This window comes from Halomonas rhizosphaerae (assembly GCF_030010555.1).
Lineage (GTDB): Bacteria > Pseudomonadota > Gammaproteobacteria > Pseudomonadales > Halomonadaceae > Halomonas > Halomonas rhizosphaerae.
In genome coordinates this window covers 115,344-224,734 of the sequence record NZ_JASCQP010000028.1, presented here as the reverse complement: position 1 = coordinate 224,734, position 109,391 = coordinate 115,344, and the positions used below count along the sequence as shown (strand labels likewise).

At 67.8% G+C, this 109,391-nt stretch carries 110 protein-coding genes and 1 tRNA gene (2 of these 111 cut by a window edge); 69 read left to right on the top strand and 42 right to left on the bottom strand.

Features of this window, described 5'->3' with window-relative positions; genetic code table 11:
* The 5 genes from uvrB to QLQ83_RS13235 all read left to right on the top strand — a co-directional run.
* Positions 1-1,891, top strand: partial view of an excinuclease ABC subunit UvrB gene (gene uvrB / locus QLQ83_RS13255; protein WP_282735990.1) — the 3' portion only. 134 nt of this gene lie to the left of the window's left edge; 1,891 of the gene's 2,025 nt are visible here — the last part of the coding sequence; its start codon lies off the left edge, out of view; it ends in the stop codon at positions 1,889-1,891.
* 12 nt (positions 1,892-1,903) lie between these two features.
* A complete protein-coding gene (nei, locus tag QLQ83_RS13250; RefSeq protein ID WP_282735989.1) occupies positions 1,904-2,728 on the top strand; it encodes an endonuclease VIII in 825 nt (274 codons plus the stop codon).
* A gap of 184 nt (positions 2,729-2,912) precedes the next feature.
* The gene (locus QLQ83_RS13245; RefSeq protein WP_282735988.1) at positions 2,913-4,418 is read left to right on the top strand and encodes a fumarate hydratase; all 1,506 of its coding nucleotides are present in this window, start codon (positions 2,913-2,915) and stop codon (positions 4,416-4,418) included.
* 117 nt (positions 4,419-4,535) lie between these two features.
* Positions 4,536-5,954 (top strand): cardiolipin synthase, encoded by a 1,419-nt coding sequence (gene cls / locus QLQ83_RS13240; protein WP_282735987.1) that lies wholly within the window; start codon positions 4,536-4,538, stop codon positions 5,952-5,954.
* 93 nt (positions 5,955-6,047) lie between these two features.
* The gene (locus QLQ83_RS13235) at positions 6,048-6,965 is read left to right on the top strand and encodes a LysR substrate-binding domain-containing protein (RefSeq protein ID WP_282735986.1); all 918 of its coding nucleotides are present in this window, start codon (positions 6,048-6,050) and stop codon (positions 6,963-6,965) included.
* A gap of 33 nt (positions 6,966-6,998) precedes the next feature.
* On the opposite strand, the gene QLQ83_RS13230 is transcribed toward QLQ83_RS13235, so the two are convergent.
* The gene (locus QLQ83_RS13230) at positions 6,999-8,090 is read right to left on the bottom strand and encodes a bifunctional nicotinamide-nucleotide adenylyltransferase/Nudix hydroxylase (protein ID WP_282735985.1); all 1,092 of its coding nucleotides are present in this window, start codon (positions 8,088-8,090) and stop codon (positions 6,999-7,001) included.
* 139 nt (positions 8,091-8,229) lie between these two features.
* Between QLQ83_RS13230 and QLQ83_RS13225 the strand changes: the two genes are divergently transcribed.
* Positions 8,230-9,156 (top strand): YihY/virulence factor BrkB family protein, encoded by a 927-nt coding sequence (locus QLQ83_RS13225; protein WP_282735984.1) that lies wholly within the window; start codon positions 8,230-8,232, stop codon positions 9,154-9,156.
* An 83-nt stretch (positions 9,157-9,239) separates the two neighbouring features.
* Here QLQ83_RS13225 and QLQ83_RS13220 read toward each other — a convergent pair whose 3' ends face one another.
* Complete coding sequence (locus tag QLQ83_RS13220) at positions 9,240-10,286, bottom strand: Glu/Leu/Phe/Val family dehydrogenase (protein ID WP_282735983.1); 1,047 nt, start codon at positions 10,284-10,286, stop codon at positions 9,240-9,242.
* 213 nt (positions 10,287-10,499) lie between these two features.
* On the opposite strand from QLQ83_RS13220, the gene QLQ83_RS13215 reads away from it, so the two are divergent.
* Positions 10,500-10,772 carry an acylphosphatase gene (locus QLQ83_RS13215; RefSeq protein WP_282735982.1) on the top strand — a complete coding sequence of 91 codons (273 nt, stop codon included), beginning with the start codon at positions 10,500-10,502 and terminating at the stop codon, positions 10,770-10,772.
* Between the two features lie 56 nt (positions 10,773-10,828).
* On the opposite strand, the gene QLQ83_RS13210 is transcribed toward QLQ83_RS13215, so the two are convergent.
* From QLQ83_RS13210 to QLQ83_RS13200, 3 genes are read right to left on the bottom strand one after another with little or no spacing between them, the layout of a single operon-like run.
* A complete protein-coding gene (locus QLQ83_RS13210) occupies positions 10,829-11,770 on the bottom strand; it encodes a nucleoside hydrolase (RefSeq protein ID WP_282735981.1) in 942 nt (313 codons plus the stop codon).
* A complete protein-coding gene (locus QLQ83_RS13205) occupies positions 11,767-12,711 on the bottom strand; it encodes a ribokinase (protein WP_326521411.1) in 945 nt (314 codons plus the stop codon). Before QLQ83_RS13205 ends, QLQ83_RS13210 begins: the two co-directional genes overlap by 4 nt.
* 2 nt (positions 12,712-12,713) lie before the next feature.
* Positions 12,714-13,649: a D-2-hydroxyacid dehydrogenase gene (locus tag QLQ83_RS13200; protein WP_282735980.1), complete on the bottom strand. Its 936-nt coding sequence runs from the start codon at positions 13,647-13,649 to the stop codon at positions 12,714-12,716.
* A gap of 212 nt (positions 13,650-13,861) precedes the next feature.
* Between QLQ83_RS13200 and QLQ83_RS13195 the strand changes: the two genes are divergently transcribed.
* The 13 genes from QLQ83_RS13195 to QLQ83_RS13135 all read left to right on the top strand — a co-directional run bounded on the left by QLQ83_RS13195 (position 13,862) and on the right by QLQ83_RS13135 (position 24,985).
* On the top strand, positions 13,862-14,119 hold the full coding sequence (locus QLQ83_RS13195; RefSeq protein WP_133634210.1) for an FmdB family zinc ribbon protein: 258 nt from the start codon (positions 13,862-13,864) through the stop codon (positions 14,117-14,119).
* 50 nt (positions 14,120-14,169) lie between these two features.
* Positions 14,170-15,951, top strand: coding sequence for an aspartate--tRNA ligase (gene aspS, locus QLQ83_RS13190; RefSeq protein ID WP_282735979.1), 1,782 nt, complete (start codon positions 14,170-14,172; stop codon positions 15,949-15,951).
* A 130-nt stretch (positions 15,952-16,081) separates the two neighbouring features.
* Positions 16,082-16,831 carry a YebC/PmpR family DNA-binding transcriptional regulator gene (locus QLQ83_RS13185; RefSeq protein WP_282735978.1) on the top strand — a complete coding sequence of 250 codons (750 nt, stop codon included), beginning with the start codon at positions 16,082-16,084 and terminating at the stop codon, positions 16,829-16,831.
* 9 nt (positions 16,832-16,840) lie between these two features.
* Positions 16,841-17,380, top strand: a complete 540-nt coding sequence (ruvC, locus tag QLQ83_RS13180; protein WP_282736160.1) for a crossover junction endodeoxyribonuclease RuvC — start codon at positions 16,841-16,843, stop codon at positions 17,378-17,380.
* Between the two features lie 140 nt (positions 17,381-17,520).
* Entirely contained in the window at positions 17,521-18,135 is a 615-nt protein-coding gene (gene ruvA / locus QLQ83_RS13175; RefSeq protein ID WP_282735977.1) for a Holliday junction branch migration protein RuvA, read from the top strand.
* A 44-nt stretch (positions 18,136-18,179) separates the two neighbouring features.
* Positions 18,180-19,196, top strand: coding sequence for a Holliday junction branch migration DNA helicase RuvB (ruvB, locus tag QLQ83_RS13170; RefSeq protein ID WP_282735976.1), 1,017 nt, complete (start codon positions 18,180-18,182; stop codon positions 19,194-19,196).
* 59 nt (positions 19,197-19,255) lie between these two features.
* The gene (gene tolQ, locus QLQ83_RS13165; protein ID WP_284047698.1) at positions 19,256-19,933 is read left to right on the top strand and encodes a protein TolQ; all 678 of its coding nucleotides are present in this window, start codon (positions 19,256-19,258) and stop codon (positions 19,931-19,933) included.
* A 13-nt stretch (positions 19,934-19,946) separates the two neighbouring features.
* On the top strand, positions 19,947-20,387 hold the full coding sequence (gene tolR / locus QLQ83_RS13160; RefSeq protein ID WP_282735975.1) for a protein TolR: 441 nt from the start codon (positions 19,947-19,949) through the stop codon (positions 20,385-20,387).
* Between the two features lie 9 nt (positions 20,388-20,396).
* Positions 20,397-21,545: a cell envelope integrity protein TolA gene (tolA, locus tag QLQ83_RS13155; protein ID WP_282735974.1), complete on the top strand. Its 1,149-nt coding sequence runs from the start codon at positions 20,397-20,399 to the stop codon at positions 21,543-21,545.
* Complete coding sequence (tolB, locus tag QLQ83_RS13150) at positions 21,545-22,834, top strand: Tol-Pal system beta propeller repeat protein TolB (protein WP_282735973.1); 1,290 nt, start codon at positions 21,545-21,547, stop codon at positions 22,832-22,834. Before tolA ends, tolB begins: the two co-directional genes overlap by 1 nt.
* Positions 22,835-22,857: 23 nt before the next feature.
* Positions 22,858-23,394, top strand: a complete 537-nt coding sequence (pal, locus tag QLQ83_RS13145; RefSeq protein WP_282735972.1) for a peptidoglycan-associated lipoprotein Pal — start codon at positions 22,858-22,860, stop codon at positions 23,392-23,394.
* Positions 23,395-23,423: 29 nt separating this feature from the next.
* Positions 23,424-24,203 carry a tol-pal system protein YbgF gene (gene ybgF, locus QLQ83_RS13140; RefSeq protein WP_282735971.1) on the top strand — a complete coding sequence of 260 codons (780 nt, stop codon included), beginning with the start codon at positions 23,424-23,426 and terminating at the stop codon, positions 24,201-24,203.
* 17 nt (positions 24,204-24,220) lie between these two features.
* A complete protein-coding gene (locus QLQ83_RS13135; protein WP_282735970.1) occupies positions 24,221-24,985 on the top strand; it encodes a YciK family oxidoreductase in 765 nt (254 codons plus the stop codon).
* Between the two features lie 30 nt (positions 24,986-25,015).
* Here QLQ83_RS13135 and QLQ83_RS13130 read toward each other — a convergent pair whose 3' ends face one another.
* Together QLQ83_RS13130 and ubiG are read right to left on the bottom strand one after the other, a co-directional pair.
* Positions 25,016-25,690 carry an HAD-IA family hydrolase gene (locus QLQ83_RS13130; RefSeq protein ID WP_282735969.1) on the bottom strand — a complete coding sequence of 225 codons (675 nt, stop codon included), beginning with the start codon at positions 25,688-25,690 and terminating at the stop codon, positions 25,016-25,018.
* Complete coding sequence (ubiG, locus tag QLQ83_RS13125; RefSeq protein WP_282735968.1) at positions 25,690-26,415, bottom strand: bifunctional 2-polyprenyl-6-hydroxyphenol methylase/3-demethylubiquinol 3-O-methyltransferase UbiG; 726 nt, start codon at positions 26,413-26,415, stop codon at positions 25,690-25,692. Before ubiG ends, QLQ83_RS13130 begins: the two co-directional genes overlap by 1 nt.
* A 142-nt stretch (positions 26,416-26,557) precedes the next feature.
* Here ubiG and galU point away from each other — a divergent pair, with 142 nt between their 5' ends.
* Together galU and QLQ83_RS13115 are read left to right on the top strand one after the other, a co-directional pair.
* Positions 26,558-27,448 carry a UTP--glucose-1-phosphate uridylyltransferase GalU gene (galU, locus tag QLQ83_RS13120; protein ID WP_282735967.1) on the top strand — a complete coding sequence of 297 codons (891 nt, stop codon included), beginning with the start codon at positions 26,558-26,560 and terminating at the stop codon, positions 27,446-27,448.
* Between the two features lie 5 nt (positions 27,449-27,453).
* Positions 27,454-28,743: a nucleotide sugar dehydrogenase gene (locus QLQ83_RS13115; protein WP_282735966.1), complete on the top strand. Its 1,290-nt coding sequence runs from the start codon at positions 27,454-27,456 to the stop codon at positions 28,741-28,743.
* Between the two features lie 115 nt (positions 28,744-28,858).
* Here the strand turns inward: QLQ83_RS13115 and QLQ83_RS13110 are convergent, their stop codons facing one another.
* Positions 28,859-29,437 (bottom strand): superoxide dismutase, encoded by a 579-nt coding sequence (locus QLQ83_RS13110; protein WP_133634177.1) that lies wholly within the window; start codon positions 29,435-29,437, stop codon positions 28,859-28,861.
* A 233-nt stretch (positions 29,438-29,670) separates the two neighbouring features.
* Here QLQ83_RS13110 and QLQ83_RS13105 point away from each other — a divergent pair, with 233 nt between their 5' ends.
* From QLQ83_RS13105 to msrA, 4 genes are read left to right on the top strand one after another with little or no spacing between them, the layout of a single operon-like run.
* Complete coding sequence (locus QLQ83_RS13105) at positions 29,671-30,513, top strand: coiled-coil domain-containing protein (protein WP_282735965.1); 843 nt, start codon at positions 29,671-29,673, stop codon at positions 30,511-30,513.
* 27 nt (positions 30,514-30,540) lie between these two features.
* Positions 30,541-32,394 (top strand): autotransporter assembly complex protein TamA, encoded by a 1,854-nt coding sequence (tamA, locus tag QLQ83_RS13100; protein WP_282735963.1) that lies wholly within the window; start codon positions 30,541-30,543, stop codon positions 32,392-32,394.
* Positions 32,395-32,405: 11 nt separating this feature from the next.
* Positions 32,406-36,470 (top strand): autotransporter assembly complex protein TamB, encoded by a 4,065-nt coding sequence (gene tamB / locus QLQ83_RS13095; RefSeq protein ID WP_282735962.1) that lies wholly within the window; start codon positions 32,406-32,408, stop codon positions 36,468-36,470.
* Positions 36,471-36,522: 52 nt separating this feature from the next.
* Positions 36,523-37,137, top strand: coding sequence for a peptide-methionine (S)-S-oxide reductase MsrA (gene msrA, locus QLQ83_RS13090; RefSeq protein WP_282735961.1), 615 nt, complete (start codon positions 36,523-36,525; stop codon positions 37,135-37,137).
* On the opposite strand, the gene QLQ83_RS13085 is transcribed toward msrA, so the two are convergent.
* The 9 genes from QLQ83_RS13085 to can all read right to left on the bottom strand — a co-directional run bounded on the left by QLQ83_RS13085 (position 37,118) and on the right by can (position 47,035).
* On the bottom strand, positions 37,118-38,158 hold the full coding sequence (locus QLQ83_RS13085) for a hydrolase (protein WP_282735960.1): 1,041 nt from the start codon (positions 38,156-38,158) through the stop codon (positions 37,118-37,120). The genes msrA and QLQ83_RS13085 overlap by 20 nt on opposite strands.
* A gap of 7 nt (positions 38,159-38,165) precedes the next feature.
* Positions 38,166-39,485: a Xaa-Pro dipeptidase gene (gene pepQ, locus QLQ83_RS13080; RefSeq protein ID WP_282735959.1), complete on the bottom strand. Its 1,320-nt coding sequence runs from the start codon at positions 39,483-39,485 to the stop codon at positions 38,166-38,168.
* Positions 39,482-40,432 carry a LysR family transcriptional regulator gene (locus QLQ83_RS13075; protein ID WP_282735958.1) on the bottom strand — a complete coding sequence of 317 codons (951 nt, stop codon included), beginning with the start codon at positions 40,430-40,432 and terminating at the stop codon, positions 39,482-39,484. The genes pepQ and QLQ83_RS13075 overlap by 4 nt, the downstream gene beginning before the upstream one ends.
* A gap of 64 nt (positions 40,433-40,496) precedes the next feature.
* A complete protein-coding gene (locus QLQ83_RS13070; RefSeq protein ID WP_282735957.1) occupies positions 40,497-41,549 on the bottom strand; it encodes an ABC transporter ATP-binding protein in 1,053 nt (350 codons plus the stop codon).
* On the bottom strand, positions 41,549-42,568 hold the full coding sequence (locus QLQ83_RS13065) for an ABC transporter ATP-binding protein (protein WP_282735956.1): 1,020 nt from the start codon (positions 42,566-42,568) through the stop codon (positions 41,549-41,551). The genes QLQ83_RS13070 and QLQ83_RS13065 overlap by 1 nt, the downstream gene beginning before the upstream one ends.
* A 3-nt stretch (positions 42,569-42,571) precedes the next feature.
* Entirely contained in the window at positions 42,572-43,513 is a 942-nt protein-coding gene (locus QLQ83_RS13060) for an ABC transporter permease (RefSeq protein ID WP_133634157.1), read from the bottom strand.
* A complete protein-coding gene (locus QLQ83_RS13055; protein ID WP_282735955.1) occupies positions 43,510-44,556 on the bottom strand; it encodes an ABC transporter permease in 1,047 nt (348 codons plus the stop codon). The genes QLQ83_RS13060 and QLQ83_RS13055 overlap by 4 nt, the downstream gene beginning before the upstream one ends.
* Positions 44,557-44,661: 105 nt before the next feature.
* Positions 44,662-46,236: an ABC transporter substrate-binding protein gene (locus QLQ83_RS13050; protein ID WP_282735954.1), complete on the bottom strand. Its 1,575-nt coding sequence runs from the start codon at positions 46,234-46,236 to the stop codon at positions 44,662-44,664.
* Positions 46,237-46,384: 148 nt separating this feature from the next.
* The gene (can, locus tag QLQ83_RS13045; protein ID WP_282735953.1) at positions 46,385-47,035 is read right to left on the bottom strand and encodes a carbonate dehydratase; all 651 of its coding nucleotides are present in this window, start codon (positions 47,033-47,035) and stop codon (positions 46,385-46,387) included.
* Between the two features lie 163 nt (positions 47,036-47,198).
* On the opposite strand from can, the gene gorA reads away from it, so the two are divergent.
* The 4 genes from gorA to QLQ83_RS13025 all read left to right on the top strand — a co-directional run bounded on the left by gorA (position 47,199) and on the right by QLQ83_RS13025 (position 51,253).
* Complete coding sequence (gene gorA, locus QLQ83_RS13040; RefSeq protein WP_282735952.1) at positions 47,199-48,560, top strand: glutathione-disulfide reductase; 1,362 nt, start codon at positions 47,199-47,201, stop codon at positions 48,558-48,560.
* Positions 48,561-48,801: 241 nt separating this feature from the next.
* Positions 48,802-49,380, top strand: coding sequence for a diaminobutyrate acetyltransferase (gene ectA / locus QLQ83_RS13035; protein WP_282735951.1), 579 nt, complete (start codon positions 48,802-48,804; stop codon positions 49,378-49,380).
* Between the two features lie 105 nt (positions 49,381-49,485).
* Complete coding sequence (gene ectB, locus QLQ83_RS13030) at positions 49,486-50,751, top strand: diaminobutyrate--2-oxoglutarate transaminase (RefSeq protein WP_282735950.1); 1,266 nt, start codon at positions 49,486-49,488, stop codon at positions 50,749-50,751.
* Positions 50,752-50,842: 91 nt separating this feature from the next.
* Positions 50,843-51,253 (top strand): ectoine synthase, encoded by a 411-nt coding sequence (locus QLQ83_RS13025; protein ID WP_282735949.1) that lies wholly within the window; start codon positions 50,843-50,845, stop codon positions 51,251-51,253.
* 65 nt (positions 51,254-51,318) lie between these two features.
* On the opposite strand, the gene QLQ83_RS13020 is transcribed toward QLQ83_RS13025, so the two are convergent.
* Both QLQ83_RS13020 and QLQ83_RS13015 read right to left on the bottom strand, forming a co-directional pair.
* Complete coding sequence (locus QLQ83_RS13020; protein ID WP_282735948.1) at positions 51,319-51,861, bottom strand: DUF3833 domain-containing protein; 543 nt, start codon at positions 51,859-51,861, stop codon at positions 51,319-51,321.
* A 76-nt stretch (positions 51,862-51,937) separates the two neighbouring features.
* On the bottom strand, positions 51,938-52,255 hold the full coding sequence (locus tag QLQ83_RS13015) for a hypothetical protein (protein ID WP_282735947.1): 318 nt from the start codon (positions 52,253-52,255) through the stop codon (positions 51,938-51,940).
* A 259-nt stretch (positions 52,256-52,514) separates the two neighbouring features.
* On the opposite strand from QLQ83_RS13015, the gene QLQ83_RS13010 reads away from it, so the two are divergent.
* From QLQ83_RS13010 to yidD, 6 genes are all read left to right on the top strand, one after another.
* Entirely contained in the window at positions 52,515-53,372 is an 858-nt protein-coding gene (locus QLQ83_RS13010) for an ATP-dependent zinc protease family protein (protein WP_282735946.1), read from the top strand.
* Between the two features lie 202 nt (positions 53,373-53,574).
* Positions 53,575-55,080 (top strand): UUP1 family membrane protein, encoded by a 1,506-nt coding sequence (locus tag QLQ83_RS13005; RefSeq protein ID WP_282735945.1) that lies wholly within the window; start codon positions 53,575-53,577, stop codon positions 55,078-55,080.
* A gap of 4 nt (positions 55,081-55,084) precedes the next feature.
* Positions 55,085-56,047, top strand: coding sequence for an alpha-L-glutamate ligase-like protein (locus tag QLQ83_RS13000; RefSeq protein ID WP_282735944.1), 963 nt, complete (start codon positions 55,085-55,087; stop codon positions 56,045-56,047).
* Between the two features lie 74 nt (positions 56,048-56,121).
* The gene (locus tag QLQ83_RS12995) at positions 56,122-56,595 is read left to right on the top strand and encodes a transcriptional repressor (RefSeq protein ID WP_282735943.1); all 474 of its coding nucleotides are present in this window, start codon (positions 56,122-56,124) and stop codon (positions 56,593-56,595) included.
* Entirely contained in the window at positions 56,592-57,032 is a 441-nt protein-coding gene (hisI, locus tag QLQ83_RS12990; protein ID WP_282735942.1) for a phosphoribosyl-AMP cyclohydrolase, read from the top strand. The genes QLQ83_RS12995 and hisI overlap by 4 nt, the downstream gene beginning before the upstream one ends.
* Before the next feature lie 69 nt (positions 57,033-57,101).
* Positions 57,102-57,389 carry a membrane protein insertion efficiency factor YidD gene (yidD, locus tag QLQ83_RS12985; RefSeq protein ID WP_282736159.1) on the top strand — a complete coding sequence of 96 codons (288 nt, stop codon included), beginning with the start codon at positions 57,102-57,104 and terminating at the stop codon, positions 57,387-57,389.
* On the opposite strand, the gene QLQ83_RS12980 is transcribed toward yidD, so the two are convergent.
* Positions 57,390-57,818 carry a SufE family protein gene (locus tag QLQ83_RS12980; protein ID WP_282735941.1) on the bottom strand — a complete coding sequence of 143 codons (429 nt, stop codon included), beginning with the start codon at positions 57,816-57,818 and terminating at the stop codon, positions 57,390-57,392.
* Positions 57,819-57,845: 27 nt separating this feature from the next.
* Entirely contained in the window at positions 57,846-59,018 is a 1,173-nt protein-coding gene (locus QLQ83_RS12975) for a tyrosine-type recombinase/integrase (protein WP_282735940.1), read from the bottom strand.
* A gap of 346 nt (positions 59,019-59,364) precedes the next feature.
* Here QLQ83_RS12975 and QLQ83_RS12970 point away from each other — a divergent pair, with 346 nt between their 5' ends.
* The gene (locus QLQ83_RS12970; RefSeq protein WP_282735939.1) at positions 59,365-60,405 is read left to right on the top strand and encodes a DNA-binding protein; all 1,041 of its coding nucleotides are present in this window, start codon (positions 59,365-59,367) and stop codon (positions 60,403-60,405) included.
* Positions 60,406-60,455: 50 nt separating this feature from the next.
* Here the strand turns inward: QLQ83_RS12970 and nfuA are convergent, their stop codons facing one another.
* The gene (gene nfuA / locus QLQ83_RS12965; RefSeq protein ID WP_282735938.1) at positions 60,456-61,046 is read right to left on the bottom strand and encodes a Fe-S biogenesis protein NfuA; all 591 of its coding nucleotides are present in this window, start codon (positions 61,044-61,046) and stop codon (positions 60,456-60,458) included.
* A 307-nt stretch (positions 61,047-61,353) separates the two neighbouring features.
* Between nfuA and metH the strand changes: the two genes are divergently transcribed.
* From metH to QLQ83_RS12945, 4 genes are all read left to right on the top strand, one after another.
* Positions 61,354-65,055, top strand: coding sequence for a methionine synthase (gene metH, locus QLQ83_RS12960; RefSeq protein WP_282735937.1), 3,702 nt, complete (start codon positions 61,354-61,356; stop codon positions 65,053-65,055).
* A 52-nt stretch (positions 65,056-65,107) separates the two neighbouring features.
* Positions 65,108-66,436, top strand: a complete 1,329-nt coding sequence (locus tag QLQ83_RS12955; protein WP_282735936.1) for an MATE family efflux transporter — start codon at positions 65,108-65,110, stop codon at positions 66,434-66,436.
* A 117-nt stretch (positions 66,437-66,553) separates the two neighbouring features.
* Entirely contained in the window at positions 66,554-68,206 is a 1,653-nt protein-coding gene (locus tag QLQ83_RS12950) for a nitrite/sulfite reductase (protein ID WP_282735935.1), read from the top strand.
* Complete coding sequence (locus tag QLQ83_RS12945) at positions 68,199-68,729, top strand: DUF934 domain-containing protein (protein WP_282735934.1); 531 nt, start codon at positions 68,199-68,201, stop codon at positions 68,727-68,729. Before QLQ83_RS12950 ends, QLQ83_RS12945 begins: the two co-directional genes overlap by 8 nt.
* Positions 68,730-68,794: 65 nt before the next feature.
* On the opposite strand, the gene smrA is transcribed toward QLQ83_RS12945, so the two are convergent.
* Complete coding sequence (gene smrA / locus QLQ83_RS12940) at positions 68,795-69,388, bottom strand: DNA endonuclease SmrA (protein WP_282735933.1); 594 nt, start codon at positions 69,386-69,388, stop codon at positions 68,795-68,797.
* A gap of 115 nt (positions 69,389-69,503) precedes the next feature.
* Here smrA and QLQ83_RS12935 point away from each other — a divergent pair, with 115 nt between their 5' ends.
* The 7 genes from QLQ83_RS12935 to pdxH all read left to right on the top strand — a co-directional run bounded on the left by QLQ83_RS12935 (position 69,504) and on the right by pdxH (position 73,247).
* Entirely contained in the window at positions 69,504-69,947 is a 444-nt protein-coding gene (locus tag QLQ83_RS12935; RefSeq protein WP_282735932.1) for a gamma-glutamylcyclotransferase family protein, read from the top strand.
* 69 nt (positions 69,948-70,016) lie between these two features.
* Positions 70,017-70,364 (top strand): arsenate reductase family protein, encoded by a 348-nt coding sequence (locus QLQ83_RS12930; protein WP_282735931.1) that lies wholly within the window; start codon positions 70,017-70,019, stop codon positions 70,362-70,364.
* A gap of 46 nt (positions 70,365-70,410) precedes the next feature.
* Positions 70,411-71,034 carry an NAD(P)H:quinone oxidoreductase gene (gene wrbA / locus QLQ83_RS12925; RefSeq protein ID WP_282735930.1) on the top strand — a complete coding sequence of 208 codons (624 nt, stop codon included), beginning with the start codon at positions 70,411-70,413 and terminating at the stop codon, positions 71,032-71,034.
* Complete coding sequence (locus tag QLQ83_RS12920) at positions 71,031-71,423, top strand: DUF2069 domain-containing protein (protein ID WP_282735929.1); 393 nt, start codon at positions 71,031-71,033, stop codon at positions 71,421-71,423. The genes wrbA and QLQ83_RS12920 overlap by 4 nt, the downstream gene beginning before the upstream one ends.
* Before the next feature lie 43 nt (positions 71,424-71,466).
* On the top strand, positions 71,467-72,168 hold the full coding sequence (locus tag QLQ83_RS12915) for an AzlC family ABC transporter permease (RefSeq protein ID WP_282735928.1): 702 nt from the start codon (positions 71,467-71,469) through the stop codon (positions 72,166-72,168).
* The gene (locus QLQ83_RS12910; RefSeq protein ID WP_282735927.1) at positions 72,165-72,512 is read left to right on the top strand and encodes a branched-chain amino acid transporter permease; all 348 of its coding nucleotides are present in this window, start codon (positions 72,165-72,167) and stop codon (positions 72,510-72,512) included. The genes QLQ83_RS12915 and QLQ83_RS12910 overlap by 4 nt, the downstream gene beginning before the upstream one ends.
* A 93-nt stretch (positions 72,513-72,605) precedes the next feature.
* A complete protein-coding gene (gene pdxH / locus QLQ83_RS12905) occupies positions 72,606-73,247 on the top strand; it encodes a pyridoxamine 5'-phosphate oxidase (RefSeq protein WP_282735926.1) in 642 nt (213 codons plus the stop codon).
* A 71-nt stretch (positions 73,248-73,318) separates the two neighbouring features.
* Here the strand turns inward: pdxH and QLQ83_RS12900 are convergent, their stop codons facing one another.
* A complete protein-coding gene (locus QLQ83_RS12900) occupies positions 73,319-76,066 on the bottom strand; it encodes a bifunctional acetate--CoA ligase family protein/GNAT family N-acetyltransferase (protein WP_282735925.1) in 2,748 nt (915 codons plus the stop codon).
* A 110-nt stretch (positions 76,067-76,176) separates the two neighbouring features.
* Here QLQ83_RS12900 and QLQ83_RS12895 point away from each other — a divergent pair, with 110 nt between their 5' ends.
* A complete protein-coding gene (locus tag QLQ83_RS12895) occupies positions 76,177-77,112 on the top strand; it encodes a histone deacetylase family protein (protein ID WP_282735924.1) in 936 nt (311 codons plus the stop codon).
* Positions 77,113-77,276: 164 nt separating this feature from the next.
* Positions 77,277-77,912 carry a helix-turn-helix domain-containing protein gene (locus QLQ83_RS12890; protein WP_282735923.1) on the top strand — a complete coding sequence of 212 codons (636 nt, stop codon included), beginning with the start codon at positions 77,277-77,279 and terminating at the stop codon, positions 77,910-77,912.
* Between the two features lie 3 nt (positions 77,913-77,915).
* On the opposite strand, the gene QLQ83_RS12885 is transcribed toward QLQ83_RS12890, so the two are convergent.
* Positions 77,916-78,761, bottom strand: a complete 846-nt coding sequence (locus tag QLQ83_RS12885) for a formate dehydrogenase accessory sulfurtransferase FdhD (RefSeq protein ID WP_282735922.1) — start codon at positions 78,759-78,761, stop codon at positions 77,916-77,918.
* 95 nt (positions 78,762-78,856) lie between these two features.
* On the opposite strand from QLQ83_RS12885, the gene QLQ83_RS12880 reads away from it, so the two are divergent.
* The 11 genes from QLQ83_RS12880 (at position 78,857) to QLQ83_RS12830 (ending at position 89,489) form a co-directional block, all read left to right on the top strand.
* On the top strand, positions 78,857-79,288 hold the full coding sequence (locus QLQ83_RS12880) for a DUF3305 domain-containing protein (RefSeq protein WP_282735921.1): 432 nt from the start codon (positions 78,857-78,859) through the stop codon (positions 79,286-79,288).
* Complete coding sequence (locus QLQ83_RS12875; RefSeq protein ID WP_282735920.1) at positions 79,285-79,887, top strand: DUF3306 domain-containing protein; 603 nt, start codon at positions 79,285-79,287, stop codon at positions 79,885-79,887. Before QLQ83_RS12880 ends, QLQ83_RS12875 begins: the two co-directional genes overlap by 4 nt.
* A gap of 103 nt (positions 79,888-79,990) precedes the next feature.
* Complete coding sequence (locus QLQ83_RS12870; protein WP_282735919.1) at positions 79,991-81,712, top strand: 4Fe-4S binding protein; 1,722 nt, start codon at positions 79,991-79,993, stop codon at positions 81,710-81,712.
* 4 nt (positions 81,713-81,716) lie between these two features.
* The gene (locus QLQ83_RS12865; protein WP_282735918.1) at positions 81,717-82,319 is read left to right on the top strand and encodes a TorD/DmsD family molecular chaperone; all 603 of its coding nucleotides are present in this window, start codon (positions 81,717-81,719) and stop codon (positions 82,317-82,319) included.
* Positions 82,320-82,401: 82 nt separating this feature from the next.
* Positions 82,402-82,605: a twin-arginine translocation signal domain-containing protein gene (locus tag QLQ83_RS12860; protein ID WP_282735917.1), complete on the top strand. Its 204-nt coding sequence runs from the start codon at positions 82,402-82,404 to the stop codon at positions 82,603-82,605.
* 26 nt (positions 82,606-82,631) lie between these two features.
* Positions 82,632-85,487 (top strand): molybdopterin-dependent oxidoreductase, encoded by a 2,856-nt coding sequence (locus QLQ83_RS12855; protein ID WP_282735916.1) that lies wholly within the window; start codon positions 82,632-82,634, stop codon positions 85,485-85,487.
* A gap of 10 nt (positions 85,488-85,497) precedes the next feature.
* Complete coding sequence (fdh3B, locus tag QLQ83_RS12850) at positions 85,498-86,112, top strand: formate dehydrogenase FDH3 subunit beta (RefSeq protein ID WP_106231288.1); 615 nt, start codon at positions 85,498-85,500, stop codon at positions 86,110-86,112.
* Positions 86,113-86,124: 12 nt separating this feature from the next.
* A complete protein-coding gene (locus QLQ83_RS12845) occupies positions 86,125-87,183 on the top strand; it encodes a formate dehydrogenase subunit gamma (RefSeq protein ID WP_282735915.1) in 1,059 nt (352 codons plus the stop codon).
* A gap of 93 nt (positions 87,184-87,276) precedes the next feature.
* Entirely contained in the window at positions 87,277-87,600 is a 324-nt protein-coding gene (locus tag QLQ83_RS12840; RefSeq protein WP_282735914.1) for a DUF1244 domain-containing protein, read from the top strand.
* Complete coding sequence (gene moaB, locus QLQ83_RS12835; RefSeq protein ID WP_282735913.1) at positions 87,597-88,118, top strand: molybdenum cofactor biosynthesis protein B; 522 nt, start codon at positions 87,597-87,599, stop codon at positions 88,116-88,118. The genes QLQ83_RS12840 and moaB overlap by 4 nt, the downstream gene beginning before the upstream one ends.
* 162 nt (positions 88,119-88,280) lie before the next feature.
* The gene (locus QLQ83_RS12830; RefSeq protein WP_282735912.1) at positions 88,281-89,489 is read left to right on the top strand and encodes a molybdopterin molybdotransferase MoeA; all 1,209 of its coding nucleotides are present in this window, start codon (positions 88,281-88,283) and stop codon (positions 89,487-89,489) included.
* Here the strand turns inward: QLQ83_RS12830 and QLQ83_RS12825 are convergent.
* The 7 genes from QLQ83_RS12825 to QLQ83_RS12795 all read right to left on the bottom strand — a co-directional run bounded on the left by QLQ83_RS12825 (position 89,476) and on the right by QLQ83_RS12795 (position 92,814).
* Positions 89,476-90,063 carry an acyl carrier protein phosphodiesterase gene (locus QLQ83_RS12825; RefSeq protein WP_282735911.1) on the bottom strand — a complete coding sequence of 196 codons (588 nt, stop codon included), beginning with the start codon at positions 90,061-90,063 and terminating at the stop codon, positions 89,476-89,478. The genes QLQ83_RS12830 and QLQ83_RS12825 overlap by 14 nt on opposite strands.
* A gap of 10 nt (positions 90,064-90,073) precedes the next feature.
* The gene (locus tag QLQ83_RS12820) at positions 90,074-90,427 is read right to left on the bottom strand and encodes a TusE/DsrC/DsvC family sulfur relay protein (RefSeq protein ID WP_282735910.1); all 354 of its coding nucleotides are present in this window, start codon (positions 90,425-90,427) and stop codon (positions 90,074-90,076) included.
* Positions 90,427-90,717, bottom strand: a complete 291-nt coding sequence (gene tusB, locus QLQ83_RS12815) for a sulfurtransferase complex subunit TusB (protein WP_282735909.1) — start codon at positions 90,715-90,717, stop codon at positions 90,427-90,429. The genes QLQ83_RS12820 and tusB overlap by 1 nt, the downstream gene beginning before the upstream one ends.
* A 21-nt stretch (positions 90,718-90,738) precedes the next feature.
* Positions 90,739-91,113 (bottom strand): sulfurtransferase complex subunit TusC, encoded by a 375-nt coding sequence (gene tusC / locus QLQ83_RS12810; protein WP_282735908.1) that lies wholly within the window; start codon positions 91,111-91,113, stop codon positions 90,739-90,741.
* A 20-nt stretch (positions 91,114-91,133) separates the two neighbouring features.
* Positions 91,134-91,526 (bottom strand): sulfurtransferase complex subunit TusD, encoded by a 393-nt coding sequence (gene tusD, locus QLQ83_RS12805; RefSeq protein WP_282735907.1) that lies wholly within the window; start codon positions 91,524-91,526, stop codon positions 91,134-91,136.
* A gap of 69 nt (positions 91,527-91,595) precedes the next feature.
* Complete coding sequence (locus tag QLQ83_RS12800; RefSeq protein WP_133634050.1) at positions 91,596-92,264, bottom strand: Bax inhibitor-1/YccA family protein; 669 nt, start codon at positions 92,262-92,264, stop codon at positions 91,596-91,598.
* A gap of 79 nt (positions 92,265-92,343) precedes the next feature.
* On the bottom strand, positions 92,344-92,814 hold the full coding sequence (locus QLQ83_RS12795) for an NUDIX hydrolase (protein WP_282735906.1): 471 nt from the start codon (positions 92,812-92,814) through the stop codon (positions 92,344-92,346).
* A 124-nt stretch (positions 92,815-92,938) separates the two neighbouring features.
* Between QLQ83_RS12795 and QLQ83_RS12790 the strand changes: the two genes are divergently transcribed.
* A tRNA-Ser gene (locus tag QLQ83_RS12790) sits at positions 92,939-93,028 on the top strand.
* A 96-nt stretch (positions 93,029-93,124) separates the two neighbouring features.
* Here QLQ83_RS12790 and QLQ83_RS12785 read toward each other — a convergent pair.
* Entirely contained in the window at positions 93,125-93,775 is a 651-nt protein-coding gene (locus QLQ83_RS12785) for a metallophosphoesterase (protein WP_282735905.1), read from the bottom strand.
* A gap of 89 nt (positions 93,776-93,864) precedes the next feature.
* Between QLQ83_RS12785 and QLQ83_RS12780 the strand changes: the two genes are divergently transcribed.
* Positions 93,865-94,419 carry a YaeQ family protein gene (locus tag QLQ83_RS12780; protein ID WP_282735904.1) on the top strand — a complete coding sequence of 185 codons (555 nt, stop codon included), beginning with the start codon at positions 93,865-93,867 and terminating at the stop codon, positions 94,417-94,419.
* A 28-nt stretch (positions 94,420-94,447) separates the two neighbouring features.
* Here the strand turns inward: QLQ83_RS12780 and QLQ83_RS12775 are convergent, their stop codons facing one another.
* Positions 94,448-96,154, bottom strand: a complete 1,707-nt coding sequence (locus tag QLQ83_RS12775) for a potassium/proton antiporter (protein WP_282735903.1) — start codon at positions 96,152-96,154, stop codon at positions 94,448-94,450.
* 161 nt (positions 96,155-96,315) lie between these two features.
* On the opposite strand from QLQ83_RS12775, the gene QLQ83_RS12770 reads away from it, so the two are divergent.
* Positions 96,316-97,539 (top strand): ABC transporter substrate-binding protein, encoded by a 1,224-nt coding sequence (locus QLQ83_RS12770; RefSeq protein WP_282735902.1) that lies wholly within the window; start codon positions 96,316-96,318, stop codon positions 97,537-97,539.
* Here QLQ83_RS12770 and QLQ83_RS12765 read toward each other — a convergent pair.
* The 3 genes from QLQ83_RS12765 to QLQ83_RS12755 all read right to left on the bottom strand — a co-directional run bounded on the left by QLQ83_RS12765 (position 97,536) and on the right by QLQ83_RS12755 (position 101,122).
* Positions 97,536-98,315 carry an alpha/beta fold hydrolase gene (locus tag QLQ83_RS12765; RefSeq protein ID WP_282735901.1) on the bottom strand — a complete coding sequence of 260 codons (780 nt, stop codon included), beginning with the start codon at positions 98,313-98,315 and terminating at the stop codon, positions 97,536-97,538. The two genes, QLQ83_RS12770 and QLQ83_RS12765, sit on opposite strands and share 4 nt — an antisense overlap.
* 22 nt (positions 98,316-98,337) lie before the next feature.
* Positions 98,338-99,021 (bottom strand): 7-cyano-7-deazaguanine/7-aminomethyl-7-deazaguanine transporter, encoded by a 684-nt coding sequence (locus tag QLQ83_RS12760; RefSeq protein WP_282735900.1) that lies wholly within the window; start codon positions 99,019-99,021, stop codon positions 98,338-98,340.
* A gap of 190 nt (positions 99,022-99,211) precedes the next feature.
* A complete protein-coding gene (locus QLQ83_RS12755; protein WP_282735899.1) occupies positions 99,212-101,122 on the bottom strand; it encodes a propionyl-CoA synthetase in 1,911 nt (636 codons plus the stop codon).
* A gap of 334 nt (positions 101,123-101,456) precedes the next feature.
* On the opposite strand from QLQ83_RS12755, the gene QLQ83_RS12750 reads away from it, so the two are divergent.
* Entirely contained in the window at positions 101,457-101,786 is a 330-nt protein-coding gene (locus QLQ83_RS12750; RefSeq protein ID WP_282735898.1) for an ArsR/SmtB family transcription factor, read from the top strand.
* Between the two features lie 9 nt (positions 101,787-101,795).
* On the opposite strand, the gene sohB is transcribed toward QLQ83_RS12750, so the two are convergent.
* Positions 101,796-102,836, bottom strand: coding sequence for a protease SohB (sohB, locus tag QLQ83_RS12745; protein WP_282735897.1), 1,041 nt, complete (start codon positions 102,834-102,836; stop codon positions 101,796-101,798).
* A 130-nt stretch (positions 102,837-102,966) separates the two neighbouring features.
* On the opposite strand from sohB, the gene QLQ83_RS12740 reads away from it, so the two are divergent.
* Positions 102,967-103,278, top strand: a complete 312-nt coding sequence (locus QLQ83_RS12740; protein ID WP_282735896.1) for an SCP2 sterol-binding domain-containing protein — start codon at positions 102,967-102,969, stop codon at positions 103,276-103,278.
* Between the two features lie 39 nt (positions 103,279-103,317).
* Here the strand turns inward: QLQ83_RS12740 and nudC are convergent, their stop codons facing one another.
* From nudC to QLQ83_RS12720, 4 genes are read right to left on the bottom strand one after another with little or no spacing between them, the layout of a single operon-like run.
* Positions 103,318-104,091 (bottom strand): NAD(+) diphosphatase, encoded by a 774-nt coding sequence (nudC, locus tag QLQ83_RS12735; RefSeq protein ID WP_282735895.1) that lies wholly within the window; start codon positions 104,089-104,091, stop codon positions 103,318-103,320.
* Positions 104,091-104,852 carry a DNA polymerase III subunit epsilon gene (gene dnaQ / locus QLQ83_RS12730; RefSeq protein ID WP_282735894.1) on the bottom strand — a complete coding sequence of 254 codons (762 nt, stop codon included), beginning with the start codon at positions 104,850-104,852 and terminating at the stop codon, positions 104,091-104,093. Before dnaQ ends, nudC begins: the two co-directional genes overlap by 1 nt.
* 37 nt (positions 104,853-104,889) lie before the next feature.
* The gene (gene rnhA, locus QLQ83_RS12725; RefSeq protein WP_282735893.1) at positions 104,890-105,360 is read right to left on the bottom strand and encodes a ribonuclease HI; all 471 of its coding nucleotides are present in this window, start codon (positions 105,358-105,360) and stop codon (positions 104,890-104,892) included.
* The gene (locus tag QLQ83_RS12720) at positions 105,353-106,126 is read right to left on the bottom strand and encodes a methyltransferase domain-containing protein (RefSeq protein WP_282735892.1); all 774 of its coding nucleotides are present in this window, start codon (positions 106,124-106,126) and stop codon (positions 105,353-105,355) included. Before QLQ83_RS12720 ends, rnhA begins: the two co-directional genes overlap by 8 nt.
* Before the next feature lie 96 nt (positions 106,127-106,222).
* Here QLQ83_RS12720 and gloB point away from each other — a divergent pair, with 96 nt between their 5' ends.
* From gloB to QLQ83_RS12705, 3 genes are all read left to right on the top strand, one after another.
* Positions 106,223-106,990 (top strand): hydroxyacylglutathione hydrolase, encoded by a 768-nt coding sequence (gene gloB, locus QLQ83_RS12715; protein WP_282735891.1) that lies wholly within the window; start codon positions 106,223-106,225, stop codon positions 106,988-106,990.
* Positions 106,991-107,063: 73 nt separating this feature from the next.
* Positions 107,064-108,251, top strand: coding sequence for a transglycosylase SLT domain-containing protein (locus tag QLQ83_RS12710; RefSeq protein ID WP_282735890.1), 1,188 nt, complete (start codon positions 107,064-107,066; stop codon positions 108,249-108,251).
* Positions 108,252-108,293: 42 nt separating this feature from the next.
* Positions 108,294-109,391, top strand: partial view of an extracellular solute-binding protein gene (locus QLQ83_RS12705; RefSeq protein ID WP_282735889.1) — the 5' portion only. It continues 732 nt past the right edge of the window; only the first 1,098 of its 1,830 coding nucleotides appear in the window; it begins with the start codon at positions 108,294-108,296; its stop codon lies beyond the right edge, outside the window.

Below are 109,391 nucleotides of genomic sequence, written 5' to 3'. Positions count from 1 at the left end.
GACCTTCACCATGGCCAACGTGGTCGAGCACCTGCAGCGGCCGACCATCGTCATGGCGCCCAACAAGACCCTGGCGGCACAGCTCTACGGCGAGTTCAAGGCGTTCTTTCCCGACAACGCGGTGGAGTACTTCGTCTCCTACTACGACTACTACCAGCCCGAGGCGTACGTGCCCTCGTCGGACACCTTCATCGAGAAGGATGCCTCGATCAACGACCATATCGAGCAGATGCGCCTCTCGGCGACCAAGGCGCTGCTGGAGCGCCGCGACGCCATCATCGTGGTCTCGGTGTCGGCGATCTATGGCCTGGGGGATCCCGACCAGTACCTGAAGATGCGCCTGCATTTCACCCGCGGCGAGCTGATCGACCAGCGCAAGTTCCTGCGCCGCCTGGCGGAGCTGCAGTACACGCGCAACGACATGGACTTCAAGCGTGGCACCTACCGGGTGCGCGGCGATGTCATCGACATCTTCCCGGCCGACGCCGAGGACGAGGCGGTGCGCGTCGAGCTCTTCGATGACGAGATCGACACCATCAGCCTCTTCGACCCGCTCACCGGCGAGGTGCGGGGCCGGGTGCCGCGCATGACCATCTACCCCAAGTCGCACTACGTCACGCCCCGGGAGACCATCCTCGGCGCCATCGATGCGATCAAGGCGGAACTGGTGGAGCGGCTGGACTGGCTGCGCAAGCACGACAGGCTGGTCGAGGCCCAGCGCCTGGAGCAGCGCACCCTCTACGACATCGAGATGATGCTCGAGCTCGGCTACTGCAACGGCATCGAGAACTACTCGCGCTACCTCTCCGGGCGCAACCCGGGCGAGCCGCCGCCGACCTTCTTCGACTACCTGCCCAGTGACGCCCTGCTGTTCATCGACGAGAGCCACGTCAGCGTTCCCCAGGTGGGCGGCATGTACAAGGGCGACCGCTCGCGCAAGGAAACGCTGGTGGAGTACGGCTTCCGGCTGCCCTCGGCGCTGGACAACCGCCCGATGACCTTCCAGGAGTGGGAGCGCATCTGCCCGCAGACCATCTTCGTTTCGGCCACGCCCGGGCCCTACGAGGCCGAGCATGCCGGCCAGGTGGTCGAGCAGGTGGTGCGCCCCACCGGCCTGCTCGACCCCGAGATCGAGGTGCGCCCGGCCTCCACCCAGGTGGACGATCTGCTCTCGGAGATCCGTCTGCGCAGCGAGGTGGGCGAGCGGGTGTTGGTGACCACCCTGACCAAGCGCATGGCCGAGGACCTCACCGAGTACCTGGATGAGCACGATGTGCGGGTACGCTACCTCCACTCCGATATCGACACCGTGGAGCGGGTAGAGATCATCCGTGACCTGCGCCTGGGCAAGTTCGACGTCCTGGTGGGGATCAACCTGCTGCGCGAGGGACTCGACATCCCCGAGGTGTCGCTGGTGGCGATCCTCGATGCAGACAAGGAGGGCTTCCTGCGCAACGAGCGCTCGCTGATCCAGACCATGGGCCGGGCGGCACGCAACGCCCACGGCAAGGCGATCCTCTACGGCGACCGGATCACCGACTCCATGCGCCGCGCCATGGACGAGACCCAGCGCCGCCGCGACAAGCAGGTCACCCACAACGAGGCCCACGGCATCACGCCGACCACGGTGACGCGCTCGGTGGCCGACATCATGGAGGCCGCCCAGGCCCCGGGGAAGAAGAAGGGACGCAAGGGCGAGCGCAAGGTGGCCGAGCGCGAGGCCCTCTACGACCCTGCGGAGCTGTCACCGAGTGAACTGCTCAAGGAGATCTCGCGAACCGAGGACGGGATGCACGAGGCGGCGCAGAACCTGGCGTTCGAGGAAGCCGCCCGGCTGCGCGACCGCCTGCACGAGCTCAAGGAGCGCCAGCTGCTCCTGGGTTCCGCCTGACGGGCGCCCGCCATGCCCGAAGGCCCCGAGATCCGTCGTGCCGCGGACCGCGTGCATCGCCAGATTGCCGGCCGGCGGCTCGACGATGCCTGGTTCGCCTTTCCCGACCTGGCCGAGCAGGCCGCCTCGCTGATCGGGCGCGAGGTCATCGCCGTGGACAGCTGGGGCAAGGCGCTGCTGACGCGCTTCGATGACGACCGCGTGCTCTACTCCCACAACCAGCTCTACGGGGTCTGGAAGTTGCACGCGGCCGACCGCGAGCCGGACACCAACCGTTCGCTGCGTGTCCGCCTGGTGGCGCAGGGCAGGGCGGCGAGCCTCTTCAGCGCCTCGGACGTCTCCCTATGGGACGGGGAGAGGCTTGGCGACCACCCCTTCCTGTCGCGACTCGGCCCCGACCTGCTGACCCACGGCGTGACGATGGAGCAGGCCAGGGCGAGGCTTCTCGAGGCGCGCTTCCGGCGGCGCGGACTGGGCGGGCTGCTCCTCGACCAGTCGCTATTCGCCGGCATTGGCAACTACCTGCGCTCGGAGATCCTGTTCTTCGCCGGCCTCCACTATAAGGTGAGGCCCATGGATCTGGACGAGGCGGCCCTCGAGCGGCTGGTTCGCCGTATCCTCGAGCTGACCCGCCAGGCCTACGACCAGGCCGGGGTGACCAACCGCCCCGAGTGGGCGGCGGCCGAGCGGCGGAGTGGTGCCTCCCGCCGCCGCTGGCGCTTTGCCGTGTTCGAGCGCGAGGGCCTGCCGTGCCACGCCTGCGGCACGGCCATCAAGCGGGTGATGGTGGCCTCCCGGCGGTTCTACCTTTGTCCATTCTGCCAGCCAGCGGGTTGATCCACCGGATAGTTTTATACCGTTATCTTCCTCTGTAACTCACTTCCATCGACTCAGACCTTTGGCCATACCAATGTCGACAGCCGAGGGGCTAGGGTATAATGCCCGCCGTTCAAGCCCCGCCGCTGCGCCCTTCGAGCGCCCCGGCGCAGGCATGCCGACAACGCCAAGGAGCTCCTTGCCCATGACCGTGATTCGCCAGGACGACCTGATCCAGAGCGTCGCCGATGCCCTGCAGTACATTTCGTATTACCACCCGAAGGACTTCATCGACGCCATGGCGGCCGCCTACGAGCGCGAGGAGAACCCGGCGGCCAAGGACGCCATCGCCCAGATCCTGATCAACTCGCGGATGTGTGCCTTCGGCAAGCGGCCGATCTGCCAGGATACCGGCATCGTCACCGTCTTCGTGCACGTGGGGATGAACGTGCGTTTCGAGGCCGACATGAGCCTCGACGACATGATCAACGAGGGCGTACGGCGCGCCTACCAGTTGCCCGACAACGTGCTGCGCGCCTCGGTGCTGGCCGACCCGGACGGCGCCCGCAAGAACACCGGCGACAACACCCCGGCCGTCGTCCACCACAAGCTGGTGCCCGGCGACACCGTCGAGGTGCATGTGGCGGCCAAGGGGGGCGGCAGCGAGGCGAAGTCGAAGTTCGCCATGCTCAATCCCTCCGATAGCGTGGTCGACTGGGTGATGGAGCAGCTGCCCAAGATGGGCGCCGGCTGGTGCCCGCCGGGCATGCTCGGCATCGGCATCGGCGGCACAGCCGAGAAGGCCATGGAGATCGCCAAGGAGGCGCTGCTCGACCCCATCGACATCCAGGAGCTCCAGGCTCGCGGTCCCGCCAATCGTGCCGAGGAGCTTCGCCTGGAACTGTTCGACAGGGTCAACCGGAGCGGCATCGGCGCCCAGGGCCTCGGCGGCCTGACCACGGTGCTCGACATCAAGGTCAAGGAGTTCCCGACCCACGCCGCCAACAAGCCGGTGGCGATCATTCCCAACTGTGCCGCCACGCGCCACGCCCACTTCACCCTCTACGGCTCCGGTCCCGCGGCACTGCCGGCGCCGAAGCTCGAGGACTGGCCGGAGATCACCCGCGAGGCCGGTGACAACGTCAAGCGCGTCGACCTCGACAGCGTGACCCCGGAAGAGGTGCGGACCTGGCAGCCCGGCGATACCCTGTTGCTCAACGGCAAGCTGCTCACCGGTCGCGATGCCGCGCACAAGCGCATGGTCGACATGATCGCCAAGGGCGAGCCGCTGCCCGTGGACATGAAGGGACGTTTCATCTATTACGTGGGCCCGGTGGATCCGGTGCGTGACGAGGTCGTCGGTCCGGCTGGCCCGACCACGGCGACCCGCATGGACAAGTTCACCCGCACCATGCTCGAGGAGACCGGCCTGCTGGGCATGGTCGGCAAGGCCGAGCGGGGCGAGGCGGCCATCGAGGCGATCCGCGACAATCAGGCGGTCTACCTGATGGCCGTGGGCGGCTCCGCCTACCTGGTCGCCCAGGCGATCAAGAAGGCCCGCGTGGTCGGCTTCGAGGATCTGGGCATGGAAGCCATCTACGAGTTCGAGGTGGAGGACATGCCGGTGACCGTGGCCGTGGACAGCCAGGGCACCTCGGTGCACCAGACCGGCCCCGCCAAGTGGAAGGAGATCATCGCCGAGCGCGCCTGATCGTCCCGTGCTGACGACGGCCCCGCCATCTGGTGGGGCCGTCGTCGTTGGGGGTATGCTGCAAGTCACTGCTTTCCGGACGGCGCTGCCGTCCTCCCACGGAACGGGGATTCGACCATGACTTCCTGGCTGATCGGCCTGGCGATCTTCCTGACCTACCTGCTGGGCTTCGTCTCGGCGGTGCTGGCCCTGATGTCCAGCCGTACCTCCCAGGGCGCCATCGCCTGGATCATCTCGCTGATCACCATGCCCTACGTGGCGGTGCCAGCCTACTGGATCTTCGGCCGGCCGCGCTTCTATGGCTATGTCTCGGCCCGGGGCGAGCGCGACACCGTGCTGCGCCGCCTGCTGGAACGCTACCGCGACCGCTTCGATCCCTACCTGCCCGAGCCCGGCGATGCGGATATCCGCGCCGTGGAACAGCTGGCGATGATGCCGCTGACCCGGGGCAATCGGGCGGAGCTGCTGATCGACGGCGAGGCCACCTTCGACAGCCTTTTCGCCGGGATCGAGGCGGCCGAGGAGTACGTCCTCATCCAGTTCTTCATCGTCCGCGACGATGCCCTGGGCATCGAACTCAAGCATCGGCTTCAGCGGGCCGCCGAGCGCGACGTGCGCATCTACTTCCTGTATGACGAGATCGGCAGTCGCGGGCTCGGTGATCGCTTCCTCCGCGATCTCGCCGAGGCCGGCGTGGAGGTCAGCGCCTTCCGTTCCTCCCGAGGATTCAAGCATCGCTTCCAGCTCAACTTCCGCAACCACCGCAAGGTGCTGGTGGTCGATGGCCGGGAAGGGTGGCTGGGGGGCTTCAACGTCGGCACCGAGTACCTCGGACAGCACCCCCGCCACGGCCACTGGCGCGATACGCATCTCAAGCTCACCGGCCCCAGCGTGCTGGGGCTGCAGGAGGCCTTCTGGGAGGACTGGCACTGGGCCACCGGCGAGATGATCACCCTGACCTGGACGCCCCGGCCGAGCGGAGACGCCGACCAGAATGTGGTGATCGTGCCCTCCGGGCCGGCGGACTATCAGGAGACGGCGAGCCTGCTGGTGCAGCATGCGATTCACAGCGCCCACGAACGCTTCTGGGTCACCAGCCCGTATTTCGTGCCCGACCAGGGGGTGCAGGATGCCCTGCGCCTGGCGGCGATGCGCGGGGTGGACGTACGCATCATGATGCCCGAACGCCCCGACCATCTGCTGGTCTTCCTCTCGGCCTTCTCCTTCCTGCCCGACATGCTGCGTGCCGGGGTCAGGGTCTACCGCTACCAGCCGGGGTTCCTGCACCAGAAGGTGATGCTGATCGACGATGCCGCCGCCAGTGTCGGCACGGTCAACCTGGACAACCGCTCCTTTCGTCTCAACTTCGAGATCACCGCCGTCGTGCCCGACCGGCAGTTCGCCGCCGAGGTGCGTCTGATGCTCGAGCATGACTTCACCAACTGCCGTCGCGTGGCCCTCGAGGAGCTGACCCGCCGTCCCCTGTGGCGCAAGCTGCTGTCCCGGGCGGCCTACCTGCTCTCGCCGATCCAGTAAGGCAGCTTGGGTCCCGGCCGCCGCTGGGGTACATTAGCGGGCTTCGAAGGCTCCCGGGGGGAGTCGTGCACGCAGACATCCTGGGGAGTCCTGGTGAACCTCGAGACCAAGTGGCTGGAAGACTTCGTCGCCCTGGCCAGTACGCGCAGCTTTTCCGCCTCGGCCCGTCAGCGGCATGTCACCCAGCCGGCCTTCAGCCGGCGCATCCGCTCCCTGGAGCAGGCGGTCGGCGTGACCCTGGTCGACCGCTCGACCACCCCGGTGGACCTGACCCCCGAGGGGCAGCTGTTCCTGGTCACCGCCCGCAACATCGTCGAGCAGCTCAACGAGAGCCTCGGCCACCTGCGTGGCCTGGCCATGGCCAACGAGGCGCTGGATATCGTCGCCGCCCATTCCCTGGCGCTGAGCTTCTACCCCCAGTGGATCTCCCGCCTGCAGCAGGGCCTCGGCGAGCTGCCGACGCGGCTGGTGGCCATGAACGTGGGCGACGCGATCCATGTGCTGCGCGAGGGCAACTGCGACCTGATGCTCGCCTATTACGACCCCTACGCCAGCATGCAACTCGATGCCGAGGTCTTTCCCTCCTTCTCCATCGGCCAGGTCAAGATGCTGCCGGTCTGCCTGCCCGACGCGCAGGGCAGACCACGCTTCCCGCTGGAGGGGCAGGAGTCGATTCCCTATCTGGCCTACACCCAGGGCGCCTTCCTGGGGCGCAGCGTGCGCATGCTGCTCAAGAACGACCCCTTGCGCATGCGCCTGAGAACCGTCTACGAGACGGCCATGGCCGAAGGGCTCAAGGGCATGGTGATGCAGGGCATGGGCATGGCCTGGATACCCGACTTCTGCATCCGCCAGGAGCTCAAGGATGGGCGCCTGGTGCGGGCCGGTGGCGAGCAGTGGGACGTGCCACTGGAGATCCGCCTCTATCGTTGCTCGCTGGTGCACAAGCCGGGGGTCGAGAAGCTGTGGCGGCAGATGATGAAGTTGCCCCGCGATTTCCTCCAGGCCTGATGGCGCCGGCTGCCGGCGCGTTGCCATGGCGCATCAGGGACGGTCGAAATCCGCCGGCAGTCCCAGGAAGTCCTGGATGATGAAGAAGTGGTCCTCGAACAGGCCCTCGGGGTCGAGGTCGGCCAGGGGGACCCAGCGCGCATGGTCACCACCCCGGACCGGCTTGAGCTGGGGCAACTGCTGTTCGGGACGCAGGGCGAAGTAGAAGGCCTCGGCCAGGGTGCGCCCCCGCCAGCTGCGGTGGGGTTCGTCGAACAGCCGCTGGCCGCGCAGCGAGCCCTTGAGCACGGCCTCGGGCACCTTGAGGCGCACCCGCTCGCGCAGCTCCCTCAGGCAGGCATCCATCAGGCGTTCATGGGGACTGATGAAGCCGCCGGGCAGGGCATAGAGCCCCTTGCCGGGCGCGGCCGTACGCCTGACCAGCAGCACATGCCCGGACTGCACCACCACGGCATTCACGGTAACGAAGATCGGCGGGTAGGGGGCCTGGGACCAGGCCTGGCGGTACTGGTCCAGCAGGTGCTGCTCCTCGACCAGCTGCCCGTAGGGCGCTTCCTCCAGGAAGTCGCGTATCCGTGCCACCACCCCGGGGGGCAGGTCGTGGGCGGCGTGCGTGCTCAGGTAATCCTCCGCCGATGAGACGGAGCGGAACAGTCGATCGCGGATGCGGCTGGCCGAGATGCCTTCCACCAGGGGCACGCTGACCGATTCCCATTGCGGGAACAGCGCAAGGTAGTAGCTGGACTGGCCCCGACTGGCGCCGATCAGGCCGATACGCGGCAGACGGGCGTGCTCGGGGCTGGCGATGTCGCGTACCTTGCGCTGGACGTCGCGCACCCAGACATCGTTGTTGTAAAGGGCGTCGAGCAGCGGCACGACCTCGAGCCGGGCATTCTCCTCCTCTTCGAAGGCGCTGCGCAGCATGCGCAGGCGCTCCTCGTAGCGCCAGGGGTTGCGCAGCGAGCGTGCCTGCCAGGCGGAGCCTACCAGCACGATGACCTGGCGCGCGTGGCGCAGGGCCTCGCGGATCACCGCCAGGTGCCCCAGGTGCGGAGGCTGGAAACGGCCGATGAACACCAGACAATCGAAGTCGGGCGGGCTGTCGGCGTCCGGTCGTGCGGTCATGGGCGCTCCTGGGAAGAGGGGGCGGGATGGGCGGAGCCCATTATGGTCAGGCCCGCCGGCTGCTGCAATTGGGGCCGGTCTCGGCGGGCTGGCTACATTCGGGTATGCTGAAGGAAACGACGGGGACGCGGGGAACGGCATGATCAAGGCGAGCATAACGACCATCAGGCAAGCGGGGCTGTTCTGGTGGCGGGTGGTGCGGGGGGCGGGCAAGCTCTGGCTGGAGCGCAACGCCTTCAGCTATGCCGGCTCGCTGGCCTTCTATACGCTCTTTTCCCTGGCCCCCACGATGATCATCGCCGTCACGGTGATCGGCGTGGTGCTCGGCGAGGAGGCCGCCCATGGACAGATCGTCGCCCAGCTGCAGGGCACCATGGGCCATGACGCCGCCGCCGCCATCGAGCAGGCGGTCGCCCAGTCGCGCATCGAGGAGTCCGGCCTGCTGCCGACGCTGCTCGGGGTGGGGGCCCTGCTGGTCGGTGCCACCACCGTCTTCGCCCAGATGCAGTTCTCGCTGAATACCCTCTGGGGCGTGACGGCTAGGCCCAGCAGCAACAGCGCCCTCAAGTTCCTCAAGAACCGCCTGCTGTCGCTGACCGTGGTGCTCTCCATCGGCTTCATTCTGCTGGTGTCGCTGGTACTCGGGGTGGTGATACGGGCCATGCTGAAGGCGGCCGATGACCTGCTGCCCTTCGTCGGGCTGCTGACCACCGGCGCCGAGTTCCTGGTCTCGCTGGCGGTGATCGCCGCGCTCTTCGCCACCATCTTCAAGGTATTGCCGGACGTGGTGCTGCGCTGGCAGGACGTGCTGGTCGGCGCCGTGGTCACCGCCGTGCTGTTCGCGATCGGCCGTTGGGGCATCGCCATCTACCTGGCCTACACGGCCACGGCCTCCACCTACGGCGCCGCCGGGTCGGTGGTAATGATCCTGCTGTGGGTCTACTACAGCTCGCTGATCCTGCTGTTCGGCGCCGCCTTCACCAAGTGCCACCTGCTGGCTCTGGGCAAGGCGGTGGTGCCGCGCAATTCCGCGGTACTGGTCCGCCACGAGCTGCTGGAGGAGTGAGCGCGGCCCCCCGAGCGCCCCACGCAACGAAGGCCGGCGATGGCCGGCCTTCGGGGTCATAACACCAAGCAGGCGAGTCCGCCTCAGCCGGCCGGACGGAAACGCTCCCGGGCCAGATCGTCGGCCACGGTGGCGGGACTCAGACCCTCGCGGTCGGCGCGGGCGAAGATCTCGTTCAGGGTGGCCCCGATGCCCTCGATATGCGCCATGACGGCATCGCGGCGGTAGTCATCGCGACGCTGCCAGGCGATCTCGATCACACCGCCGGCGTTGGCCACGTAGTCCGGGGTATAGAGGATGCCGCGGGCCATCAGCCGCTCGGCGATCGACGGGGAGGCCAGCTGGTTGTTGGCGGCCCCGCACACTACCCTGGCCTTCAGGCGGTCGACCACCGCCTCCGAGAGGGCGGCCCCCAGGGCGCAGGGAGCGAACACGTCGACCTCGGCATCGGCGATCGCCGCCGGTGCCACGGCCTCGGCACCGAGCTCCTCGGCGAGCTTGGCCAGGGCGGCGGCATCGACATCGGTCAACACCAGCCGGGCGCCGGCGGCATGGAGGTGGCGTGCCAGGTGGGCGCCGACATTGCCGACCCCCTGCACCGCCACCCGCACCCCCGTCAGGTCATCGCGCCCCAGGCCATGGCGTACGGCGCTCTTGAGGGCGCAGAACACCCCCCAGGCCGTGAACGGCGAGGGGTCGCCCGAGGCGGCGCCGTGGCGTGGCAGGCCGCCGACGTGTTCGGTGGCCTCGGCGATGAGCCGCATGTCGGCCTCGCCGGTGCCCGAGTCCTCGGCGGTGATGTAGGCGCCGCCCAGGCCATCGACCAGCCGGCCCATGGCACGCAGCAGTTCGGGCGTCTTGTCACGGCGCGGGTCGGCGATGATCACCGCCTTGCCGCCGCCCAGCGGCAGGTCGGCGAGGGCCGACTTGTAGGTCATGCCGCGGGAGAGGCGCAGGACGTCGGTCAGTGCCTCGGCATCACTGGCATAGGGAAAGATGCGCAGGCCGCCCAGGGCGGGGCCGCGAGCGGTATCGTGGATGGCGATGATGGCGCGCAGGCCGCTCGCCTCGTCGCTGCCGAAGACGATCTGCTGGTGGTGGTCGAACTCGGGGTGGTCGAAGACCGGCATGGCGGAACTCCCTCGTGAGGATGATCATTGTGGTTGTCTTAGCCCGGGTAGGGCGATCCTCGGCCGCGGAGGGCTTGTGGCCGTGTGGCGTCCGGGGATAGTGACAAGACTAGGGCATCGCTCCCCGGACGGGAAGCCCGGGGGCTGGCCCCGCACGTGGCCCGACTGGTAGAAAGGATCGCACCACCGATCGCGACGACAGAGGAGATGGCCATGGACAAGTGCTGCGCGAGAGCGCTGGTGACGGGCAAGGTGCAGGGGGTCTGGTACCGCCGGGCGACCCAGGAGCAGGCCCTCAGGGCCGGCATCACCGGCCATGCGATCAACCTGCCGGACGGGCGGGTCGAGGTGCTGATGTGCGGCAAGCGCGAGGCGGTCAAGCGACTCGCCGAGTGGCTATGGAAGGGGCCGGACGGGGCCCGGGTCACCCATGTGGAGTTCGAGGTGATCGAGACCCACGAGCCGGACGAGTTCCACGTCGGCTAGCGTCATCCCGAACCGGCATGGCCTGTGGCGCGCCGCACCGGTTCGGGCCTCGGACGTCAGGCCAGGGTGTCGGCGATCCAGTCGCTGACGGCTTCGCCGTCGACACCCAGGCACACCTCCACCAGCGGGGTGCGGGACCAGCGCGTCTCGATGAAGCCGCGCCCCTCGGGGGCGAAGATCGTCTGGCCCTCGGCATCACCGGCGGTCGCCACGGTCAGGTGGCCGCGGCTGGTGGTGAAGAGCTCCGGGCGCAGCAGCCAGGCCAGGGCACAGCTGTCGTGGGGACAGCAGCCATCGATGCCCAGGAACTCCCGGTAGAAGTCCCGGTAGAAGCCGTAGCTGCCCGCCAGCACCTTGCCGAGGGCGCCCTGGCCGGCCTCGATGCGCGCCATGTGCTCGCCGGTGAGCACGCAGCGATGGGTGACGTCCAGTCCCACCAGGGTCAGCGGCCAGCCGGCGGTGAGCACCCGGGCGGCGGCGTCCGGGTCATTGAACATGTTGGCCTCGGCCACCGGGGTGACGTTGCCGCCCTCGCGGATCGAGCCGCCCATGATCACCACCCGCTTGACCTTGCCGATGATCGTCGGGTCGAGCTGCAGGGCCGCGGCCAGGTTGCCCACCGGGCCCACTGCCACCAGGGTGACCTCGCCGGGCCGGGCATTCAGGGTGTCGACGATGAACTGCGCTGCGCTGCGGGGATCGGCCTTGCCCTGGACCGGCGGCAGTTCGATATCGCCCAGTCCGTTGGTGCCATGGATATGGGCGGGCGGGGGGTGGCGCGCCTTGACCAGCGGTGCCGCGGCGCCCTGGGCGACGGGGATCTCGCGCCCGGCGAGTTCGGAGAGCAGCAGGGCATTGTGGGTGGCGGTCTCCACGTCGACGTTGCCGTAGGTGGTGGTCAGCCCCAGCAGGTCGATCTCGGGATGGCGCAGCGCGATGGCGATGGCCTGGGCGTCGTCGACCCCCGGGTCGGTGTCGAAGATGATCGGATGGCTCACGGTGCCTCCTCGTCGTGGCGGTGGGGCGCGGGAAGGCCGTCGCGCAGGGCGCGCTCGACCGCCGTCGCCTCGGGAATGCTCTCGGCGGCGCCGGCGACCTGGACGCCCAGGGCGGCGGCGGTGGCGGCGCGCGTCAGGCAGTCGGTCACCGGCCGTCCCTGCTGCAGGGCGGCCAGGTAGTAGCCGATGAAGGTGTCGCCGGCCGCCGTGGTGTCCCGCGGAGGGACCGGCAGGGCCGGCTGGAAGTGGCGTTCGTCGCCGGACTGGTACCAGGCGCCGTCGCCGCCCAGGGTCAGCACCGTCTCGCCGTCGGGCAGGCGGCGAGCAAGGCCGTCCAGCAGGACCTCGGGCGGGGAGGCCTCGTCCAGGCCGGCCAGCCACGCGGCCTCGCCGCGATTGACGAACAGCAGCCGACAGTGGGCCAGGGGCAACTCGAGCACCGCATCGCTCATCGGGGCCGGGTTGAAGGCGACGTTCAGGCCCGCCTCGGCGGCGCGTTCCAGCACCCGGGGCAGGGCATTGCACTCGTTCTGGGCCAGCAGCCAGTCCCCGGGCGAGGCCGCGGCGAAGTGCGCGTCGAGGTCCTGCTCGGTGGTGCCGTGGTTGGCGCCCGGGAAGAGGATGATGGCGTTCTCGCCGCGGTCGTCCACCTGGATGATGGCGTGGCCGCTGGGCTCGTCGACCAGGGCGATCGCCTCTACCTCCACCCCGGCACGGCCCAGCAGGTCACGGGCCCAGGCGTCCTGGCGACCCAGCCGCCCCCAGTGGCGGACCCGCCCGCCGGCGCGTGCCATGGCCAGTGACTGGTTGGCCCCCTTGCCACCCAGGCCGACCCGGTAGTCGCGGCTGGCCAGGGTCTCGCCGGGACGCACCAGATGGGGAACGCGATAGAAGTGGTCGAGATTGATGGAGCCGAAGTTGTGCAGCATGCGGGTCTCCATGCTCAGCCTTCCTGCCAGCCGCGCAGGTTGTCGGCGGTGAGGGCCACGATGCGCTGGCGGGCCTCGGGGGTGATCCAGGCGTTGTGGGGCGTGACGATCAGGTTGAGCGGCTCGCCCAGCGCGTCGAGCAGCGGGTGCCCCTCGCGCGGTGGCTCCACGGGCAGCACGTCGACGCCGAGCCCGCCCAGGCGGCCCCGCCGCAGGGCCTCGAGCGCCGCTTCCTCGTCGATGATCCCGCCCCGGGCGCAGTTGACGAGCAGCACACCGGGCTTGAGGGTGGCCAGCAGGGCGGTATCGACCAGGTGGCGGGTGGCCTCGGTAAGCGGGCAGTGCAGGCTGATCACGTCCGCCTCGGGCGCCAGGTCGTGCAGGCCGGGGCGGCTGTCATGTGCCTCGTTGCCGGGGCGGGCGGCGAAGTCGACGTGCATGCCGAAGGCCTGGGCCAGGCGGGCCACCTTCGAGCCCAGCTCGCCCTGGCCGACGATCACCAGCCGCTTGCCTTCCAACTGCAGGGTCGTGTGATCCATCAGGCAGAAGAAGGGGCTTTCGTTCCAGCGCCCCTCGGCCACGTCGCGCTGGTAGAGGGGCAGTCGGGTGGCCAGGGCCAGCATCAGCATCAGGGTGTGCTGGGCCACACTGGCCGTGCCATAGGCCGTGACGTTCTTCACGCTGATGCCCAGGCGTTCGGCCGCAGCCATGTCGATGTTGTTGGTGCCGGTGGCCAGCACGCAGATCAGCTTGAGCGCGGGCAGGGCATCGAGGGTCTGGGCGTCGAGCACCACCTTGTTGACGATGGCCACCTCGGCGCCGGCGAGCCGGTCGGCGGCCTGGTCGCGCGTGCTCTGATCATGCACGTCCAGGGTGTCGAGGTGCTGGCGGATCGGTTCCAGGTCGATGTCGGGCCCCAGGCTGGCGGCGTCGAGAATGACGGCTTTCATGAGATGTTCCTTGTCGATGCAGGCGAGTCGGGCAACAGGCCCTGGCAGGGCTGGGCCTTGCCCGGCGCGACAGGCTATAATATCCGGCTTTCGAGGCAGGCTTGGATTATCCGCGGGCCGGCCCTATATCGCACCACGGTAGCGCGAGGCGGTGGTCCCCCTGCCCGTGCTTGACCCATGGGACATGTCATTACATCGGGAGTGATCAAACCATGCCCATCTACGAATACGAGTGCAAGGCCTGCGGCCACCGCCTGGAGAAGCTTCAGAAGATCAGCGCCGAGCCGCTGAGGGACTGTCCCGCCTGCGAGGCGGCAGAGCTCAATCGCCTGGTTTCCGCGGCCGGGTTCCGGCTGGCCGGCGGCGGCTGGTACGAGACCGACTTTAAGACCGGCAGCAAGAAGAACCTGGCCGGCGGCGAGGGCGGCAAGGCCGACAAGACGCCGAGCAAGGACGGGGCGGCGGCCTGAGTCGCCCGGCCTTGCCTTTCACCATTTCATGCAACAGAACAGGATTTGACATGCGCAGCCATTATTGCGGCCAGCTGAACGAGACCCTGGTGGATCAGACGGTCACCCTGTGCGGCTGGGTCCATCGCCGCCGTGACCATGGGGGCGTGATCTTCCTCGACATGCGCGATCGCGACGGCATCGCCCAGGTCGTGGTCGACCCCGATACCGCCGAGGCCTTCGCCAATGCCGACCGCGCCCGCAGCGAGTATGTGCTGCGCATCGTCGGTCGCGTCAGGCTGCGCCCCGAGGGCACCCAGAACCCCAACATGCCCACCGGCATGATCGAGGTGCTGGCCAAGCAGGTGGAGGTGCTCAACACCGCCGCCACGCCCCCCTTTCAGCTCGACGAGCATGGCAAGGTGGGCGAGGAGGTACGACTCAAGCATCGCTACATCGACCTGCGTCGCCCGGAGATGATCGAGAAGCTGCGCCTGCGCTCGCGCATCTCCCACAGCGTACGCGCCTTCCTCGAGGGCCAGGGCTTCCTGGACATCGAGACCCCGATCCTGACCCGCGCCACCCCCGAGGGGGCCCGCGACTACCTGGTGCCGAGCCGCACCCATCCGGGCAGCTTCTTCGCGCTGCCCCAGTCGCCGCAGCTGTTCAAGCAGTTGTTGATGGTGTCGGGCTTCGACCGCTACTACCAGATCGCCAAGTGCTTCCGCGACGAGGACCTGCGCGCCGACCGCCAGCCCGAGTTCACCCAGATCGACCTCGAGGCCTCCTTCGTCGAGGAGGAGGACATCATGGCGATCACCGAGGCGATGGTCCGCCAGCTGTTCCAGGAGGTGCTCGAGGTCGAGCTGCCCGCCTTCCCGCGCATGCCCTATGCCGAGGCCATGAGCCGCTTCGGCTCCGACAAGCCGGACCTGCGCATCCCGCTCGAGCTCACCGACGTCGATGACCTAATGCAGGACGTCGACTTCAAGGTCTTCTCCGGCCCGGCCAACGCCGATGACGGTCGCGTCGCCGCCCTGAAGGTGACGGGCGGGGCCAGCCTGTCCCGCAAGGAGATCGACGACTACACCCGGTTCGTCGGCATCTACGGTGCTCGCGGGCTGGCCTGGATCAAGGTCAACGAGCGGGCCAAGGGCCTCGAGGGCCTGCAGTCGCCCATCGTCAAGTTCATGGAGGGCGTGGTCGAGCAGCTGCTGGACCGGGTGGGCGCCGAGGACGGCGACATCATCTTCTTCGGTGCCGACAAGGCACGCATCGTCAACGAGGCCCTCGGGGCGCTGCGCGTGCGCCTCGGCGAGGACCTCGACCTCTATACCGCCGACTGGGCCCCGCTGTGGGTGGTCGACTTCCCGATGTTCGAGGAGGACGGCAGCGCCCGCCTGCAGGCCCTGCACCATCCGTTCACCGCTCCCTCCTGCGACGCCGAGACCCTCAAGGCCCACCCGGCCTCCGCGCTCTCGCGGGCCTATGACATGGTGCTCAACGGCACCGAACTTGGCGGCGGCTCGATCCGTATTCACGACCAGGCGATGCAGCAGACCGTCCTCGAGGTGCTGGGCATCGGCGAGGAGGAGGCCCGCGAGAAGTTCGGCTTCCTGCTCGACGCCCTGCAGTACGGCGCGCCGCCCCACGGCGGCCTGGCCTTCGGCCTCGACCGCCTGGTGATGCTGATGAGCGGGGCGAAGACCATCCGCGAGGTGATCGCCTTCCCGAAGACCCAGAGCGCGGCCTGCCTGCTGACCGAGGCGCCGGGCGAGGTCAGCGCCGAGCAGCTCAAGGAGCTCAACATCCGCCTGCGCCAGAAGGCCAAGGCGGAGACCGCCGGCGAGTGACGGCGATTCCGACCCGATGACATCCACCGGCGCCCCAGGGCGCCGGTGGCGTCTGGAAACCTTGAGGAAGGAGGCGCTGTCGCCGAAATGGCCTCGAGCAGAGATAGCGCTACCACAGGAGGTTGTTGCAATGGCAGGCCATAGCAAGTGGGCCAATATCAAACATCGCAAGGCGGCCCAGGACGCCAGGCGCGGCAAGATCTTCAACAAGCTGATCCGTGAGCTGAGCGTGGCGGCACGCCAGGGCGGCGGTGAGCCGGCCGACAACCCGCGACTGCGCGCCGCCATCGACAAGGCGCTGGCCAACAACATGACCAAGGAGACCATCCAGCGTGCGGTGGACCGGGGCGCCGGCAACGCCGACGGCGACGCCATGGAGGAGTGCGTCTACGAGGGCTATGGGCCCGAGGGGGTCGCGGTGATGGTCGAGTGCATGACCGATAACCGCAATCGAACTGTCTCCGAGGTGCGACATGCCTTCGGCAAGCAGGGCGGCAACCTGGGTACCACCGGGTCGGTGGCCTTCATGTTCCACCGTCAGGGGCGCCTGCTGCTGCCCGAGGGGGTCACCGAGGAGGCCGCGATCGAGGCCACCCTGGACGCGGAGCCCGAGGAGATCGAGGTCCGTGACGATGGCCGCCTCGAGGTGGTCACCACGCCCGACTCCTTCGGCCGGGTGAAGGATGCCCTGGTCGCGGCGGGGATCGAGCCCGCGTACAGCGATGTGGGGCTCTATCCGGAAACCACCACGCCCATCGCCGAGGCGGAGCTCGCCAGCAAGGTCCTCAAGCTGCTCGACATGCTCGAGGACCTGGACGATGTCCAGAACGTCACCACCAACGCGGAGTTTGCCGATGATGTCCTCGACCTGCTCGACTGAACCTTGCCGATGCTGATCCTCGGCATCGACCCCGGCTCGCGGATCACCGGCTACGGGGTGCTGGACGTCACCACGCCCACGCCGCGCTACGTGGCCAGCGGCTGCATCCGCATCCAGGCCGACGACCTGGCCCAGCGCCTGGCCCAGGTCTACGCCGGGGTCAGCGAGCTGATCTCGGTGCATGGCCCCGGGGAGTTCGCCATCGAGCAGGTGTTCATGTCGAAGAATGCCGACTCCGCCCTCAAGCTCGGCCAGGCCCGCGGCACGGCCATCGTCTGTGCCGCCAACCATGGCTTGCCGGTCAGCGAGTACGGCCCTCGCCAGATCAAGCAGGCGGTGGCCGGCAGTGGCAGCGCCGACAAGGCCCAGGTGCAGCACATGGTGACGGCGATCCTCGGCCTCTCGGCCACGCCTCAGGCGGATGCCGCCGACGCCCTGGCCATTGCGCTCACCCATGCCCATGCCCGCATGGGGCTGATGCGTGAGGGGAGCTATGGCGGGCATCGCAGCCGTCGCAAGGGAGGCTCCTGGCGTGACTTTCGTCCGTGAGCTGTCGCCGTGAGGCGACGGTGCCAGATTGTCGAACGCTGTTCCCGCGGGCTGGCATGCGGCACGGGCGAACAGTATAGTGGCCCGATGACGGCCCCGCGGGCCGCGATGGACTCCAACCCAAGGGACAGCGAACTTCCATGATAGGACGCCTGCGAGGCACCCTGCTCGAGAAACAGCCCCCCTGGATGGTGGTGGAGGTGGCCGGTGTCGGCTACGAGCTGGAAGCCTCCATGACCACCCTGGTGGCCATGCCCGGCACCGGGGAGCCGGTATCGCTCTATACCCACCTGGTCATCCGGGAGGATGCCCACCTGCTCTACGGCTTCGCCCGGGAGCAGGAGCGTTCCCTCTTCCGTGCCCTGATCAAGGTCAATGGTATCGGCCCCAAGCTGGCACTGGGCATCCTCTCCGGCATGGACGAGGAGGCCTTCGTGCGCTGCGTGATGGACGATGACGTCAAGGCGCTGACCCGGCTGCCCGGGGTGGGCAAGAAGACCGCCGAGCGGTTGATCATCGAGATGCGCGACCGCTTCCCTCACTGGGAGCAGCCGGGCGAGCTGGCCATCGGCACCAGGGATCCGACGGGCAGCGTCTCCTCCGGCGCCGCGGACCCCGTCGCCGATGCCGAGGCGGCCCTGGTCAGCCTCGGCTACAAGCCCACCGAGGCGGCCCGCATGCTGCTCGGCCTAGAGACGTCCGGCTCCACCGAGGCCATGATCAAGGCGGCGCTGACCCGCCGCCTGGCGGGGTGATTCGATGCCGTATCCACGTTTTCACCTGATGCCGGATGGCCGCCATGCTCGAGACTGATCGCCTGATCGCCGCCGACCCCCGCGAGGGGGAGGGCAGCGTCGACCATGCCATCCGTCCCAAGCGGCTCGCCGACTATATCGGCCAGCCGCGGGTGCGCGAGCAGCTCGACATCTTCATCAGCGCCGCCCGCGGACGAGAGGAGAGCCTCGACCACACCCTGGTGTTCGGTCCGCCGGGGCTCGGCAAGACGACGCTCGCCAACATCGTCGCCGCCGAGATGGGGGTGGGGCTCAAGTCCACCTCGGGGCCGGTGCTGGAGCGGGCCGGCGACCTCGCCGCCATGCTCACCAACCTGCAGCCCGGCGATGTGCTGTTCATCGACGAGATCCACCGCCTGTCGCCGGTGGTGGAGGAGATCCTCTACCCCGCCATGGAGGACTTTCAGCTCGACATCGTCATCGGCGAGGGGCCGGCGGCGCGTTCGATCAAGCTCGACCTTCCCCCCTTCACCCTGGTCGGTGCCACCACCCGGGCGGGCCTTCTGACCTCGCCGCTGCGCGACCGCTTCGGCATCGTCCAGCGCCTGGAGTTCTACAGCATCGACGAGCTTACCGAGATCGTCGTGCGCTCTGCCCGGCTGCTGGGGGTCGAGAGCGACCGGGAAGGCGCCCGAGAGGTCGCACGCCGTTCCCGGGGCACCCCGCGCATCGCCAACCGGCTGCTGCGCCGGGTGCGGGACTTCGCCGAGGTGCGCGCCCAGGGGCGCGTGGATGCCGAGATAGCCGACTTGGCCCTGAACATGCTCCACGTCGACCACCACGGTCTCGATCATATGGACCGGCGCCTGCTGCTGGCGATGATCGAGAAGTTCGACGGGGGCCCGGTGGGCATCGACTCCCTGGCCGCGGCGATCGGCGAGGAGCGCGACACCATCGAGGACGTCATCGAACCCTACCTGATCCAGCAGGGCCTGATGATGCGCACCGCGCGTGGTCGGGTGGTGACCCGTCAGGCCTGGGATCACTTCGACATGGCGCCCCACGAGCGGGCGCCCCAATAGCGGACCCCCACTCCCGTGACGACTGACCAAGACCGACGAGGATCCCCGTGAACGACTCCATGTCCATACCCCACCTGATCATGAACGCCAGCGGCGTAGTGCAGATGGTGATGCTGATCCTGGTGATCGGCTCCATCCTCTCCTGGGTGGTGATCTTCCAGCGTACCTTCGTGATGCGCCGGGCGCGCAAGGCACACCGTGCCTTCGAGGACCGCTTCTGGTCCGGTGTCGATCTCAACGAGCTCTATCGCGAGACGCCCGCCGAGCAGGAAACCCAGGGGGCCGAGCACGTCTTCCGTGCCGGCTTCCGCGAGTTCAACCGCCTGCTGGCCAAGACCCGCAGCCCCCAGGCGATACTCGAGGGCGTCCAGCGCAGCATGCGTGTGGCGTGGTCCCGCGAGGAGGACCGCCTCAACCTGCACCTGGTGTTCCTGGCCACGGTCGCCTCGGCCAGTCCCTATATCGGGCTGTTCGGCACCGTCTGGGGCATCATGGGCTCCTTCCAGTCCCTCTCCATGGCCCAGCAGGCGACCCTGGCCACGGTGGCCCCCTGGATCGCCGAGGCCCTGATCGCCACCGCCATGGGGCTGTTCGCGGCGATTCCGGCGGTGATCTTCTACAACCGGCTTTCCGCCGAGTCTGGGCGCCTGCTGGGCAAGTACGAGGACTTCGCCGAGGAGTTCCATTCCATCCTGCACCGCAACCTGCAGGGCCGGACCGACCCCGGCGCCGACTGAGGGAGAGGCCGTCATGCTAGGACCCTTCAATCGTGGCGGGCGCAGCAAGCCCATGGGCGAGATCAACGTCGTGCCCTTCATCGACGTCATGCTGGTGCTGCTGGTGATCTTCATGATCACCGCGCCCATGCTCACCCAGGGCGTGCAGGTCGACCTGCCCCAGGTCAGTTCCGAACCCATCGAGGAGACCGAGGATCGCGAGCCGATCATCGTCTCGGTGGACCGTGACGGCCAGTACTTCATTTCCCTGGGCGAGGACGAGACACCGGTCAGCCTCGACGAGGTGAGCGAACGGGTGATCATCCTGCTGGAACGTCAGCCGGGCACCCCGGTGATGGTGCGCGGCGACCGCAATGTCCCCTACGGCCAGGTGGTGACGCTGATGAGCACCCTGCAGACCGCGGGGGTGACCAATGTCGGGCTGATCTCGGAACCGCCCCCCGGGGACAGTTGAGGAGCCCACATGGCCAGACATGACCGACGCGTGGGCTATGGCCTGCCGCTGGTGCTCGCCATCGCCCTGCACCTGGCGATCCTGGTGGCCAGCGTGATCCGCTTTCCCGAGCGGGAGACCGAGCCACCGAGCACCAATATCGTCCAGGCGACCCTCGTCAGTACCGAGACCACCACCGACCAGGCCCAGCGTGCCGAGGAGGCCCGGGCCCGGGCGGCGGCCCGACAGGCCGAGGAGGAGGCCGCGGCGGCTGCCGAGCAAGAAGAAGCTCGCGAGGCAGAGGCCGAGGCGGTCGAGGCCGCCGAGGAAGCTGCCCGTCAGGCCGAGGAGGCCGAACGTCAGCGTCAGGCGGAAAACGAGGCCCGCGAGGAGGCTCGTCGGGCTGCCGAGGAGGAGGCCGCCCGCCGCACCGAGCAGGCCGAACGGCAAGCCCGCGAACGCGAGCAGCAGGCCGAGCGTCGCCGTCAGGAGGAAGCCGAACGCCAGCGCCAGGCCGAAGAGGAAGCCGAACGCCAGCGCCAGGCCGAGGCGGAAGCCGAACGCCAGCGTCAGGCCGAGGCGGAAGCCGAACGCCAGCGTCAGGCCGAAGAGGAAGCCGAACGCCAGCGCCAGGCCGAGGCAGAAGCCGAGCGTCAGCGCCAGGCCGAGGCGGAAGCCGAACGCCAGCGCCAGGCCGAGGCGGAAGCCGAACGCCAGCGCCAGGCCGAGGCAGAAGCCGAACGCCAGCGCCAGGCCGAAGCGGAAGCCGAACGCCAGCGCCAGGCCGAGGAGCAGGCCCGCCGCGCTGCCGAGGCCGCCAACCAGGGCCTGGATCGTGCCATCGAGGGCGAAGCCGACAACGTGGCCAATGCCCGTCAGGCCACCGAAGCGGCCAACAGCTTCATCAACCTCGTGCGCCGGGCGGTGGAGCAGGCCTGGGTGATTCCGCCCAACGTGCCTGACGGGGCCAGCGCCGAGGTCTCGGTGCGACTGGGCCCCTCAGGTGAGCTGTTCGCGGCTACCATTGGTCAGAGCAGTGGCAACAGTGCCTTCGACCGTTCTGCGGTCCAGGCCGTGGAGGCCGCCGCGCCCTTCGCCGAGCTGCGCCAGTTGCCGGCGTCGGCCCAGCGCGACTACCGTCAATTCAACCTGCGATTCCGACCGGGGGATATCCGCTGATGAACATCCTGAAGACCACCTGGCTGGCCGCCATGCTGATGCTGTTCACCAGCCTGGCGCAGGCCGCCGACCTGACCATCGAGATCACCCGTGGCAGCGACCGCGCCACGCCCATCGCGATCGTGCCCTTCGCCGACGGCGACGACATGCCCCAGGACATTGCGCAGATCGTCTCCGATGACCTGGAGCGAAGCGGCTACTTCGAACCGCTGGAGCGTCGTGCCATGTTCGAGCGCCCCGCCTCGAGCGACGAGGTCCGCTACGGCGACTGGCGCGCCCTGGACGTTCGCTACCTGGTGGCGGGGCGAATCAGTCGCGAGGGGGATGAGTATCGCATCCAGTACGAGCTGATGGACGTCAGTGGCGAGAGCCGCATGATCGCCGAGAGCGTGACGGCCGGTCGCCAGGGACTGCGCGATGCCGCGCACTACATCAGCGACCAGATCTTCGAGGAGATCACCGATATCCGGGGGGCCTTCTCGACCCGTATCGCCTACGTGACCTCCAGCGGCGTGGGGGACGAAACCCAGTATGCCCTCCACGTGGCCGATGCCGACGGGCGTAACAGCCAGCAGATCCTCTCGTCCGACGAGCCGATCATGTCGCCGGCCTGGTCGCCGGATGGCGGCAAGCTGGCTTACGTCTCCTTCGAGACCGAGCGCCCGGCGATCTACATCCAGGATCTCGCGTCCGGCCGGCGCGTGCGTGCCACCTCCTTCGAGGGGCTGAACAGTGCTCCGACCTGGTCACCGGATGGTCGCCGACTGGCGATGGCGCTCTCCAAGGATGGCCAGCCCGAGATCTACGTGATGGACATCGGCTCGCGGGACGTGCAGCGCGTCACCAACAACTCCAGCATCGACACCGAGCCCGCCTGGTCGCCGGATGGTCGCAGCCTGCTGTTCACCTCCGACCGCAGCGGGGGCCCGCAGATCTATCGCCTCGACCTGGGCAGCGGCGAGGAGGAGCGCCTCACCTTCACCGGCAACTACAATGCCCGGGCGCGCTTCGCGCCGGACGGCGAGGCGATCTTCCTGATCCACCGGGGCAACAATGGCTACCAGGTGGCGCGTCAGGACCTGGAAAGCGGGCGCCTGGTGGCCCTGAGCGACGCGGGGCAGGCCGAATCCCCCAGTGTCGCGCCCAATGGCACCATGGTAATCTTCGCCACCCAGCAGGGCGGCAACGGGGTGCTGGGCGGGGTCTCCGCCGATGGGCGCGCCTCTTTCCGTCTGCCGGCGGCACAGGGTGATGTCCGCGAACCCGCGTGGTCACCGTTTCTGAACTGATGTATCCAACAAGGAGTTTCACGATGCAGCTCAAGCCCCATGCCAGAATCCTGGCCATCGCCCTGTCCCTGGCCTTCGTGGCCGGCTGTTCCAGCACGGGGGGGGGCCAGGACGGCGACCTGACGGGAAGCGCCGGCGGCGCCGATCGCGACGGCGTGACCACGGACAGCGCCGATGGACGCGGCGTCAGCGGCGAGCGTGCCGGCCAGAGAGCCGATGCCGACGGTCGAATCCCCGAGACCCGCACCATCTACTTCGAGTACGACAGCGATGCCATTCGCAGCGAATTCGAGTCGGTGCTGACCGCCCATGCCCGCTTCCTGCAGAACAACCCCAATGCGAGCGTCGTCCTGCAGGGGCATACCGACGAGCGCGGTACCCGCGAATACAACCTGGCACTGGGTGAGCGTCGCGCCGGCGCCGTCGAGCGCTACCTCAACGTCCAGGGGGTGTCGCCCTCCCAGGTCGAGGTGGTCAGCTATGGCGAGGAGCGACCTGCGGCCCGTGGCCAGAACGAGGATGCCTACGCCCAGAACCGTCGGGTGGTCTTCGCCTACTGAGCGGGACTGACACGACGAGGGAGAGAACGATGAGACACGGTCTGAAGAGACTGTGCGGTGCGGGAGCCTTGCTGCTCCCGCTGACCGTAGCGGCACCGGCCCTGGCCCAGCAGCCGGTCATCGAGGACCTCACCGGGCAATCGGGTTCCGGTGGCTTCTATGACCAGGCGGCCACCCGCGAGGAATCCGGCGGCAGCCTGGTGATCTTCAATCAAGTCCAGCAGCATCAGGAGGAGATCCGCCAGCTGCGTGGGCAGGTGGAGGAGTTGCGTCACCAGCTGGAGCAGTTGCGCCGCCAGACTCGCCAGCAATATCTGGACATCGAGGATCGCCTGATGGCGGCGGGCAGCGGCGTCGACCAGGCCGCCCCCCCGGTGGACGAGGAGAGCGCTCGCCAGGTCGCCGAGACCCCCCCGCCGAGCGGTGACGATCCCGGCGCCCAGTCGGCCTACCAGGCGGCCTTCTCGCACGTTCAGGCCCGCGAGTTCGGCCAGGCCATCGGCGCCTTCGAGTCCTTCGTTGCCGATCATCCCGACAGCCGCCTGACCGCCAACGCCCACTACTGGCTCGGCGAGCTCTACTCGGCCGAGGGGGATCTGGATGCCGCCGATGCCGCCTTCCGGCGCGTCCTGCAGGACTTCCCGGAGAGCAGCAAGGTGCCTGATACCCTCTATAAGCTGGGGCTGCTGGAGGCGCGCCGTGGGCGCCCGGAAGAGAGCCGGGCGCTGCTCGACCGCGTGCGCGAGGAGCATCCCGACAGCAGCGCCGCCGGGCTGGCCGACGACTTCCTGCGTCAGGCAGGCAACTGAGGGACAGAGGAGACGTGATGACCTGCAAGATCGACTACCAGCCAGCGGCCGACCTGCTCGACGGTCGCATCATCCTGGTGACCGGTGCCGGTGACGGCATCGGTCGGGCCGCGGCCCTGGCCTTCGCCGGCCACGGGGCCACCGTGATCCTGCTGGGACGCACCATTGCCAAGCTGGAGAAGGTCTACGACGAGATCGAGGCCGCCGGGGGGCCCCAGCCGGCCATCTTCCCGCTCAACTTCGAGGGGGCCACGCTCAAGGACTACCATGACATGGCCGAGACTCTCGACAAGGAGTTCGGCCGCCTCGACGGCATCCTGCACAACGCCGGGATCCTCGGGCGCATCACCCCCTTCGAGCAGTACAATCCCGAGCTCTGGGAGCAGGTGATGCAGGTCAACATCAACGGGCCGATCTGGATGACCCAGGCCCTGCTGCCGTTGCTGAAGAGTTCGCCGGACGCCTCGGTGGTGTTCACCTCCTCGAGCGTGGGACGACGTGGCCGGGCCTACTGGGGGGCCTACGCGGTGTCCAAGTTCGCCACCGAAGGCTTCGTCGAGGTGCTGGCCGACGAGGTCGAGCACCTGGGCACCCTGCGCGTCAACAGCCTGAACCCCGGGGCGACGCGAACCGCCATGCGCAAGACCGCCTATCCCGGGGAAGACGAGAGGACGCTGCGCGGCCCCGAGGAGATCATGCCCACCTACCTGTGGCTGATGGGGCCGGAGAGCCGCGGCCACAACGGCGAGAAGTTCGACGCCCAGCCGCCGAAACGCGGGTGACGGCGGTGCCCCGGGTCGCCCGGGGCACGGTTAATCCCCCCGCCCGGCGCCTCGCAGTGCCGCCACCAGCGCCTCGGCGGTATCAAACCACAGGTCGGCCGGCCATCCGCGGTAGTCGTCTCCCTCCTCGATATAGCCATAGCCCACCGCCACCGCGGCCATGCCGGCGGCGCGTGCCGCCTGCATGTCGCGCCGGTGATCGCCGATATACCAGCAGTCTGACGCTGTCGTCTGCAGGCGACGGGCGGCTTCTCTCAGGGGCTCGGGGTCCGGCTTCTTGACCGGCAGATCGTCGGCGCAGAGCAGGGCGCCGGGGACCAGCCCCAGCGCCTCGACCAGCGGCACGGCATAGGCCCGGGGCTTGTTGGTTACGATTCCCCAGGGGCGCTCGTTTCCCTCCCATTCGGCCAGCAGGTGCTCCAACGGGGCAAAGACCCGGCTCTCCTCGGCCACCGCCCGTCCATAGGCTTCGAGCAGGAAGGTGCGCGCCTCGCCATGGCCTTCCGCCTCCTTGGCGAGACCCAGAGCAAGGGTCACCAGGGCACTGCCGCCGTTGGAGACCTGGGCGCGGATCACCGGATAGGGCAGGGCGGGTAGGCCGTGGTGGCGCCTCAGGGCATTGGTGGCCCGCGCCAGGTCCGGCGCGGTGTCCACCAGGGTGCCGTCAAGGTCGAAGAGCAGGGCCCGAGGAGACCGTCCAGCCATCACGTCGCCTCCCGGCGACAGTGCATCAGGTAGTTGACCGAGACATCGCTCGTCGACAGGGCGTAGCGACGGGTCAGCGGATGGAAGACCAGGCCGTTCTGCTCACGCACGTCCAGGCCTGCCTCGCGGCACCAGGCGGCCAGTTCCGAGGGGCGGATGAAGCGGCGGTAGTCGTGGGTGCCGCGCGGCAGCATACGCAGCAGGTACTCGGCGCCGAGCACGGCCAGCGCATAGGCCTTGGGGTTGCGGTTCAGGGTCGAGAAGAACACCTGGCCACCGGGCTTGACCAGGGTGGCGCAGGCGCGCACGACCGAGCCGGGATCCGGCACGTGCTCGAGCATCTCCAGGCAGGTCACCACGTCGAACTCGCCGGGGTGGGCCGCGGCCATCTCCTCGACGCTGACGTGGCGGTAGCCGATGGCCACGCCGCTCTCCTTGGCGTGCTGCCGGGCCACGGCCAGTGGCGCCTCTCCCAGGTCGATGGCGGTGACGTCGGCGCCGCGGTGCGCCATGGCCTCGGCAAGGATGCCGCCGCCGCAGCCCACGTCGAGTACCCGTCGCCCGGCCAGTCCCGCCCGGGCATCGATGAAGTCCAGGCGCAGCGGGTTGATGTCGTGGAGCGGCTTGAACTCGCCCTGCGGATCCCACCAGCGGTCGGCCAGGGCCTCGAACTTGGCGATCTCTGCCTGGTCGACGTTGTCCGCTTCCGGGTGGCTTGCACTCATCTGCTCTCTCCATGGTGTCGCCGACCTGATACTCTGGCAGGCCAGGCTCGGTCCGGTATCATGAAGTATTGTACCCGCTCCCCGGAGGGCATTCCCACGCTTTCCTGGGGGCCACATCCTCAACAGTGACAGGGACCGCACCATGATCAACAAGGCTGTTCTTCCCGTTGCCGGGTTCGGCACGCGCTGTCTCCCGGCCTCCAAGGCCATTCCCAAGGAGATGATCACCATCGTCGACCGGCCGGTGATCCAGTATGTGGTCCAGGAGGCCGTCGCCGCCGGCATTCGCGACATCGTGCTGGTGACCCATGGCACCAAGAGCGCCATCGAGAACCATTTCGACAAGCACTTCGAGCTCGAGGCGAGCCTCGAGGCCAAGGGCAAGATCGAACTGCTGGAGGAACTGCGCTCCATCGTGCCCTCCGACGTCCATATCATCAGCGTGCGCCAGCCCGAGCCGCTGGGCCTGGGACACGCCGTGCTCTGCGCGCGCCCGGTAGTGGGCGACGACGAGCCCTTCGCGGTGCTGCTGCCCGACGTGCTGGTCGACAACGAAGGCCTCGAGCCCAACGACCTGGCCGGCATGATCGCCTCCTTCGAGGCCAGCCATCACAGCCAGCTGATGGTCGAGGAAGTGCCCCACGACATGGTCCACAAATACGGCATTGTCGATACCGACGGCGAACTCCCCGGCCCCGGCGAGTCAAGACCCATCGCCGGGGTGGTGGAGAAGCCGCCCGTCGACGAGGCGCCCTCGAACCTGGCGGTGATCGGCCGCTATGTGCTGCCGGGTCGTATCTTCTCGCTGCTCGCCGATACGCCGCCGGGTGCCGGCAACGAGATCCAGCTCACCGATGCCATCGAGACGCTGCGTCGCGAGGAGGGGGTGGACGCCTGGCGAATGCGCGGCAAAACCTACGACTGCGGCCACCAGCTGGGTTACCTGGAGGCAATCCTCGCCTATGGTCGCCGCCATGCGCGCTACGGCCAAGGGTTCCGTGAACTGCTGACGCGCTACGCCGGAGAGGAGTGACGCTCATGCGGGTACTGATCCACGGCAGCGAACTGGCCGCCGCCACCGCCGCCGCGGCGCTCTCCTGGGTCGGCCACCGGGTCACCTGGCTGCCTCACGCCTCGGCCGACTGGCCGGCGCTCTCCACCAGCGGCTGGTTGACCAGCGAACCGGAGCTGATGCGACGGCTCAAGGAGGGGCTGAGCCAGGGCAGCCTGCGCCTGGTCGCCGACGAGCAGGATGCCGTCGGTGGCGAGCCCTTCGACGTGTTCTGGCTGGCTGTATCCCCGGACCAGCGCCTGGACGCGACCGACAGTGTCGAGCGACTGATGACCGGCCTCTGCCCCGGGGCGGTGCTGGTCAACAATTCCACCTTCCCGGTGGGGGAGACCGAGCAGCTGGAATCGCGCATCGACGGCTGTCGGGCGGTGGCCCTGGCCGACCTGCTCGAGGAGGGGCGTGCCTGGGAGGCTTTCACCCGGCCCTCCCGCTGGTTGCTGGGCTGTGACGATGACGGAGCGGAGCGTCAGGTGCGCGAGCTGTTGCGCGCCTTCAACCGCCGCCGCGAGGTGGTCCAGCGCATGCCGCGGCGCGCCGCGGAGCTCACCAAGCTGGCCATCAACGGCATGCTCGCCACGCGCATCAGCTACATGAACGATATCGCCGGGCTGGCCGACAGCCTGGGAGTGGACGTGGAGCATGTCCGACAGGGCATGGGTGCCGACTCGCGCATTGGCTACGAGTACCTTTATCCCGGTTGCGGCTTCGGCGGCCCCAACTTCTCCCGCGACCTGATGCGCCTGGCTGACGTCCAGTCGGCGAGCGGGCGCCACTCGGCGCTGCTCGACCAGGTGCTCGACATCAATGAGCACAAGAAGGAGACGCTGTTCCGCAAACTCTGGGCGCACTTCCATGGCCGCCTGGAGGGTCGCCGGGTGGCGATCTGGGGAGCGGCCTTCAAGCCCGGCACCGCCCGCATCGACCAGGCGCCGGTGCTCACGCTGCTGCGCGCGCTGTGGGCCCAGGGCGTGCGGGTTCGCCTGCATGACCCGGCGGCGATCCCGGCCGTGCTGGCCGAGGTCGGCGAGCACCCGCTGCTCGAGGTGTTCCGGGGGGATCCCCTGGAGGCCTGCGAGGGGGCCGATGCGCTGATGCTCGTCACCGAGTGGAAGGCCTACTGGAACCCCGACTGGCCGCGGCTGGCCGAGCGGCTCGGCGAGAAGTTGCTGCTCGACGGGCGCAACATCTATGACCCTGCCCATGTCGCCGCCTGTGGGATGCACTATCGGGGAATCGGACGACGCGCCGACCCCTGAGCCAGCCCTCGCGATCCCGGCCGCGCCCGAGAGGGACCGACCAACGCAATCGGCCCCGCCAACTGGCGGGGCCGATTGCGTTGCGTCAGCCGGTCGGCGCAGAGGCGCCGGGCGATCAGCTGAAGTTCTGGGCGACGAAGTCCCAGTTGAGGACGCTCCAGACGTTCTCGAGGTACTTCGGACGTGCGTTGCGGTAATCGATGTAGTAGGCGTGTTCCCACACATCGATGGTCAGCAGCGGGGTCTGGCCATGGGCGATGGGGGTGTCGGCGTTGCTGGTGTTGACGATGTCGACGCCGCCGTCGTCGGTCTTGATCAGCCAGGTCCAGCCGGAACCGAAGTTGCCCGCGGCCTGGGCGTTGAAGGTTTCCTTGAACTTGTCGAAGGATCCGAACTTGGCATTGATGGCCTCGGCCAGCGCGCCGCTCGGCTCACCGCCACCGTTGGGCGACAGGCAGTGCCAGTAGAAGGTGTGGTTCCAGACCTGGGCCGCCTGGTTGAACAGGCCGCCGGAAGAGGACTTGATGATCTCCTCGAGGGACTTGTTGGCATCGTCGGTGCCGTCGGTCAGCTCGTTGAGCTTGTTCACGTAGGTCTGGTGGTGCTTGCCGTAGTGATACTCGAGGGTCTCGGCGGAGATGTGCGGTTCCAGCGCGTTCTTCTCGTAAGGCAGTGCGGGCAGTTCGAATGCCATCGAATCTCTCCTTGTCGTCAGCGGTGTCGGTACAGCACCCCATGGTGCGGCATCGGAACGTCGGGGTTCAAGGCCCGTCGGCTGGCGTTGACGGGCCCCGTGCGTTCCGATGACAAAAAACCTTACACTATCAGGATGATGTGTCGGTGCTGTCGCGGCATCATAGCACCCGGCCCCGGGGGCGCCAATCGACCGGGCCCCGGCCACCCCGTTCCCCAAAGAAGGAGTTCGCCATGGCAGAGCGCCCGGATGCCCCCCGGTACAGCCGGCCGATCGTACCGGACCCGGATGCCAGCCTGTCGGCGCCACGCAGGCATCAGCCCCCGCCCCCGCGGGTATGGCCGCTGTGGCTGCTGGTGCTGCTGCTCATCGCCGCTTGTGCCGCCCTCGCCTGGGCCGGCTGGCAGGAGCGCACTCGGCTGCAGGCCGAGATCGCCCGGGTCAGCGGCGAGCTCTCCAACGTGCATGCCCGCTTCGACGCGGAAGAGGGGCGGGGGGAGGCCCTCACCATGCTGCAGGACCGTCTGGACGAGCTGGCCAACCTGGAGGCCGAGCTCGACGCGGTCATCGACGAGCGCCTGGCCACGCTCGAGACGCGTCAGGAAGAGCGCCTGGCGCCCCTCGAGGAGGCGATCGATGCCCTCGAGGAACGGCTCGCCCGCCAGGACGACGAGGACGACACCCTGGCCGCGACCCTGGCCGCGACTCGCAGCTCCCTGGATGCCCTGGAGCGCGCGGGCGAGGAGGGGCGCGGCGCGCTGCGCGAGCAACTGGCCGGCCTGGACGCTGACCGCGAGACAGAGATCGAACGACGCGAGACCCTGGCCACGGCCCTGGAGGAGCTGGAGGGGCGTCTCGCCGACCATCGTGATGCCCAGCAGTCGCGCCTTGCGGACCTGGACGAGGCGCTGACGGACCTGGAGGCCGACGTTGAAGCCCTGGCGGGATCACGCGATGATGCGCAGGAACGGATTGAGACGCTGGGCAACCGGCTTCGGGACATCGAGTCCGGGCTGCGCGAGCTGCGCCAGGCGCAGCTCGCCACGAGCGCCCAGCTCGAGGCCCTGCGCCAGTGACATGTCGCCAGTCAGGAAGCGCTACCAATGGATAATCGCGTGTTCACACGCCTGGGGACGGCGGCATTCTGCCTGGGCCTGGCGCCCGGCGCCCTGGCCCTCGAGGCGACCATCGAGGGCATCGAGGACCCGCTGGCGGAGAACGTCCGCCTCTACCTCGACGGGCTTGAGGCCGAGCAGTACAGCCCCGAGCGCCTGGAGAGCGAGGTGCTGCGGCGCAGCAGCGAGGCGCTGCGGGTCTACGGCTACTACTCGCCCCGGATCGAGCCGCGTTTCGACGATCCCGAGGACCCGACTCGGGTGACCCTGGCCATCAGCCCGGGGGAGCCGGTGCGGATCGAGGTCCTGGCACTCTCCGTGACCGGCGATGCTGCCGAGGATGCCCCCTTCACCGAGGCCATCGAGGCCTTCCCCCTGTCGGAAGGCGACCGCCTGCGCCATGCCCCCTTCGACAGCCTGCGCAGCCGGCTGGCAAATCTCGCCCTCGAACGCGGCTACTTCGACTGGCGCTTCGCCGACCGCCGGATGGAGGTCAGGCCCCATGCCAACAGCGCCCGGCTCTACCTGGCACTGGACAGCGGCCGGCGCCATCGCTTCGGCGACGTGACCTTCCAGGGCCATCATATCGAGACCTCGCGGCTGGAAGCCCTGGCTCCCTTCGCCAGCGGGGAGCCCTACCTGGCGAGCGAGGTGGCCAGGTTCAACCAGCGCCTGGGCCAGACCGAGTGGTTCGCCTCGGTGAACGTGCGGCCGCGCCTGGACCGGGAGCTGGCCCGACTGGCGCTGCCGGACGTCGAACCGGGCTGGTGGCAGTCCCTCGAGGTCGAGGGCGTGGAGTCCGTCGACCGTGGGCCGCGCATCGCTTCCGGGGCGCTGGTGGCGGCCGCCGGCCTGCAGCGTCCCGACGCTCCCGAGGTGCCCATCGACGTGGTGGTGACCCCCGCCGACCGCCACCAGTTCGAGGTGGGGGTCGGCTATGCCACCGACGTGGGCCCCCGGTTGCGCTTCTCGTGGGACCAGCCCTGGATCAACCGCTATGGCCACGGCCTGGATCACGACCTCTACATCTCGGGGCCCGAGCAGCAGTTCACCGGGGTCTACACCATGCCGCTGGAGGACCCGCTGCGTGACAGCTATCGCTTCCAGTATGGCCTTCGCAACAAGGACAACGAGGACACCCGGACCCTGGAGAGCACGGTGGAGGCGGCCCGTCGCTGGACGTTCGACAACGACTGGGAGCAGACCCTCTACGTGCGCGGCACCTACGAGGACTTCACCCAGGCCGGTGTCTCCAACCAAGTGCTGCTGCTCTATCCCGGCATCAGCTGGTCGCGCACCCGTACCCGCAATCCCACCTTTCCCACCTGGGGCGATCGCCAGCGCCTGGCCGTGGAGTATTCCAGTGACTGGTGGGGCTCGTCCGCCGAGTTCCTGCGTCTCACCGGCGACAGCGAATGGATCCGTATGCTCGGCGACGACAACCGCTTCGTGGGCCGGGTCGGCGTCGGCAGCATCACCACCGACGACTTCGAGGATATCCCCCCCTCGCTGCGCTTCTTCACCGGTGGCGATCGCAGCGTGCGCGGCTACGGCTACGAGAGCCTCGCCCCCGAGGACGACGAGGGCCGGCTGGTCGGCGGCGAGCAGCTACTCACCGCCAGCCTCGAGGCCCAGCGTCGCATCACCGGCAAGTGGTGGGCGGCGAGCTTCATCGACACCGGCGATGCCTTCAGCGACTGGGGCCCGAGCGACCTGAAGACCGGTGCCGGCCTGGGGGTGCGCTGGATCTCGCCGGTCGGCCCGATTCGCCTCGATGTCGCCCATCCCTTCGACGACGATGATGCCTTCCGCATCCACTTCGCCATCGGTCCGGAATTCTGAGAGTCCACATTTTGAGAACCCGTGCATTGACCTGGGCCCTGGCCCGACTGCTGATCGTCCTGCCCCTCTGGCTGCTGGGTCTGGTGCTGCTGCTGCTGGGCCTGGCGCTCTCGCCCTGGGGGACCGGCGTGCTGCTCGAGCAGGGTGCCAAGCGCGGCTTCTACGAACTGGGCGCCGTGGAGGGCGCCCCGCTGGATCGCCTGGTGCTGCATGACCTTCGCCTGGAGGTCGGCGCGGCCCGCATTGCCCTGACGCGGTTCGAACTGGCCTGGTCCGAGGAGTGCGTCCTGCAGGGCCGGCTGTGTCTCGACCGGCTGGCCGTGGAAGGTGCCGATATCCGCCTGGCAGAAGCCGACGCCGGGCCGGAGGCCGAGTCGGAGGAGGGGGCCGGCGCGTCCCTCGAGGAGATCCGCCTGCCGTTCCCGGTGGAGCTGCGTGAGCTATCGCTGAGTGATGTGACCCTGCAACTCGCCGACGGGACCCGGCTGACCTGGGCTTCCTTCACCACCGGTGTCCAGGCCGAGGAGAGCACCTTGACCCTGCTGCCCACCCGGTTGGCCGGCACGCGGCTGACCCTGCCGCTCTCGGCGGGCACCCGCCTGGCCCTGAGCGAGGCCGAGCAGGACGGCCCCCGGCTCTCCGCGGCCGCCATCGACGCGGCCATCGCCGTGCGCTCGCCGCTGCCGGCCGGAGCCGCCGCTGAACTGGAAGGACTCGCCGACCTGCCCCTCGACGAGCGGCCGCGCCGCGTGCTCCCCGAGGTGACCCTGCCCATGGCGGTGGAGGTCCCGGAGCTCGCCATCGAGGATGTCGCGATCGACGGTTCGGTCGAGTATGGCGTGGAGCAGCTGCTGCTGCGCCTCAGCGCCCGCGGGCAGGAGGTCGAGATCGACACCTTGGCGGTCGCCACCGCCGATGCGGATGCCGAACTGATGGCTCGCGTGGCGCTTCGCGACGACTATCCCCTGGAGGCCCGGCTGGCCGCCGACCTCTACCTGCCGGAGCGGATGCCGGCGCTGGAGGGGGAGCGCGTCGAGCTCGCCTTGGCCGGCAGCCTGGCCGACCTCGAGGTCGACCTGGTCACCCGGGGGCCGGTCGAGGCCCACCTGGTGGCCCGACTCGACGCCCTCGACCCGACCCTGCCGTTCACTGCCTCGCTTCAGAGCGATGCCCTCCAGTGGCCGCTGCCCGGGGCAGAGGAGCCGCCGGTCGGCGAGGGGAAAGAAGCGCCGGCCGAGGCAGGAGATGAGGCGGACGAGGCGGGAGAAGACACGAGCGAAGCGCCCGCCGAGCCCTGGCAGGTCGAGGCGCTCGCGGTGCACCTGGAGGGTAGCCTGGTCGACTATCGCAGCCGAGTGTCGCTCAATGTCCAGGGCCCGTCGCTGCCGCCCACCGACCTGCTGGTCAGTGGCAGCGGTGACCTCGAGCACTTCCGCTGGTCACCACTGACGGTCAACCAGCAGGGCGCCGTGCTCCTCAGCCGAGGGCAGGCCGCCTGGCGCGACGGCCTCGACGTCGCGGCCACGCTCACGCTTGACAACCTGGACCCCGGCCGCTTCGTCGAGGGCCTCGACGGTCGCCTGGGCGGCGGCGCCGAGCTGGCCTTCGTCCAGGGCGACGCGGGCTGGCGACTCGAGGTGCCGGGCCTGGATATCCAGGGCGTGCTGGACGACCGGCCGCTGAGTCTCGAGGCCGTCCTCGCCGGGGACAGCGAGATGCGCTGGGACATCGAGACCCTCGACTTTCGCCAGGGCGCCAACCGGGTCAGCCTGGCCGGGCGTGTGACCCGCGAGGCCCTGGACCTGGCCGGCGACCTGGACATGCCCACCCTGGACACCCTCTATCCCGATCTCGGCGGCACCCTGGCCGGACGATTCACCACGGCCGGCAGCCTCGAGGCACCGGAGCTCGATCTCGCGCTGACCGGCCGCTCACTGGCCTTCGCCGGCAACGCCGTGGAGGCGCTCGACCTGACGGCCCGCGTCGCCGGCCTGGAGGACCCCGACCTGGCACTGGCCCTCGAGGTCAGCCGCCTCGAGGCCGGCGGACAGCGTCTCGATGCCCTCACCCTGGACCTCGACGGCCGCCTCTCGGAGCACCGCCTGCGTCTGGCCGCCGAGGGCGGCGACGAGATGCCGCTGTCGCGGCTGGTCCTGGCCCTGGAGGGCGGGCTCGACGGTGCCCGGGAGCGCTATCGCGGGGTCCTCTCACCGCTCGAGATCGACAGCGAGTTCGGTGATATCCGCCTCGCCGAGGCGCTGACCTTCGACGCCGACCTTCCCGCGGGGTCGGCCCGGGTGGCGCCCTTCTGCCTGACCCGCCGCCAGGGGGGCGAGGTGTGCCTGACCGATCCGTTGGAGGCCTCGGCAGAGGCCGGTCGGGCGGCGCTCGCGATCCGCGACCTGCCCATGGACCTGGCCGACGCCGCCATGCCGCCGGGGTGGCGTATCAGCGGCGAGAGCGGCGGCAACCTCGAGGCCGGCTGGTCCGCCGGCGGGACGCGCTGGCAGCTGGCCGCCGACCTCGACAGCCGCGCCGAGGTCACCGGCGAGGACGCCTATGGCCGGCCCTGGTCGGTCCCCGGCACCAGCCTGGGCCTGCAGGTCGATGCCAGCGAGACGCGAGCGGATCTCGACCTGCTGCTGGGGCTGGCGGACAGCGGTGAGCTACGCCTGGCCCTGGGCATCGACGAGCCGCTGGGAGAGGGGGGGCTCGACGGCCGGTTGCGCATCGAGGACCTGCGCCTGGCCCCCTATCGCCCCCTGGCCGCCGGTCTGGAGACGCTGGAAGGGGGGCTCGACGGCGATATCCGCATCGGCGGCACCCGCGAGACGCCCCGGCTCGACGGCCGGCTCGCCCTGTCGGGGCTGAGGGCCGGCGGCCTGGATCTGCCGCTGGACGTTCGCGACGGGGAACTGGTCGTGGAACTGGCCGGCGACCGGGCCGACATCGACGGTTTCCTGGCCGCCGACGAGGGGCGCCTGGAGATCGGGGGCAATGCCCGCTGGCCGGCATCGGGCAGCTGGCAGGCCGCCGTCGACCTGCAGGCCGTCGATGATCCCCTGCTGGCAGTACTGCCAGAGTTCGGGCGTCTGCGCCTGGCCCCCGACCTGAGAATCCGTGCCACCCCCGAGCGGCTGCAGGTACGCGGCACGGTCGACATCCCCTGGGCGAGGCTCGAGGCCGGGGAGGTGCCGGACTCGGCCATGGCGCCGAGCCCGGACGAGGTGATCATCACCGAGGAGCAGGACCGTCGCGCCGAAGAGGCCGCGGCCGAGCAGCGCGACGCCACGCAGGACGGGGAGACCGGCGAGTCCACCGCCGAGGCCATGGCCCGGGCCGGGATGGCCACCGATGTCCTGATTACCCTCTCCCTGGGGCCGGACATGCAGCTCGAAGCCTATGGCCTGGAGTCCGGACTCTCGGGCAACCTCGAGGTCCGACAGCAGAACGGGCCGGTCCAGCTGTTCGGCGACGTCAGCCTGGTCGATGGCCGCTTCCGGGCCTTCGGCCAGGACCTGCTGATCCGTGAGGGGATCATCTTCTTCAGCGGTCCCCCCGGGCAGCCGCTGCTCGACTTCGAGGCGATCCGCAACCCCGCGACCACCCAGGACGGGGTGATCGCCGGCATGCGCGTCACTGGCTCGGCGGATTCGCCGAGCCTGGAGATCTTCTCGGAGCCGGCCATGGACGAGGCCAGTGCGCTCTCCTACCTGCTGCGCGGGCGCGCTCCGGGCGGCAGCGGTGGCGCCGACGGCGCCCTGACTTCCGCGCTGATCGGCATTACCCTGGGACAGACCGGCGGCGCCGTGGGCGCCATCGGCGAGGCCTTCGGCATCGACGACCTGAGCCTCGACACCGCCGGGGCCGGGGAGGAGAGCCAGGTGGTGGTCACCGGCAACCTCACCGAGCGCCTGAGCATCGGCTACGGGGTGGGCGTCTTCTCGCCCATCGCCGAGCTCACCCTGCGCTACCAGCTGTGGCGCAGCCTCTATCTCGAGGCGGTCTCGGGGGCGGCCCAGGCGGTCGACCTGGTCTACAGTTTCAGCCTGCCGGGCGATCCCCCGAGCCCATGAGGCGACCCTGCCATGCCAGGCGAACATTCCACCGGACAATGGAGCCCATGCCATGCCACTGCATCCCGACCATGCGCCCGAGGGGCGCGACACGCCGCTGCCGATCAGCGGGACCCACCTGGTCAACGGCCACGCCATGCAGCCCCCCTGGCCCGAGGGCATGGAAGAGATCGTGCTCGGGCTTGGCTGCTTCTGGGGGGCCGAGCGGCTCTTCTGGCAACTGCCCGGCGTGCACGTCACCGCGGTGGGCTATGCCGGCGGCGTGACCCCGAACCCCACCTATGAGCAGACCTGCAGCGGCCGGACCGGCCATGCCGAGGTGGTGCGGGTGGTCTTCGACCCCCGCCGGGTCGACCTGGAGTCCCTGCTGCGGGTGTTCTGGGAGGCCCATGACCCGACCCAGGGACACCGCCAGGGCAATGACGTCGGCAGCCAGTACCGCTCGATCATCCTCACCACCACCCCTGGCCAGCGTGAGCTGGCCGAGCGCAGCCGCGAGGCCTATGCCGCGGCGCTGGCGCGCAGCGGCAGGGGCCCCGTGACCACCGAGGTCGAGCCCCTCGAGGCCTTCTACTACGCCGAGGAGTACCACCAGCAGTACCTGGCGAAGAACCCCGGGGGCTACTGTGGCCTCAAGGGGACCGGCGTCAGCTGCCCGATCGGCTGATCACCCGCCCGGGAGACCAGCCCGTCAGCCCGCCGGGGCGCCCCCAGGCGTCGAGCTGATGGGCGACTCGGCGGGCCAGCCAGGACTGCAGACGCCCCTCGCGCCACTCCACGAAGCCCACGTGGCCCCCCTGGCGGGCGAGTTCCACCCGCACCGACGGGGAGGGCGCCGGCAGCCTCGCGAACAGCGCCGGCGGCATGAAGGGGTCGTCGTCGGCATGCAGGATGAGCATCGGCAGCTCGACCTCGCCCAGCAGGGGGCCGGCGGAGGCACGGCGGTAGTAGTCCTCCGCGCCGACGAAGCCGTGCAGGGGGGCCGTCACGGCCTCGTCGTAGTCACGCAGGCTCTCCAGCGCGTGGAGATCTCGCGTCGTGAGCGTCAGTGGCAGCTCGCCGCGCGCGAGACGCGCGGTCATCTTGCGCTTGAGCGAGCCGAGCAGGTGGCGTTCATAGACCCGGGCAAAGCCGTGGCGCAGGGTATCGGCACAGGCCGAGAGCTCCAGCGGTGCGCTGATGACGATGGCGCCGGCCAGGTCGAGCCCGTCGCCACCCTGTTCCGCGACCAGCTTGACCAGCATGTTGCCCCCCAGGGAGACCCCGGCGGCGACCTTGAGGGCGCGGGGATAGCGATGGGCCAGCTGGCCGATCAGCCAGTAGGCATCCGCGGTGTCGCCGCTGTGGTAGGCCCGGGGTAGGCGATTGGGCATGACCCCGCAGCCGCGGAAGTGCATGAGCAGGGCGCGCCAGCCAAGGCGGGCGGCGGCGTGCAGCAGGTGGCGGGCATAGGGCGATGCCAGCGAGCCCTCGAGCCCGTGGAAGAGCAGCAGGATGGGCGCGTCGGCCCGGTCGGGCAGCGGGTGCGCCCAGGCCAGTTCGACGAAGTCCCCGTCCGGCAGCTCGAGGATCTCGGTCTCGGCGTCGACCGCCGGCCGAGGCAGGCAGCGGGGCAGCAGGGTCTGGACGTGCCGGTTGCCAAGCCCGGGCGGCGGGCGGAAGTCGGCAGCGTGCCAGGTCGCGTCCATCGGGGTGTCACTCCGCGGGGGTGAGGTTGCCGTGGCCGCTGGGCGTGATCACCAGGTTGTCCTCGATGCGGATGCCGCCGTGGTCGGCCAGGCGCTCGACGAGCGGCCAGTCGATGTCGCGGCCCGCCACGCGCTCCTTCAGCGGTGCCAGCAGCATGGGGATCACGTAGAGCCCGGGTTCCATGGTGACCACCATGCCGGTCTCCAGTTCCCGGGTCAGGCGCAGCGCGGGGTCGCTCTCGGGGGGCGGCAGGGGCCGGCCCGCCCCGTCCACCCGACCGGCCACGTCGTGGACCTGCAGGCCCAGCGAATGGCCCAGGCCATGGGGGCAGAAGGCCCGGGTGATGCCCTGATTGACCGCGGCCTCTGGCGTGCAGTGGACCAGCCCCTGCTCGGCCAGCAGCTGCCCCAGGGCCCGGTGCATGCGCTGGTGCAGTTCGACATAGTCGACCCCCGGCGCCAGCGCGTCGATGAGACGGCGCTGCAGCGCCGTGATGCCCTCGATCAGCGCCGCGAAGGCGGGATCGGCATCGGGCCCGGCCCAGGTACGGGTGATGTCGGCGCAATAGCCCCGGTGGCGATGGCCGGCGTCGAGCAGCAGGCTGCGCCGCCTGGCGGGCGCGACGCTGTCGTAGTGTTGGTAGTGCAGCACGCCGCCGTGGGCATTGAGCCCCACGATGCTGGCGTAGGGCAGGGCCGTCTCGCGCTGGCGGGAGGCGCTCAGGTAGGCGAGCTGGATATCGAGCTCGGCGCCACCCGCCAGGAACGCCTCCCGGGCGGCGCGATGGCCGGCCATGGCCTGCCGGTTGGCATCGCGCAGGCAGGCGATCTCGTAGTCGCTCTTGCGGACCCGGCACTCGTCCAGGGCCCCCACCAGGGCCGCCGGGTTGCCGTCGGCACCAAGCGACTCGGCGAGCGCCGCCGACACGTCGCCGAGCACGGCGAAGCGACCGGCCGGCAGGAGGGGCGGGGCGTCGTCGCGGGCCATCTCGATGTCGAAGGCTTCCCCCCAGGGCTCGTCGGGCAGGTAGGCCGGCAGGTGCCAGAAGTCATCCGGGGCATGGATCTTGAGTCTGGGTCGCTGGCCCGGGCGGATCAGCAGCCAGCTGCGCGCGAGGTCGGCCTGGCCGGTCCAGTGCATGAAGTGGCCATAGGCGGCGAAGCTCGCTTCCTGGTCATCGGCGAAGTGGCGGCGTGGCTGGCCGCTGTAGAGCAGCACCCCATCTAGACCCAGGCGTGTCAGCACCTCGCCGTAGGCCTGTTGCAGCGTCTCCAGATGGCGCAATTGCAGGGGGGCGAGCGGCGAGGGTATGGCAGGGACGGTCATGGGGACTCCGGTGAAGGGATCGGTGTGGGGCGACGGGGCGCAGCGGGGTCGGGCAGGGCCTCCCAGAGGGCCTCGAGGGCGGGCTGGCCGCGATCGCGACGGCGATAGAGACGGATTTCCAGGGGGACCTCCCAGCGCGCATCGCCGGCCCGCACCAGCCGGCCGGTGGCCAGGTCGCCGCGCACGGTGCGTTCGGGCAGCCAGCCGAGGCCATAGCCCAGGCCGACCAGCTCGCGGATGTTGCCGCTCTGGATGCTCTCGTGGAGCACCCGGAAGCGCGGTGCCCCGGGCAACGCATCCAGGTGGCTGCGCAGGGCCAGGTCGATCAGCCCGCGGGGGTGGTAGGCGATCAGGGGCAGGGTGAAGCGGGCCCCGGCCTCAAGCGAGAAGCGGGGGCGGCCGTCGGCCTCGGGCAGCGAGGTCGGGATCATCCGCTCGCTGCCCAGGCAGCGATGCACCAGTCCTTCGGTCTCCGGCATCTGGGGGCAGGCGCCGGGCGGCCAGTAGCAGAGCACCAGGTCGCACTCGTCGCGGGCCAGGGCCTCGAAGAAATCACCGGCGAGCCAGCCGGTGGCGCGCAGGTAGGGCGTCAGCGGCGGGGGCGAGGCCCAGTTGGCCAGCCACTCGGGGAGGAAGTGCGCCAGCAGGCTCTGCGGTGCCGCCAGCCGCAGCTGCCCGGCCTGCTCCTCGGCCAGGTGGGCCAATCGCTGCCGGGTCGCCGCCACCCGGCGGGTGACTTCCTGGCAGAGGCCAAGGAACTCCTCCCCGGCCGGGGTCAGCGACAGCGGCAGGGTCTGGCGGTTGATCAGGGTCGCGCCCATCTCCTCCTCGAGCAGCTTGATGCGTCGCGAGAAGGTCGGCTGGGTGACGTTCTGCTCCTCCGCCGCCCGGGAAAAGTGCTGGGTCCGGGCCAGGGCGATGAAGTCTTCCAGCCAGCGCAGTTCCATGTCGATCCTCGTGCGTGCCGCGGCCGTGTCTTGCCCCCGGCATTGTGCCATAGCGTGACGGGCCTCAGGCGATGCGCCCTTCCTCCACGGCGTGACAGGCCACCTGGCCGCCGTCGGCGGTGGCGATCAGGCCCGGGATCTCGCGCCGGCAGCGATCATTGGCATGGGGGCAGCGGCCGTGGAAGACGCACCCCGAGGGCAGGTTCACCGGCGTGGGCACCTCGCCCTCCAGGCGGATGTGCTGTGGCCGGTCGTCCTCGAGGCGCGGGATCGCCGACATCAGGGCCTGGGTGTAGGGGTGTCGCGGCCGGGCGAAGAGCGTCGCCGTCGGTGCCACCTCGCAGACCCGGCCCAGGTACATCACCGCCACCCGGGTACCGAAGTGCTCGACCACGGCGAGGTCATGGGTGATGAAGAGGTAGGTCAGGTTGCGCTGCTGCTGTGCCTCCATCAGCAGGTTCAGCACCTGGGCCTGGATCGACACGTCCAGCGCCGAGATCGGCTCGTCGGCGACGATGAACTCGGGGTCCACCGCCAGGGCGCGGGCGATGGCGATGCGCTGACGCTGACCGCCGGAGAACTCGTGGCCATAGCGGCCGCCCCAGTCGGCCGCGATGCCCACCGAGGTCATCACCTCGGCGACCTGCTCCTTGATGCGCTGCACCGACCACTCCGGGTGGTGCAGGCGGATCGGCTCCTCCAGGGTCTGCTGGATGGTCATCCGCGGATTGAGCGAGGCATAGGGGTTCTGGAAGATCATCTGCATGCGACGACGATAGGGCATCAGCGCCTTGTGGGAGAGGTCGTCGATGCGCTGGCCGTCATAGTGGATCTCGCCGGCACTGGGATGGAGCAGGCCCATCACGGTGCGGGCCACCGTGGACTTGCCGCAGCCGGACTCGCCGACCACGCAGAGCGCCTCGCCACGCCGGATATCCAGGTCGACGCCATTGATGGCATGCACGTGCTTCTGCTCGCGGACGATCCTGCCCTTCTTGAACTTCAGCTGCTCGAGGAAATCCCCGGAGAGCGAGAAGTGCTTCTCCAGTCCACGGATCTCCAGCAGGGGGTGGGCCGCCTCTGGCGAAAGGGCCTGGGCGTGGGCGGTGGCACTCATCAGCGAATCTCCTCGGCCGGGATGCGTTCGCGCTCGAGCATCTCGGCGACCATGTGGCAGGCAACCCGGCAGTTGCCGGAGGTCACGAAGCCGGGGACCTCGTCGATGCAGGCGCGTCGGGTCGTGCCGTCGGCGCGCTCGACGAAGCCGCAGCGCGGGTGGAAGGCGCAGCCGCTCGGCAGGTTGTCCAGCGATGGCATGCTGCCGGGGATCTGGTTCAGCCGGCTGCCGGGCGTGGCCATCTGGGGCAGGGCGTTGATCAGGCCCTGGGTGTAGGGATGCTGAGGATCGTTGATGATCTCCCGGGTCGGGCCCTGCTCGATCACCCGTCCGGCATACATCACCAGCATGCGCTGGGTGACCTGGCTGACCACGCCCAGGTCGTGGGTGATTAGGATCAGGCCGACGTTGTGCTTCTCGCAGAGCTCGAGCAGCAGCGCCATGATCTCGGCCTGGATGGTCACGTCCAGCGCGGTGGTGGGCTCGTCGGCGATGATGATGTCGGGGTCGAGCAGCAGCGCGATGGCGATGATCACCCGTTGGCGCATGCCGCCGGAGAGCTCGTGGGGATACTGGTCCAGGCGCGCGGTGGGCGAGGGGATCTGCACCTGCTCGAGCTTGCGCAGGGCGATCGCCCGGGCCTCGCGGGTCGAGATGCGCCGGTGGGCCTTGAGGCATTCGACCATCTGTTCGCCGATGGAGAGCACCGGGTTCAGGGTCATCATCGGATCCTGGAAGATCATCGACATGCGGTGGCCGCGGACATGGCGCAGCGCCCGGTCGCTCATCCGGGTCAGGTCGCGACCGTCGAAGTGGATGCTGCCGCCGGCGATATAGCCCGGCTTGGCGATCAAGTTGAGCAGGCTGAAGGCCGCCACCGACTTGCCGGCGCCGGACTCGCCCACGATCCCCAGGCGCTCGCCGCGCTCGAGGCTGAAGCTGACATCGCGCAGCGCCTGGACATCGCCACGGCGAAGGGCGAAGCGCACGTCGAGATGGTTTACGTCGAGAAGTGCCATGGTTCAGCCCTTGTAGAGTCGCGGGTTGAGGACGTCACGCAGCCAGTCGCCGAGCAGGTTGATCACCAGCACCAGCACCACCAGTACCAGGCCGGGGATCAGGGTGATCCACCAGGAGCCCGATTGCAGGTAGTCGAAGCCGGACTTGATCAGCGAGCCCAGCGACGGCTGGGTCTCGGGCATGCCCAGGCCGAGGAAGGAGAGCGCCGCCTCGGAGATGATGGCGTTGGCCACCTGGACCGTGGAGATGACGAAGATCGGCGACAGGGTATTGGGCAGGATATGGCGGAACATGATGCGTCGGCTGGTAAAGCCCATCACCCGGGCAGCATCGACATATTCCTTGTGGCGCTCGGCCAGCACCGAGGCGCGCACCGTGCGCGCATACTGGGGCCATTCGGCCAGGCCGATGATCAGCACGAGCAGCGGCACCGCATAGGCGCTGAAGGTGGCGCCACCGAAGATCGCCTTGACCAGGGCGCCCACCACGATGGCCACCATGAGGGTGGAGAACGACAGCTGGATGTCGGCCAGGCGCATCAGGAAGGCATCCACGCGCCCGCCCAGGTAGCCGGCGAGCAGCCCGAAGCTGACGCCCAGCAGCGCCTGGAGGGCCACCGCGCCGAAGCCGATGATCAGCGACACCCGGGCGCCATAGAGGATGGTGGAGAGCAGGTCGCGGCCCTGGGCGTCGGTGCCCATCAGGTAGGTCGGGTCGCTGCCCTCGACCCAGAAGGGCGGCAGCTCCGAGGCCATGATGTCGATCTGCGCCAGATCATAGGGGTTCATGGGCGCCAGCCACGGGGCCAGCACCGCCACGGCGACCAGGGCGATGAAGACCACCAGGCTCAGCTGGGCGATCAGGTCACGCTTGAAGCTGTAGAGCAGGTAGGAGCCGCGAAAGCGTGACCAGCGGCTCGCCACCCGGGGTGTCGTGGTTGTCATGCGGGTTTCCCTGTCAGCTTGACGGTGGGGTTGACCAGGCCATAGATCAGGTCGACCAGGGTGTTGGTGATCACGAAGATCAGCCCCACGATCATCAGGTAGGTGATGATCAGCGGCACGTCGGAGCGCTGGATGGCGTTGAGGAACATCAGTCCCATGCCCGGCCACTGGAAGACCGTCTCGGTGAGGATGGTATAGGCCACCAGGGTGCCGATCTGCACCCCGCCCATGGTGATCACCGGCAGCATGGTGTTCTTCAGGGCGTGCACGAAGTAGATGCGGCGCAGCGAGATGCCCTTGGCGCGGGCGAACTTCACGTACTCGGACTGCAGCACCTCGAGCATCTCGGCGCGGATCAGGCGGATGAACAGCGGCAGCATGATCGAGGCCAGCGAGATGGCCGGCAGCACCAGGTAGGTGAGGCCCTCCAGGGAGGCGAAGTTGGTGGCCCAGGTACCGAACACGGGCACCGGGTTGCCGCGTCCGTAGGCCGGCATGCCCCCCTCGGTGGTGATCAGGTCGTTGAGCCAGGCGCCCCAGCCGGTATCGGCGGGGAAGGGCGACCAGGAGACGCCGATGGCGAACAGCTGGATCAGCATGATGGCGGTGAGGAAGACCGGGATGGAGATGCCGATGATCGACACCCCCATGAAGAAGCGCGACAGCCACGCCCGTGGCCGGATCGCGCTATACACGCCGATCGGCACCGAGAACAGCACGATCAGCAGGGTCGTGGCGAAGACCAGCTCGAGGGTCGCCGGCAGGTGGCGCAGGATCACCTCGGTGGTGGGCTGGTTGAAGATGTAGGAGTAGCCGAAGTCCAGCTGCAGGGCATTGCCCGCGAAGCGCAGGTACTGGACCAGGAAGGGGTCGTTGAGGCCCAGCTGCTCGCGCAGGGCCTCGCGCTCGCTCTCCGGGACCGACTGGCCGACCATCTGCTGGATGGGGTCGCCCAGGTTGTCCTGGATCGCGAAGGCGATGATGCTGATGACGAACATCACCAGCAGGGCATGGAAGAGGCGCTTGATCAGGAAGGCGATCATGGCTGGCGTCCCGTGTGCAACACGCGGCGACGCACTCGGCTGGCGAGCGCGTCACAGGGGTCAGGTTTCGGATGGCCGGCCCGCGAGGGCCGGCGCGAGGGAGGCTTACTCGTCCTCGATGACCAGATCCCCGAGGTAGGGGAAGTTCATCACGTTAAGGATCGGCTCGATATCGACGTTGGCCGCCGAGGCCCAGGCCAGGTCCTGCCAGTGCAGGGGCACGACGGCCGCCTCGTCATGCAGGGTCTGCTCGACCTGCTGCAGCATCTCGGCCCGTTTCTCGAGGTCGACCTCCAGGTTGGCCTCGGCCACCAGCTTGTCGAGCTCCGGGTTGCAGTAGTTGCCGGCGTTGTACTGGCCGGCACCGCTGTCGGCATCCGGGCAGGCCGTTAGGTACTCGTGGAAGTTGGCGCTGTCCTCGGTGTCGGCGTGCCAGCCGATCAGCATCATGTCGGCGGCGCGGTCGTCGTACTCGCCCCAGTACTGGGCCTTGGGCAGCGTCTTGAGGTCCACCGTGACGTTGATGCGCGCCAGCATGGCGGCCACCGCCTGGGCGATCTTGGCATCGTTCACGTAGCGGTTGTTGGGCGCCATCATGGAGATCTCGAAGCCGTCGGCGTAGCCGGCCTCTTCCATCAGCTGCTTGGCCTTCTCCAGGTCGTAGCGCGGCTCGAGGTCTGCCACGTGGCCGGCATAGCCTTCCGGCGAGAATTGCGCCGCCGGGGTGGCGAAGCCCTTCATCAGGCGGTCGGCGATGCCCTCCTGGTTGACGGCATAGGCGAAGGCCTGGCGGACCCGTGGGTCCTGGAAGGCCTCGACGCGCTCCTGGTTCATGTGGAAGAAGATGATACGGGTGCCGGACATGGTGACCAGCTGGACATCCTCGTCCTCGCGCACGCGGTCCAGGTCGTTGGGCGGCACCGGCGCGATGAAGTCCACGTCCCCGGAGAGCAGGGCGGCCACACGGGTGGCGTTCTCGCTGATCGGGGTGAGCACGATGCGGTCCACGTTGCCCGGAGAGTCTTCATCCCAGTAGTCGTCGAAGCGGTCGAACTCCATGCGGTTGCCCTTCTGGTGTTCGACCACGGTGAAGGGACCGGTGCCGGAGAGGTTGGCCGAGGCGAAGGAGTTGCCGTTCTTGACGATCTCGTCCTTGGGGTCGCCGTCCTCGTCGGTGCCGCTGTAGAACGCGCTGTCCAGCGGGAAGATGTAGGTGGCGAGGTTCAGCAACAGCGGGTAGGGGTCCCGAGTGGTGAACTCGACGGTGGTATCGTCGATGGCCGTGACGCTCTCGATCGGTTCGAAGATCGCCTTGAAGTCCGGGCTGCGCTTGAGGCGCTCGACGGTCCAGGCCACGTCCTCGGCGGTGAGGGCGTTGCCGCTGTGGAATTCGACGCCCTCGCGCAGGGTCATGCGCATGGTGGTGTCGTCGACCTGCTCCCAGTCGGTGGCCAGTCGCGGCTCGAACTCCAGGTCGCTGGTCCAGCGCACCAACGGGTCGAAGGTCATGTGGGAGAGCTGGAGGATCCCTCCGGAGAGCTGCTCGTGGATGTCCAGCGAGACCGGGTCGGCATCGTAGGCCATGCGCAGGGTGGTCTCGGCGCTGGCCATGGAGGGCAGCACGGTGGTGGTCATGGCGGCGCCGATCACGCTCGCCAGCAGGGTCTTCTTGAGAGTCATGTGTCGTTCCATGCCGGTAGACTTGTTGTTGATGTGATGACCACGAAGGTCCAGCCAACAACATAGTGAGCCTGGCCATGGAGGCACAATCGAAATTGTGAGAGGGCTCATGCGCCCGGCGAATGAGCCCCGCCGGCTGGGGCCTGGCTCAGTCCCCGGCGGGGGTGATGCGGTCGATGCGATACAGGGTGGCGACCTGGTCGAGGCCGTGGACACTGCAATCGAGGTCGGAGACCCGGCCGTCGCTCAGCCCGTAGACCCAGCCGTGCACCGAGAGCGCCTGGCCGCGCTGCCAGGCGCGCTGGACGATCTTGGTCCGACACAGGTTGTTGACCTGGGCCTCGACGTTGAGTTCGCACATGCGGTCGACCTGCTCCTCAAGGGACAGTGCTTCCAGGGCCCCCCGATGGCGGCTGTAGAGCTCGCGGACCGAATGCAGCCAGTAGTCGACCATGCCACACTCGCCGCCGGCGACGGCTGCCCGCACGCCACCGCAGCCGTAGTGGCCGACCACCATGATGTGGCGCACCTTGAGCACGTCCACGGCGAACTGCACCACCGAGAGGGCGTTCATGTCGTTGTGGTGGAGCAGGTTGGCGACATTGCGGTGGACGAAGACCTCGCCCGGCGGCAGGTCGATGATCTGGTTGGCCGGCACACGGGAGTCGGAGCAGCCGATCCACAGGTAGTCGGGAGTCTGCTGGCGGGCCAGGCGGGCGAAGTAGTCCGGGTCGTCCCGGCACATCTTCTCCGCCCAACTGCGGTTGTTGGCCAGCAGTCTCTCGATCTCTTGTTTCATGGCAGGCTCCGGAAGGGTTGGCGGGCAGGTTTGGTGCCCCCTTTTAACCTCGCCTGCCGGGGGGGTCAACCGCTCTCCCTGGGCGTAGCCTCGGCTGGTATGATCTCGCCTCGAGATACACCGGCGAGCCGAATGCGGCTCGACCCTTCGACAGGAGACTTGCGTGTCAGACTTCGACTATGACCTGTTCGTGATCGGGGCGGGCTCCGGCGGCGTTCGCGCCGCCCGCACCGCCGCCGCCACCGGCGCGCGGGTCGCCGTGGCGGAGGATCGCTACCTGGGCGGCACCTGTGTCAATGTGGGCTGCGTGCCCAAGAAGCTCTACTCCTATGCGGCGCACTTCCACGAGGCCTTCGAGGATGCCGGCGGCTTCGGCTGGGACCTGCCCGAGGCCCCGCGTTTCGAGTGGGCCACGCTGCGCGACAACAAGATCGGTGAGATCAAGCGGCTCAACGACATCTACGGGCGCCTGCTCGACACGGCCGGGGTGCGCCTGATCAACGGCCGCGCCAAGGTGCTGGACGAACACCATGTCAGCGTGAACGACGAGACCCTCAGCGCGGAGAAGATCCTGGTCGCCGTGGGGGGCTGGCCCTGGGTGCCGGACTTCCCGGGCAACGAGCACGTGGTCGATTCCAACCGGGTCTTTGACCTCGAGCGCTTTCCCGAGCGCTTCCTGGTCCTGGGCGGCGGCTATATCGCCGTGGAGTTCGCCAGTATCTTCAATGGACTGGGCAGTGATGCCCACCTGGTCTATCGCGGTGAGCTGTTCCTGCGCGGCTTCGATCAGCAGGTGCGCGAATGCTCCCGCGACGAGATGGCCAAGAAGGGCGTCCAGCTGCACTTCGAGGCCAATATCGCCTCGATCGAGAAGGTCGAGCAAGGCCTGCTGGTGAGCCTCACCAATGGCGAGCAGCTGGAGGTGGATGCGGTCCTGGCCGCCACCGGCCGCCGCCCCCACCTCGAGGGCCTGGAGCTTGATCGTCTCGGCATCGCGCTGACGGACAGCGGTCACCTGCGCGTCAACGAGCGCTTCGAGACCTCCGTGCCCTCCATCCTGGCCCTGGGTGACGTGTCCGGCGGCCCCGAGCTGACCCCGGTGGCCCTCGCCGAGGCCATGCAGATGGTCAGGCACCACTTCGACGAGGCCGAGCCGGCCCCCCTGGACTACCGCAACATCCCCACCGCGGTGTTCTGTCACCCCAACATCGGTACCGTGGGACTCTCCGAAGAGCAGGCCCGTGAGACGTGTGGCGAGATCCGCGTCTACGTCGCCGACTTCCGCCCCCTGAAGCACACCCTGTCCGGCAGCAGCGAGCGCTGCCTGATGAAGCTGATCGTTGACGATGCGAGCGACGTGGTGGTGGGAGCCCACATGGTGGGCGAGGAGGCCGGTGAGGTGATTCAGGGCATCGCCGTGGCGGTGCGCGCGGGCCTCACCAAGGCAGACTTCGACGCCACCGTGGGCATCCATCCCACCGGCGCCGAGGAGTTCGTCACCATGCGCGCGCCGACACGGCGCTGAGCCCTTGCCCGCCTCGGGCATCGCAGCGGGCCATCCTCCGGGGTGGCCCGCTGCATTCTGGTCAGACGTCCCGACGTCCCGGAGTGGTCTATTATCCAAGACAAGCGGCGCGACAGGCGGGAGCGGGTCACGGAGTATAATTTTCCGTTATGGATCCGAGTCGACAGGATAAACATCCTTTTGAATTGCCGATAAGCCGCTGTTATACTCCTTCCCAAATTCGCTACAGCGAACCACGACAATGAACGCAACCACCGAGCCCTTCACGCCTTCCGCCGACCTGGCCCGCCCCACCGTGGCGGATGCCGTCGTCGGTCACGAGACGTATCCGCTGTTCATCCGCAAGCCCAATCCCGATGACGGCTGGGGAATCTACGAGCTGGTCAAGTCCTGCCCCCCGCTGGATGTCAATTCCGCCTATGCCTATCTGCTGCTGGCGACCCAGTTCCGCGACAGCTGTGCCGTGGCCACCAACGAGGAGGGCGAGATCGTCGGTTTCGTCTCCGGCTACGTGAAGAGCAATGCCCCGGACACCTACTTCCTGTGGCAGGTGGCGGTCGGCGAGAAGGCGCGCGGCACGGGCCTCGCCCGTCGCCTGGTGGAAGCCGTGATGACCCGACCGGAGTTGGCCGAGGTGCACCACCTCGAGACCACCATCACGCCCGACAACCAGGCCTCCTGGGGTCTGTTCCGTCGGCTTGCCGACCGCTGGCAGGCGCCGCTCAACAGCCGCGAATACTTCTCCACCGACCAGCTCGGTGGCGAGCACGACCCGGAAAACCTCGTGCGCATCGGTCCTTTCCAGACCGATCGCATCTGAGCGCCCCGCTTCACTGCCTGCCGCTTCCGAGCGGCAGGCGACCCCACACCCTTCAGCCGCGCTCACGCGTCTGATCCCTTTCTATTTGCCAACAGGAGGTCGCACATGCAGACCCAGATCCTCGAACGCATGGAGTCCGAAGTCCGGACCTATTCCCGCTCCTTTCCGGTGGTCTTCACCAAGGCCCGGAATGCCCGTCTGACCGACGAGGACGGCCGCGAGTACATCGACTTCCTGGCCGGTGCCGGCACCCTGAACTACGGCCACAACAACCCGCACATCAAGCAGGCACTGCTCGACTACCTGGCCGACGACAACATCATCCACGGTCTGGACTTCTGGACCGCCGCCAAGCGTGACTACCTCGAGGCCCTCGACGAGGTGATCCTCAAGCCGCGCGGCCTGGACTACAAGGTCCAGTTCCCCGGGCCGACGGGTACCAATGCCGTCGAGGCGGCCATCCGCCTGGCCCGCAACGCCAAGGGTCGCCACAACATCGTCACCTTCACCAATGGCTTTCACGGCGTGACCATGGGGGCGCTGGCCACCACCGGTAACCGCAAGTTCCGCGAGGCCACCGGCGGGGTGCCGACGGTCGGCGGCAGCTTCATGCCCTTTGACGGCTACCTGGGCGACAGCGCCGACACTCTGGACTACTTCGAGAAGCTGCTCGGCGACAAGTCCGGCGGCCTGGACATCCCGGCCGGTGTCATCGTCGAGACCGTGCAGGGCGAGGGCGGCATCAACGTCGCCAGCCTCGACTGGCTCAAGCGCCTCGAGGGCATCTGCCGCGCCCATGACATCCTGCTGATCGTCGACGACATCCAGGCCGGCTGCGGCCGCACCGGCAAGTTCTTCAGCTTCGAGCATGCCGATGTCGTCCCCGACATCGTCACCAACTCCAAGTCGCTCTCCGGCCTTGGCCTGCCGTTCTCCCAGGTGCTGATGCGTCCTGAACTCGATGTCTGGAAGCCGGGCCAGTACAACGGCACCTTCCGCGGCTTCGCGCTGGCCTTCACCACCGCGGCCGCCGCCCTGCGCCACTATTGGAGCGACGACGCCCTGGCACAGGACGTGGCGCGCAAGGGCGAGGTGGTCGCCAAGCGTTTCCAGAAGATCGCCGGCATGCTCGGCGAACTGGGCATCGAGGCCTCCGAGCGTGGCCGCGGCCTGATGCGCGGGATCGACGTGGGTAGCGGTGACATCGCCGACAAGATCACCCACAAGGCCTTCGAGAACGGTCTGGTCATCGAGACCAGCGGCCAGGACGGCGAGGTCGTCAAGTGCCTCTGCCCGCTGACCATCACCGATGAGGAGCTGGACAAGGGCCTCGATATTCTCGAGACCAGCACCAAACAGGCGCTTAGCTGATAGTCTGAGGGTGTCGCCCCATGGGCGGCCCAGTCATCGACCGGTCGGCAGGGGCCGACCGGTCCGTCACTGATACCATTGGAGAGCATTCATGATCGTTCGCAATCTCGATGACGCCCGCAAGACCGACCGCCTGGTCAAGGCCGAGAACGGCAACTGGGACAGCACCCGCCTGAGTCTGGCCGATGATGGTGGCAACTGCTCCTTCCATATTACCCGCATCTACGAAGGCACCGAGACCCACATCCATTACAAGCATCACTTCGAGGCCGTTTTCTGCATCGAAGGCGAGGGCGAGGTGGAAACCCTGGCCGACGGCAAGATCTGGCCGATCAAGCCGGGTGACATCTACATCCTCGACCAGCACGACGAGCACCTGCTGCGCGCCAGCAAGACCATGCACCTGGCCTGCGTGTTCACGCCGGGCCTGACCGGCAACGAGGTGCACCGCGAAGATGGCTCCTACGCGCCGGCCGAGGCCGACGACAAGAAGCCGATCTGATCGACCACCGCCGGTCGAGAGGATCCTCCGACGCCCCCGGCTCCTGTGAGTCGGGGGCGTTGTCGTCAGGGCGACTGGTCGAAGACGATGGTGATTTCGGCGAGAGTGACCCCGAACTTGCGCATGGCGGTGCGGTTGATCAGCCGCCCGTCGGGCTGCAGGTACATCCAGTCGTCCAGGGTGAAGGTTATCTCGCGTCCCGAGACCTCGACGGGCAGGCGGTAGCGCATGGTGAAGGCGTGGCCGGCCTGGCGCGCCTCCACCGTGCCCTCGACGTCATTGGCTCGGCCGATCCAGCGATCCTCGCCCTGACGCTCGAAGGTCCAGACGCGCCGGTCGGTCTCGCCGTCGTCATAGGTGAAGCGTTCGTCCAGGGTTAGGGTATCGCCCTCGAGCCGACCGTCGATCTCCACGGTGAAGCGGCGCTGCACCTCCCCACTGTAGTCCTGCACCATGCCCCAGGCGCGAGTCTTGCCGTCGAAGTATTCTCCGATGTCGAGGCGCGGCGTGGTGCCTGCATAGCGCGCGATATCGACGCTGCTGCAGCCGGCCAGCAGCCCCAGGGAGAGCAGCAGCACGACCAGGCGAAAAAGCCATCTCCTGTACATTCTCAGTTCCAGTGATAGGGTTTTGTACAGGAAGGCTAGCGGATTTGCGATGCCGGCGCCATATCGCCCGAACGCGTCACCGGAAAGGGCGTCTTGACACGGTACCGCCCGGAGGACTGAGGCCTATGGCGTTGCACATCGCCGACAACGTGGCAAGGCGTGAGACGGTGGTGATGGTGTCGGAGACGCAGTTCTCGTGCTCGTGCAAGATGTTGTCGTGGTACTCGTTGCCCACCGTGACGCCGATATCATGGGTCCAGTCGGTCCTTCCGGCGTCTTCCTGGGCCTGGGTGTGGCTGGCAGCCGACACCGCCAGCACCAGCGGCAGCGGGACGAACGCGGGTTGCCGGTTCCTTGTCTGTATCTCGAAGCCCTGACGACGATCGTCAGGCAAACTTCCCAGGCGAAGGGTAGTCCAGTCATTACCTTATGAACGAGTAGTTTCACACGATACGGCAAGCGTCTTGACCGGCATCAAAGGGCCCAGGTAAGTGTGCTTCCAATAGTTCGTATAATGTATATTATGTTAAATGAAGACCATGGGTAATGCGCTCTGGTCGACTATAATCATGCTGTCGCGTCCCGTCGACGTTGGACAAGGCTGGAGGCGACTCCTTATCATCACGCATCACCCTGCTGCTCGAGCCCTGTACATGCGCCATTGCCTGCCGTTTGCCAGCACCCTGATCGTTGCCACCCTGCTGCTGAGCGGCTGCACCCTGCTGCCCGACCGTGAGCCTCCGCCGCCGCTCGTCACCAGCGGAGAATTCCAGGCGCGACTCGATCAGCTGGAAGGCGCCGTCACCTCCAGCTGCGTGACCGCTCAGCAGGGCCGGCTCGATCAGCAGCTGCAACAGCAGCAGGCGCTGTCGGCGGACGTTCGTGAGGTCGGCAGCTTGCTGCGGCAACTACGTGGCGAGGTGGCACGTCTCGACCGCGATGACGACGTGCCCCAGGTGGCCAGTCAGTGCAGCGACAGCCCGACGCGCCTGGACAACAAGGAGATCCTGGGTCGCACCGAGTGGATCGGTTTGCCCGGTGTCGGCACCTACCTGAAGGCCCGTATCGACTCTGGGGCCACCACCTCGTCGCTGTCGGCTACCGAGATTACCCGCTTCGAGCGCGACGGCGAGAACTGGGTCCGCTTCAAGCTTGGGCTCAACGAAGCCGATAGCGTGGTCGACAGCGTGCGTGACGAATGGATCGAGGCCCCGGTGGAACGCCGGGTGCGCATCATCCAGGCCTCCGGGGAGGATTCGCGTCCAGTGATCAGCCTGCTGATGACCCTGGGGCCGCTGCGCGAGACGGTGCAGTTCACCCTCAACGACCGCACCCACCTGGACCATCCGGTACTGCTGGGTCGTCGTTTCCTGATGGACATCGCCATCATCGACGTGGCCGAGCAGTACCTTCATGATCGCCCAGAGTTCCCGGGCGGGCGTCCGGCAGAGGAAGCCGGCACCGACGAGGCCGCTGATCGCGATGAAGACGAAGCCGAAACCGAAGAGTGACGTCGGGCTTGTCTGAAATGTCGGCGAGCGACGGCAAGACAAGACAATCATCGGCGATGATACGGACTGGGCTCGCACGCGAGTTTGCAGGGTGTAAATGAGTACTTCGAGCCGATTTTGTAACGCCGTATGGCCGAGTGCAGCCAGTTTTGGGACAAAGCCAAGTTCCTTCGCCTGACTCAAGCCCCATCAAGGAAGACCCATGTCACGACTGCCCTTCTACCTGATCGTCGCCTTCCTGCTGGTGGCCGGTGTCGCTCTGAGCATTCACCGCCATGTGCAGTTCGAGGTGCCCTGGACACCGGGCGAGCAGCGCCAGGTCTGGGAGATCGAGGCCCAGGTCAACTTTACCGCCGATGGCGGCTCGGCCAAGGTCAACATGGCGCTGCCCTCGAGCCAGCAGGGGTATCGCATCCTGACCGAACACACTGCCTCGCCCGGCTACGGGCTGGCCTTTCTCGAGGAGAACGGCGGCCGCCGCGCAGAATGGTCCACGCGCGAGGCGACGGGAGACCAGCAGCTCTATTACAGCGTCCAGGCACTGGTCGCCCCGGAGTCGAAGAGCCCGGAGATCGAACCCCCTCCCCTGCGGCGTGACATCGTCTGGGAAACGCCCTACGACACCGCGGCCAGCCAGGTGATCGAGCGGGCCTGGTCACGCAGCTCCGACCCCTACACCTTCGCACGCGAGCTGATCACTGACTTCACCGAGGAGCGTCAGGGGGAAAATGCGCGCCTCCTGCTGACCCAGTTCGACCGCACACCGCTGCTGGTACGCCTGCTCAACCAGGCCGGCGTACCGGCCCGCGAGGTCAGCGGCTTGCTGCTCGACCATGGCCGCCGGCGGCAGAGCCTGACGCCCTGGATCCAGGTCTTCGATGAACAGGAGTGGGCGCTGTTTGATCCGCGTACCGGCACCCGAGGCCGCCCGGATAACCTGCTCCTCTGGGAGTCCGCCGGACAGGCGGTGCTCGAGGTCCAGGGCGGCAGCGACTCGCGGGTCGGTTTCTCGATGCTCTCCCGCAACCAGCCGGCGGCGGCGGCGGTGCGCAGCCAGCTAGCCGATGACACCCTGCTCAACTTCTCGATTCACAGCCTGCCGCTCGAGGATCAGGCGTTGTTCCAGACCATCCTGCTGATCCCCATCGGCGCACTGATGGTCGTGATCCTCCGGGTGCTGGTCGGCATCAAGACCTCGGGCACCTTCATGCCCGTGCTTATCGCGCTGGCCTTCATCCAGACCACCCTGGTTACCGGGCTGGTCGGGTTCCTGCTCGTGGTGGCCGTGGGACTGGTCATCCGTAATTATCTCTCCTACCTGAACCTGCTGCTGGTGGCGCGAGTGACGGCGGTGATCATCACGGTCATCGCCATCATCTCGGTGTTCTCGGTGCTCTCCTACCGCTTCGGCCTCAATGCCGGCCTGACCATCACCTTCTTCCCGATGATCATCCTCTCCTGGACCATCGAGCGGATGTCGATCCTCTGGGAGGAGGAAGGCCCCAAGCAGGTACTGATCCAGGGCGGCGGCAGTCTCATCACCGCGGTACTGGCCTATCTGGCGATGAACAACCCCTGGGTCCGCCACATCACCTTCAACTTCCTCGGCGTCCAGCTGATCCTGATGGCGCTGATCCTGCTGCTCGGCAACTACACCGGCTATCGCCTGCTCGAGCTGCGCCGCTTCAAGCCGGTCACGGAGGACTGACACCATGTGGACGACCCCTGCCCGCCTGCATGCCAAGGGAATCATCGGCATGAACCGGCGCAACATCCGCTACATCGGCCGCTACAACAATCGCCGGCTCTACCCGCTGGTGGACGACAAGCTCAAGACCAAGCTGCTGGCCCAGGAATACGGTATCACCACGCCGGCGCTGATCGGCACCGTGACCACCCAGTTCGGCGTCAAGCATATCCTTGCCATGCTCGTGGGCCATCAAGGGTTCGTGATCAAGCCGGCCAAGGGCAGCGGCGGCAAGGGCATCCTCGTCATCGAGCGGATCGATGGCGACCGCTACGTCAAGCCCAGCGGCGCCCAGCTGACCCTTGGCGACGTGGAGCGCCATGTCTCCAACATCCTCTCCGGGCTCTACTCGCTGGGGGGCTCCCCGGATGTGGCGCTGATCGAGGCGCTGATCAACTTCGACGAATCCTTCTCCGAGTACACCTATGAGGGGGTGCCGGATATCCGGGTCATCGTCTTCAAGGGCTATCCGGTGATGGCAATGATGCGCCTCTCCACCGCCGCCTCGGATGGCAAGGCCAACCTGCACCAGGGAGCCGTGGGCGTGGGCATCGATATCGCCAGCGGCACCGCGATCCGGGGGGTACAGTTCGACCGCAGGCGTCACGACCATCCCGATACCGGCCACGAGCTCGCCAGCCTGCGTATCAGCGACTGGGCCACGTTGCTGCGCCTGGCCGCCGGCTGCTTCGAGATGACAGGGCTCGGGTATCTCGGCACCGACATGGTGCTCGACCGAGACCATGGCCCCATGCTGCTGGAGCTCAACGCCCGCCCGGGGCTGGCGATCCAGATGGCCAATGGCGAGGGGCTGCGCTCCCGGCTGGACCTGATCGAACGCCAGCCCGAGGGTGTCGCTCCCGAGGAAAGGGTCGTCTTCTCGCAGCATCATTTTGCCCGCTCCAGCGAGCTGCTCGAGACGGCCTGATAGCGACCGCAGCTGGTCCCTCGCCGGCCCGGCGCGTAGAATATCGCTTCCTCCCAGCCATCGCCCCGGGTGCCATGACCGATCCCCGCGACATGATCCGACAGGCCGAACGGCAGTGCCAGCAGCGCGGCGCTCGCTTCACGCCGATCCGTCGGCGGGTGCTGGAGATGATCGCCGATGCCCCCGGCAGCCTGAAGGCCTATGACCTGCTCGACCGCCTGGCGGCGGAACACGCCGCGGCACGGCCCCCTACCGTCTATCGCGCCCTGGAGTTTCTCATCGACCAGGGGCTGGTGCATCGCATCGAGTCACTCAATGCCTACGTGGCCTGCCCCTGCCCCGAGCACGCCCACGGCTTCCAGCTGCTGATCTGTCGCCTCTGTGGTCGTGTCGAGGAGCTGCACCTGGACGAGATCAACGACCACCTCGCGCGTCGCGCCAGGGAGCTGGGCTTCGAGGTCCAGCGCCAGACCATCGAGCTGCTGGGCCAGTGTGACGCCTGCCGACAGGCGTCCGAGCGCCCTGTCGCCCCTGCGGAGTTTCCATGAGCGACACCTTCAAGACCCTCGAGCGGGCCGCCGGCGACAGCCGCTTCCCGCTGGCCGGAATCCTCGACGCCATCCGCTTCAATGTCGACGGCCTGATCCCGGCCATCGCCCAGCAGCACGACAGCGGCGAGGTGCTGATGATGGCCTGGATGAACCGCGAGGCCCTGGAAGAGACCCTGCGGACCGGCCGCGTCTGCTACTGGTCGCGCTCGCGGGGCAAGCTCTGGCGCAAGGGCGAGAGCTCCGGCCAGCAGCAGCACCTGCAGAGCGCAGCGCTGGACTGCGACGGTGACACCCTGCTGCTGCAGGTGGCGCAGACGGGGCCCGCCTGCCACAGCGGCAGGCGCAGCTGCTTCTACGTGGCGCTGGAGGGCGACGAGGCACGCATCGCCAGTGACCCCCTGATCGACCCCGACACCCTCTACGGCAAGGGTTGAGACGTGTCCTGCCTGGCCGCCGGGGTCCATCGCCTGCTGCGCCTACTGGGGCAGGCACTCGGCTGGCTGATGATCGCTGCGGTGAGGCTCTACCAGCTCACGCTGAGCCCGCTGCTGGGGCCGCGCTGCCGCTACTGGCCAAGCTGCTCGATCTATACGGTGGAGGCGCTGCAGGTGCATGGCCCGCTCAGGGGCGGGATCATGGCGGTGAGGCGGGTCGTTCGCTGCCACCCGGGCTGTGAGGGCGGCATCGACCCGGTCCCGGGCGGACCCAGCGAGCGGCTCTGTCGGGAAGACCCGGAGTTGGACGAGCAGTTCCGCTGCCGGACGGATGACCGGCAGCCAGGCAACCGCTGATCAGGCGGCGGCTTCCGCCTCGGCCACTCGGTAGATCCGCTCCAGCATGGCGTTCAGGCCGTTGCTGCGGGTCGGCGAGAGGTGCTTGTCGAGCCCCAGGTCCCGCATGAAATGGGGGCTGGTAGCGCGGATGTCCGCCGGACGACGGTCGTTGTAGATGCGCATCAGTACGGCGATCAGCCCGGAGACGATGGCCGCATCTGAGACCGCATCGAAGTGCAGGGTCTCGCCCTCGAGACGGTGGTGCATCCAGACATTGGACTGGCAGCCCTGGATCTTCAGCTCATCGACCTTCCACTCATCGGGAAAGGCCGGCAACTGCTTGCCCATGTCGATGATGTACTGGTAACGATCCATCCAGTTGTCGAACATCTCGAACTCGTCGAGAAGCTCCTGCTGGGCCTGTTCGGCGGTGGTCTCGGTAGTCATGGTCTCTCCTGGAAGTGGCTTCCGCCATTATAACGGCTCATGCCCGCCATCTCGATCATCGGCAAGCACTGCCCTCGCCCCTTCGCCCCACAGGCCATGACACGCCTGCTGGCGATGCCACTCCTCATCCTCGGCGTGCAGGTAGCGCGCCGTGGTGTCGAGACGCGAGTGGCGTGCCGTCGCGGCCAGATAGCGTAGCTCCACCCCGGCCTGCGCCTGGTGGGTCAGGGCCGTGTGGCGAAGCCAGTGCGGTGACGCCCGACGCAGCCGCCCCACCTCGGCCTGCGCCGTGTCGCCCGCCTCCCGTTCGAGCGCCTCCGCCGACTCCCGGAAGCCATCACGGACCAGCCGATAGAGACGGTTGTCGCCCAGTCCCCGGGAGCCATCCAGTGTTCGCAGCAGGGATGAGGCGTCATCCGGCGGCGGTTCTGCCGACAGGCCCAGTGTCCTGCGCCACTCGGCCAGCAGCGCCATCATGTCCGGCGGCACCGGGATGCGCGCCACCTTGCCGCCCTTCCCCACCACGCTCCACCACCATCGCCCCTCGCGGCGCTGGAAGTCGTTCATGCGCGCCGCACTCATCTCGCTGATCCGCGGGGCCAGCAGGTAGGCAAAGCCGAAGACCAGACGGCGCCGGGTCAGCTCGTAACGCCGGCGGGGCGAGGCGTCCTCCTCCCCCGGCCGGTTCAGCCAGTCCCATAGCCAGTCCCACAGGGGGCGCTCCAGGTAGCGCTCGATGCCGCCCTGGCGGTTGTCCAGGCGGCGGCGCTTGTCGCGCATCAGGCGGAAGGGATTGTGGCGGACCCAGCCTGCCTCCACCAGCCAGGCGAACATGCCCTGCAGGATCACCAGGCTCTGACGGCGGCTGGCGGGCGACAGCGGCCCGCGGAAGGGACGCCAGCGCGGGTCCTGACGCGGGCGCACCGGCCCGATCCAGCGCTCGACGGGTCGCGGATCGGCCAGGAAGGCCTCGAAGCGGTCCAGATCTTCCCGGCGCAGCGCATCGAGCCCCCTGCCCTGCTCCGCCAGCCACAACAGCAGGCGCTGCGCCTCGCGGCGATAGGCACGCCGGGTCCGGGGGCTGGCCCGATATTCGTCGAGCCACTGCGCCACGGCCTCGGCATCGCTGCCGGCGGTGATGTGCAGGCCTTGCCGCTGTCCCGCCGCTTCGCGCAGTTGCTCGCGTGCCGTCGATGTCACGCTGAGCACCTTACCGGGCGCTGCCTGCCTGGTTTCCCTATCCATATCCGCTTCTTGCGCCCCCACCGTCATGGCCCTTGCTCCTTGCTCCTTGCTCCTTGCTCCTTGCTCCTTGCTCCTTGCTCCTTGCTCCTTGCTCCTTGCTCCTTGCTCCTTGCTGGTCAGTATCCGGGTTATCTGGCGATAAAATCAAGATAAGCCGCGTAATCTTGATTTTATCTGTCATTTCGTAAATATAATTACGTAGTACGTAATATGTAATTATCTTCAATATCGCACCGCCAACGGGTACACTGCCTTCGATAGCCAAGGGGCGGACCCGGCAGACAACCACGAGGAGATGGCCATGGCGCGCAGCGGCGTGCGTTACGAGGATGTCCAGCGGGCCATCGATGCCCTGCTGGAGAAGGGAGAGGCGCCCAGCGTGCACAAGGTGCGTGAGGTGCTGGGGACCGGCAGCTTCACGACCATCAGCGAGCACCTGAGGGAGTGGCGGACGCGGCGAGAGGAGAACCGCGACCTGCCGCCACCGCGTGGCATGCCCGAGGCCCTCCAGGAACTCGCCGAGGCGCTCTGGGAGAAGGCCCAGGCATCCGCCAATGAGGCCCTCGCCCACTACCGGCAGGAGGCAGAGGGCCGCGTGGAGACAGCGCGGGAGGAAGCCGGCGAGGCCGCGCGCCGAGCCGAGGACGCCGAGCAACGCGAGTCGGCGCTGGCCGCCCACCTGGCGCGCACCGAGCAGCGCCTCGAGGAGCAGAGCGGCGAGCTGGCGCGCCGCGAGTCCGAGCGCGATGTCCTGGCGGAGCGCGAGGCGAAGCTCGCCAACCGGCAGGCGCGTCTCGAGTCGCAGCTGGCGAGCCTGCAGCAGGAAAACGAGCGGCAGGCTCGCGAACAGCAGCAGGCCCTGACCGAGCAGGCTGCGCGTCACCAGGAGCGCCTGGCGCGGGAGGAAAAGCGTCACGAGAGTAGCGAGGCGCGCCTGATGGGGCTGCTCGACGAGGCGCGCCAGGAGCGACAGGCCGCCGACAAGGGGCATGCCCAGCGGCTGCAGCAGCTCGAGGCGAGGCTGGAGCGGGCACAGCAGCTGGTGCAGGAGGCGCGCGCTGCCCTGGCCGAGGAGGAGAAGCGCCACCGCGAGACCGAGTGGTCACGCCACCAGGCCGAGGAGCGAACCCGGACGCTGCAGCACGAGCAGGCCCTGATGCAGGCGCGCATCGACGAACAGAAGCAGCTGCTGGAGGAGCAGGTGCGCCGCCTGCGCGACCTGGAGACCCAGCTCCATCGCTGCCTCTGGCAGGCACCGCTGCCTGACCGGCCCCGCGAGGAGGTGTGGCAGAACGACGAAGGCCCCGCGGGTGCGGGGCCTTCGAAAGCGGAGTCAGAGTGAGGCGCGGGAAGCCTGGCGGCTTCCCCGGGGCATCGCCCGTCGTCGCTTGCCTAGCGGTAGTAGGCGTTGGTGGTATCCGTGTGGTCGGTCACGTCGCGGATGCCGGCGAGCTCCGGGATGCGCTCCAGCAGGGTCTTCTCCACGCCGTCCTTGAGGGTGAGGTCCACCGCGGCGCAGCCCTGGCAGCCGCCACCGAAGGCCAGTACGGCCACCTGGTCCTCGGTCAGCTCGACCAGCTTGATCTCGCCACCGTGGGAAGCCAGTCCCGGGTTGATCTCGCTGTAGAGGATATAGTTGACGCGATCCTCGAGCGGGCTGTCGGCATTGACCTTGGGCATCTTGGCGTTGGGCGCCTTGATGGTCAGCTGCCCGCCCATGCGGTCGGCGTTGAAGTCGACCACGGCCTCCTCGAGGAAGGGCAGGCTGTTCTTGTCCAGGTAGACACGGAGCTTCTCGAGTTCCAGCAGCTCGTCGCTGAGCTCTTCCTCGCCTGGTCGGCAGTAGGCCAGGCAGGTCTCGGCGTAGGGGGTTCCCGGCTGGGTGATGAAGATGCGGACCGCGATGCCCTCGACGTTCTGCTTCTCGAGCAGTTCGGCAAGGTAGTCCTGGGCGCTGTCGGTAATCTGGATGCTGTCGCTCATGGTGCTCTCGCTATCGCGTCATGCCGCGCCGAGGTGGCGTCGCGACATGTACTGAAAGTGTGTTGCCCTCAATGGTAAGCGACCCGCGCGGCCGACACAATCCCGACTGAATTGCTGGGTTTTTGCCTGCCCCCTGCCGCGGCGCCGAGGCTTTTGCTAAGATGAGCGCCTTTCCCGGCGGTCTGCCGATGTCCCGCAGTCCGGCAGGTCTGCCCCTTGCCGCAGCGTAACCCCTCGACGAGACGCCCCAGGCGCCCCGCTGCCGGCTCGCCCCCTGATGTCCCTTCGCTGGAGATTGATTCGACCCATGGCCGCCGTTCCCACAGCCCTGACCGCCACCCTCCATGATAGCCTTTCGCGACGCATCCTGATGCTCGATGGGGGCATGGGGACCATGCTGCAGAATGCCGGGCTTTCCGAGCAGGAGTTTCGTGGCGAGCGTTTCACCGACTGGCCGAGCGACCTCAAGGGCAACAATGACCTGCTGGCCCTGACCTGCCCCGACCTGGTGACGCGGATCCACCGCCAGTATCTGGAAGCCGGCGCCGACATCGTCGAGACCAACACCTTCAACAGCACGCGTCTCTCCCAGTCCGACTACGGCATGGAAGCGCTGGTGCCCGAGCTCAACCGGGAGTCGGCGCGCCTGGCCCGTGCGGTCTGTGATGCCGTGGCCGAGGAAACCGGCGTGCCGCGCTACGTGGCCGGCGTGCTGGGCCCCACCTCGCGCACGGCCTCCCTGTCGCCGGACGTGAATGATCCGTCCAAGCGCAATGTCACCTTCGACGCCCTGCGCGAGAACTACTACGAGGCTGCCGAGGCGCTAATCGAGGGCGGCTCCGACCTCATCCTGATCGAGACCATCTTCGACACCCTCAATGCCAAGGCGGCGATCTACGCCCTGGAGGAGCTGTTCGAGGCGCTCGGCGAACGGCTGCCGGTGATGATCTCCGGGACCATCACCGACGCCTCGGGACGCACCCTTTCAGGCCAGACCACCGAGGCGTTCTGGAACTCGGTACGCCATGCCCGCCCGCTCTCCATCGGGCTCAACTGCGCCCTGGGGGCAGCGGAGCTGCGGCCCTATGTCGAGGAGCTCGCCACCAAGGCGGATACCTTCGTCTCGGCCCACCCCAACGCTGGCCTGCCCAACGAGTTCGGCGAGTACGACCAGACCCCGGAGGAGATGGCAGCGATCGTCGCCGAGTTCGCCGAGAGCGGCCTGGTCAACATCATCGGCGGCTGCTGCGGTTCCACCCCCGAGCACATCGCGGCGATCCACGACGCCATCCAGGGGATGGCGCCGCGTCGGGTGCCCGAGCGGGCGCGCGCCTGCCGGCTCTCCGGGCTCGAGCCCTTCAACATCGAGGCCGACTCGCTGTTCGTCAACGTCGGCGAGCGCACCAATGTCACCGGCTCGGCGCGCTTCAAGCGGCTGATCGTCGAGGAGGACTACACCACCGCGCTGGAAGTGGCCCTGGAGCAGGTAGAGAACGGCGCCCAGGTCATCGACATCAACATGGACGAGGGGATGCTCGAGTCCGAGGAGGCCATGGTGCGCTTCCTCAACCTGATCGCCGGCGAGCCGGACATCGCCCGGGTGCCGATCATGATCGACTCCTCGAAGTGGGCGATCATCGAGGCGGGACTCAAGTGCGTGCAGGGCAAGGCGGTGGTCAACTCCATCTCGATGAAGGAGGGCGAGGACGCCTTCCGCGAGCAGGCCACGGCCTGTCGTCGCTTCGGGGCCGCCGTCGTGGTGATGGCCTTCGACGAGGCCGGCCAGGCCGACACCTTCGCCCGCAAGACCGAGATCTGCCAGCGCGCCTACCGGATCCTGGTCGACGAGCTCGACTTCCCGCCGGAAGACATCATCTTCGACCCCAACATCTTCGCCATCGCCACCGGCATCGAGGAACACGACAACTATGCCGTGGACTTCATCGAGGCCACCCGCTGGATCCGCGAGCACCTGCCCCACGCCCTGGTGTCCGGCGGGGTCTCAAACGTGTCGTTCTCCTTCCGCGGCAACAACCCGGTGCGCGAGGCGATCCACTCGGTGTTCCTCTACCATGCGATCCGCGCGGGCCTGACCATGGGCATCGTCAACGCCGGCCAGCTCGCCGTCTACGACGACCTGCCGGCGGAGCTGCGCGAGGCCGTGGAGGACGTGGTACTCAATCGCCGCAGCGACAGCACCGAACGGCTGCTGGACCTGGCCGACAAGTACAAGGGCGATGGCAGCGGCCCGGCCAAGAAGGAGGACCTGGAGTGGCGCTCCTGGGAGGTCGAGAAGCGCATCGCCCACTCCCTGGTCAAGGGGATCACCGCCTACATCGAGGAAGACACCGAGCTCGCCCGGCAGCGGGCCGACCGGCCCATCGAGGTGATCGAGGGGCCGCTGATGGACGGCATGAACGTGGTCGGCGACCTGTTCGGCGCCGGCAAGATGTTCCTGCCCCAGGTGGTCAAGTCGGCCCGTGTCATGAAGCAGGCGGTGGCCTACCTGATCCCCTACATCGAGGCCGAGAAGAGTGCCGACACCCAGGCCAAGGGCAAGATCGTCATGGCCACGGTCAAGGGCGACGTCCACGACATCGGCAAGAACATTGTCGGCGTGGTCCTCCAGTGCAACAACTACGAGGTCATCGACCTCGGCGTGATGGTGCCCGCCGAGAAGATCCTGCAGACGGCCCGTGACGAGAACGCCGACATCATTGGCCTCTCCGGACTGATCACTCCGTCGCTGGACGAGATGGTCCACGTGGCCAGGGAGATGCAGCGCCAGGGCTTCGATCTGCCGCTGCTGATCGGTGGCGCCACCACCTCCAAGGCCCACACCGCGGTGAAGATCGAGCCAGGCTATGAGCATCCGGTGATCTACGTCACCGATGCCTCGCGCGCCGTCGGCGTGGCCGGCAAGTTGCTCTCCCCCGCCCTGAAGCCAGCCTACATCGACGAGATCCGTGCCGAGTACGAGACGGTGCGCGAACGCAATGCCAAGCGTCGCCCCAAGGCCGCCGACCTCTCCTACGCCGAGGCCCGCCAGCGCAAGCCGGCCATGGACTGGGACGGCTACACGCCGCCGCGGCCGGCGATCACCGGCCTCAAGGTATTCGACGACTATGACATCGAGGAGCTGGTCGAGCGCATCGACTGGACACCCTTCTTCATGAGCTGGCAGCTGGCCGGCAAGTACCCGAAGATCCTCGACGATGCGAAGGTCGGCGAGGCCGCTCGCAGCCTGTTCGCCGATGCCCAGGCGATGCTGCGCAAGCTGATCGACGAGAAACGCATCCAGGCCCGCGGCGTGATCGGCCTGTGGCCGGCCAACAGCGTCGATGACGACGTCATCGAGGTCTATGCCGACGAGTCGCGCCACGCGGTGATCGAGCGGCTGCATCACATCCGCCAGCAGACCACCAAGAACCGCGACGGTGTCTGCCACAGCCTGGCCGACTTCATCGCGCCCAGGGAGAGCGGCAAGCCCGACTGGATCGGCGGCTTCGCCGTCACCACCGGGCATGGCGTGGAGGCCCTCGCCGAGCAGTACAAGGCCGCCGGCGACGACTACAACGCCATCCTGGTCCAGTCACTCACCGACCGGCTGGCCGAGGCCTTCGCCGAGCGCCTCCACGAACGGGTCCGCAAGGAGTTCTGGGGCTATGTGCCGAACGAGACGCTGGACAACGATGCCCTGATCGCCGAGAAGTATCAGGGCATCCGCCCGGCACCGGGCTACCCGGCCTGCCCCGACCACACCGAGAAGGCGACCCTGTTCCGCCTGCTCCAGGCTACCGACAACGCCGGGCTCGATCTCACCGAGAACTTCGCCATGTGGCCCGCCGCCGCGGTGGCCGGCTGGTACTTCTCTCACCCGCGCTCGAAGTACTTCTCCACCGGCAAGATCACTCGGGACCAGGTCGAGGCGCTGGCCGAGCGCAAGGGCATGGCCATCGAGGAACTCGAGCGCTGGCTCGCGCCGGTGCTCTCCTACGACCCGGCCTGACCCTTCGGGCCCGCCGCGGCGGGCCGCCTGCCCTCACCTGCCCGGAAGACGGATGCTGCCCGAGCCCACCCGCCGCCAGACGATCCTGCGCCTCGCCCTGCCGATCATCGCCGGCATGCTCACCCAGAGCCTGCTCAACCTGATCGACGCGGCCCTGGTGGGATCGCTCGGCGAGGTGCCGCTGGCCGGCGTGGGCATCGGCGGCTATGCCATGTTCCTGATCACCGCCGTGGTCTTCGGGCTCTCCTCCGGCGTCCAGGCCCAGACGGCGCGTCGCCACGGCGAGCAGGAGTGGGAGCGGCGCGCGATGGCGCTCAACGCCGGCCTGGTGATCGCGCTGGCGGCAGCCTTGCCCCTGACCCTGCTCTGCCTGTGGCAGGCGCCGCGCCTGCTGGGGCTGATCAACCAGGACCCGGCGGTCACTGCCGAGGCGGTGGGTTACTTCCGCTGGCGTGTCGTCTCGCTGATCCCGGTGGCAATGATCTTCTGCTTCCGAGGCTACTGGAACGGCATCCAGCAGACCGGCATCTATCTGCGCATCATCCTGGTGATGCATGCCATCAACGTGGTGGCGAGCGTCGGGCTGATCTTCGGACATCTCGGTCTGCCGGCCATGGGCGCGGCCGGGGCCGGGGCCGGCACGACACTATCGCTCTTTGCCGGGCTCGCCGTCTGGGCCGGGCTGAGCCTTCGCCACGCCACCGCCAGCGGCTTCCTCGCCGGCCTGCCCCGGCGCCCTACCCTGGTCACCACCCTGCGCCTGGCCACGCCCCACTCCTTCCAGCAGCTGTGGTTCGCCGCCGGCTATGCCGTGCTGTTCTGGATCCTGGGCCAGATCGGCACCGCCAGCGTTGCGGTGGGCCATGTGCTGGTCAACCTCTCGCTGTTGCTGATCCTGCCCGGCGTCGGGCTGGGGATGGCGGCGATGAGCCTGGTCGGCCAGGCCCTGGGCCGCCAGGCCCATGGCGAGGCCCACCGCTGGGGCTGGGACGTGGTGCGGCTGGCCTGGCTCTGCCTGGCGGTGCTGGCCGTGCCGATGGTGCTGTTCCCCGAGGCAGTGCTCGCGCTCTTTCTCCGCGACCCGGACCTTATCGCCATGGGCCGGGTGCCGCTGCAGCTCACCGCGCTGATGATCGTGCTGGATGCCGCGGCGCTGGTGTTCGCCCAGGCCCTGCTCGGTGCCGGCGCCCACCGCACCGTGATGGCGACCACCCTAACCCTGCAGTGGCTGGTCTTCCTGCCGCTGGCCTGGTGGGTAGGGGTCGTGCTCGACCAGGGGCTGGTCGGCATCTGGTGGGTGCAACTGGGCTACCGCTGCCTGAACTCGGCCGGGTTCGTGCTGATCTGGCAGCGGCGGCGCTGGCAGGCGCTGGTCATCTGAGACCGTCGTCATTCCATTTTGCATATAAACTATAAACATTTATTCTTTTCTAGAATAAAACTCAGGCGGTAAGGTAGCGTCATTGTCCGCCACTTCCCAGCATCAGGAATGCGCTGAATGTATCGTTACGACACCCACGATCAGACGCTGGTCGATGAACGCGTCGCCCAGTTCCGCGACCAGATGCGCCGCTATCTCGCGGGGCGGATCAGCGAGGAGGAGTTCCTGCCGCTGCGCGTGCAGAATGGCCTCTATATCCAGCGCTATGCCCCCATGCTGCGCATCGCCATTCCCTACGGCATGCTGGCGTCCTATCAGCTGCGCAAGCTGGGCGAGATCGCCGCCCGCTATGACCGCGGCTATGGCCACTTCACCACCCGCACCAACCTGCAGCTGAACTGGCCGAAGCTCGAGGATGTGCCGGATATCCTCGCCGAGCTCGCCAGCGTGCAGATGCACGCCATCCAGACCAGCGGCAACGATATCCGCAATACCACCACCGACCAGTTCTCCGGCGTGGCCGCCGACGAGGAGGTCGATCCACGCCCCTGGTGCGAGCTGATTCGCCAGTGGTCGACCTTCCACCCCGAGTTCGCCTACCTGCCGCGCAAGTTCAAGATCGCCGTGACCGGCGCCGTCGAGGATCGCGCCGCCATCCAGGTCCACGACGTGGGCTTGCGCCTGTGGCGTGATCGCGACGGCGAGGTGCGCGTCAGGGTGCTGGCCGGCGGGGGCCTGGGCCGTACGCCGATGATCGGCGAGGTGGTCCGCGAGGACTTGCCCTGGCAGCACCTGCTGACCTACCTGGAAGCCCTGGTCCGGGTCTACAACCAGTTCGGCCGGCGTGACAACAAGTTCAAGGCGCGCATCAAGATCCTGGTCAAGGCGCTGGGGGTCGACGAGTTCCGTCGCCGCGTGGAGGAGGAGTGGGCCCACCTCAAGGATGGTCCCCAGACCCTGACCACCGGCGCCGTCGAGGCCGTGGCGGCGCACTTCGTCGAGCCGCCGCGCCGTGAGGTGCCGGCCGAGGCCATCGCGGCCTTCGAGCGGCTGCGCGGCGAGAACCGTGCCTTCGCGCGGTTCGTCACCAACAACGTCACCGACCACAAGGTGGCCGGCTACAAGGCCGTGACCCTGTCACTCAAGCGTCGCGAGCACTCCCCCGGGGACGTCACCTCGGAGCAGATGGCGGCCATCGCCGACCTGGCCGACGAGTTCGGCCACGGCGAGCTCCGGGTCACCCACGAGCAGAACCTGGTGCTTACCGACGTGCCGGTGGATCGCCTCGAGGCGCTCTGGCAGCGGCTGGAGGCCCTGGGCATGGCCAACCCCACCGTGGGCACCCTGGCCGACCTGATCTGCTGCCCCGGTGGCGACTACTGCGGCCTGGCCAATGCCAAGTCGATCCCGGTCGCCCACGCCATCCAGGAACGCTTCGAGGACCTAGACTTCCTCTACGACCTGGGGCCGCTGGAACTCAATATCTCCGGCTGCATGAATGCCTGCGGCCATCACCATGTCGGCCATATCGGCATCCTCGGCGTCGACAAGAAGGGCGAGGAGTATTACCAGATCTCGCTGGGCGGCAGCCAGGGCAATGGCACCTCCCTGGGCAAGATACTGGGGCCCTCGTTCTTCCGCGAGGACGTGCCGGAGGTGATCGACAAGCTGCTGCAGGTCTATGTCGGCAGCCGCCAGCCCGACGAGACCTTCCTCGATACCTATCGCCGCATCGGCCTCAAACCCTTCAAGGAGCGTGTCTATGCCTGAGCAGACCGTCACCCGCCCGCTGATCGTCAATCGCCGCCTTGTCGAGGATAACTGGGCTCGCCACGACGAGGAGACTGCCCCGGCGCAGGGTCGCGCCCTGGTTCACCTGGAGGTATGGCAGGCCGCAGGCCGTCGCGACGACCTGGCCCCCTTGCTGCCCAGCGACACCGAGCTCACGCCGGCGCTCGCCGAAGAGCTGATGGCGGCCCCGCTGATCGGCATCGACTTCCCGAAGTTCACCGATGGCCGGGGCTACAGCCTCGCCCGGCTGCTGCGCGAGCGGCACGGCTATCGGGGCCAGATCCGCGCCCTGGGTGATGTGCTGATCGACCAGCTGTTCTACATGTCCCGCTGCGGCTTCGATGCCTTCTCGCTGCGCGAGGACCAGGTCGTCGAGGATGCCCTCCGCGCCCTGGATACCTTCAGTCGCGGCTACCAGCCGGGCACCGACAACCCCGAACCACTGTTCCGTCGTCGCCTGCGCGAACTCGCGCAGCGGCGCGCGCAACCCGCCCTGGCCTGACGCCCCTTGCCTATGCAGGGCACGCTGCCGGCCCTCGGGTCGGCAGCGTCGTTTTCCCGCGCGCCTCAGCCGCGTCGCTTCTGCTGTCGCTCCCGGTTCGCCGATCTTGCCCGCTCGCTCTTGCGCAGCATCACCCAGGTCGCGCCCAGGCCGCCGTCTGCCTGGCCCGCCGAGACATAGGCCTGCACCTCGTCGAAGGCGCCGAGCCACTTCGCCAGGTAGGAACGCAGCACATTGGGCGGGCTGTCGATCTCGCGCCCCCTGCCGTGGACGATCAATACCGAGCGCAGGTCGTGGGCGTAGGCCTCGCGGATGAAGGGCGGCAGCAGGCGCCGGCACTCCTCCAGGGGCCGACGCAGCAGGTTCAGGCTGGCCTGCACCGGGTAGCCGCCGTGGCGCAGGCGGTCGACCACCGCCTGCTGGATGCCGTCCCGCTGGAAGGACAAGGGGTCGAAGGGCGGCACCAGGTCGACGAAGTCGTCGGAGAGAAAGTCGCGGCCCGCCGTCTCGGCCGCGGCACTCTCGCGCCTGGCCAGCTGGGCCTCGCTGGGCGCGCGGCGTGCTCGCCCGGGATCGGCGCGGTTGGTGGCGCTGCGCAGGGGACGCACATCCTCCATCAGTGCCCGGAAGTCCACGTCGTCGCGATTCGCTTGGCTCATTGGGCACCTCCTGGACGTCATGGGGAAATGCCATCCTAGCAGAGCCGCTCCGGCGGCTTAAGTCGCCGGCCCGATCATGGCAGGATGACTCTCTGCCCCATGACAAGGATGCCCCATGCGATCCCTCAAGTGGCTGGGGGCCCTGGCCCTCGTCGGGCCGTTGGCCCTGGCCGGCTGGCTGTGGCTGTCCCTGCTCAGTCCCTGGACCTACGACCGCCCCGACCACCTGCCCCCCGTCCAGGAGGGGGCCCATCGGGTCTTCGTCTATGGCACCCTCACTCACGCGCCGGTCCGCTGGCTGGTCTACGGGCGTGTCGGCGACCCCGAGCCCGCCGTGCTGACGGGCTTCGAGCGCACGGGGCTCGACCTGTCGCCGTCCCCCGGCGCACGGGTCGAGGGGCTGCTGCTGCGCGTCGAGGCCGAGGAACTCGCGCGGCTCGATCGCTACGAGCGCCTCGGCATCCGCTACGAACGGGTGCGCCAGACGCTTGTCGATGGGCGGAAGGCCTGGGTCTACCGGCGGCTGCCGACCGAGGGCGACGAGGGAACGGCGGAGTGACGCCGGGGTGGTCCTGCCGTACCCCGCTGATACAATGACCGCCACCTATCTCGGGTCCGAGGAGCTTCCATGGCCAGCATCACTCTCTACCACAACCCGCGCTGTTCCAAGTCACGCCAGGCCCTGGCCCTGCTCGAGGAGGCCGGTGCCGAGGTGACTATCCGCCGCTACCTTGACGAACCACTGGATGGCGATGAGCTCCAGGCCCTGATCCGACGCCTGGAAGGGCATCTCTCGGCGCTGGTGCGGTGTAACGAGACCGAGTGGAAGCAACTGGGGGCCGATGCCGACGATTCCCGCCAGGTGATCGATGCCATCGTCACCTACCCGCGCATCCTGCAGCGGCCCATCGCCGACGATGGGCGACGGGCGATCATCGGCCGTCCACCCGAGGCGGTCTGCACCCTTCTCGACTGATCCCGTCCTCGTGCGACCCTGTCTCTTCCGTCCCCCAGGAACCCCCATGACCGAACACCGCCCCTATGTGCTGATCCTGTTCTACTCTCGCCACGGCGCCACCCGCGCCATGGCCGAGCGCCTCGCCGCTGGCGTCGAGTCCTGCCCGGGCATCGAGGCCCGCCTGCGGACCGTGCCACCGGTCTCGGCCACCTGCGAGGCCGTCGACCCCGAGATTCCCGACGCAGGCGCCGTCTATGCCAGCCTCGATGACCTGCGCCACTGCGCCGGCCTGGCCATCGGCAGCCCGACCCGCTTCGGCAACATGGCCGCCCCCCTCAAGTACTTCATCGACGGCACCAGCGAGCTATGGCTCGGCGGTGCCCTGGTCGACAAGCCGGCCACCGCCTTCACCTCGACCTCGAGCCTCCATGGTGGCCAGGAGACCACCCTGGTCTCGATGCTGCTGCCGCTGCTGCACCACGGCATGGTCTATGCCGGCCTGCCCTACAGCGAGATCGAGCTGATGGAGACCACCGCCGGCGGCACGCCTTACGGGGCGAGTCACCTCGCCGGCAAGCGCAGCGACCGCCCACTGGACGAACATGAGCGCCACCTGGCCTTCGCCCAGGGCAAGCGGGTGGCCCGGCTGGCCCTGGCCCTCGCGGCCTCGCGCCGGGAGGCCTCATGAGACAGTGGCTGGAAGGACTGGAAACCCGCAAGGGACTCGATCGACTGACTGATGGGTCGCGCCGGCTGGTGCTGGGCAGCTACGGCCTACTGCTGGTGCTGATGGTCTATCGTGGCGTGATCGTCACCACCGACGGCAATCCCCTGGTGCCCCTGCTGGCCTTCGTGCTGCCGCTCGCACTGTTCCTGCCCTCGATCCTCACGCGTCGTCCTCGCGGCCACGCCTGGCTGGCCTTCGTCAGCCTGCTCTACTTCACCCAGGGAGTGATGGTGGCCACGCTTCCCGGCCAGGGGCTCCGCGGCAGTGCCGAGGCCCTGGTCGCCCTGGCCCTGTTTGTCGGCTGCACGGCCTACGCCCGTTTCCGCAGCCGGCAGCAGCGGGCCGGCTAGCGGAGTGTCACCGTTATCGCCCAGGGGGACAGGGAGGTCCACGGTGCTCAAGCGTCACGCCTGGCAGGAAGCCGGTGTCACCACCCTGCCGGTCATGTTCGGCTACCTGCCGCTGGGGGCGGCCTTTGGCATCCTCGCCATCGAGGTGGGCGTCCCGGCCTGGGGGGCGATGCTGATGTCGCTGCTCATCTATGCCGGGGCCGGGCAGTTCCTGGCCGTCGCGCTGCTCGCCGCCGGGGCGGGCCTGGTGGAGGTGGCGGTGGCCACCCTGATGCTGAACTCCCGCCATCTCTTCTATGGCCTGTCCCTGCTGCGCCGCTTCCAGGATGCCGGCTGGCGCAAGCCGTACCTGGTCTTCGCGCTTACCGACGAGACCTATTCGCTGCTGACCACTCACGCCGGTGATGCCGGCCTGGACCATGCCCAGGCCTTTCGCGTCAGCCTGCTCAATCAGCTCTGGTGGGTGCTGGGCTCGATGGCGGGGGTGCTGATCGGCACGACCCTGACATTCGACAGCCGCGGCATCGAGTTCGCCCTGACGGCGTTGTTCATCGTCCTGACCCTGGAGCAGGCCCGGCGACTGCGCCAGTGGCTGCCCTTCACCATCGCCCTGGCCACCGGTCTCGGGGCCATGCTGCTGCTACCGGAGCGCCATCTGCTGCTGGGGGCCATCGGGACGGCGAGCCTGGTGCTGCTGGCCGACTACCGCCGTCGGCAGGACCGACAGCCTGGAGGCTCAGCATGAACAACCTTGACCTGCTGGGTTTCATCATGGTCTGTGCCGTGGCGACCTTCGCCACTCGGGTGCTGCCCTTCGTGGCGCTGGCGCGCCAGGCGGAGCACCCGCTGATCCTGCACCTGGGGCGTTATCTGCCACCGGCGGTGATGATGATCCTGGTGCTCTACGCCCTGCGTGACTTCCGTCCGTTGGTCGACGGCCACCTCAATGCCGCGGCCGATGGCTGGCCGATGATCCTCGCCTCGCTGGCGGTGGTCGGCCTGCACCTGTGGCAGCGCAACGCTCTGCTGTCGATCATCGGTGGCACCGGCGCCTACATGGCGATGGTGCAGCTGGGGTGGGCACCATAAGCTTAGCCGAAAATATCTACCGCCCGGCTCGCACGGGGTATTGAGCTCGACCCGGCGAGCGGCGACCATGGCACAAAATCCGAGGAGAAGGTCATGACACGCAAGATTGCCGATATACGGCGCGACTATGAAGGCGGCCAGCTCGACGAGTCCGCTACCCCCGATGAGCCCATGGTGCTGTTCGACGAGTGGCTGACTCTGGCGCTGGAGGCCGAGGGGGACGACGGCAATGCCATGACCCTGGCCACCGCCGACAGCCAGGGCCGCCCCCATGCCCGCATCGTGCTGCTCAAGGGCATCGACGACCAGGGGCTGGTCTTCTACACCAACTACCACAGCCACAAGGGCAGTGAACTGACCAACGTGCCCCACGCGGCCCTGGTCTTCTGGTGGCCCGCGCTCTCCCGCCAGGTACGGGTCGAGGGGCGTGTGGAGCAGGTCGCCCCAGAGGAGTCGGATGCCTACTTCGCCTCGCGCCCTCGTGGCAGCCAGCTGGGCGCCTGGGTGGCCACCCAGAGCGTGGTGATCCCGGATCGCACCTGGCTCGCGGAGCGCGAACTCCGCTTCGAGCGCGCCTACGAGGGGCAGGAGATTCCCCGTCCCATCCACTGGGGTGGCTACCGGGTGATCCCCGACATGCTCGAGTTCTGGCAGGGCCAGCCGAGCCGACTCCACGACCGCATCCGCTACGAGCGGCGAGACGGCAGCTGGCACCGCTTCCGCCTGGCGCCCTGAGCCGCCGCCCATTATCCCGATTGCACGGTCCCCCCACTCGGCGGGGACCGTCGTCCTTCCCGGCGCCCGGCTCAGTCCGGCAGGCTCTCGAGGCGGTGCCTCTGCCAGTCGCTTTCCGGCTCGTTGAGCCGCAGTACTGCATCCACCACCTGCTCCTCCATGTTGTAGCGCTGCTTGAAACCCAGGTGCTTCATCAGCGCCCGCATCGGGTGGTTGTCGACCATGATCTTGCCGATCATCTCCAGGGTGCCCACGCTCCTGCAATAGCTGATCATCTTCTTCATCAGCAGGCTACCGATGCCCAGCCCTTGAAGGTCGTCACGGATGATGACAGAGAACTCGGTGCGGATATTGTCCGGGTCGTTCCAGACGCGGACCACCCCGAGCATCTCCTTGCTGCCGTCATCGCGAAGGTGCTCGGCGATGAAGGCCATCTGCCGGTCGTAATTGATGTGCGAGAGATTCGACAGGTCGCGCTGGGTCAGGTCGGCCTTGTTGTGGAAATAGCGAAAGCGAATGCTCTCCTCGGAGAGCTGCTCGTGGAAACGGGTGATCAGCGGCGCATCCTCGGCCCGGATCGGGCGAACCTCGACCTGCCAGCCGTTCTTGAGCGTCACCCACTCCCGCAGCTCCTCGGGATAGGGCATGATCGCGAAGCGCGCGGGGGGGCCGAGGTCCATGGCGAAGTCCACCGCCACCACGCCATCGCGGTTGAGCAGCAGCGGGTTGAGCTCCAGGCCGCGCAGCTGAGGCAGGTCGCTGGCCATCTGTGACAGCTTGACCAGCAGCTCGCAGAGCCGCTCCAGGTCACGCTCGGGATGGCTGGAGTGTTCGCGGATCAGTCGGGCCGCATGGGTGCGCCCCACCACGTCCGCGGCCAGGCTCATGTTGAGCGGGGGCAGCGCCACCTGGCGGTCAGCCAGGATATTGACCTTGTAGCCGCCGATGCCGAACACGATCACTGGGCCGAAGATCGGATCCCGGGTGATGCCGGCGCACAGCTGCATCGAGTGCTTGCCGCGCTGCATGGCCTGCAGGCAGTACTCGCGGATCGCGAAGTCCGGAAACTTCTCCTTCACCTTGTCGTGCAGGCGACCCACGGCCTCGGCGACCTGCTCAGGACTCGCCAGGTCCTGGACCAGGCCGGCGGAGATCTTGTGCGGGTGCTGGCGATAGCGGAAGGGGCGGCAGTTGCCCTCGTGGACCACCTTGAGGGCCATGGGGCCCTCGAAGGCGGTGGCTGCCTCGGCGGCCTCATCGGGAGTCTGCGGATAGCGGCTCGTCGCCACCGGGAGCCCGTAGGCTTCCAGCACCCGGGAGGTCTCGGAGTGCGACAGGCACTCGCGTCCCGCCTCGCGGGCCTCCTCGATCAGCGACCGGCAGCGCCGCCGGATCTCCGGGGTGGTGGCGAAGGGCAGGCTCGGGGGAATCTCCTGGAGCAGCGCCTGCACCCGCTGATAGTCGACCATGTGCATGAAGGCCTTCACCGCCTTCTCCGGGGAGATGTAGGTGGGAATGCCGGCCAGATTGCACTCGTGGCGCGCCGACAGTGCCTCCTCCAGCCCCATCCAGCTGGTCAGCAGGTTGCGACGGAAGCGCTTGCGTGCGGCGATGATTGCCTGGGCGGTGGCCTTCGAGGGGGCCTGGCGGGTCGGGGCATGGACGACCAGCACGGCATCCGCCCCGGGATCGGCCGCCACGATCTCCAGGGCCTCGACGAGTCGCTCCGGGGTGGCATTGCCGCCCAGATCCACCGGGTTCTCGCCGGGCTTGCTCATGTCGAAGGAGCCGCGGCGCAGGGCCTCTCGGGTCTCCTCGCTGAAGCGTGCCAGCTTGCCCCCGGCGTTGATCAGCTTGTCGATGGCCAGCATCGCCGGCCCCAGGCCATTGGACACGATGGCCAGGCGATCCCCTTTGAGGGGTTTCATGCGCGAGAGCGTCTCCAGGGCATCGAACAGTTCGTCGGAATCATCGACTCTCACGACCCCCGCCCGCGCGAAGGCCGCATCGAAGATCTGGTCACGATTCGCGACACCTGGCGTCGGTGGCAGGCCGGAAATGTCGGACTCCGCGGTACGGCCGCTCTTGATGGCCAGCACCAGGCGATTGCGCGAGGCATCGCGCAGCGCGGTCATGAAGTGCTGAGAATCCATGATGCGCTCGAGGTGGAGCAGGATCGCCTGGGCAGGCGAGAACTGGTTGATGTAGTCCATCAGATCGGGCAGCAGGACGTCGACGCTATCCCCCACCGTGAGCAGGTGTGAGAAGCCGATGCCGCGGCCGGCGGCCCAGTCGATCATGGCATTACCGAGCATGCCCGACTGGCCGAGATAGGCCACGCGACCGGCCTTCACCGGCTGGCTGGCATAGGAGGCGTTGAGCTTGCGTCCCGGGACGATCAGCCCCATGCATTCGGGCCCGAGAACGCGGATGCCCGATTTCCTGGCGGCGCCGAGCATGCGACTGCGAATCGAGCCCTTGTCGCCATGCTCATCGTCGAGATGGGCACCGCCCGACAGCACCAGCGCCGCCTTGACGCCGAAGCGCCCGAGCCTTTCGATCAGGCCCGGTACCGTCTCCACCGGTGAACAGATCACCGCCAGGTCCGGCACCTCGGGCAGCTGCGATACCCGACTGACACAGGGCATCGAGAAGACCGCGTCGTAGCCCTTGGGATTGACTGCCCAGATGCTGCCGGCAAAGCCGCCTTCCCGGAGGTTTCGAATCACCAGCCCGCCCATGGAGTGGGGCTTCTCGGATGCCCCGATCACCGCGATGGACGCGGGCTCGAAGAAGTGTCGCAGGAAGCGGGTACTCAAGCGGAATCCTCCCTGAAGGTAGGTGGCCCTTCATTGTGTAAGACTTATTGACACTGTCCTGCAAGCGGGCGTCACGATTAAGGTGACCTCAGTCACTTCGGAGCCAGTGCATGATTACCGCCTACATTACTCACCCCGACTGCCACTTGCACCATATGGGCCCCGAACATCCCGAGAGCCCGCTGCGGCTCGATGCCATTCGGGCGAGGCTGATGCTGTCTGGCGTGCTGCAGCAGACCATGCAGTCCGAAGCCCGGGAAGCGACCGAGGAACAGCTCGCCCGGGTACACCCCCTTCGCCACCTGCGGGCCCTGGACAAGTGTGTGCCGGAACATGGCATCGTCACGCTCGACAGTGACACCATGATGAACCCGGACAGCCTCAAGGCGGCAAGGGTGGCCGCAGGGGCGGTGGTGCGAGGCGTCGACCAGGTGTTTCGCCACCAGGCCGACAATGTCTTCTGCGCGGTGCGCCCCCCGGGACACCATGCCGAGGCCACCGATGCCATGGGCTTCTGCTTCTATAACAACGTGGCGGTGGGTGCGGCCCATGCCAGGGCCAAGTACGGGGCTCGCAGGATCGCCATCCTCGATTTCGACGTGCACCAGTGCAACGGCACCATCGACATCTTCAAGGGTGACCCCGAGGTGCTGGTCTGCACCAGCTTCCAGTTCCCCTTCTACCCCTGGCGCTACCTGCGCAGCGAGTGGCAGAACGTGGTCAACACGCCGTTGCCCGCCGGGACCGACAGCGCCGCCTTCCGCCAGGCGATCGAGGACGACTGGCTCCCTGCCCTGCATGCCTTCAAGCCGGAGATCGTGCTGCTCTCGACGGGGTTCGACGCTCACCGTGAGGACCCCATGGCGGAGCTCTGCCTGGAGGACGAGGACTATCACTGGATCACCCACATGGCGCTGGAGATCGCTGCACTCTACTCGGATGGCCGGCTGGTATCGGTACTGGAAGGCGGCTATGACCTGGACTCCCTGGGCCGTTGTGCGGAGGCGCACCTCAAGGCCCTGCTCGGGCTGCCTTTCGGCGATTGACCCGGCTGTTTCCCTGTCCCGGGAAACAGCCGGGAAACTCACCTTCGTCCTTGCTTTCCCGTCGATCGCCGTCGCCCTCTGGCATGACGGGGTCGCGGGCGTGGGGCCGCAAGCAGCGACTGTGGTAGGCTTGGGGAAACCTCGTTTCCGATAGTGAACAGCGCATGACCGCCACCACCGATCAGGACGCCGCCCTGCGCATCGCCGCCGGCCGCAAGCCCTTCGTCGAACCGCTGCGCCTCGGCGAGCGCCTCAAGGAGATCCGCCTGGCGCACCACTGGACCCTGGAGGACGTCAGCCAGCGTACCGGCCTGGCTCGCTCCACCCTCTCCAAGATCGAGAACGATCAGATTTCTCCCACTTTCACGGCGGTGCAGAAGCTGATCAATGGCCTGGGCATCGACTTGCCCCAGTTGCTCTCGCCACCCAGGGTCCAGCCCCGCACCATGGGACGACGCGACCTTACTCGCCGGGGCGAGGGTCAGCGCCACCCCACCCCGACCTACGAGCACGAGCTGCTCAGCTGCGAGCTCGCGCAGAAGCGCATGATTCCCTTCAAGACCATCGTTCGGGCTCGCGCATTCGACGAGTTCAGTGAATGGGTGCGCCACGACGGCGAGGAGTTCCTGATGGTGCTCGACGGCGAGATCCTGCTCTACACCGAGTACTACGAGCCGCTGGCGCTGGTCAGCGGCGACAGCATCTACTTCGACAGCGCCATGGGCCATGCCCTGGTCTCCGTGAGCGACGCCGATGCCGTGGTGCTGTCGGTCTGCACGCGGGGCGAGGGCAGCGCCTGAGGCTCAGGCCCGTACCCGATCCCCGGGGCGCCGGGCGGGGACGGCATCGAGCTCGAGCCGGCCCATGCCATGGATCGCCTGGAAGTGGCGCCCCTTGGCGCGGGCGATCAGCAGCACGCCGAAGCGCTCGGCCAGCTCCACCCCCTTCTGGGTCACGCCCGACCGCGACACCAGCACCCCGATTCCCATCTGCGCCACCTTGAGCACCATCTCCGAGGTCAGCCGGCCGGTGGTGTAGAAGATGTCGGCATCGGCACTCTCCGATGCCAGCAGCCACTGGCGGCCGGCCAGGGTGTCCACGGCATTGTGCCGCCCCACGTCCTCGACGAAGTCCAGCACCGCCTCCTGCCGGCACAGCGCGCAGCCGTGCACGGCACCGGCACTGCGGTAGGTCTCGTTGTAGGCGCCGAGGTTGTCGAGCAGCTGGTAGAGCACCGACTGGCGCAGCACGGTGGCTGGCAACGGGCGCAGCGAGGTCGCCTCGAGCAGCCGGCCGAAGACCGTCCCCTGGCCGCAGCCGGTGGTCACGGTGCGCTGGCCCAGCCGCTCCTCAAGGTCCTCCGGCAGGTGGCGGGTGACCACCGCGGCCGCCTCCACCTCCCAGTCCACGTGCACCACCTGGAGGTCCCGCCGGTCGGCCAGCAGCCCCTGGTTGCGCAGGTAGCCGACCACCAGGGCCTCGGGGTCGGCGCCCAGGGTCATCAGGGTAACGATCTCCCGCTTGTTCAGGTAGATGGTCAGGGCCCGTTCCGCGGCGATGGCCTGCTGCTTGGCCTCGCCGAACTCGTCGAGCACCTCGATCTCCAGGGTGGCAGGCAGGCGTGCCCGGCTCAGGCTGATGTCGTGCATCCACGGCTCCTCGACAGAACGTTGATTGACGATGATGGCATTGTCTCTGCCTACTGTCTTTACTACCTAGAGACAAGGCTGGAGCAATACATCCCATGTCCTCAATCAGCAGCTCTCGCTCCCTCAGTTTCGATGTCGCCGGCGAGTCGCTCGCCATCAAGGGCTTCACCACGACCCGCTGGGGGATCATCGACCTCTCGCCCGGACACGCCGGGCCTCTTACCCTGAACCTGCAACTCTACATGACAGAGCGGGCCGCCTACCGTTTCAACTTGACCAGCGCCACCCCTCGCCTGTTCGTGCAGGCCGGTGAGGCCGGTGCCAGACCCACCCCCACGGCCATTTCCGCCAGCCAGGATGTGGCCGCCGGCTGGCTCGATGGCGAGCATCGGGTGCTGGAAGCCGACATGCCGCTGGCGATACAGGCCTGGATCGAGGCCTACCTCGCCCATCATGGCGAGGCCCCTGCGGAGGGGCGCAAGAAGAAGCGCAAGGGGGCCGGGCGTGCCCGGGAGATCGAGGCATGAGCCGGTTCGAGAGATGGTCCCGCCTGAAGCGAGGCGAGCTAGCGTCATCGGAGACTCCACTGCCACCGAGGGGGGCCGAGGCACGGGAGGACGATGCGCCAGACCGCGAGCCGCTGGAATCCGATCATACCGAACGAGATACCGCTCCGTCCGGTTCGCCTGCCCCCGGCAGCCTTGATCACACCCTGCCCGACCCGGAGGCCCTCCCCCCCGGCAGCGACATCAAGGCCTATCTCGCCTCCGGGGTCAGTAGCGGCCTGCGCAAGCGCGCCCTGCGGCGCCTCTTTGCCGCGGACCATTACGGCATCCGTGACGGCCTCGATGACTACGACCATGACTACCGGGAGAAGCTCCAGCCCCTGGCCGGCGAGGTGGCCGAGCGGTTGCGCAACTGGACCCGGCGGCAGCTGGACGAGGACGAGGCCCCGCAAGAGCATGCCTCGGAAGTCAGCGAAGCGTCACCCCCCGACACCGAGTCGGCAGCCACCGGACAGGTGAATGCCGATGACGATACGGCCATGGCCTCACGAGAGCAGGACGAGGACGAGGTTCGCGAGAATCTGACGAAAGAGGCCGGTCGCCCGAGCGGCGCACCTTAGACCAAGGGAGCGTATGCAAGCGGCACCGATTCGACCAACACTGATAAATTAGCACTTAACAACAAAAACAAGTTCAACCTACGCAACCCGACCGTGAGACTGCATGAACCAGCGAATCGATATCATGCCGGTGGATGACGACCGCAACCGGCAGGCGCGGGAGGCGGCACGCCAGCGTGTCTCCTGGCCGGTCAATCTCACCCCGGCCAGCGTCGGCTACCACAGCGAGGGGCATGCCCTGGTGCTCGGCAACGAGCGCGACGTCCGGCGAGCCGCCCGTGCCCTGCACGACCGGGGCCTTCCTCTTCCGACCCTGCTCTTCACCGAGCCGATGGCCGACGGCGAGATAGACGAGGAAGACGAGGAAGACGAGTCGCTGCTGGCCGACACCGCCGGCATGACCAGCCAGCGGCTATCCCGGGCCCAGTCCCGTACGCTCGGCATCGATGGCTACCTGGGGCACTTCTCGGTCCACCTGGCCGACGAGGACGGTACGCTCGACCTGGCTTGGGCACTGGTCGACCGCGAGCATTTCGATCTCGTCCTCGACCTGGGCGAGACCCCGGTGCTCGCCCTCGAACTGCCTCCGCCCGGTTATGTCGCCCTCTCCTGGCATGCCCCGCAGCGCGACGACCAACTGGAGGCGCTTGCCGGTCTGGTCGGCGAGTTCGACAAGCCGCGCTACTTCCAGATCGACAATGCCCTCTGCGCCCATTCCGCCAGCGGTAACACGGGCTGCACCCGCTGCCTGGAGGTCTGCCCGGCCGATGCCGTCCACAGTCACCAGGGCCGTATCGATGCCTGGATCGAGATCGACCCCTTCCGCTGTCATGGCGTCGGCAGTTGCAGCAGCGCCTGCCCTACCGGGGCGATCCAGTTCCGTCTCCCGGAGACCGCCCGCCAGCAGGAGACGCTGCTGGCCTGGCTCGCTGCCTACCGCGAAGCCGGCGGCGCGGCACCGGTGGTGCGCTTCGCCGAGGCCGGCGACCTGGCAGGGGAAGACGCCGCCGCGGGCCATGTCCTCGATATTCCCCTCGAGGAGCTGGGGGCCGCCGGTCACGACCAGTGGCTGACCGCTCTGGCCGGCGGTGCCGCCGAGGTGCGCATCCAGTGCCGAGCTGGAATGCCCGAGCGCCTCACGGCCTTCATCGACGACCAGCTCGCCCAGACACATGCCCTGCTCCACGCCCTCGGCCACTCGCCGTCACGGGTGGTCCGCCTGATGGCCGGTGACGAGGCCGCCCGAGACGCCCTGCCGGGCGAGGCGCCGCTGGAAGGCGAACCCCTCGTGTTTACCGAGCACAACAAGCGCGATCGCCTCGATAGCGTGCTGGCCCACCTGGAGCGTCTCGGCCATCCCGATGGCCATCGCCACGCGATGCCGGCCGGCGCCGCCTATGGCGGCCTGGCGGTCAACGGCGAGGCCTGCACCCTGTGCCTCTCCTGCGTGTCCAACTGCCCCACTCCGGCACTGGCCGCCGGCGACGACCGCCCCCTGCTTAGCTTCCGCGAGGCGGACTGCATCCAGTGCGGGCTCTGCGCCGAAGCCTGTCCGGAGGATGCCATCACCCTGGTGCCCGGCTTCCTGGCCGACGCCGGGCGACGCGAACGCCGGGTCCAGCACGAGGAGGCCGCCTTCCCGTGCATTCGCTGCGGCAAGCCCTTCGCCACCGCGAGCACCGTCGCGACCCTCAAGGCCAAGCTCGCCGACCACCCCTACTTCGCCGGCGATGCCCTGTCGCGCCTGGAGATGTGCGAGGACTGCCGGGTCAAGGATGTCTGGCAGGCCATGGCCCGCGACCCCGAATCGCAGCTGAAGGTATGACGCCATGAACGAGTTGAACGAGCGCGACGCCCTGCGGGCCGATGTCTACCGGCTGCTGGCCCGGCTGCTGCGCGAGGCGCCCGATGCCTCGCTGCTCGAATGGCTGGCCGGGCTGGAGGTCGAGCAGGACGGCACCCTGCTCGCCGAGCGCTGGGCATCGCTGGTCGCCGCCGCGGGCGAGGCCACGGCCGATGACCTCGCGCGGGCCCACTTCCGCCACCTGATCGGGGTGGTGCAGGGCGACATCACGCCCTACGCCTCCTGGTACCGCAACGGCGAGCTGATGGACGCGGCGCTCGTCGCCCTGCGCCGCGATCTCAAGGCACTGGGCTTCCAGCGTGCCGAGCACAGTCGTGACCCGGAGGACCACCTGGCCGCCCTGTGCGAGGTGATGGCCATGCTGATCGAGGCCCGATCCGTGGCCGAGGCGCGCTTCTTCATGACGCACCTCGCCCCCTGGGCGTCGCACTGCCTGGCGGATCTCGGCCGGGTCGACACCCCCTTCCATGCGCACCTGGGCCAGCTCGGCCAGGCCTTCATCGAAGAGGAGTCCCGGCGACTCGAGGCCGAGTCGCTAGAGGATCCCGTCAGGATCGTCGAACCCTGACGCCTCACACCGGACCGTGATGCCACAACCATAACAGGGCCCGGCAAGGGCCGCAGACAGCATGAGTAGAGGAGACATCCCCATGCCCACCACACGCAACCCGCAGCGCCGGCGCTTCCTCAAGACGCTAGGCATCGGCACCGCCGCCGCCGGAGCCGCAGCAGCGGTCGGCCACGTCACCCTGGCCCAGGCCGACGCCAAGCCGGCGGCGAAGGAGGCCGAGCCCTCCCGCGAGTACCGGGAAACCCCTCACATCCGTGCCTTCTACGCCACCCTGCGTGACTGACGGCCCCGAGCCAGGAGAGCGATGCCATGCGTCTGACACCTAGATCCGATACCCCGAGGGCCGGCGGGCTGGGCATTTCCCGCCGCCAGTTCCTCAAGCGCAGCGGGGCCACCACCGGCGGGCTGGCCGCCGCGGGCTTCATGGGGGCCCCCATGATGCAGCGCACCGAGGCGGACGAGAAGACCGCCTGGTCCGATGCCCCGGTGGAGACCAGGCGGACCGTCTGCTCCCATTGCTCGGTGGGCTGCGGCGTCTACGCCGAGGTCCAGGAGGGCGTCTGGACCAGGCAGGAACCCGCCTTCGACCATCCGATCAACCGCGGCGCCCACTGTGCCAAGGGCGCCTCGCTGCGTCAGCACGGGCACTCGAGCCGGCGCCTCAAGTACCCGATGAAGCTGGTGGGCGGCGAGTGGCAGCGGCTGAGCTGGGAAGATGCCATCGAGGAGATCGGCAGCAAGGTGCTGGAGCTGACCGAGGCGAATGGCCCGGACAGCATCTACTGGCTGGGCTCGGCCAAGTTCAGCAATGAACAGGCCTACCTGATGCGCAAGTTCGCGGCCCTGGCCGGGACCAACAACACCGACCACCAGGCACGCATCTGCCACTCCACCACCGTGGCCGGGGTGGCCAACACCTGGGGCTACGGGGCGATGACCAACTCGCTCAACGACATCCAGAACAGCAAGTCGATCATGTTCATCGGCTCGAACCCCACCGAGGCGCACCCGGTGGCCATGCAGCACATCCTGCTGGCCAAGGAGCGCAGCCAGGCGCACATCATCGTCGTCGATCCACGCTTCACTCGCACCGCGGCCAAGGCCGACAGCTACGTGCGGATTCGCCCCGGGTCCGACGTGGCCTTCATCTGGGGCCTGCTGTGGCACATCTTCGAGAACGGCTGGGAGGACCAGGAGTACATCGACCAGCGCGTCTACGCCATGGACGAGGTGCGCGACGAGGTGGCCCAGTTCCCGCCCGATGTGGTCGAGAACATCACCGGCGTCTCCGAGGAGGCGATGCTTGACACCGCCCGGCGCCTGGCCGAGAACCGTCCGGGTTGCGTGGTGTGGTGCATGGGCGGCACCCAGCACACCACCGGCAATAACAATACCCGGGCCTACTGCATCCTCGAGCTGGCACTGGGCAATATCGGCAAGTCAGGCGGCGGGGCGAACATCTTCCGTGGCCATGACAACGTCCAGGGCGCCACCGACCTGGGCCTGATGTCTCACTCCCTGCCCGGCTACTACGGCCTGGCCGAGGGCGCCTGGAAGCACTGGGCCCGCGTCTGGGACCTGGACTACGAATGGCTGAAGGGACGCTTCGACCAGGCCGAGTACGCCGACGGCCAGCCGATGAATTCCAGCGGCATCACCGTCTCGCGCTGGATCGACGGCGTGCTCGAGCAGGAAGAGGACATCTCCCAGCGGACCCGGCTCAAGGCGATGTTCTACTGGGGGCACGCGGTCAACTCCCAGACCCGCGGTCCCGAGATGCAGAAGGCCATGCAGCAGCTCGAGATGATGGTCATCGTCGACCCCTACCCCACCGTGGCGGGGGTCATGCATGACCGCCAGGACGGCGTCTACCTGCTGCCGGCGGCTACCCAGTTCGAGACCTACGGCAGCGTCACCGCCACCAACCGCTCCATCCAGTGGCGTGACAAGGTGATCGAGCCGCTGTTCGAATCCAAGCCCGACCACGAGATCATGTATCTGCTGGCCAGGAAGCTGGGCTTCGGTGACGAGCTGGTCAAGAACTTCGAGATGAATGGCGACGAGCCGCTCGTCGAGGACATCACCCGGGAGTTCAACGCCGGCATGTGGACCGTGGGCTATACCGGCCAGAGCCCGGAGCGACTCAAGGCCCACCAGCAGAACTGGCACACCTTCAGCTTCCGCGATTTGCGCGCCGAGGGCGGCCCCGCCGACGGCGACTACTACGGCCTGCCCTGGCCCTGCTGGGGCACCGCCGAGATGGGCCACCCCGGCACGCCGATCCTCTACGACACCAGCAAGAAGGTGTCCGAAGGCGGGCTGACCTTCCGTGCCCGTTTCGGCATCGAACGTGACGGCGAGAACATCCTCGCCGACGGTTCATTCAGCGAAGGCTCCGAGCTCGAGGATGGCTACCCCGAGTTCACCGATGCCATGCTCAAGGACCTCGGCTGGTGGGATGACCTGACCGAGGAGGAGAAGGCCGAGGCGGAGGGCAAGAACTGGAAGACCGACCTCTCCGGCGGCATCCAGCGCGTGGCGATCGCCCACGAGTGCGCCCCCTTCGGCAACGCCAAGGCGCGCTGCAACGTCTGGACCTTCCCCGACCCCATCCCCAAGCACCGCGAGCCGCTCTATACCAGTCGCCGCGACCTGGTGGCCGACTACCCGACCTGGGACGACGTGGCCTCCCACTACCGCCTGCCCACCCTCTACAAGACCATCCAGGAGAAGGACGTCACCGGGGACTACCCGATCATCCTCACCTCCGGACGCCTGGTGGAGTACGAGGGCGGCGGCGAAGAGACCCGCTCCATGTCCTGGCTCGCCGAGCTGCAGCAGGAGATGTTCGTCGAGATCAACCCGGCACTTGCCAACGACCTCGCCATCGCCGAGGGCGACATGGTGTGGGTCGAGGGTGCCGAGGGCGGCCGTGTCAGGGTCAAGGCGCTGGTCACCCCGCGGGTCGCGCGAGAGGTGGTGTTCATGCCCTTCCACTTTGGCGGCATGTTCCAGGGCGAGAGCCTGCACGACCGCTATCCGGAAGGCTCGGCACCCTATGTGCTCGGCGAGGCGGCCAACACCGCCACCACCTACGGCTATGACTCGGTGACCCAGATGCAGGAAACCAAGTGCACCCTGTGTCGCATCGAGAAGGCAAGCTGAGGAGAACACCATGGCCACTATGAAGTTCATGTGCGACGCGGAGCGCTGCATCGAGTGCAACGGCTGCGTCACCGCCTGCAAGAACGCCAACGAGGTGGAATGGGGAGTCCAGCGCCGTCGCGTGGTCACCCTCAACGATGGCGAGCCCAGCGAGGTCTCCATCTCGGTCGCCTGCATGCACTGCGACGATGCGCCCTGCATCGCCGTCTGCCCCACCGAGACCCTGTTTCAGCGCGATGACGGCATCGTGCTGCACGACAAGGACCTGTGCATCGGCTGCGGCTACTGCCTCTACGCCTGTCCCTTCGGCGCCCCGCAGTTCCCGAAGCAGAATGCCTTCGGCGAACGGGGCAAGATGGACAAGTGCACCTTCTGCGCCGGCGGGCCGGCGGAGACCAAGGAGGAGGAATACCAGAAGTACGGGGCCAACCGGATCGCCGAGGGCAAGCTCCCACTGTGTGCCGAGATGTGCTCGACCAAGGCACTGCTGGCCGGCGATGCCCAGGAGGTCGCCGATATCTTCCGCCAGCGGGTCGTCCAGCGGGGACACAAGGATGGCGGCTGGTCGGGCAACCCCAGGGCCGACGCCGATTCCCTGGCCTACGATGCCACCCAGCAGGGGTAAGGAGGTCATGTCATGAGTAAATCCACTCCCTGGCAGGCGCTGTGGCGACTGCCCCTGCTGGTGCTGGCCCTCGTGGCCAGCCTGGGGCTTGCGCAGGTCGCCCTGGCCCAGGCCGACCCCGATCGGGAGGCAGCCACGGCGGTCCCGGCCCTGGACGCCGATGCCTGGCGGCAGATCAAGAGCGGCGAGACCGGACCCAACTATCGGGACAGTCGCTTCGATTCCGACTACAACCTGATCAACGCCAGCGGCGAGACCTGGCGTCAGCTCCGTGAGCGCTGGGTCTCTCCCTTCGGAGTGATCGCGGTGGTGGGCATGATCGTGGTGATCGCCCTCTTCTACCTGGTGGTCGGCCGCAAGAAGCTCGACGAGCCGCGAACGGGGCGCAAGCTCTTGCGCTGGTCGCTGGTGGTCAGGTCCCTGCACTGGACGGTGGCGAGCCTGTTCATCCTGCTCGCCCTCACCGGGCTCAACCTGGCCTATGGCAAGGCCGTCTTCCGACCGATCTTCGGCGATGGCTTCTGGGCGGCGATGATGTCCGGGACCAAGCTGATCCACAACTACCTGGGCCCCCTGTTCGGCATCCTGCTGGTGATCCTGCTGCTGCGCCTGCTGGCCCACAACATTCCCCGCAAGCATGACCTGGACTGGTTCGCCAAAGGAGGCGGCCTGGTCGGCAAGGAGCATCCTGATGCGGGCTTCGCCAACGCCGGCGAGAAGGTGTGGTATTGGCTGCTCGCCACCGCCGGCATCGCGGTCATCGTCAGCGGCCTCGTGCTGGACTTTCCCAACTACGGGCAGGCCCGCGACACCATGCAGTGGGCCAACATCATCCATGCCGTGGGCGCCTTCGGCCTGACGGCGGTAGCCTTGGGCCACATCTACATCGGCACGCTCGGCACCGAGGGCTCCTTCGAGGGCATGGCCACCGGCTACGTGGACGAGACCTGGGCCAAGGAGCATCACAACCTCTGGTACGAGGAGGTCAAGGACCAGGCCATTCCCGAGGAGCAGCTGACGGCCGGCCGGGCACACCCGCAGGGCGACGAGCCGGCACCTCGCTCCGGCTGAGCGTTGGCAGGGACCCGTCCATTGACACCGCCTACGGGCGGTGTCTTTTGTTAAGCTGGTGCGACAGACGACACGCCCCCGGAGGAGCCCGCCATGCAGCATCTCGACGACGCCACCCGCACCGAACTCGAGGCGGCCGCCTTTCGCCGCCTGCTCCGCCACCTGGACGAGCACAAGGAGGTGCAGAACATCGACCTCATGATCCTTGCCGACTTCTGCCGCAACTGTCTCTCCAAGTGGCTGGTGGCCGCCGCCGACGAGCGCGGCACCGAGCTCGACTACGACAGCGCCCGGGACTACGTCTACGGCATGCCCTATGCGGAGTGGAAGGCCAGGTACCAGCAGGACGCCACCCCCGAGCAGATGGCCGCCTTCGAGGCGCGCCAGGCCGCCAAGCAAGAGCAGCAGCAAGGATGAGCGAGCCGATGATTCCCCTCTCCATCGCGGTACTGACCATCTCCGATACCCGCAACGAGGAGACCGACCGCAGTGGCCAGGCCCTGGTCGAGCGCCTCACCGCTGCCGGCCACGTCCTGCACGAGAAACGCATCGTGCCCGACGATGTCTACCGCATCCGTGCCGTGGTGGCCGGCTGGATCGCCGATCCTGAGACTCAGGTGATCCTGACCACCGGCGGCACCGGCTTCACGGGCCGGGACTCCACGCCCGAGGCGGTCTCGGTACTGCTCGACAAGCAGATCGAAGGATTCGGGGAGCTGTTCCGACACCTTTCCTGGCAGGAGATCGGCAGTTCCACCGTACAGAGCCGCTGTCTCGGCGGACTGGCCAACGCCACCGTGGTGTTCTGCCTGCCGGGTTCCACCGGTGCATGCCGCACCGCCTGGGACGGCATCCTGGCCGAGCAGCTCGACAGCCGACACAAGCCGTGTAACTTCGCGAATCTCGTCATCCCCGAACGAGGCCAGCATGTCTGAAAGGATCACCAAACGTCACAAGCCATGTCACTCTCTACACGTTCAGGCGAATCTCGTCATCCCCGAGCGAGGCCAACATGTTTGAGACCATTCGCAGCCGACACACGCCATGCCACTCCCTACACGTTCAGGCCAATCCCGAGATCCCCGAGCGAGGTCAGCATGGCTGAGCTGCAATCGGTCGAGGCGGCACTGGCGGCACTGCTTCGTGACGTGGCCACGACACCGCCGGAACCCCTTCCCTGTGACGAGGCGGCGGGCCGCGTTCTTGCCGAGGCCATCGAGGCCCGGCTGGACGTGCCGGCCTTCGACAACAGCGCGATGGACGGCTATGCCCTCCACCACCGGGATGCCGGCAAGCGACTGGCCGTCTCCCAGCGTATCGCGGCGGGCTCGCCGGCCACGCCCCTGGCGCCCGGCACCTGCGCACGCATCTTCACCGGGGGCGAGATCCCTCCGGGAGCCGACTGCGTGGTGATGCAGGAACGCGTCGAGGTGGAGGCCGATCTGGCCGCGATACCCCCCGATATCCCGGCCGGCGACAATGTTCGCCGCCGCGGGCGTGATGTCGCGTCAGGCGATCTCCTGCTGCCTGCCGGCGAGCGGCTGGAGGCCGCGGCGCTGGGCCACCTGGCCGGCCAGGGCATCACCGAGGTGGTGGTGCGCCGCCGACCCAGGGTGGCCCTGCTCTCCACCGGCGACGAGATCGTCGACCCGGGACAACCCCTTGCCGCGGGACAGATCTACAACTCCAACCGGGCGATGCTCAGGCGGCTTCTCGAACGCTTCGGCGCGGAACTGACGCGGGTCGCCTCGATTCCCGATGATCCCGTGGGAACCGGCGAGACGTTGCGCGCCGCCGCCCTGGAGGCCGACCTGGTGATCAGTACCGGGGGCGTCAGTGTCGGCGAGGAGGATCACGTCAAGGCTGCCCTGGCCTCACTGGGCCAGCTGGACCTGTGGCGACTGGCGATCCGCCCCGGCAAGCCCCTTGCCCTGGGCCGCCTGCCGGGGCGGGAAGGTCGAGAGGTTCGCTTCGTCGGTCTGCCCGGCAATCCCGTCTCCTGCTTCGTCGGGGCCTGGCTGTTCCTGCGTCCCCTGCTGGGTGCCCTGCAGGGGTGCCCGGCACTTGCGCACCTGCCCTGCCTCCCGGCACGGGCGGAGTTCTCCACGCGAACCGGCCCGCGACGCCATTACATGCGCGTAGGACTCGAGTTCGGGAGAGACGGAATCGTGGCCCGGGCCTTCCGGGACCAGAACTCCGGTGTGCTGTCCTCCTGCATCAGCGCCGATGCGCTGGCGGTGATTCCGGCCGAGAGCCGGGTCGAGCCAGGTGATCCGGTCGACTGCCTGTGGCTCAGGGTCGACTGACAGGCCCATCGTGCGGGGCAACCTCCAAGGCATCGTTGACCGCGGGCCAGAGCGTCGCGAAGTCCCGGGCGAGTCGTTCGTAGTCTTCCTCCAGCCAGGGCACCAGTTCGGCCAGCCGGTTGGGCCCCGAAAGGCGCCGACCGATCCCCTCGATGGCACGGCATGTGAAGGCGAAATCGGCATAACGGTTGAGCCAGTCCTGCTCCACCAGGACCGGCATCATCGCCGCCAGCCGCGCCGGGGCGGGCCGCGTCGCCAGCACCCGATAGCAGCGATGGACCAGCCAGCGCCGCTCGTCGCTCTTGAGCGACCGTGCCGCGAAGTGGTCCCAGACCAGATCCAGGGCGATGCCGGCATAGCGGCGCTGCCTGCGGGGCGATCGCTCAAGCACGGCCGAGACCACCGGATGGCCATCGACGAAGGCATCCACCCGTCGATGGTGGCGAATGCCGGCGGCCTGCTCGGCGCTCCAGGTCGAGAGGTCCGCGCCCTTGACCCCGTCGGCGATCAGGTTGCCATAGAGGAAGTCATCGGTGCCGCCCCGGGCGAGCCAGCCATGTGCAAGGAAGTTCACGGTCGGCGGCTCACAGGCAATGGGTGGGCTTGGGCAACCCGGCGAGACGGGCGGCCACCTTGGCCGGACTGCCCGGGAAGAGGCGCATCAGGTGGATGGAACGTCCCTTCGCCGGTCCCAGCGCCTGCCCCACCGCCTTGACCAGAGGACGCATGGCGGGCGCCATCTCGTAGCGGACATAGAAGTCGCGCAGCACCTGGAGGATCTCCCAGTGCTCTGCCGTCAGCACGATGCCCTCCTCATGGGCCAGGGCCTCGGCGACCTCCGGAGACCAGTCTCCCATGTCGACGAGATAACCTTCCGGATCGAGAGCGTATGTTTTTTTTTCAATGGTTAGATAACGGTATATTTCTGTGGTTGCCATCAGTACCAGCTCACCGTCCGTTCGGCTTCCTCGGTCAGGGTCACGAAGCCGTCCACGTCGACCACCTGCACGCTGGCGTCGCAGTGCCCGAGCAACCCCCGGGACTCCAGATCCTCCTTCAGGGCAAACAGACGCCCCTCCAGCCCAGCGTAATAACGCACCAGTTGGGGGAGCGCCCCCTGGACGCCATCCTCGATCAACAGCAGACGATCCTCCGGCGCCATGCCGGCCAGGGCCTGCTGATAGACCCGGCTGGTCGCCGGGGAGCGGTTCACGACATGCAACAGCATTGGCGCACTCCTTGCGTCTGGCTAGAAGGTCAGCACCAGGCGATGCCCGGAGAGGACACGCGCCAGTGCCGAGGGCGACAAGCACTCTACCTCGAGCATCAACTCGTCGCTCGAGAGGCCGAGACAGGACAGCCCCTGCTCATCCACCAGCAGGGTATCGATATCATACATCTCCAGCATCTCCAGCGTCGCGGCCGTGCCCTTCTGCCCCAGGGGGCCCACCTGCTGACCCTGCATCAGGGCCGTCACTCCCTCCCCCATGAACAGCAGGGAGACGCGGCGCCCGAAGGCGGCGGCGACCAGGGCGGCATCAAGGCCCTCCCTCAGCCAACTGCTGCCGTGGGGACCGTGTCGCAGGATGAGCAGCAGATCACAGTCGTCATGATGTTCTTGCATTGCGACTCCGTCGAACGCGCTCAAGGGCCGAAGGTGACCAGGCGGTCGCAGCGGGTGCCGAGATCGATCAGTTGGCCCAGCCCGGTCAGCTCGAAGGGGGCCTCCACGCTGATGCCGTCCTTGCCATGCCGGGCCGCTTCCCGTTCGTCCAGCAGGCCACGGCGCAACGCGGCGGCGATGCAGACCTGCAACGCTACCTGATGCTCGTTAGCCAGCGCCGCCCAGGCATCCACCAGGTGCGGTTCATCCTGAGGGGGCGCGGCCAGCCGGGCGGCATTGTGCACCCCATCATGGTAGAAGAACACTGCCTCGAGCCGGTGCCCTCGTGACACCAGGGCACGGGCGAAGCGCAGGGCGGAGTGGCTCGCCTGGTCACTGTAAGGGGTACCCATCAGCAGGATGGCATAGCGCATGGGGTCCTCCTGAAACAGCCTGGCCCCGCCGGAAGGCGGGGCCAGGAATCCGTGATGCGGCGGTGGCCGTCAGTCCTGACTCATGATCCCCAGGATGGAGAGCAGGCTGACGAACAGGTTGTAGATCGAGACGTAGAGGGTAATGGTGGCGAGGATGTAGTTGGTCTCGCCGCCCCGATGAACGATCTCGCTGGTCTGGTAGAGGATGGCGGCCGAGGCGAACAGCACGAAACCGGCCGAGACCATCAGCGACAGCGCGGGGATCTGCAGGAAGATGCCCGCTACCATGGCGATGATCAGCACGATGGCACCGGCCATCAGGAAGTTCGCCAGGAAGCTGAAGTCCTTGCGCGTGATCAGCGCCACGGCCGAGAGGCCGACGAAGGTCACCCCGGTCATGCCCAGCGCGGTCATGATCAGCTGGGCACCATTGGGCAGGGTGAGGTAGGCGCTGAGGATCGGCCCCAGGGTGAAGCCCATGAAGCCGGTGAAGGCGAAGGTGGACAGCAGGCCGATCGCCGAGTTGGCGGTCTTGTGCACCAGGAACATCAGGCCGTAGGCACCGATGAAGAACACCAGGATGTTCATCCGCTCGATGCCCATGGCCATGGCGGCACCGGCCGTCGCGGCGGAGAACAGCAGGGTCATCGCCAGCAGGCCATAGGTATTGCGCAGGACCTTGCTGGTACCGACAGCCTGGGTCTGCTGCCGTGTCATCTGCGTGTCTTGGTAAGCCATGGATCCGAAGCTCCCTGTGTAGTTGGTCTAGGCACTTGACCTAGAATGCCGCCAGAAGGTTCCCGACGCAAGAGACTGGCTAGTCGGGCTTCAACGCGCTTTCTGCGGACATCGCCTCGGCCAGCACCCGTCGCGCCACGCGAGAGGCCGAATCACAGACCTCCCCGTCATCCTGTTCGAGTGCCTCGAGGTCCATCCAGCGCAGCTCGGTGGCATCGTCGGCTGCCGCCTCCACCCCACCCTGCCACTCAAGCTGCACCACCACGATGACAAAATGCATTCTCAGCAGACCCGCATCATCGTGGTCGAACAGGTCGATGGCCGTCAGTATGCGACGGGGCGCCGCGAGCACACCGGTCTCCTCCAGTAGTTCCCTCGCCGCTGCCTGCTGGAGACTCTCGCCCGCCTCCACCTTGCCACCGGGTAGGGCCAGCATGCCCGCGCTGGGCGGGTTACGTCGTCGCACCATGAGGATGCGGTCACCCTTGATCACGGCGGCCGAGACAGCGGGGACCGGACGCACCCCGTCATTCGCGGTGGGGTCAAGCATGATGCTCTCCTGCAGTCACCGATCTCTCCATTGTGCCTCACCTCGTCATGAGAGGCCTAACATCTTGATCCCTAGGCGCTCTTGACCCGGCGGGGAAAGCTGGTAGTATACCCAACCGTGAGCCGGAGGGATGGCAGAGCGGTTGAATGCACCGGTCTTGAAAACCGGCGAAGGTGAGAGCCTTCCCAGGGTTCGAATCCCTGTCCCTCCGCCACTTCTTCTTTAGAATCAGGCGCCTAAGGGCGCCTTTTTCATGGGTGCGGCATCTTGACTGTCTTCCCGGGCAAGGCTTGCCATTGTCGTACCTCCCTCACCTCAGCAACTCGCGTGCATCGACCAGCGTCAGGCGGCCGGTACAGAAGGCCCCGGTATCGATGTAGTGGACGTTGCCCAGGGTCAGCGGCCGCTCCACGATGGTGTGGCCGACGACGACGGCGTCGACGTCCGCCACCGGCGTCTCGTCGCCCCGCTGAATACGGGAGCGCTCCCAGACCAGCGCTCGAGGGTCGGCCTCCTCGATTCGCGACCAGTCCGTCGGCGGTTCGGCGTGCACCATGCCGATGCGCTTTCCCTTGACCGTGACTTCGCGCGCAAGCGGCAAATGGCGAAGCGCCGCCTGCAGGACCCTCCGCGTCTCGCCCACCCCGCTCTCGACGACCCAACCACCGCCATTGATCATCCACAACGCCCAGGCGCTGCTGCCCTCGCCCTCTCGCAGCGCGTTGCTGGCCAATTCCTCATGATTGCCGCGCACGGCGTGAAACCACGGCATGAAGACGAGTTTCAGACAGTCGAGCGAATCGCCTCCCCGGTCGATGAGGTCGCCAACGCAGAACAGGCGATCCTCCGACTTGCTGAAGGCGACACCCTGCAAGACTTCCTGCAGCAGGCGGTACTGACCGTGAATGTCCCCCACGAAGAAATCGCGCCCCCTGATGTTCGCTTGGTGCCTGGTCAGCATGGTACGACCTCCTCATTAATCCCCCGACGCCGCCGACTATGTCATGATGGCAGGCCTTAATTTCCCCGACGGACGAGTGACTTGGTCAAATGGCGCTAAAGGCAACGATTCACAAGGTCCAGCTGCAGATCGCCGACATGGACCGGCACTATTACGCGGATCATGCCCTGACCGTGGCTCGTCACCCCTCGGAAACCGACGAACGCATGATGGTGAGGCTGCTGGCCTTCGCCCTGAATGCCGACGAGGCACTGGCCTTCGGTCGTGGCGTGAGCACCACGGACGAACCCGACCTCTGGCGCCAGGACCTGACCGGCACCATCGACCAATGGATCCAGCTCGGGCAGCCCGATGAGAAGGCCATTCGCCGCGCCTGCGGCCGGGCCAGGCAGGTCATCATCTACACCTACAGCGGCAACGGTGCCGCCATCTGGTGGGAGCAGATCGCCGGCAAGCTCGCCACCCTCGACAACCTGACGGTCGTGGATATTGACCCGGCCTCGGTGCAGGCCCTGGCTGCGCTGGCGACAAAGGGCATGACGCTGAGTGCCATAATGCAGGATGGTGGCGTCTGGCTGACCAGCCCGGATAACTCGGTGGAGGTTCACCTCACCGTACGCAAGTCCTCGATGGCACAGCGTTGAACGCGCCCCACCGCTATTCCATGCCGGCTCAGTAGAGCCGCAGCCCCACCCGAGTGACCTTGTTGCCGTCCATCTCGCTGACCACCCAGTGTATACCGTGCCAGTCCACGTCATCGCCCACCACCGGATGACCGCCGACCCGCAGGGAGATGAACTCGGCGAGCGTCATGTCCTGCTCGCCGGGGCTCAGGGTCAGGCCATAGGCATCGGCGATATCACGCATCTGTGCCTCCCCGTCGAAGGTGAAGGTCCCGAAGAAGGCCCGCTCGCGCTTGAGCTTGGCATCCCCGTTGAACAGGCGATTGAGCGCCGGCAGGTCGTCCGTGCGACCGATCACGCAGATCACGTCACCCAGCCGAAGCCGGGTGCTGCCCTTGGGATGGAGCATGGCGTGCTCGCGGAACAGTGCCGAGATCAGCGCCCCGGAGGGAAAGCGCAACAGCCGGATCGGTACGTCCTCGAGGTCGCCGTTCTCGACCTCATAGACGAACATCTCGTAGTCGTTCTCGGGCAGGATGCCCAGTGGCCCACGACGGTTCGGGGTGACGCTGGGCGGCAGCTCGACCTTCATGCGCCGCGCCATCCAGGGCAGGCTGCCGCCTTGTATCAGCAGTGACAGCAGCACCACCGCGAAGGCGACGTTGAAGTAGAGCGAGGCGTTCTCCACGCCGCCGATGACCGGGAAGATCGCCAGCACGATGGGCACCGCCCCGCGCAGGCCCACCCAGGCTATGAAGCCGATCTCCCGCCAGCGGAACTTGAAGAAGGGCTTCACGGCGACCAGCACCGCCAGCGGCCTGGCGATGAAGATCAGCGCCAGGGCGACCAGCAACGCGGGCAGCGCGTAATCGAGCATCTCGCTTGGCGTGACCAGCAGCCCCAGTACCAGGAAGAGGCCGATCTGGGAGAGCCAGGCCAGGCCGTCATGCACCGGCAGGATGAAGTTGAGGTGGCGGCCTGGGCGATTGCCGATCATCAGGCCTGCCAGGTAGATGGCCAGGAAGCCACTGCCCCCCAGCGCACTGGTCAGTCCGAAAACGCAGAAGCCAAGCCCCAGGGCCAGCAGCGAATAAAGGCCCGGGGCCAGGTCCAGCCAGCTCAGCAGGCGCGCACTCAGCCAGCCGATGCCCACGCCGATGACGATGCCCAGGCCGAACTGCTGCACGAAGAACAGCAGGGTCTCGCCCATCCCGCCGATCTCGCCGACCAGGACTTCCACCAGCATCAGTGTGAGGAAGATCGCCATGGGGTCGTTGGTCCCCGACTCGATCTCCAGCGTCGCGCCGACCCGCTCGTTGAGATTGACGCCCCGGCCACTGAGCATGGAGAACACCGCCGCGGCATCGGTGGACCCCACGATGGCCCCTACCAGCAGCCCCTGCACCAGGTTCAGGTCGAACAGCCACATGGCAAACACGCCCACCAGCGAGCTGGTGATGAAGACCCCCAGCGTGGCCAGGGAGAGCGCCGGTCGGAAGCCGACGCGGAAGGTCTTGAGGCGGGTGCGCAACCCGCCATCAAGGAGGATCATGGCGAGCGCCAGGTGGCCAATCAGAAACGCCAGTGAATAGTCGTCGAACTGGATACCCAGCAGCCCCTCCTCCCCGGCCAGCATGCCAAGACCCAGGAAGATCAGCAGCAGGGGGACCCCGGCCATCGAGGAGAGCCGGCTGGCGAGGATGCTCAGGGCCAGCAGGAAGCCGCTGAGCAGGAAGAGGCTGTTGATCGAATCCATGGCATCCTGCCTAGGCTGCGAGAAACCGGATTATCGCATGCAGCGCCGGGCACGGCGATTTCCGTTTGTGGCCATGTCTGGCCGCGGCCCGTGGGCAGCGGTTAAGCTTGCGCGGCACTGACGCAAGGCCGGGTAGCACGCATGGCAGGAGTCCAGTACCGATGATCACACCCGTTTTTCGGCGACCTCTCCGCTGGCGCCTGCTGCTGCCGGCAGCCGCCCTGCTGTCGACGCTACCCGCCGCGGCCGAGCCACCGGCCGCCGTCGTTGAGGCTCAGGAGGGCTTCCCGCCGCTGGGCACAGAGGTGATGGTGCCCGACCTTAAGGCCCTTGCCGACAAGGCGGCAAGGGAGGCCGCCCAGGCCGCCGCCTGGGCTCAGGTTCGCCGTCGCTACCGAGAGGCCCCGACCGGGCCCAGTGTCGACACGCCCTCGCGCCCCAGCATCCCGGCCATCGCCTTGCGCCCGGCAGAACCGATCGAGCCACCGCCGGCCACCTCGCTCAAGATCATGCTGGACGGCTATCCCAGCCCTCGCCATGCCGCCCTGTTCGTCGCCAGGGAGAGAGGCCTGTTTGCCAGCCGCGGACTGGAGGTGACCCTCGTGACACCGGCCGATCCGGACGTGCCCAGCAAGCTGCTGGCAGCGTCACGGATCGACCTGGCGGTGGCCCGCCAGCCACTGCTGCATCTCCAGGTAGATCGCGGCCTGCCGCTGGTCCGTGTCGCCAGCCTGATCGCCATGCCCTTGAGCGCCTTGGTAGTGCCCGAGGACGGGGCCATCGAGACCCCCGTTCAACTGGCCGGCTCGCGCATCGGCCATGCCGATATCGACAGCCGTGACGTGCTGCTGGCTGCCCTGCTGCGCGGCGCGGCGATCCGCGACGACGAGATCGAAACCGAGGCGCTGCACTTCCGGCTCGACGATGCCCTGCGCGAGGGGCGAGTGGATGGCGTTATCGGCGCCATGCGCCACCTGCTGCCGCGACAGCTCGCCGACGTGGGGCTGGCCACCCGCGTACTGCGCATCGAGGATCTGGGCATCCCGCTCCATGATGGCCTGGTGCTGCTCGCCAACCGCGACCACCTGGCACCGCAGCGGGATGCCATCCGCCGCCTGGTGGCGGCCATCGAGGAGGCCACGGCCTGGATCGCCAACCATCCGGACGAGGCCTGGTCATTGATAGCGAAAACGGAGCCGGCCCTGGACACCGCGGTCAATCGCGAGGCCTGGGAGATGGTCCGCTCGCGCCTTAACCTCAGCCCCGCAGCCCTGGATCAGGGCCGCTATCGCCGCTTCGAGGAGTACCTCTTCGAGGCCGGCCTGATCCGGGAGCGCCACCCGGCATCGCGACTGGCCATCGACCTGGGGGCGTCGCCCCGCTAGGCCTCCACGCGCTCGAGGAAGGCGTTGACCGCCGCCTGGAAGGCCTTGGGCTGCTCGGCGTGCAGCCAGTGGCCCGCCTCCAGGGTCTCGATCTCGGCCCTCGGCAGCACCTCGCGCAGCGCCGGCAGCATCTCGTCGGCCACATACCGCGAACGGGCACCGCGCAGCACCAGGGTCGGCCCCTCGAAGGCGCCCTCTCCCGCCGGCTCCCCCATGATCGTTTCGTAGTCGTCCTGGATCTCATCGAGGCCGATGCGCAGGCGCAGGATGCCCTCGTCGTCGCGCTCGAGGTTGGTGGCCAGGAAGAGGCGCACGGCGGACTCCTCGACATGCTCGGCGAGCAACGCATCGGCCTCGCGGCGATTGCTGGGCCGGCCCGCCTCGACGCGGCGCAGGGCGGCGAAGACGCTATCGTGGTCATGGCCATAGGCGAGCGGCGCGATGTCCGCGACGATCAGCGAGGCCACGCGGGTCGGCGCCAGCCGAGCCAGGCTGATCACCACCTTGCCGCCCATGGAGTGTCCGAGCAGGTGGGCCCTGGCTACCCCGAGCCGGTCCAGGAGGGCGAGGAGGTCCTCGGCCATGGCGTGGTAGCCCATCCCATCGACATGGGGAGAACGACCATGGTTACGCAGATCGACGGCAATTACCCGATGCCGGCGCTGCCACTGCTTGAGGTGGGAGCGCCAGTTGTCGGCGCTGCCGAGCAGGCCGTGGACGACCACCAGCGGGGTGGTGTCGCCCCCGGTGTCGATATAGTGGAGTTCGATGGGCATCTCAGTCTCCTCGGGTGGGGGGTCAGATTCGGGCCCGTGCCGCGCCAGGCATCAGGTCGGCGCTGCCCGTCACGGCCACCAGGCGACGACTGAGCCAGGCCAGCAGCACGCCGTAGAGAGGCAGGAAGAACGCCAGGCTGATACCGAGCTTGATCACGTAGTCGACCCAGGCGATCTCCGGCCAGTTGGCGGCCATGAAGGGGTCGGGGCTCTCGTGGAAGGCGATGGAGAAGAAGGCGAAGGTATCGGCCAGGTTGCCGAGCACCGTGGAGACCGTCGGGGCCACCCACCAGGCCTTGAGGGCGCGCAGGCGGTCGAAGACCTGCACGTCCAGCAACTGGCCCAGCACGTAGGCCATGAAGCTCGCCAGCGCGATCCGCGCGACGAAGAGGTTCCACTCGCCCAGCCCCTCGAGCCCCGCATAACCACCGCGCGGGAAGACGACCGAGACGACATAGGAGATCACCAGCGCCGGCAGCATGACCCTCAGCACGATGGCACGCGCCGGCTCCTTGCCGAACAGACGCACGGTGAGGTCGGTGGCCAGGAAGATGAAGGGGAAGCTGAAGGCGCCCCAGGTGGTATGGAACCCGAAAAGCGTGAAAGGCAGCTGGACCAGGTAGTTACTGGCGGCGATGACCAGGATATGGAAGGCAACCAGCAGCGTCAGGCAGCGCCGGTACTGGGCATCGGAAAGCACGAACATCAACGGCATCCTTTTTTGGGGAGGGGTGAGGGAACCCTCGTGGAACGGCAATCGCCCCGGGGCGGACAGGCCGGGCATTATACGGCCTGTCCCGGTGCCTGGCCATGGCTCGCCCTGCCGTGGAACGACGCCGCCGCCCGGGAGGGCGGCGGCGTCTTGCGGTCGAGACCAGGCGCTCTCGCGACTGACGTCAGACCTGGCGGGCCTCGTGGGCGGTACCCACCGAGCGCTCCTTCATGGCCTCGTGCACGTCCTGCAGGCTCGCCGGGTCATCGATGGTCGAGGGCACGCCGAACTCCTTGCCGTCGGCGATGTTGCGAAGCAGCTTGCGCAGGATCTTGCCGGAACGGGTCTTGGGCAGGCGGTCGACCACCAGTACCTGCTTGAAGCAGGCGATGGGCCCGATCTTCTCGCGCACCAGGGCGATCAGTTCCTCCTCGAGATCCGCCTCGCGGCCTTCGAAACCGTCCTTGGGGATCACCAGCCCTACCGGCAGCTGGCCCTTGAGGGCATCGTGGATGCCGATCACCGCGCATTCGGCCACGGCGGGATGGGCGCCGACGACCTCCTCCATCTCGCCGGTGGAGAGGCGGTGGCCGGCAATGTTGATGACATCATCGGTGCGCCCCATGATGAACAGGTAGCCATCCTCGTCGAAGTAGCCACCGTCACCGGTCAGGTAGTAGCCGGGGAAGGCCGCCATGTAGGCGCTGTGGAAGCGCTTCGGGTCCCCCCATACACCGGTCAGACAGCCAGGCGGCATCGGCTGCTTGATCACGACGCTGCCCTGCTCCATGGGAGCGACAGGCTCCCCCTCGCGATCCAGGACCTGGACGTTGAAACCGGGCACCGGCACCGTCGCGCTCCCCGCCTTGGTGGGCATCGGTTCCAGCCCCTGGAGGTTGGCGGCGATCGGCCAGCCGGTCTCGGTCTGCCACCAGTGGTCGATTACCGGCACGTCCATCAGGTCGTCCAGCCAGTGGAAGGTCGGGGGATCCAGGCGCTCGCCGGCCAGGAACAGTGCCTTGAGACAGGAGATGTCGTACTGGGCCATCAGCTTGGCGTCCGGGTCTTCCTTCTTCATGGCGCGAAAGGCCGTGGGCGCGGTGAAGAAACTCTTGACCCGGTACTCGCTGATCAGGCGCCAGAAGGCACCGGCATCCGGTGTCTTCACCGGCTTGCCCTCATAGACCACCGTGGTGCAGCCGCGCAGCAGCGGGGCATAGACGATGTAGGAATGGCCGACCACCCAGCCCACGTCGGAGGCCGAGAAGAAGACGTCGCCGGGGGCCACGTCGTAGATGGTGTCCATGGAATAGGTCAGCGCCACGGCATAGCCCCCGGTATCCCGCACGACCCCCTTGGGCTTGCCGGTGGTCCCGGAGGTATAGAGGACATACAACGGATCGCTGCCCTTGACAGCAACACAGTCGGCAGGCTCTGCCTTCTCGACCAGGGCCGCCCAGTCGTGGTCGATCGTTCCCAGTTCGGCCCGATGCTGCTCGCGCTGGAACACCACGCAAGCCTCGGGCTTGTAGCTGCTCTGCTCGATCGCCGCATCGATGATCGGCTTGTAGGGCAACACCCGGTCGACCTCGACGCCACAGGAGGCGGCGACGACCACCTTGGGCTCGGCATCCTCGATGCGTACGGCCAACTCGTGGGGGGCGAAGCCGCCGAACACCACCGAGTGCACGGCGCCCAGGCGCGCGCAGGCGTACATGGCCACCAGTGCCTCGGGCACCATGGGCATGTAGATCACGACCCGGTCGCCCTTCTCCACGCCCAGCGATCTCAGGGCCCCGGCGAACCGGGCCACCTGATCGCGCATCTCGGCGAAGGTGAGGGTCCGCTTGCTGTCGGTGACCGGGGAGTCCCAGAGGATGGCAGGCTGATCGCCACGCCCCTGATCGACATGATGGTCGAGGGCGGCATGGCAGAGGTTGAGCTCGCCATCCACGAACCAGCGGGCATGTCCCGCCTCGTCGTATTCGAGAATGGTCGTGGGCGGGGTGAACCAGGGAATGCGCCTGGCCTGCTCGGCCCAGAAGGCCTCGGGGTGGTCAATGGAGCGGCGGAACTCGTCTTGGTACATGCTCATCTGCATCCTGTCAGCAATCGAAGGGGGCGTTGATTGTTGACACTCTAGAGCAAGTTAACGGCCACAACCTCATACCATCGGCTAATCTTCGACAAAAGTGCAAGGTATAGCGGGCCCCATTGTCGACAACAAGGCGGGCAATACCCCGACGTCGGCATTGATCCAGCGTTGACTCGGCGACAGGCGCCAAGCTGGACTATTATTGAGGATAAGCTGTATCAGGATGTGCACGAGCAACAGACGCGACCCGCGCAAGGCGGGCTCATGGGAAGGCATTCAACAGCGCAGGCAATCGGCAATCGGGATGCCGGACCTGCCCGGCAGGGGACAGATCATGGGCAATACCAGCGGCGAAGCAGCACGTCTCCTGGAAGGCGGCTCAGCGGTCATCGACGAGGCCAGCGCCCTGCTCAAGGCAATGGCCAACGACAACCGTCTGCGGATACTCTGCCTGCTCGACGGCACCGAGCTGTCGGTGACCGAACTCAACCAGCGGCTCTCGCTCAGCCAGTCGGCGCTCTCCCAGCACCTGGCAATCCTGCGTCGCGAGAACCTGGTCAGCACCCGCCGGGAGTCCCAGACCATCTACTACTCCCTGCATGGCGAGCGTGCGAGAACCCTCATCGAGGCACTCGGCAGCCTGGAACTGGGCGGCAGAGCCTAGGCGACCCGATCAACGCTTCTGCCAGCGCCCGGCATCGAGCATCTCCAGTCCTCGCTCGATGCTCCGCTCGACGCCCCGCGAGACCGCCATGCCCAGACGGTCGCCGAGCTTGTGCTTCTGCTCCAGCTTCAGGCTGATCACCTGCGCCTGCTGCATGCGCTCGACCAGGTAGGCCTCGCTGGTTCCCAGGCCATCCACCAGACCCTTCGTCAGCGCATCGCTGCCGTACCAGATCTCGCCGGTGGCCACCGCCTCGATGTCGAGTCCCGGACGCCGCTCGGCCACATGGCGCTTGAAGAGCTCGTGGGTGGTCTCGAGGTCCTCGAGGAACTTCTCGCGGCCCTCCTCGGTATTCTCGCCGAAGATCGTGAGAGTGCGTTTGTAGCGCCCTGCCGTGAGCAGCTCCACGTCGATGTCGTGGCGCTTGAGCAGGCGATGCAGGTTGGGCAGCTGGGCGACCACGCCGATGGAGCCGATCACCGCGAAGGGGGCCGCTCGCAGCTGGTCGGCCGCGCAGGCCATCAGGTATCCGCCGCTGGCCGCGACCTTGTCGACACACACCGTGGTGGAGAGGCCCGCCTCGCGCAGGCGATCCAGCTCGGCGCCCGCCAGGCCGTAGCCATGCACGAGACCGCCGGCCGACTCCAGGCGTATCACGACCTCGTCCCCCTGGCCGGCCACCGCCAGCACCGCCGAGACCTCCTCGGCCAGCTGCCCGGTGCCACTGGCCTTGATGTCACCATGGAAATCGAGCACCCAGACCGTCGGCGAGGCCTCCCCTTCCCCCTTGCGACCGCGACGGTCATGTTCCTTGTCATCGCGGCGGAAGGCCTTGGCCAGCCGCTTGCGTGCGCCCGGCTGGCTGGCCGCCAGCTGCATCCGACGACGGCGGTAGCGGCGCGTACCGTTGAGCTCATCGAGCCGCAGGCGGGTGCGCTCCCCCGTCTCGCCCCTGACCCGCAGAAACACCGCCACCGCCAGGCCGCCGATCACCACCAGGGTCAACAGCTGCGCCACGAACATGCCGAATTCCGTCAGCCACTCGTTCACTGCCTTCTCCTTTCGCTCGCTGTCCCGACATCCTGCCCGGGGCCTTCCCGCCGGCACAAGGGCGCTTGAATCAAACAACCGTTTCAAATACGCTCTGACTTCGGACACCCTCCTGCGATCAAGGATCCCCATGTCAGACGCCATCATCGACAAGCTGAAGCGCCGCTTCGACGCCGAGGCCGCCAGCGGCATGCACGAAGTCTTCCAGTTCCACTTCACCGATGCCGGCGACCATTACCTGGTCGTGGACGACGGTACGCTGGAAGTCCACGAGGGCGAGCACGACGATCCCTCGGTCAGCCTGAGCATGCACAGCGAGACCCTCAAGGGGGTGATGAACGGCGAGATCAACGGCATGAACGCCTTCATGACCGGCAAGCTCAAGGCCACCGGCAACGTCATGCTGGCGACGCAGCTGACTAGCCTGTTCCCCGGCCACTGAGCCCCTGCTGGGCCGCCTTCCGCGGGCCGCCTCAGCCCTTCATTCCCGGGCCCCGACCTCCCTGAGGTGGGTCTCGATCAATGCCCGGGAGATGGAGTAGAGCGGCGGCAGCTGGGGCAGGCGCCGCGGGCTGAACCAGGCGGCATCGGCGATCTCGACGCCGTCGATGCGGATGCGCCGGCTGGCCGCCTCGGCGAAGAATCCCAGCATCAGCGAGTGGGGAAAGGGCCAGGCCTGGCTCCGGTAGTAGCTGACGCGCCCCACGCTGAGCCCTACCTCCTCGAAGATCTCACGACGCACGGCCTCCTCGGCCGATTCGCCGGGCTCGATGAACCCGGCCAGGGTCGAGTAGCGCCCAGGCGGAAAACGCGGACTGCGGGCCAGCAGCAGCGACTCGCCATGGGTGACCAGGGTGATGATGCAGGGCGAGATGCGCGGATAGTTGCGATGGCCGCACTGCTCGCAGTGCATGGCGAACTCGGCGCCGAGACGCCTCGCCGGCGCACCGCAGCGTCCGCAGAAGCGGTGGTTGTCGAGCCAGGCCGCCACCTGCAAAGCCGTGGAGACCAGCGGGAACCAGGATTCCGGCAGCCGGGCCAGCCAGGCCCGAGCGTCGAGCCAGTCATCCCCGGGCAGCGCCTCCATCGAGAGCGCCACCGGCTCCTCCTGCCACCAGCACAGCGGCTGCATCCGCTCATGCCAGGGCTGGAAGGCCTGCAGGGGGCCATCGTCGACCCCAGGCGCGATGCGCCCTCCGGCCAGGCGTATGACCCGCCCTGCCGTCTCCTCGCTGGGCAGTTCCCGCCGCAGCATCAGCGCGAGGCCTCGCCGCCGGGCAGGCCGGGGTGTGCATCCCAGCGACACTCGCCCGTCGCATCGCGGATACGGTCCAGCTTGGCCCGGTGTGCCGCCAGCTCCGCCTCGTCGGGTGGGACGACCCGCAGCTGCCCCGGCGAGAGGGACAACCGGCGGATGGCCATCCCCTGCTGCTCACCGGCACGTCCTTCCGATGTCGCCGAGGCGTCCAGGGAGAGCATGGTCTGCCCCCCGGTCATGGCCAGGTAGACATCGGCGAGGATCTCGGCATCGAGCAGGGCGCCGTGCAGGACCCGATGCCCGTTGTCGATCTCGTAGCGCTTGCACAGGGCATCCAGACTGTTGCGCTGGCCGGGATGCTTGTCCCGCGCCAGGGTCAAGGTATCGAGGATGCGGCAATGGTCGGCCACCGGGCCGAGCCGTGGCTCGCCGCGCCGTGCGTTGAGCATGCCGAACTCATGGTCGATGAAGCCCACGTCGAAGGGGGCGTTATGGATCACCAGCTCGGCCCCCTCGATGAAGGCCCAGAAGGCGTCGGCGATCTCGGCGAAGACCGGCTCCTCGGCCACACGCTCGTTGGTGATGCCGTGCACGCCCACGGCCTCGGCCTCGATATCCCGCTCGGGATTGATGTACTGGTGATAGCGGTTGCCGGTGAGGCGGCGGTTGACCATCTCCACCGCCCCGATCTCGATCAGGCGATGACCGTCACGGGGATCGATGCCGGTGGTCTCGGTATCCAGGATGATCTGACGCATGGGTGTCTCTCGTCGGCTCGCAGGGAAAGGCGAGGGGTCAGGCGCGGGCCCGGTGCTCATCGATGGCCTGGTTGGCCAGCTCGTCGGCCCGCTCGTTGCCGGGGTGGCCACTGTGTCCCTTGACCCAGTGCCACTCGATCTCGTGGCGATGCGTCTCCTCGTGGAGTTCACGCCACAGCTCGGCATTCTTGACCGGCTGGCGGGACGCGGTCTTCCAGCCGCGCTTGATCCAGTTATGGATCCACTCGGTGATGCCCTTGCGCAGGTACTCGGAGTCGGTCCACAACGCCACCCGGCAGGGACGCTTGAGCTCGCGCAGCGCCATGATCGCCGCCATGAGTTCCATGCGGTTGTTGGTGGTCACCGCCTCGAAGCCCTTGAGCGCCTTCTCGTGGTGCCCACTGACCAGCAGTGCCCCCCATCCGCCGGGACCGGGATTGCCGCGGCAGGCCCCATCGGTATAGATCGTCACTGTCTGTGGGGGCTCGGCGTGGCGTCTGTCAGTCACCCTTGCGGTTCCTTTCCGGTAGTGGCCCAAGCCGCGTGGCGTTGCCCAGCGCCGGCCCGGCCAGGGGGCGGGCCAGCTCGAAGCGCGAGCGCTGCGACTGGGCGAGCTGTGCCCGGCGGCGGGCATGAAGCATGTAGCTGTCGCCCAACGGCAGATTGTGGCGCCGCCCGAGGGTCTCCAGCATGGCATTGCGCGGCAGGCTGCCGGGCAGATGGAAGCCGCAATAGTCTACCCGCTCGATCTCGAAGTCGACAAACGCCAGCCAGTCGCCAAGCCGGCCGGGAGAGCGCCAGTGGCCTAGCCAGGGCATGCGACGTCGCTTGCCCGGCCAGGCCCGCGAGAGTCCACCGGCGCTCAGCGGGCACCAGCCGAAGATGATCAGATGCCCATTGTCGGCCGTGACGCGAGCCGCCTCCTGCAGCATGTGGTGCGGTTCGTCCACCACCTCCAGCAGATGGTGGACCACCACCAGGCTCAGGCTGTCATCGGGGAGGGGCAAGGCATCCGGCGGACACACCAGGGTCGACTCGTGATCGGCCATCTCGCGGCTCGGTGACCAGCCCAGGGCATGGGCGATCGGACAGATGTCACTGAGCACGGGGGCCATGCCCAGCTCCAGGCTGTGCCGCCCGACCAGGCGTTCGCAGACCGGTCCCAGGCAGGCGCGCTCGGCCCGCCACAGGGCCTGGCCCGCCGGCGACGCCCAGTAGCGCCTTCCCTCCCGGACCAGCCGCGCCAGGGCATGGGGATCCCGCGAATTTGACATAGTGCCGTTTTCCCTCCACAGTGCCGGGTTTTGTAAACCATATCGCAACGAATCTCGGTAGCGTCTGGCAACGCCTCCGTCAAGGACCCCGATCCCATGTTGAGCGTGACACCGATACCCGCCTTTAGCGACAACTATATCTGGCTGCTGCGCCAGGACACGAGCCAGGCAGTCTGCGTGGTGGATCCCGGCGATGCAACGCCGGTGATCAAGTGGCTGGAGCGCGAGGGACTGGAACTGGGTACCGTACTGATAACCCACCATCATCACGACCACACCGGGGGGCTGGCGGAGCTGATCAAGCGCTACTCGCCGCGGGTGATCGGCCCGGACAATCCCGAGATCGAAGGCATCGACGAGCGGGTCGGCGACGGCGACGAGGTGCGGGTGATGGGCAGGCTGTTCGAGGTGCTCGCCCTGCCCGGCCACACGCTGGATCATATCGGTTTCTTCACGCCAGGCATCCCGCCGCTGCTGTTCAGCGGCGACGTGCTGTTCAGTGCCGGTTGCGGCCGGCTCTTCGAAGGCACCCCGACGCAGATGCATGAATCACTGTCGCGCCTCGACTCCCTGCCGGAGGACACCCTGGTGTTCGCCGCCCACGAGTACACCATGGCCAACCTGGCGTTCGCCCGCGCCGCCGACCCGGACAATGCCGATATCGAGGCCGCCGAGGCGGAGTGCCAGCGGGCCCGCGAGCTAGACCGCCCCACCCTGCCCACCACCCTGGGCCGCGAACGCCGTATCAACCCCTTCCTGCGCTGCGCCTCGGCCGGCGTGCGCCAGGCCGCATCGGCGCATGGGGACACCGACAGTGACCTGACGACCTTCACCACGCTGCGCGCCTGGAAGGATGCCTTCTGAACTCGCCGCTGATGGATGACACGAGGCCTGCCCGTAGCGGCAGTCCCCCGCATGACCAGGAGATCACCTTTCGATGACTTACTACACGACACGTCGACGGATCCTGGGCTTCACCAGCTGTCTCGCGCTGATGGGTTCACTGATGGCCACCACTGGCAACAGCCAGGCCTCACCGACGCCCCAGCGCGCCTTCAAGGACGATTCGGCCAGCCATACGGCCCAACCCACCCCGCTTCCCTCGAACCAGACCTTCTGGGATGCCCTGGCCCTCGAGCCCAGGGATGCCTGGTCGCGCCTCGCCGAGGCCTTCCAGTGGCAAGGGGACATCGATCAGCCACGCGTGCAGCAATGGATCGATCACTACCGCCAGAGCCCCCACAACATCGTCGAGATCACCGAGCGCGCCAGGCCCTGGCTCGCCTGGATCACCGAACGGGTCGAGGAGCGCGGACTGCCCGGCGAGGTCGCCCTGATCCCCTTCATCGAGAGCTCCTTCGACCCCACCGCCCAGAGCCATCGCGGGGCGGCCGGTCTCTGGCAGTTCATGCCGGGCACCGGCCATGCCCTGGGACTTCGTCGCGGCGGCGGCTACGATGGCCGCCTGGATGTGGCGCGCTCCACCCATGCCGCCCTGGACTACATCGAGATGCAGGCCGAGCAGTGGTACGAGGGTGACATCGAGCTCTCCCTCGCGGCCTACAATGCCGGCGCCGGCACCGTGAACCGTGCTCGCAGCGCCGCGCTCTCCGGGGGTCAGGCCGGCACCTACTGGGACCTGGAGCTGCCGCGCGAGACCATGGCCTACGTCCCCAAACTGATCGCCATCTCGGCGATCATCGCCGAGCCGGAACGCTACAACGTCGAGCTGCCCCGGATCGAGGCCGCGCCGGCCGTGGCCGAGGTCCCGGTGACCCGGCCCATGGACATCGGCGAGGCGGCTCGCCTGGCGGGAGTCCCCCATGCGGCCCTGGCCGACCTCAATCCCGGCCTGCTCGGCAACCGGGCCGACCCCCGCCACGTCAAGCGGCTGCTGGTGCCCGCCGACAGCGCCGAGCGGCTGGTGGCCCGTCTCAGCGGGGGCCCAAGCCGTAGAGCGGCCGCCACCGACGGCGATGACGTCTACGTGGTCCGCCGCGGGGACAGCCTCTCGGCGATCGCCTCGCGCCATGCCGTGGCGCTGGCCGACCTGGCCCGCTGGAACGGCATCGAGCGGCGCGACGCTTTACAACCGGGGCAACAGCTGACACTTTCCGGTAGTTGATGTCAGGGGCCACGGCCCCGCCTGCTACAAGGAACCTGATCGATGCGACACGCTGCCCCTGGCCTGGGCCTGCTGCTGGGCACGCTGCTCGGCGGACCGGCCCTGGCGGCCGAGCCGGCCGACGTGCCGACCGTGCACGGCCTGGCCCTCTATGGTGACCCGCGCCTGCCCGCGGACTTCGCACACTTCCCCCATGCGGCCCCCGACGCACCGAAGGGGGGCAGCCTGGTGCGCTCGGCCATCGGCAGCTTCGATTCCACCAACCCCTTCATCATCCGCGGCACCCCGGCCACCGGCCTGACCGAGATCTACGACACCCTGCTGACCCAGAACCCCGACGAGCCCTTCTCGATGTATGGCCTGCTCGCCGATGGCGTGCGACTCGATCCAGAGCGACAGTGGATCGAATTCGACCTGCATCCCGAAGCACGCTTTCATGACGGCGAGCCGGTGACCGCCGAGGACGTGGTATTCAGCTTCGAGACCCTGACCGAGAAGGGCCAGCCCTTCTACGGCGCCTACTATGCCGACGTCATCGACGTACAGGCACTCGACGAGGACACTGTCCACTTCGACCTCGCCGACAGCGAATCGCGCGAGCTGCCGTTGATCATCGGCCAGTTGCCGATCCTGCCGGCGCACTTCTGGCAGGATCGTGATTTCGAGGCCACCACCCGCGACGCCCTGCTCGGCTCCGGCCCCTACCGCATCGGCGAGGTGGAGCCGGGACGGCGCATCGTCTTTGAGCGCGTCGACGACTACTGGGCGCGGGACCTCCCGGTGAACCGGGGCCGCCACAACGTCGATCGACTGGTCTACGACTACTACCGCGACCAGACGGTAGCCCTCGAGGCGTTCAAGGCCGGCAACCTCGACATGCGTATCGAGACCAGCGCCCGAAACTGGGCCACCGCCTACGACTTCCCGGCCCTGGAAGAGGGGTTCGTCAAGCGGCTCGAAGTACCGGACGGCCAGCCCGCGGGCATGCAGGCCTATGTGATGAACCTGCGGCGCGACAAATTCCAGGACGTCCGCGTCCGCGAGGCCCTCAACCTGGCCTTCGACTTCGAGTGGCTCAACCGCAACCTCTTCTACGGCGCCTACCAACGCACCGAGAGCTACTTCGCCAACTCCGAGATG

What these genes read in the sequence shown, in the direction of transcription:
- QLQ83_RS13230 (WP_282735985.1), bottom strand. Translation starts at nt 8,090, where the DNA reads ATGACCGCACGACCGGACGCCGACAGCCCGCCCGACTTCGATTGTCTG.
- ybgF (WP_282735971.1), top strand. Translation starts at nt 23,424, where the DNA reads ATGAGACACGGTCTGAAGAGACTGTGCGGTGCGGGAGCCTTGCTGCTC.
- QLQ83_RS12910 (WP_282735927.1), top strand. Translation starts at nt 72,165, where the DNA reads ATGAACAACCTTGACCTGCTGGGTTTCATCATGGTCTGTGCCGTGGCG.
- QLQ83_RS13245 (WP_282735988.1), top strand. Translation starts at nt 2,913, where the DNA reads ATGACCGTGATTCGCCAGGACGACCTGATCCAGAGCGTCGCCGATGCC.
- ruvC (WP_282736160.1), top strand. Translation starts at nt 16,841, where the DNA reads ATGCTGATCCTCGGCATCGACCCCGGCTCGCGGATCACCGGCTACGGG.
- QLQ83_RS12860 (WP_282735917.1), top strand. Translation starts at nt 82,402, where the DNA reads ATGCCCACCACACGCAACCCGCAGCGCCGGCGCTTCCTCAAGACGCTA.
- QLQ83_RS13055 (WP_282735955.1), bottom strand. Translation starts at nt 44,556, where the DNA reads ATGATCGCCTTCCTGATCAAGCGCCTCTTCCATGCCCTGCTGGTGATG.
- dnaQ (WP_282735894.1), bottom strand. Translation starts at nt 104,852, where the DNA reads ATGCGTCAGATCATCCTGGATACCGAGACCACCGGCATCGATCCCCGT.
- QLQ83_RS12845 (WP_282735915.1), top strand. Translation starts at nt 86,125, where the DNA reads ATGAGTAAATCCACTCCCTGGCAGGCGCTGTGGCGACTGCCCCTGCTG.
- QLQ83_RS12885 (WP_282735922.1), bottom strand. Translation starts at nt 78,761, where the DNA reads ATGCACGACATCAGCCTGAGCCGGGCACGCCTGCCTGCCACCCTGGAG.
- QLQ83_RS12880 (WP_282735921.1), top strand. Translation starts at nt 78,857, where the DNA reads ATGTCCTCAATCAGCAGCTCTCGCTCCCTCAGTTTCGATGTCGCCGGC.
- yidD (WP_282736159.1), top strand. Translation starts at nt 57,102, where the DNA reads ATGATCGCTGCGGTGAGGCTCTACCAGCTCACGCTGAGCCCGCTGCTG.
- QLQ83_RS12935 (WP_282735932.1), top strand. Translation starts at nt 69,504, where the DNA reads ATGCGATCCCTCAAGTGGCTGGGGGCCCTGGCCCTCGTCGGGCCGTTG.
- QLQ83_RS12890 (WP_282735923.1), top strand. Translation starts at nt 77,277, where the DNA reads ATGACCGCCACCACCGATCAGGACGCCGCCCTGCGCATCGCCGCCGGC.
- QLQ83_RS12895 (WP_282735924.1), top strand. Translation starts at nt 76,177, where the DNA reads ATGATTACCGCCTACATTACTCACCCCGACTGCCACTTGCACCATATG.
- QLQ83_RS12820 (WP_282735910.1), bottom strand. Translation starts at nt 90,427, where the DNA reads ATGGCAACCACAGAAATATACCGTTATCTAACCATTGAAAAAAAAACA.
- QLQ83_RS13110 (WP_133634177.1), bottom strand. Translation starts at nt 29,437, where the DNA reads ATGGCATTCGAACTGCCCGCACTGCCTTACGAGAAGAACGCGCTGGAA.
- QLQ83_RS13000 (WP_282735944.1), top strand. Translation starts at nt 55,085, where the DNA reads ATGTGGACGACCCCTGCCCGCCTGCATGCCAAGGGAATCATCGGCATG.
- QLQ83_RS13115 (WP_282735966.1), top strand. Translation starts at nt 27,454, where the DNA reads ATGCGGGTACTGATCCACGGCAGCGAACTGGCCGCCGCCACCGCCGCC.
- ubiG (WP_282735968.1), bottom strand. Translation starts at nt 26,415, where the DNA reads ATGAGTGCAAGCCACCCGGAAGCGGACAACGTCGACCAGGCAGAGATC.
- tusD (WP_282735907.1), bottom strand. Translation starts at nt 91,526, where the DNA reads ATGCGCTATGCCATCCTGCTGATGGGTACCCCTTACAGTGACCAGGCG.
- nudC (WP_282735895.1), bottom strand. Translation starts at nt 104,091, where the DNA reads ATGCTGCGGCGGGAACTGCCCAGCGAGGAGACGGCAGGGCGGGTCATA.
- pal (WP_282735972.1), top strand. Translation starts at nt 22,858, where the DNA reads ATGCAGCTCAAGCCCCATGCCAGAATCCTGGCCATCGCCCTGTCCCTG.
- QLQ83_RS13105 (WP_282735965.1), top strand. Translation starts at nt 29,671, where the DNA reads ATGGCAGAGCGCCCGGATGCCCCCCGGTACAGCCGGCCGATCGTACCG.
- QLQ83_RS12775 (WP_282735903.1), bottom strand. Translation starts at nt 96,154, where the DNA reads ATGGATTCGATCAACAGCCTCTTCCTGCTCAGCGGCTTCCTGCTGGCC.
- QLQ83_RS13010 (WP_282735946.1), top strand. Translation starts at nt 52,515, where the DNA reads ATGCGCCATTGCCTGCCGTTTGCCAGCACCCTGATCGTTGCCACCCTG.
- QLQ83_RS12980 (WP_282735941.1), bottom strand. Translation starts at nt 57,818, where the DNA reads ATGACTACCGAGACCACCGCCGAACAGGCCCAGCAGGAGCTTCTCGAC.
- msrA (WP_282735961.1), top strand. Translation starts at nt 36,523, where the DNA reads ATGCCACTGCATCCCGACCATGCGCCCGAGGGGCGCGACACGCCGCTG.
- ectA (WP_282735951.1), top strand. Translation starts at nt 48,802, where the DNA reads ATGAACGCAACCACCGAGCCCTTCACGCCTTCCGCCGACCTGGCCCGC.
- hisI (WP_282735942.1), top strand. Translation starts at nt 56,592, where the DNA reads ATGAGCGACACCTTCAAGACCCTCGAGCGGGCCGCCGGCGACAGCCGC.
- ectB (WP_282735950.1), top strand. Translation starts at nt 49,486, where the DNA reads ATGCAGACCCAGATCCTCGAACGCATGGAGTCCGAAGTCCGGACCTAT.
- QLQ83_RS13195 (WP_133634210.1), top strand. Translation starts at nt 13,862, where the DNA reads ATGCCCATCTACGAATACGAGTGCAAGGCCTGCGGCCACCGCCTGGAG.
- QLQ83_RS12970 (WP_282735939.1), top strand. Translation starts at nt 59,365, where the DNA reads ATGGCGCGCAGCGGCGTGCGTTACGAGGATGTCCAGCGGGCCATCGAT.
- QLQ83_RS12755 (WP_282735899.1), bottom strand. Translation starts at nt 101,122, where the DNA reads ATGAGCATGTACCAAGACGAGTTCCGCCGCTCCATTGACCACCCCGAG.
- pepQ (WP_282735959.1), bottom strand. Translation starts at nt 39,485, where the DNA reads ATGACCGTCCCTGCCATACCCTCGCCGCTCGCCCCCCTGCAATTGCGC.
- QLQ83_RS12740 (WP_282735896.1), top strand. Translation starts at nt 102,967, where the DNA reads ATGTCAGACGCCATCATCGACAAGCTGAAGCGCCGCTTCGACGCCGAG.
- QLQ83_RS13185 (WP_282735978.1), top strand. Translation starts at nt 16,082, where the DNA reads ATGGCAGGCCATAGCAAGTGGGCCAATATCAAACATCGCAAGGCGGCC.
- QLQ83_RS12945 (WP_282735934.1), top strand. Translation starts at nt 68,199, where the DNA reads ATGCCTGAGCAGACCGTCACCCGCCCGCTGATCGTCAATCGCCGCCTT.
- metH (WP_282735937.1), top strand. Translation starts at nt 61,354, where the DNA reads ATGGCCGCCGTTCCCACAGCCCTGACCGCCACCCTCCATGATAGCCTT.
- QLQ83_RS12840 (WP_282735914.1), top strand. Translation starts at nt 87,277, where the DNA reads ATGCAGCATCTCGACGACGCCACCCGCACCGAACTCGAGGCGGCCGCC.
- QLQ83_RS12855 (WP_282735916.1), top strand. Translation starts at nt 82,632, where the DNA reads ATGCGTCTGACACCTAGATCCGATACCCCGAGGGCCGGCGGGCTGGGC.
- tusB (WP_282735909.1), bottom strand. Translation starts at nt 90,717, where the DNA reads ATGCTGTTGCATGTCGTGAACCGCTCCCCGGCGACCAGCCGGGTCTAT.
- QLQ83_RS13220 (WP_282735983.1), bottom strand. Translation starts at nt 10,286, where the DNA reads ATGCCGGTCTTCGACCACCCCGAGTTCGACCACCACCAGCAGATCGTC.
- QLQ83_RS12995 (WP_282735943.1), top strand. Translation starts at nt 56,122, where the DNA reads ATGACCGATCCCCGCGACATGATCCGACAGGCCGAACGGCAGTGCCAG.
- nei (WP_282735989.1), top strand. Translation starts at nt 1,904, where the DNA reads ATGCCCGAAGGCCCCGAGATCCGTCGTGCCGCGGACCGCGTGCATCGC.
- QLQ83_RS13075 (WP_282735958.1), bottom strand. Translation starts at nt 40,432, where the DNA reads ATGGAACTGCGCTGGCTGGAAGACTTCATCGCCCTGGCCCGGACCCAG.
- QLQ83_RS13135 (WP_282735970.1), top strand. Translation starts at nt 24,221, where the DNA reads ATGACCTGCAAGATCGACTACCAGCCAGCGGCCGACCTGCTCGACGGT.
- QLQ83_RS13060 (WP_133634157.1), bottom strand. Translation starts at nt 43,513, where the DNA reads ATGACAACCACGACACCCCGGGTGGCGAGCCGCTGGTCACGCTTTCGC.
- tolA (WP_282735974.1), top strand. Translation starts at nt 20,397, where the DNA reads ATGGCCAGACATGACCGACGCGTGGGCTATGGCCTGCCGCTGGTGCTC.
- QLQ83_RS13205 (WP_326521411.1), bottom strand. Translation starts at nt 12,711, where the DNA reads ATGGAGACCCGCATGCTGCACAACTTCGGCTCCATCAATCTCGACCAC.
- smrA (WP_282735933.1), bottom strand. Translation starts at nt 69,388, where the DNA reads ATGAGCCAAGCGAATCGCGACGACGTGGACTTCCGGGCACTGATGGAG.
- QLQ83_RS12795 (WP_282735906.1), bottom strand. Translation starts at nt 92,814, where the DNA reads ATGCTTGACCCCACCGCGAATGACGGGGTGCGTCCGGTCCCCGCTGTC.
- tolB (WP_282735973.1), top strand. Translation starts at nt 21,545, where the DNA reads ATGAACATCCTGAAGACCACCTGGCTGGCCGCCATGCTGATGCTGTTC.
- ruvB (WP_282735976.1), top strand. Translation starts at nt 18,180, where the DNA reads ATGCTCGAGACTGATCGCCTGATCGCCGCCGACCCCCGCGAGGGGGAG.
- QLQ83_RS12870 (WP_282735919.1), top strand. Translation starts at nt 79,991, where the DNA reads ATGAACCAGCGAATCGATATCATGCCGGTGGATGACGACCGCAACCGG.
- QLQ83_RS12955 (WP_282735936.1), top strand. Translation starts at nt 65,108, where the DNA reads ATGCTGCCCGAGCCCACCCGCCGCCAGACGATCCTGCGCCTCGCCCTG.
- ruvA (WP_282735977.1), top strand. Translation starts at nt 17,521, where the DNA reads ATGATAGGACGCCTGCGAGGCACCCTGCTCGAGAAACAGCCCCCCTGG.
- QLQ83_RS12800 (WP_133634050.1), bottom strand. Translation starts at nt 92,264, where the DNA reads ATGGCTTACCAAGACACGCAGATGACACGGCAGCAGACCCAGGCTGTC.
- QLQ83_RS13020 (WP_282735948.1), bottom strand. Translation starts at nt 51,861, where the DNA reads ATGTACAGGAGATGGCTTTTTCGCCTGGTCGTGCTGCTGCTCTCCCTG.
- tolQ (WP_284047698.1), top strand. Translation starts at nt 19,256, where the DNA reads ATGTCCATACCCCACCTGATCATGAACGCCAGCGGCGTAGTGCAGATG.
- QLQ83_RS12710 (WP_282735890.1), top strand. Translation starts at nt 107,064, where the DNA reads ATGACTTACTACACGACACGTCGACGGATCCTGGGCTTCACCAGCTGT.
- QLQ83_RS13070 (WP_282735957.1), bottom strand. Translation starts at nt 41,549, where the DNA reads ATGAGTGCCACCGCCCACGCCCAGGCCCTTTCGCCAGAGGCGGCCCAC.
- galU (WP_282735967.1), top strand. Translation starts at nt 26,558, where the DNA reads ATGATCAACAAGGCTGTTCTTCCCGTTGCCGGGTTCGGCACGCGCTGT.
- QLQ83_RS13215 (WP_282735982.1), top strand. Translation starts at nt 10,500, where the DNA reads ATGGACAAGTGCTGCGCGAGAGCGCTGGTGACGGGCAAGGTGCAGGGG.
- QLQ83_RS12930 (WP_282735931.1), top strand. Translation starts at nt 70,017, where the DNA reads ATGGCCAGCATCACTCTCTACCACAACCCGCGCTGTTCCAAGTCACGC.
- QLQ83_RS12720 (WP_282735892.1), bottom strand. Translation starts at nt 106,126, where the DNA reads ATGTCAAATTCGCGGGATCCCCATGCCCTGGCGCGGCTGGTCCGGGAG.
- tusC (WP_282735908.1), bottom strand. Translation starts at nt 91,113, where the DNA reads ATGCAAGAACATCATGACGACTGTGATCTGCTGCTCATCCTGCGACAC.
- QLQ83_RS13200 (WP_282735980.1), bottom strand. Translation starts at nt 13,649, where the DNA reads ATGAAAGCCGTCATTCTCGACGCCGCCAGCCTGGGGCCCGACATCGAC.
- QLQ83_RS12875 (WP_282735920.1), top strand. Translation starts at nt 79,285, where the DNA reads ATGAGCCGGTTCGAGAGATGGTCCCGCCTGAAGCGAGGCGAGCTAGCG.
- tolR (WP_282735975.1), top strand. Translation starts at nt 19,947, where the DNA reads ATGCTAGGACCCTTCAATCGTGGCGGGCGCAGCAAGCCCATGGGCGAG.
- QLQ83_RS12950 (WP_282735935.1), top strand. Translation starts at nt 66,554, where the DNA reads ATGTATCGTTACGACACCCACGATCAGACGCTGGTCGATGAACGCGTC.
- QLQ83_RS13225 (WP_282735984.1), top strand. Translation starts at nt 8,230, where the DNA reads ATGATCAAGGCGAGCATAACGACCATCAGGCAAGCGGGGCTGTTCTGG.
- gloB (WP_282735891.1), top strand. Translation starts at nt 106,223, where the DNA reads ATGTTGAGCGTGACACCGATACCCGCCTTTAGCGACAACTATATCTGG.
- QLQ83_RS12865 (WP_282735918.1), top strand. Translation starts at nt 81,717, where the DNA reads ATGAACGAGTTGAACGAGCGCGACGCCCTGCGGGCCGATGTCTACCGG.
- can (WP_282735953.1), bottom strand. Translation starts at nt 47,035, where the DNA reads ATGAAACAAGAGATCGAGAGACTGCTGGCCAACAACCGCAGTTGGGCG.
- QLQ83_RS13065 (WP_282735956.1), bottom strand. Translation starts at nt 42,568, where the DNA reads ATGGCACTTCTCGACGTAAACCATCTCGACGTGCGCTTCGCCCTTCGC.
- tamA (WP_282735963.1), top strand. Translation starts at nt 30,541, where the DNA reads ATGGATAATCGCGTGTTCACACGCCTGGGGACGGCGGCATTCTGCCTG.
- wrbA (WP_282735930.1), top strand. Translation starts at nt 70,411, where the DNA reads ATGACCGAACACCGCCCCTATGTGCTGATCCTGTTCTACTCTCGCCAC.
- QLQ83_RS12780 (WP_282735904.1), top strand. Translation starts at nt 93,865, where the DNA reads ATGGCGCTAAAGGCAACGATTCACAAGGTCCAGCTGCAGATCGCCGAC.
- fdh3B (WP_106231288.1), top strand. Translation starts at nt 85,498, where the DNA reads ATGGCCACTATGAAGTTCATGTGCGACGCGGAGCGCTGCATCGAGTGC.
- pdxH (WP_282735926.1), top strand. Translation starts at nt 72,606, where the DNA reads ATGACACGCAAGATTGCCGATATACGGCGCGACTATGAAGGCGGCCAG.
- moaB (WP_282735913.1), top strand. Translation starts at nt 87,597, where the DNA reads ATGAGCGAGCCGATGATTCCCCTCTCCATCGCGGTACTGACCATCTCC.
- QLQ83_RS12785 (WP_282735905.1), bottom strand. Translation starts at nt 93,775, where the DNA reads ATGCTGACCAGGCACCAAGCGAACATCAGGGGGCGCGATTTCTTCGTG.
- QLQ83_RS13025 (WP_282735949.1), top strand. Translation starts at nt 50,843, where the DNA reads ATGATCGTTCGCAATCTCGATGACGCCCGCAAGACCGACCGCCTGGTC.
- QLQ83_RS12760 (WP_282735900.1), bottom strand. Translation starts at nt 99,021, where the DNA reads ATGTTCGTGCTTTCCGATGCCCAGTACCGGCGCTGCCTGACGCTGCTG.
- cls (WP_282735987.1), top strand. Translation starts at nt 4,536, where the DNA reads ATGACTTCCTGGCTGATCGGCCTGGCGATCTTCCTGACCTACCTGCTG.
- QLQ83_RS12830 (WP_282735912.1), top strand. Translation starts at nt 88,281, where the DNA reads ATGGCTGAGCTGCAATCGGTCGAGGCGGCACTGGCGGCACTGCTTCGT.
- QLQ83_RS13005 (WP_282735945.1), top strand. Translation starts at nt 53,575, where the DNA reads ATGTCACGACTGCCCTTCTACCTGATCGTCGCCTTCCTGCTGGTGGCC.
- QLQ83_RS13130 (WP_282735969.1), bottom strand. Translation starts at nt 25,690, where the DNA reads ATGGCTGGACGGTCTCCTCGGGCCCTGCTCTTCGACCTTGACGGCACC.
- QLQ83_RS12750 (WP_282735898.1), top strand. Translation starts at nt 101,457, where the DNA reads ATGGGCAATACCAGCGGCGAAGCAGCACGTCTCCTGGAAGGCGGCTCA.
- QLQ83_RS12765 (WP_282735901.1), bottom strand. Translation starts at nt 98,315, where the DNA reads ATGCCCATCGAACTCCACTATATCGACACCGGGGGCGACACCACCCCG.
- nfuA (WP_282735938.1), bottom strand. Translation starts at nt 61,046, where the DNA reads ATGAGCGACAGCATCCAGATTACCGACAGCGCCCAGGACTACCTTGCC.
- aspS (WP_282735979.1), top strand. Translation starts at nt 14,170, where the DNA reads ATGCGCAGCCATTATTGCGGCCAGCTGAACGAGACCCTGGTGGATCAG.
- QLQ83_RS13050 (WP_282735954.1), bottom strand. Translation starts at nt 46,236, where the DNA reads ATGACTCTCAAGAAGACCCTGCTGGCGAGCGTGATCGGCGCCGCCATG.
- QLQ83_RS13085 (WP_282735960.1), bottom strand. Translation starts at nt 38,158, where the DNA reads ATGGACGCGACCTGGCACGCTGCCGACTTCCGCCCGCCGCCCGGGCTT.
- QLQ83_RS12920 (WP_282735929.1), top strand. Translation starts at nt 71,031, where the DNA reads ATGAGACAGTGGCTGGAAGGACTGGAAACCCGCAAGGGACTCGATCGA.
- QLQ83_RS12770 (WP_282735902.1), top strand. Translation starts at nt 96,316, where the DNA reads ATGATCACACCCGTTTTTCGGCGACCTCTCCGCTGGCGCCTGCTGCTG.